The following is a 115,343-nucleotide window of genomic DNA, read 5'->3' as shown; positions in this document are numbered from 1 at the left end:
ATACTCGTTGATCCGCCCAACCTCAGTTTTGCCAATGCGCCAGGTTCCGCCTGCTTCACCCTCCGCCGCCGCCAAAGCCCAATTGCTGGAAGAGCTGCGTAAGCTCGAACAGGAAGAAGCCCAGCTGAAATATGCCCAGACGCTGGAAGCCTTCGACCAGGTTGTCGAAGTGCTGACCCGGTTTGGTGGCCGCTTCAACGCAAAACAGAAGAGCCAGATCGCGTCCCTCGCAATGACCGGCAAGTCCAAGGGCCCGCTATCGTCCACCGGCGAAGTCGTGGCCAAGTACTGGATTCCGCATTCCGGCGAGACCTGGTCCGGGCGTGGTCGCACCCCGCGCGCCTTCAAGGCCTGGGAGGGCACTAGCTCGTACAAGGAATGGAAAGCCAATCATCCGGACAAGCGGTTTCCGCTCTATCCAGGTTGAAGCTCTGTTCCAGCTTGAGCGCTGCTTGGTTTGTCTGTTTGTTCGATAAAAGCTTTTGTCAGTCGTTGCAATGATTGATTAAAGTTGCTGCGCCAATCTTTAGCTGCTTTGTTTAAAAGTGTCCAAAGAGAGCGGATCACCGATTTCTCGCGTGCCTTGATCAGATTGCCGTCACCGTATCAGTGGGACTGAGAATGGCTAACAAAACGTAGCAATAGTTTAGTTGGCCGCTCTGAACGTCCGTCAGCCATTTTGATCCAGACATCTTTGATATAGCCGGTTTTTAAAGCGCACAAAAAAGCTCGCTGTCTGCCAGATATCAGCAGACAGCGAGCATGTGTCACCTCTCGAACAACGTTACTGGTCGCTCTTGCACTCGAAGACCGACACGCTGCGTGGCGGAGCCAGGAACTCGCTGGCGCCGGCCGGCATCATGTCCACTTCCAATGCTTCGTCGGTGGAGAGCACCAGCTTCCAGTGCACCGGTTCATCGGACGAGGGTAGGGTGAAGGTCACCCCTTCGTGGTAGGCATTGATGACGATCAGCAAGGTGTCGTCGTTAGCCAGTTCCTTGACGCCTGAGGTCTGCGCCTTGCCTTCCAGCAGCAAACCCACCGAGCGTGCACCGGCATCGGTCCAATGCGCGTCGTCCATCTCGGTGCCGCCGGGATTGAGCCAGGTCAGATCGCGCAGGCCGGCCTCTTCGTTGTACTGGCCGTTGAGAAAGCGTCCGCGCGACAGGATCGGGTAGCGCTTGCGCAAACCGGTGAGCGCCTTGACGAATTCGGTCAAACGGCCATCGGTCGGGTCGTTTTCCCAATCCAGCCAGGTGATCTCGTTGTCCTGGCAATAGGTATTGTTATTGCCGCCTTGCGACTGTGCGCGCTCGTCGCCGCTCAGCAGCATCGGCGTGCCTTGCGAGAGCAGCAAGGTGGCGAGCAGGTTTTTCATCTGCCGCTCGCGAATCTGCAGGATCTCCGCGTTGTCGGTATCGCCTTCTTCGCCGTAGTTGCACGAGCCATCGTTGGACGAACCGTCGCGATTGTCCTCGCCGTTGGCGATGTTGTGCTTTTCGTTGTAGCTCACCAGATCGCGCAGGGTGAAACCATCATGCGCGGTGATGAAGTTGACCGACGCCCATGGACGGCGACCGCGCCGATCGAACAGATCTGCCGAGCCGGTAAAGCGGGTGGCAAACTCGGCGAGCTTGCCGTCTTCGCCCTTCCAGAACTCGCGCGCATTGTCGCGGAACTTGTCGTTCCACTCCGACCAACCCGGCGGGAAATGACCCACCTGATAGCCACCGGGGCCGCAATCCCACGGCTCGGCAATCAACTTCACTTCCGTGAGCAGCGGGTCCTGGTTGCAGGCATCCAGGAAGCCGCCACGCTGATCGAAACCGCTCGGCTCGCGCCCCAGGATGGTGGCCAGGTCGAAGCGGAATCCGTCCACATGCATCTCGCCGGCCCAATAGCGCAGCGAGTCGTTGACCATCTGGATCACTCGCGAATTGCTTAGATTCAGCGTGTTACCGGTGCCGGTGTCGTTGATGTAATAACGCTTGTCTTCGGCAAGGCGATAATAACTGGCGTTGTCGATGCCCTTGAACGACAGCGTCGGGCCCAGCTCGCTACCTTCGGCGGTGTGGTTGTAGACCACGTCCAGAATCACTTCCAGACCCTGCTTGTGCATGGCCTTGACCATGTCGCGGAATTCATCGCGATGCCCGCTGGCCAGATAGCGCGATTTCAATGCGAAGAAGCCGATGGTGTTGTAGCCCCAGTAATTGCGCAGGTCCTTGTCCAGCAGATGCTGGTCGTCCAGATACGCATGCACCGGCAACAACTCGACGGCAGTGACGCCAAGGTCCTTGATGTATTGCAGCACCTGCGGCTGCGCTAGTCCGGCAAACGTACCGCGCACCGCCTCCGGCACCTGCGGGTTGCGCATGGTGTAACCGCGCACGTGGGTTTCGTAGATCACCGTTTCGTTCCACGGCCTGAGCAGGCGTGCGTCGTCTTCCCAGTCGTAGGTGTCTTCGACCACCACGCACTTGGGCATGAAGGGCGCACTGTCGCGCTCGTCGAAGCTCAGGTCGCCATCCGGGTGACCCACGGTGTAGCCGTAGAGTTCGTCCGCCCAGACCAGATCGCCATCCAGCTCGCGCGCATAGGGATCCATCAGCAACTTGTTGTGGTTGAAGCGATGCCCCTCGGTCGGCGCGTACGGGCCATGCACGCGGTAGCCGTAGCGCTGGCCCGGTTTGACGTCGGGCAGATAGCCGTGCCAGATCTCGTTGGTGTATTCGGGCAGATCGACCCGCGTCTCGGTGCCTTGTTCGTCGAACAGACACAGCTCCACGCGCGTGGCATGCGCAGAAAACAGCGCAAAATTGGTGCCTGTTCCATCGAAGAGCGTGCCACGCGGGAACGGGCGCCCCTGGCGGATGCGGGAGGGGTTGGCATAGGCCGCGCTTGCTGGACGTCGCATTGAGAGTCTCGGGTGCGCCGGCATGCCGGCATTAGGGGACTCAAGCATTGCGGTTTTGCCTGTGCAAAACGCGTCACGGCCACAGCGGGGCGGCGTGAGGGCAGCATGCGGCAGCCGCTGCGCTCGCCTTATTCACTGCGCAGCGCGGCTGGACGTGGGCGTGCCCACGCAACGCTGTGCCGACTGGGTCGAGCAGCACTGGCGTCGGTGCTGGTTGGCGCATTCGGCACAGACATAGGCACAGATAAGGTGCATGCGCGCAGCATCTAGGGAACCTCTGAACAACGCACCACAGATACGCGACACTACCCGCCTGATGTTGAGGAGTGATCCATGCAACTGACGTTCGGTGACGCTGAGGGCCTGGGCAAGCGCAAGCAGACCCGGCGCGAGATCTTTCTGGCCGAGATGGAGCAGGTGGTTCCGTGGCAGCAACTGCTCGGTCTGATCGCGCCGCACTATCCGGTATCGGGCCGGCCAGGTCGGCAGCCGTACGCACTGGCGACGATGTTGCGGATTCATCTGCTGCAGCAGTGGTATGCGCTGAGCGATCCGGCGATGGAAGAAGCACTGCACGAGATCCCGACCTTGCGGCGGTTTGCCCAGCTCGGTGGCTTGGACAACGTTCCGGACGAGACCACGATTCTCAACTTTCGGCGCCTGCTGGAGACCCATGGCCTTGCCGCGCGGATGCTGGAAGCGGTCAACGCGCATCTGGCGCGCAAGGGCCAGAGCCTGCGGTCGGGCACGATCGTCGATGCGACGCTGATCGCGGCGCCCAGTTCGACCAAGAATGCCGACAACGCGCGCGACCCTGAGATGCATCAGACCAAGAAGGGCAATCAGTGGTATTTCGGGATGAAGGCGCACATCGGCGTGGATGAATTTTCCGGGTTGGTGCACCACGTCCATTGCACAGCCGCCAACGTCGCCGATGTCACGGTGATGCACACGTTGCTGCATGGCAAAGAAGACAGCGTGTTCGGCGATAGCGGCTACACCGGTGCGGACAAACGCGAAGAACTGCAGGCCTGCAAGGCTGCATTCTTCATCGCCGCCAGGCCCTCGACGATGCAAGCCCTCGGCAACAAACGCGAGCGTGCTCGGGAAAGACGTTGGGAACACTTCAAGGCCAGTGTGCGCGCGAAGGTGGAGCATCCATTCCGGGTGATCAAGCGCCAGTTCGGCTACACCAAGGTCCGCTATCGCGGCCTGGCCAAGAACACCGCGCAGGTGCTGACCTTGTTTGCGCTATCGAACCTGTGGATGAAGCGAAAGCAGTTACTGCCGACGATGGGGAACGTGCGCCTGTAACCCGGGCAACACCCTGCAAACGCGCCGGAAACGGCAAAAAAATCGAGGATCTGAGCGCCGTCAGCCTGGTCGATGTGGTTAGGCTCATCCTCCGATGCCGTTGATCAGACCATCCCTAGCGCAACGCATGTGCGCATTGCTTGAGCGCCGCGCGGCCGCCCTGCTAGCATCCAGGCCACTGAGGTTGCGCAACACCCGCGTCGCTTCAATAGCGTTGCCGAGCAGCTTTCGCCTTTCCCTCCTCGGGGCCGTCGCACACCAGTTGGATCGAAGCGTGCAGGGCAGGGTTACAGCCCGCACGCGCGATCGACCGGCAGACGTACGGACTTGGGTCACTTCGTCACTAGACTCCGACCATGTCCAGGCCGCGCCGCGCACCCTCCGCGATGAAAATCGCCATCCTTTCCCGCAACAGCAAACTGTATTCGACCCGCCGTCTCATCGAGGCCGGGCGCAAGCGTGGGCACACGGTGCGCATCCTCGACCCGCTGCGCTGCTACATGCGTATCGCCGCCGATGGTTTCAGCCTGCACTACAAGGGCAAGCCGATCACCGGATTCGACGCAGTGATCCCGCGCATCGGCGCCTCGGTCACGCGCTATGCCACTGCGGTGTTGCGCCAGCTCGAATTCATGGGCAGCTACACGCCCAATCCCTCCGACGCCATCCTGCGCTCGCGCGACAAGTTGCGCGCGCATCAGCTGCTGGCCGCCCAGGGCATCGATATGCCGGTGACGGTGTTCGGCGACAACCCGGACGACACCCAGGACCTGCTCTCCATGCTCGGCCCGCCGCCGCATGTGGTGAAGTTGAACGAGGGCACCCAGGGCGCCGGGGTGATCCTTACCGAGAAGGCCAGCGCCTCGCGCGGCGTAGTCGAAGCCTTGCGTGGGCTGTATGCCAACTTCATCGTGCAGGAATTCATCGGCGAGGCCGAGGGCGCCGACCTGCGCTGCTTCGTGGTCGGCGACCGGGTGGTCGCCTCCATGCGTCGCCAGGCCGCCGAAGGCGACTTCCGCTCCAACCTGCACCTGGGCGGCACCGCCGCCGTGGCCGAAGCCACCCCGCAGGAGCAGGAGGTGGCGGTGTGCTCGGCGCGCGCGCTGGGCTTGGCGGTGGCCGGGGTGGATCTGATCCGCTCCAACCGCGGCCCGCTGGTGCTGGAGGTCAATTCCACCCCTGGCCTGGAAGGCGTGGAAGGCGTCTGTGGCGTGGATGTGGCCGCCGCAATCATCGAGCACCTGGAGCAGACGGCCCGTTGATCGGTGATTTAACATTTTTATCAAAAAAATAACGAAACCCTAATCCTTGCCCCGCTAGCCTCTCCCGACCGTAGCTCCGCTCTCGGCAGTGACGGTGATCGGGATGCATTTTTGGCCCGGGTGCTTAGCGGCACCTGGGCCTTTTTGTGATGGCTTGCCGGGATTGGGGTTCACGTCTACATTTCCTTACTCAATCAGCGACGGAACGACCAGCAACGCTGAGCATCACGCAGTACGTTCGGCGGCCGAATGGCGCCAACTGCTGAAACAACCAAGACGACAGCGCGGCTGCAACGGCACCTTGCCACACGCAGCCGGGTACACGACCCAACAATGAGGTTCCAGTGCGCATTCTAGTAATTGAAGACAACAGCGACATCGCCGCCAATCTTGGCGACTATCTGGAAGACCGCGGCCACACGGTGGATTTCGCCGCTGACGGCGTCACCGGCCTGCATCTGGCCGTGGTGCACGAGTTCGACGCCATCGTGCTCGACCTCAACCTGCCCGGCATGGATGGCATCGAGGTGTGTCGCAAGCTGCGCAACGAAGCGCGCAAGCAGACGCCGGTGCTGATGCTCACCGCGCGCGATTCGCTGGACAACAAATTGGCCGGCTTCGATTCCGGCGCCGACGACTATCTGATCAAGCCGTTCGCGCTGCAGGAAGTGGAAGTGCGGCTCAACGCGTTGTCGCGCCGTGGCAAGGGCGTGCACACCCGCGTGCTGGAAACCGGTGATCTGGAATACAACCTGGACACGCTGGAAGTGCGTCGCCGCGGCAAGCTGCTGCAGCTCAACCCCACTGCGCTGAAGATCCTGCAGTCGCTTATGGAGGCTTCGCCGGCTGTGGTCACGCGGCAGGAGCTGGAAACCCGCGTTTGGGGCGAAGAACTGCCCGATTCGGATTCGCTGCGTGTGCATATCCATGGCCTGCGCGCGGTGGTTGACAAGCCGTTCGACGTGCCGATGATCCAGACCCGTCACGGCATCGGTTACCGCATCGCCTCGCCCGATGCCTGAAAGCAATAACGGCGCGCGGCCCGCCCGCAGGCGTGGCCGCTACCGGCGGCGCCTGCGCAGCCGCATCATCCTGTCGTTCGTGCTGTTGGGCTTTTGCCTGACCACACTGTTCGCCTTCGCCACCAACTGGGCGCGTTCGCGCGTGGAAAACCAGTTGGTCGAAGACGTGATGAACCGCAATATCGATGCCTTCGCGCAGCGGTTCTATTCCGACCCGTTGCGTAACCCCGATCTGCCGGTACAGCAGATGCGTGGGCGGGTGGTCAAAAGCGACAAATTCGAAGCGCTGCGCCTGGAGCAGCCCGAGTGGTACCAGCTGCCCGACGGCATCCACACCATCTCCGGGGTGGACGAGGGCGGCAACGCGTATTCGTACAAACTGGCCGTACGCAAGACGCCGAGCGAGTGGTTCTTCCTCGCCTACGACATGACCCAGACCCTCAAGGGCGAGATCCAGCTCAAGCGCACGCTGATGCTCTCGGTGCTTGTTTTCAGCGGGTTTTCGTTGGTGATCGGCTGGTGGTCTGCGTCCAAGGTGATGCGCCCGGTGTCCGATCTGGCCGCGCGGCTGCGTGCCTACCGAGGCGGCACCAGCGAGCCCAAGCCGCTGGCCGCGCATTTCCCCGATGACGAAGTGGGTCAGCTTGCAGAAGCCCTGGACGATTACTCGGCCCGCCTCACCGAAGTAGTGCAGCGCGACCGCGAATTCAACGCCGACGTCAGCCACGAACTGCGTACTCCGCTGGCGGTGATTCGCGGCGCCACCGAACTGCTGCTCAGCAAACCCAATCTCGACGAAAAGATGTTGCAACGCCTGCAGCGCATCCAGCGCGCCGAACTGCAGTGCAGCGACCTGATCGGCTCGCTGCTGCTGCTCTCGCGCAACGAACGCGGGCAGGGCAGCAGCAATGTCGCCAAGGTGGCCGAACAACTGATCGACGCGCACCGCGCCCAACTCGGCGGCAAACCGCTGGAACTGCTGCTGGAAGGCGAACGCGACCTGGTCATCGATGCGCCCGAATCCGCCTTGTCGGTGGCGCTAGGCAACCTGATCGGCAACGCGGTCAAGTACACCCAGGACGGCCAGGTGCGTGTGCGCGTGCTAAGCGATGCAGTAGAGGTGATCGACTCCGGCCCCGGCCTGAGCGAAGAGGATGCCGCCAAACTGTTCCAACGCGGCTACCGCGGCACCCACGCCGGCCACTCGCAAGGCGGCGGCATCGGCCTGTCGATCGTCAGCCGGCTGTGCGACTTGTACGGCTGGCGCGTCAGCGTGCGCCCTGGCCAGGAGCGCGGCGTCATCGCAACACTGGCCTTCCATCGCTAACCAACCACCCGCGCTTTTGTAGGAGCGCACTCGTGCGCGAGGGCTTGACACATAAGGCCCTCCCCACGGCAGAGCATCCAGGCACTGCCGCACCCAAAACACAGCTCAGCGCTCTACCACCGTCACCACCAACTCGCCCTCGCGCGCAGTGATGTGCAGCTTACAGCCAACCGCAAACCCCAACTGCTCCAGCCACAGCCCACGCAAGCGCACGCTGGGAATCCGCTGGCTGTGCGGCCGGCCGGGTTCGGCCTCGTAGAACGCATAACCCACCGTACAGCGCGTGGGCGTGCGCGCCTTACGCGGCGGGCGCGGCGGCAGATCGTCCACGCGGCGCTTGGGGCGATGGTCGAAGTCGAGGTTGTCCACATCGAACGTGGGCGAGGGCACCAACCGCACGGGCTGTGCATCGATCGCGCGCTCAGGCGGCTTGGCGGTAGCGGTGCGTTTGGCATCCGGCTTGGACCGCTTTGAGGTTGGAGACCGCGCCCGGCTCATCGCCTCACCTCCGCCAGCCCCATGGGGCGACGCCGCCCACCCATCTGCACTATCGATACACTTGCCATGACAACGCCTCCTTCGAAGAACAGGCACCGTCGCCGGCTGGCGACGGGATGTCGGGAGGTTAGAAACCGCTCATAGCCGGCGGGCGTATTCCTCCCGGAGGAGTGTTGTATTAGCCGCCCTCCCGACGCAGGCATCGCGTCGGCTTGCGCCTGCGAACAGGCACAAAAAACCCACCAGTTTGACGGAGGTGGGTACCGCTATGAGAGGAGTTTCTACGCTCCTTGAGGCAGAGGTTGCTACTGGTTGCTTGCGATGTCAATTGCAGAGAAGTAAATCAGGCGAAAGGTGACTTTCCTGATTCGGCATTCGAATGCATCACGCTGTTAGGGATGGTCTGATCAACGGCATCGGAGGATGAGCCTAACCACATCGACCAGGCTGACGGCGCTCAGATCCTCGATTTTTTTGCCGTTTCCGGCGCGTTTGCAGGGTGTTGCCCGGGTTACAGGCGCACGCTCCCCATCGTCGGCAGTAACTGCTTTCGCTTCATCCACAGGTTCGATAGCGCAAACAAGGTCAGCACCTGCGCGGTGTTCTTGGCCAGGCCGCGATAGCGGACCTTGGTGTAGCCGAACTGGCGCTTGATCACCCGGAATGGATGCTCCACCTTCGCGCGCACGCTGGCCTTGAAGTGTTCCCAACGTCTTTCCCGAGCACGCTCGCGTTTGTTGCCGAGGGCTTGCATCGTCGAGGGCCTGGCGGCGATGAAGAATGCAGCCTTGCAGGCCTGCAGTTCTTCGCGTTTGTCCGCACCGGTGTAGCCGCTATCGCCGAACACGCTGTCTTCTTTGCCATGCAGCAACGTGTGCATCACCGTGACATCGGCGACGTTGGCGGCTGTGCAATGGACGTGGTGCACCAACCCGGAAAATTCATCCACGCCGATGTGCGCCTTCATCCCGAAATACCACTGATTGCCCTTCTTGGTCTGATGCATCTCAGGGTCGCGCGCGTTGTCGGCATTCTTGGTCGAACTGGGCGCCGCGATCAGCGTCGCATCGACGATCGTGCCCGACCGCAGGCTCTGGCCCTTGCGCGCCAGATGCGCGTTGACCGCTTCCAGCATCCGCGCGGCAAGGCCATGGGTCTCCAGCAGGCGCCGAAAGTTGAGAATCGTGGTCTCGTCCGGAACGTTGTCCAAGCCACCGAGCTGGGCAAACCGCCGCAAGGTCGGGATCTCGTGCAGTGCTTCTTCCATCGCCGGATCGCTCAGCGCATACCACTGCTGCAGCAGATGAATCCGCAACATCGTCGCCAGTGCGTACGGCTGCCGACCTGGCCGGCCCGATACCGGATAGTGCGGCGCGATCAGACCGAGCAGTTGCTGCCACGGAACCACCTGCTCCATCTCGGCCAGAAAGATCTCGCGCCGGGTCTGCTTGCGCTTGCCCAGGCCCTCAGCGTCACCGAACGTCAGTTGCATGGATCACTCCTCAACATCAGGCGGGTAGTGTCGCGTATCTGTGGTGCGTTGTTCAGAGGTTCCTTAGTGGCGCATGCCACATGTACTGGCAGGCCTGCTGTGCAGGAATAGTGGATTCCATGCATTGCATCCAAACCATTTTTTACCGATGTGATGGTGGCCGTTCGGCCGTGGCGCATATCGCATACGGGAGTATCAAACGTTAGTTCTCGATTCGATGGGTTTGAAGCGCCGCTCTGTAAGTCGCATCCAGCCGTTGCGCGTGTTGCGCCAACTGGTCCGTATTGCCTTCATTGCGTGCTACATCATCGGCAATGGCCAGCCGTTGTGCGCGAGAGCTTTGTGCTGCAATCATCTGATCGGCAAGGGCTGACGTACTGCCGTCGCGTTGCATCAGGCGGGCGTGTTGAAGCGCAACCGGTACATCGACGACCAGGATGCGGTCGAGCCAGGGATAGGTCGCCCGGGCTCCTGCTTCGGCGAGCAAGGGGATCGCCACGATAGCGTAGGGGTGATTGGCCGCTTTCGCCGCGCGCTGCAACTCGGTGCGAATGGCAGGATGGGTGATCGCTTCGAGCGCTTTCCGCTCGGCTGGGTCCGCGAAGACGATTTTGCGTAAGGCTTGCCGATCCAGCGTGCCATCCGGCAACAAGATGCCTGGACCAAAGCGTTCCGCAATGGTGTCGAGGATGAGACCAGGCGCCACCACCTGCCGCGCAACCACATCGGCATCAATCACCGGCACGCCCAGCTTCTCAAACTCAGCGGCCAGGGCGCTCTTGCCGGACGCGATGCCGCCAGTGAGGCCGACGATGAAGTCGCTCATCGTCGTGCCACCGTCAACGCAGGCCTGCGAAGTGCAGGTAGCCGTCCACCAGATCGTTGCCCCAGAAGAACACCACCCAGCCGGCAATGGCCAAGTAGGGGCCGAACGGGATCGGGGTAGCGCGGTCGCGGCCTTTGGCCACCAGCCAGATCGAGCCGAGGATGGCGCCGACCAGCGAGGAGATCAGGATGATCGGCAGGATACCTTTCAGCCCGCACCAGGCACCGAGCGCGGCCAGCAGCTTGAAGTCCCCGTGGCCCATGCCTTCCTTGCCGGTGAGCTGCTTGAACAGCCACCACACTGTCCATAGCGAGACATAGCCCACCGCCGCGCCCAGCAGGGCGGGCTTGGCCGGCATGTAGAGGTTGTCCATCGAGCCGACCAGGCCCAACCACATCAGCGGCAAGGTCAGCTGGTCCGGCAGCAGCTTGTGGCGCAGGTCGATGCCCGACATCGCCACCAGAAAGCAGCTCAGCACGATCGCGCCAAAGCCCTGCCAGCCGAAGCCGAAGCGCCAAACGCTGGCCACGCACAGGATGGAAGTCAGCAACTCCACCAGCGGATACTGGAGCGAGATCGGCTTGCCGCTGTAGCGCGACTTGCCTCGCAACATCAGCCAGCTGAAGAGCGGAATGTTCTCCCACCACTTGAGCTTGTCGCCGGTGACCGGATCATGCGAGGGCTCCACCACGATCCCCGGCGGCGGCGGCTCGTAGATGTCCGGCAGCTCCAGGATCTCGCGCGCATCGCGCCGCCACTGCCACTCCATGCGCTTGGGCAAGCGCAGGATCACCACGTTCAGGAAGCTGCCGATCAGCAGTCCCAGTCCGGCCGCGGCGGGAAAGCCGAGACCGGGATGCTGGTCGAGAAATGCCATTACGTTTTAACCCACCACAGCGCCGAGTTTGAAGATCGGAAGATACATGCCGATGACCATGCCGCCGACGATGGTACCAATGAACACCATGATCAGTGGTTCAAGCAGGCTGCTGAGCGCGTCCACGGCGTTGTTGACTTCCTCCTCGAAGTAGTCAGCTACCTTGAACAACATCGTGTCCAAAGCGCCTGCTTCTTCGCCAATTGCGGTCATCTGCACCACCATGTGCGGAAACAGATTCACTTGTTTCATCGCCATGTTCACCGGATAGCCGACCGATACGTCGTCGCGCATCCGCAGTACGGCCTCTTCGTAGACCTTGTTGCCGGTGGCACCTGCAACGATCCCAAGTGCCTCGACGAGAGGTACGCCTGCCTTGAACGTTACGGCAGTAGTGCGTGCAAAACGTGCAATTGCGCTGTTGTGCATGATCTGCCCAATCACGGGGACCTTGAGGATCAACCGGTCAAGTGCATGCTGCATCCGTGGAGAACGTTTGTAGGCAAAGATGAAGCCAACGATAGATCCAACTGTCACCATCAGCATCAACCACCAATAGCTGACCATAAAGCGCGAGGCATTGACGAGCAGCTGAGTGAATGCCGGTAGTTCAGCGCCGAAATTCTTGAATACCTCTTCGAACTGAGGTACCACGAAGATAAGCAAAATCGCACTTACAACGATTGCCACGGCAACCACCATGGCAGGGTAGAACATTGCCTTTTTGATCTTGCCCTTGAGGGCTTCAATGTTCTCTTTGTACGTTGCGACCGTATCTAGGACAGTCTCCAGTACGCCGGCACCTTCGCCCGCGCGGACAAGATTGCGGTAGAGCTCGTCAAACTGGACGGGATGTTTGCTGATGGACTCGTAGAGCGAGGATCCCCCCTCAATGTCAGTCCTGACCTGGCCGACCATCTTCTTCATGCGTGGGTTCTTGTGTCCCTCGCCGATGATCTCCAGAGAACTGACGATGGGCACGCCTGACTTCATCATCGTCGCCATCTGACGGCTGAAGAACGCAATGTCTTTGGCGGTAATTTTCTTGCCCGCCGCTCCGAACAGGGGCTTCGGCTTTTGCTTCACCATGCTGGGCACGATGCCCTGACGGCGCAGCTCTGCTCGCAACATATTGGCGTTGCGGGCTGTCTGCTCTCCCTTCATCTTCACGCCACGCTTGTCAGCTCCTTCCCAAACGAAGGTCTGCAGCAGGCTGGTGTTCCGGTCGACCGGTTGCTTCTTGATGGCGCTACGCGCGACTGACATGTTGAGCTCCCCTCCAGCCATCCCCAGGCCGGACTTTGCGTTGATGTTAGCGTGTTTGGCTGATGAGGACATCCTGTGATTTGCTGGACGCTCATTGACCTATGGGCGCGCGCTTAGTGGTCGAAATGTGACCTGCCGCGTCACATGGTCTGCTCCGTCGCAGTTGCAAAAAAGTGTGCTTCCATCTGCGGAAATGCCTGGCATCATCTGTTCCGGGGAACGAAACGAGCTGGTCATCGATGGTTGGCATACAACCTGCATGTATCAATTCGCACAACACGCCCTGGCTGGACGCGCGGAGTGCCCAGGCCGGAGATTTCGGCAATTCCATAAACCTCTAGGGGATGTACTCATGAAGAAGCAACAAGGTTTTACCCTGATCGAATTGATGATTGTGGTTGCGATCATCGCAATTCTGGCTGCCATCGCACTGCCGGCTTATCAGGATTACCTGGTCAAGGCGCGCGTTTCGGAAGTGATGCTGGCCGCGTCTTCGGCACGCACGGCAGTTTCGGAAGCTGCTGCTGCCGATACCAGTGCTACTAATATGCCCGCCACCTTTACTGTCGAGACACAGGCATCCAAGTATGTGGCGAGTGTCGCCTATGTGGGTGGCGCCACGGGTGTCATCACTGCAACCGCCAAGGATTTGGGTGGCAGTACTCCTACTGGAACAATTACACTAACTGGTACTAAGGCAGCCAACGGTCAGGTCTCCTGGGTGTGTGCTGGTACCATCGATGTGAAGTATCGTCCTGCTACCTGTCGCGGTACCTAACAATTCGGCTCTGTGACATTGTTGCCTAGTTGAGATAAGGGGAGAGTCTTGCGGCTCTCCCCTTGCTTGTATGGGTTGTAATGATTTTTTATTGCTATTTGAGCTGAAATTCCATCTATTTTCTGCCGGTATTTGATTCGTTAGTGATTATTCGAAGCATCCGTATTTGAGGTTCTTCCGGGGATTTTCTGATTAGAAATGATTCGAAAAAGTATTAATACTGTTGTGAGTGAATTTAGAGAGGCGTGAGTGATGAATGCTTTTAGCTCAGTCAACCTTGTTGGCATAACCGGTATTGCTCGTCGCTTGGTGCAGGATGGGGCTTTAGAAGAGACGGTTGCTCGGTCCGCCATGGAGCAGGCAACTCTCGCCAAAATCCCGTTGCCTCAATGGTTTGCTGAGAAGAAGCTGGTTAGCAGTGCGCAGCTTGCCGCAGCAAATGCCGTTGAATTTGGCATGCCGTTGTTGGATATGTCGTCTTTCGATGCTAGCCAGAATGCGATCAAGCTGGTCAGTGAGGAGTTGCTTCAGAAATACCAGGTGCTGCCGTTGTTCAAGCGCGGCAATCGGTTGTTCGTGGGGGTGAGCAACCCGACCCAGACGCGTGCGCTGGACGACATCAAGTTCCACACCAATCTGGTTGTCGAGCCGATTTTGGTCGATGAAGATCAGATTCGTCGCACATTGGAGCAATGGCAGGCGAATAGCGCTTCGTTTGGCTCGTCAATGGGTGACGATGACGAAGAGATGGGGGACCTGGACGTCTCGGCCGGGGACGAGGACATGGGCGCCGGCGGGGATTCCGGGGTCGATGCCAAGGGCGATGACACGCCGGTGGTGAAGTTCGTCAACAAGGTGCTGGTGGATGCGATCCGGCGGGGAGCCTCCGACATCCATTTCGAGCCGTATGAAGACGACTACCGGGTGCGCTTGCGGATCGACGGCTTGCTGAAGAACGTAGCCAAGGCGCCGGTAAAGCTGAGCCAGCGCATTGCGGCGCGCCTGAAGGTGATGTCGCAGCTGGACATCGCCGAGAAGCGGGTGCCGCAGGATGGGCGTATCAAGCTCAACCTGTCCAAGACCAAGCAGATCGACTTCCGTGTCAGCACCTTGCCGACCTTGTTTGGCGAGAAGGTGGTGCTGCGTATTCTGGACGCCAGTGCGGCCAAGTTGGGAATCGAGAAGCTGGGCTACGAGGCGGATCAGCAGAAGTTGTTCCTGGATGCGATCCACAAGCCGTACGGCATGGTGCTGGTGACCGGGCCGACCGGTTCGGGCAAGACGGTGTCGTTGTATACGGCGCTGGGCATCTTGAACGACGAGACGCGCAACATCTCCACGGCCGAGGATCCGGTCGAAATCCGCTTGCCGGGCGTCAATCAGGTGCAGCAAAACGTCAAGCGCGGCATGACGTTTGCTGCGGCGCTGCGCTCGTTCCTGCGCCAGGATCCGGACATCATCATGGTCGGCGAAATCCGCGACCTGGAGACGGCCGAGATTGCGATCAAGGCGGCACAGACCGGTCACATGGTGTTGTCGACGCTGCATACCAACGATGCGCCGCAGACCATCGCGCGTCTGATGAACATGGGCATTGCGCCGTACAACATCACTTCGTCGGTGACCTTGGTTATTGCGCAGCGTCTGGCGCGGCGGTTGTGCAATAACTGCAAGCGCAAGGCACCGCTGCCGGAGCACGCGCTGTTGGCCGAAGGGTTCACCGCTGAGCAGATCGCTGCCGGAATCGAACTGTACGAGGCGGTCGGCTGCGACGAGTGCACCGAAGGTTATAAGGGCCGTACCGGTATCTACCAGGTGATGCCGATGACCGACGAGATCGGCGCGATCGTGCTGGAAGGCGGTAACGCGATGCAGATCGCCGAGGCGGCGCAGAGAATCGGCATCCGCGATTTACGGCAGTCGGCGCTGGTGAAGGCGGCACATGGGGTGACGAGCTTGGCTGAGATCAATCGGGTGACCAAGGACTGAGTGGAGCGTCAGTCGTAATCCTGATCGACTGACGGTTCTTCGATCTGCGTGATGCAACTATCGAACACTTTTTCCAGCGGTGCGTAATCGCATGACACTGCAGCGATGCAGGCTGCAACCCAGGTGCCTGCGCTCACATGCTTCCACGAGACCGCCAGTCCATTGAGCAGCAACCAATGCTCAAAGAATAGGCGCTGAGTCCGACCGTTTCCCTCACGGAAGGGGTGAATCATGTTCAGTTCGCCATAGAGCTCTGCGACCAACTGTATCTGCGCGGAGCGAGGCAGGGTGGTCGGATCGGTAGCGTCCAGCTGGCTCAGAACGCGATTCGCTTCGGCTTCTATGCGACTGCTGATGCAAAATCGCGTGGCGCCCTTGGCGATATCCACGGTTCTGAGCATGCCTGCCCAATCGTAGACTTCATCGAACAGTTGCCGATGTAGGCTGCAAAGATAAGCAAGATCGAATGGCGGTGCGCCTATTTCGATGGATTGCACTGCGGTTGCTGCGAAGGCGGCTTCGGCTGCCTCCAACATATCCGGGTCGACGATGTTCAGTTTATTGCGGAGAACGCCTGTGTCGGGATAACAGGCGGGGTCAGCGACGACCGCATACTTGCCTTTCATCCTGGGCGGGAAAGGGCCAAGTACTTCTTGCGCAATGCATCTTTGCTGGGTAAGGGGTTCTGATTGTTTGCGGCCGTGTCAGGGGTTTTGATGCCTTCCAGGCGTTGGCTGGCGGCAAAGTTGTCCCTGCGAGTGGCGCGATAATGCTCGACAACGGTCTCTAGTCTAGGCTTCTTCATGTCGACTTCCCGGACACGTGGCTATCGCAATTATACCCGGATGGGCGAGGGTGAGATTTGGTGTAAACCACCCTCACTCCATCCCCAACTTCTTGAGCTTGTAGCGCAGCGCCCGAAACGTGATGCCTAGCTGCGCGGCGGTTCTGGTCTTGTTCCAGCGGTTTTCTTCCAGCGCTTTCTGGATCGCGGCGCGCTCGAGTTGCTCGATGTAAGAGGGCAGGGCGGCCGAGGCGGGGTCGATGTCGACCACGGCTTCGCGCGGTTCGATGGCGGCGCTGCCGGGGCTGGCGGCGAGGCGGTGGCCGCCGTGGGCGGGCAGGCGCAGATCGCTGGCGCTGATCTGGTCGTCTTCGGCCAGGGCCAGGGCGCGTTCGAGGATGTTTTCCAGTTCGCGTACGTTGCCGGGAAAACCGTATGTGTCCAGCGCGTCGAGTGCGGATTGGGTCAGCAGCGGAATCGGGCGGCCGTGGCTGCGTGCCAGGCGCGCGATAATGGCGGCGGCCAGTTGCGGCAGGTCGCCGCTGCGTTCGCGCAGGGGCGGGACGCGCAGTTCGATCACGTTGATGCGGTAGTACAAGTCGTGGCGGAAACGGCCGTCGGAGACCAGGTCACCGAGGTCCTTGTGGGTGGCCGAGAGAATGCGCACGTCCACCAGCGATTCGGTAGAGGCGCCGACCGGGCGCACCGATTTCTCCTGGATGGCGCGCAGTAGTTTGACCTGCATCTGCAGCGGCAATTCGGCCACTTCGTCCAGAAACAGCGTGCCGCCATGCGCGGCCTGGAACAGGCCAGGCTTGTCGGCATGCGCGCCGGTGAAGCTGCCTTTCTTGTGGCCGAAGAATTCGCTCTCCATCAATTCGGCGGGAATGGCGCCGCAGTTCACCGGCACGAACGGGCCGGCTGCGCGTGCGCCTTGTTCGTGGATGGTGCGTGCGACCAGCTCCTTGCCCACGCCCGATTCGCCGACGATGTAAACCGGCGCCTGGCTGCGCGCGACCTTGCCGATGGTGGCGCGCAGGCTTTCCATCGCGCTGGAGTCGCCGAGTAGGCGGCTGGCCTGTTCCGGCGGTGGCGGGGCGGGGCGGTCGCGGTTGTTCAATTCCAGCGCGTGCTTGACCAGGCCGCGCAGCACGCTGATGTCCACCGGCTTGCTGACGAAGTCGAACGCGCCGGCCTTCAAGGCTTCCACCGCCAGGTCCATGCTGCCGAACGCGGTAATCATCGCCACCGGGGTCTGCGGATACTGCTTGGAGATTTCGGTGACCAGTTCGATGCCGTTGCCATCGGGCAGGCGCATGTCGGTCAGGCACAGGTCGTAGGGGTTGTTGGCCAGCAGCTCGCGCGCTTCGGCCAGGTTGGCGGCGGTGCTGATGCGCAGGCCCATCCGGCCCAGGGTGAGAACAAGCAACTCGCGGATATCACGCTCGTCATCGACAACCAGGGCACTTTTGGGTTCGCTCATGGTGCGCACGATAGCCCAGCGCGATGACGGACGACAATTGTCGTCGGGGTTTGGGCCCACGTAGAGCCACCACACACGTACGTCCATCAATGCGTCGCGCTGTCACCTTGGATCCGAGTTTCAGACATGCAGGGCAGCAATCACTCACTTCCCAAGCAGGCTATTGGGCCCCTGCAACAGGATCCGGAAACACGCGCCGCCGCCGGGCACAGAGACGTAATCCAGTTGCGCCTGGTTGGCGCGGCACAGCTCCTGGGCGATGTACAGGCCCAGCCCGGTGCCGTGCTCGGAGGTGGTGTAGAACGGGCGGAACAGTTGTGCGGCCACCGTCTCCGGAATGCCGGGCCCGCGGTCGATGACATCGATCACCGCCATGCGCTCCAGGCGCTCCACGCGCAGCTTGACCCGCGCCGGTTCGTCCATGACCCGGCCGTACTTGAGTGCGTTGTGGACCAGGGCGGTCAGGATCTGGTGGAGGTGCTTTGGGTCGACCAGCGCATGCACCGAGGCGCCCTGGATGCTGGCTTCCAGAATGTCGGTTTCCATCGACAGGGTCTGCCGGTACTCGACCACGAAGCGGCGCACGAATGCGGCTAGGTCCAGGTTGTCCGGGTTGGCGCGCTCGCGCCGGGCCAGCGCGAGCACGCTTTCGACGATGCCGTTGGTGCGTTGGCATTGCTGGTGGATGATCTGCAGCAGGCGGCGGTCGGCATCGCCGATATCCGGGGACTCTTCCAGCAACTGCGAGGCGTAGCTGATTGCAGCGAGCGGGTTGCGGATTTCGTGCGCCAGGCTGGCCGAGAAGCGTCCCATTGCCGACAGGGTGAGCGATTCGGCGCGCCGCGACACCACCGTGGCGTCGTCCAGAAAGATCAGTACCAGGTCGCTGTCGGCGAGCAGGCGCACGAAGCGCGGCTGCACTTCCGGGCGGTCGGCGCCCAGTTGCAGTGGGGCCTCTTCCTCGCGCCAGCCGCTGCGCCAGCGTTGCAGGCGGCGCGCCAGTTCCGGGGTGAGTGCGGCCAGCGACAGGTCGGCCGGGGCGTTGCGCTGGTCGCCATCGCCCAGCAGCGCCAGTGCCGCTTCGTTGGCCAGGGTGATGTGGTTGTGCGTATCGACCACCAGCACGCCGGTGCGCATGCGGCGGATGATCAGTTCGTTGATTTCGTAGAGATTGGCCACCTGCGCGCCGCGTTCTTCCGCCAGCACCTGGTTGCGGCGCGCGCGCGAGCCGATCTGTTCGCAGATGAAGGCCACCGCGACGTAGCTGGTGGCGAACATGGCCAGTTCGGCCACCGGGCGGGCGGCGCCGCCGCCTTCGAGCAGGGTCCACAGGTATTCCAGCACGATGGCGCCGCTGGCGAGCACCGCGATGCTCATGCCGTAGCGCAGGCGCAGCAGCAGCGAGGCAGCGGCGACATTGAACAGCAACATCATCGCGATGCCGGCACTGGCGCCGGGCAGCGCGTGCGTGGCCAGGGTAGCGGCAAGGATGTCGGCCAGCACCGAGCAGAACACGGTGGTGGTCAGCCTGCGCTCGCTGCGGCCCCAGAACAGCAGCGGCACGGCGATGCAGAGGTACCCGATCGCCACACCGGCGGCCAGACGCGGGTAGCGCGGCTCGGGGATGGCATCGGACAAGGGGCTGAACACCAGTGCGGCGATCAGGCCCGCCACCAGCACCCGGTACAGCGAAAAAAAGTACAGCTCGCGCTGCGGCGCTGACTGGAACCGGTCGATAAGCGATGCGCTGGATGGCAAACCGATTCCCCCGCTGGAACGAGCCGCGAGTATAGGCAGGTGCGCGGTTTGCGCAGCACGTGTGCACACTGCGGCGCCGCGTGCAAGCGCTGCAATCGGGCCGGCACGATCGCCGAATTTTGCGCCGCACGGCGCGGTCAGCCACAATAGGCGGCCCGTTCGCGTCTCTTGACGTGCCGCCCTGGCGGTCTGCGTTGCACGCAGCGGTCGTTTCCTTTTCCCACGGTGACGCATGAATTTCCACGAATACCAGTCAAAACAGCTGCTTGCCGAGTACGGCATTCCCGTCCCGGCCGGTAAGGTCGCGGCTACTCCGGACGAAGCGGTCGAAGCCGCCAATTCCCTGGGCAAGGGCCCCTGGATGGTGAAAGCGCAGATCCATGCGGGCGGCCGCGGCAAGGCTGGCGGCGTCAAGTTCTGCAAGACCACCGACGATGTGAAGGCCGCAGCCGCCAAGATGCTCGGCACCAAGATGTCCACCTATCAGACCGCCGGTGTTGAGCTGCCGATCAACCTGGTGCTGGTGACCACCGCCGGTGAGATCGTCAAGGAGCTGTACCTGTCGGTGCTGGTCGACCGCGGCACCAAGACCATCACCTACATCGCTTCTTCGGAAGGCGGCGTGGAAATCGAGCAGGTCGCTGCCGAAACCCCGGAACTGATCCACGCGCTCAACGTCGATTTCGTCGAAGGCGTGCAGGGTTACCACGGCCGCGATTTCGGCTTCAAGCTCGGCTTGACCGCCAAGCAGGCCGGCCAGTTCGCCAGCATCATGGTGAACCTGTACAAGTTGTTCAACGAAAAGGATCTGGCGCTGGTTGAAATCAACCCGCTGGCGATCCTGGACGACGGCAACCTGTATGCGCTGGACGGCAAGTTCGACAGCGACGACAACGCCGCGTTCCGTCAGAAGCAGCTGGTCGCCATGCGCGACAAGACGCAGGAAGACGAGACCGAAGTGACCGCGTCCGAGCTGGACATCAACTACGTCACCATGGACGGCAACATCGGTTGCATGGTCAACGGCGCAGGCCTGGCCATGGCCACCATGGACGTGATCAAGCTCAACGGCGGCGAGCCGGCGAACTTCCTGGACGTGGGCGGCGGTGCCAACAAGCAGCGCGTCATCGAAGCGTTCAAGCTGATCCTGTCCTCGGACAAGGTCGAAGGCATCTTCGTCAACATCTTCGGCGGCATCGTTCGCTGCGACATGATTGCCGAGGGCATCATCGCTGCGGTCAAGGAAGTGGGCGTCAAGGTTCCGGTCGTGGTGCGCCTGGAAGGCACCAATGTGGAAGAAGGCAAGCAGCTGCTGCGCGACAGCGGCATGGCCATCATCCCGGCCGACAACATCAACGACGGTGCCAAGAAAGTCGTTGAAGCTGTCAAGAACGCCGCCTGATTCACGACACCGAAGGAACTATTCATGTCCGTTTTGATTAACAAGAACACCAAGGTGATCGTGCAGGGCTTCACCGGCCAGCAGGGCACCTTCCACGCCACTCAGATGATCGAGTACGGCACCCAGGTCGTCGGCGGCGTGACGCCGGGCAAGGGTGGCACCACGCATATCGACCTGCCGGTGTTCAACACCGTGGCCGACGCTGTGTCTGCCACCGGCGCTGACGCTTCGGTCATCTACGTGCCGCCGCCGTATGCGGCCGATGCGATCCTGGAAGCGGCTGCGGCCGGCATCAAGGTCATCGTGTGCATCACCGAAGGCATCCCGGTGCTGGACATGCTGCGCGTCAAGAACGTGCTGACCCGTGCCCATCCGGACACCGTGCTGATCGGGCCGAACTGCCCCGGCGTGATCACCCCGGGTGAGTGCAAGATCGGCATCATGCCGGGCCACATCCACAAGCCGGGCAAGATCGGCATCGTGTCGCGTTCGGGCACCCTGACCTATGAAGCGGTCAAGCAGACCACCGAAGTGGGCCTGGGCCAGAGCACTTGCATCGGGATCGGCGGCGACCCGATCAACGGCCTGAACTTCGTCGACTGCCTCAAGCTGTTCAACGAAGACCCGCAGACCGAAGGCATCATCATGGTCGGCGAGATCGGCGGCGACGCCGAGGAAGCCGGTGCCGAGTACATCAAGCAGTTCGTGAAGAAGCCGGTCGTCGGCTTCATCGCCGGTGCCTCGGCTCCGGCCGGCAAGCGCATGGGCCATGCCGGTGCGATCGCATCGGGCGGCAAGGGCACGGCCGAAGGCAAGTTTGCCGCGATGGAAGCTGCTGGCGTCAAGACCGTCCGTTCGCCGGGTGATCTGGGTGCGGCGATCGCTGCGCTGGTGAAGTAAGAAACACGCATCGCGCGCAAGCGTGTGAGTGTGAGAGAGGCCACCTTCGGGTGGCCTTTTTTATGGGCGATATCCGTTGTGGCGATATCCGTCGGCCAGTTGCCTCGTTGTGCCAGCGTCTTGGTCGTGCGTCGTCGCCTGTAGCGGTTTACCGGCTAGTTTGGTTTGCAGTGTTCGATTTAGGGCTCGTACTGTTGCCCGGTCTGTTCAAGCAACACATCCACGAACGCACGCACTTTTGCCGGTCGAAAGCGCGTTGCCGGGAACACCGCGTGGATACCACCGGACGGCAACTGCCACTGCGGCAGCACATGCAGTAAACGACCTGCGGCCAGATCGTCGGCGACCACATAATCCGGCAGTACCGAGATTCCCGCGCCCTGGCAGACCGCTTCGCGTACGGCGAGGGTGGCGTCGAGAAAGATGCCGGGCTGCACGTCCACACTCTGCGGCGCGTGCGTGGCATGCGCGAAGTGCCAGCGCTGATGATCGCGCAAGGCGGTGTTCGCCACGAAGGGCAGGGTGGCGATGTCCTGCGGCGATGCGATTCGGGCCAGCTGCGCGGCCATCGTGGAAGGCGCGACCAGCAACTGCCGAAACGCGCCGATCTTGCGTGCCTGCAGGCTGCTTTCGGCCAGCCAGCCAACGCGGATCGCAAGCTCGATGTTGGCCGTCATCAGGTCCAGGGTCTGGTCGCTGAGGATTGCATCGACCTTGCAGGCCGGATAGCGCCGGGTGAAGGCCGCGATGGCCGGCACCACCACGCGTACGCCGTAGTCCAGCGGTGCGGTGAGCCTGAGCAGGCCTGATGGTTCGGCGGCGGTGTCGGTCAGTGCATCGAAGGCATCGTCGGTATCGCGCAGGATCGCCGCGCAGCGCTGATAGAACGCCTGCCCGAGTTCGGTGGTGCGCACCTTGCGGGTCGTGCGCACCAACAGCGAGGTGCGGCATTCGCGTTCCAGGCGGGCGACCTGCTGGCTGACCACCGCCTTGGTGATGCCCAGGCGCTCGGCCGCTGCCGTAAACGAGCCGGTTTCTACCACAGCGACGAAATACGCCAGTCGGCGCAGATGACCCAGGCCACCGGGGCCGGACTCGGTTCGATTGTGTGTTGTTGGCATACGGTATGTTTATTGTGGATGGATTTAAGAGTCAACGGAAGCGGCCTAGGATGCGTCCATCGCCACTGGATTTCGCCGCCATGTCCACCACTGTTCACTACCTCTATGACCCGCTGTGCGGCTGGTGCTACGGCGCGACGACCGTGGTCTCGGCGTTGCAGGCGCGGGCCGATGTCACTCTGGAATTGCTGCCCGCCGGCCTGTTTCTGGGCGCTGGCGCCAGGGCAATGGACGACACCTTCGCCGGCTACGCCTGGTCCAACGATCAGCGCATTGCGCAGCTGACCGGCCAGGTTTTCAGCGAGCAGTATCGTCAGCGCGTGCTCGGCGATCGTCAGCAGCGCTTCGACAGCGGCCTGGCGACGCTGGCGCTGACGGCGGTGGCGCGCATCGACCCCTCGCGGGAGTTGCAGGTGCTGGGGGCGATTCAAAAAGCGCGTTATGTGGAGGGCGGTGATGTGACTGCATTGGGCACGCTGGCTGGCCTGCTGGAATCGCTGGGTCTGGAGCAGGCCGCGGAGCAGATCGCCGCGCCGGATGCGCAGCTGCTTGCGCTGACGCAGGCGCGCATCGACCAGGCGCAGTCACTGCTGCAGGAGTTCGGTGCGCGTGGCGTCCCGACCTTGGTTGCGCAGTCGTCTAGCAAGCGGTGGTTGCTAGATGTCGGCGCTGGTTATGGAAATCCCGAGGCCTTGCTGCAGCAGTTGGATGCTGGGCGTTTTTAGGTGTTCTGGCGCGTGGTTTCTTGCTGTCGGATTGGCTGTCTTCCGTCGCACCCTCACCCCAACCCCTCTCCCGGCGGGAGAGGGGCTTTTGATCCCTTCTCCCGTCGGGAGAAGGTGGCGCGTAGCGCCGGATGAGGGTACGGGCGCACGTGTTGCGCCGGCCCAGGCGTTGCTTTGTACGCGCGCTGATCAACGCAATCCCAGCCGATTCCAACTCAACTTCCGATCCATCACTTTTCAAGAGGCCCCAACCAATGCCAACCCGACGAGACGTCATCAAAACCCTGGCTGTTGCGAGTGTCGCGACGGCCGTCCTTGGAGCGAATACCGCCATGGCTGCACAGACCACACTGACCTATCACCATTTCCCCGCCGGCGAACATGGGTTCTTCCGCGCGCCAGTGCTGATTTCCGGCGCACGCGATGCGGTGCTGATCGATGGCGGCTTTACGCTGCCCGACGGCAAGGCGCTTGCCGAGGCGATCCGTGCCAGCGGCAAGACGCTGACCACCATCTACATCAGCCAGAGCGACCCGGACTATTACTTCAGCCTGGCGCCGATCAAGGCCGCCTTCCCCAAGACGCGCGTCATCGCCGCCTCGGCCACCATCGCGGCGATCAAGGGCAATGTCGAAAAGAAGCTGGCCACCTGGGGCCCGCAGCTGAAGGAAAATGGCCCGCAGACCCTGGCCGACATCGTGATGCCGGAGGCGTTCGACGGCCCTACGCTCACCCTGGAAGACCACGCACTGGAGATCGTCGATGCCGACGGTCTGGCCAATCGGCGCTACGTGTGGGTGCCGGCGCTCAAGGCGATCGTCGGTGGCGTGCTGGTGTTCTCCGGCACGCATGTGTGGACGGCCGACACGCGCGGTGCCGAAGGGCGTGCCGCCTGGCGCAAGACGCTGGACAGCATGGCGGCGCGGCAGCCATCGGTCGTCGTGCCCGGGCACATGGTGCCGGGCGCGCCAATCGATGTATCGGCCATCACCTATACGCGCGACTATCTGCTTGCCTTCGAAGAAGAGCTGGCCAGGCACAGCAACAGTGCCGACCTGATCAAGGCCATGACCGCGCGCTATCCCGCTGCCGGTATGGCTGTGGCATTGCAGATCGGCGCCAAGGTCGCCACCGGCGAGATGCAGTGGGGCTGATGCAATGACGACGCCGCTGGAGATCATCCGCAACACCTACGAAAACGCGCCTGAAGAAAACGCCAGGCACCTACGCGCCGCGTTGGCCGCCGATGCGCACTGGACCGAAGCGGCCGGTTTCCCGTACGCGGGCACCTACGTCGGCGCGGACGCCATTTTCGCCAATGTGTTCGAGCGCCTGGCGAGCGAGTGGGAGGGCTATCAAGCGAAGGTGCATACCTACCTGGCCGATGGCGAGTGGGTGGCTGCGTTCGGTGTGTACTCCGGGCGTTATCGCAAGACCGGCAACACCATGCAGGCCGCGTTTGCGCATCTGTACCACTTTCAGGACCGCAAGATCGTGCGGATGGAGCAGGTAGTGGATAGCGCGATGGTGGTACGGGCACTGCAGGCAGACTGAGCCCGTTGCCGCTGTGTGCCGAACGCGCAGCATCGGTGCGCGTTCGGCTTTTGGGATTAGCCATTGCAAGGGCCGGCACACCGTGCTGAGCCGTTATCGGTTCGGTGTGCGCGGCGCGCAGCATCCGCCATGCCTGCGTCGCGCTGCGCATTCCGTAACGCGACCCCACATCCACCCGACAGTGCGCACCGTCTGATTGAGTGATCGCTGCTGGATGCAACGCAGGTCGCACTATGCGGCGTGCTACGCGCACACGCATGGAATGCGGCCGGGGTCATTACCGGCTCGCCGGTCGCCGGGTCGTTCTGGTCGTCGAAGCGCGTCACTATTTGGGGTGCGGCTTACTGAGACGCACTGGCGCAGCGGCGGACCGCGGCAGGGTCGCGCGCTTCTGGAATAATGCAGGCTTGGCGGCAACGCCGATCTGCATCTCGGTCTTTTGCGGGATGCGGCACAGCCACGCCTCTCCAGTTGCATCCGCATAGGCCTTCCCATGTCCCAGACGCTTCGCATCGCCATGGCGCAGTTCGACTTCCCGGTCGGCGCCGTGGCGCGCAATACCGATCGCATCATCGAGTTCATCGCGGCAGCGCGCGACGAGTTCGGGGCAGACATCGTGCTGTTTCCCGAGCTGGCGATCAGCGGCTATCCACCGGAAGATCTGCTGCTGCGGCCCGGTTTTCTCGCGCATTGCGAAGAAGCGCTGGCACGCATCGCCGCCAGCACGCGCGGGATCGTGGCAGTGGTCGGCTGGCCGCAGAGTGCCGGCAGCGTGGTCTACAACGCAGCCAGCGTGTTGCGCGACGGACGCATCGCGGCGACCTATCGCAAGCGCGAGTTGCCCAACTACGCGGTGTTCGACGAGCGCCGCTATTTCGACGTGGATCCGGATGGCGACAACTGCGTGGTCACGGTCAAGGGCGTGCAGGTGGGCGTGGTGATCTGCGAGGACCTGTGGTTCGCCGAGCCCTTGGCCAAGACCGTGCAGGCCGGCGCCGAGCTGGTGCTGGTGCCCAATGCCTCGCCGTACGAGCGCGGCAAGCATGCGCAGCGCGATGCCTTGCTGGCCGAGCGCACCCGCGAAAGCGGGGCGGCGATCGCCTATCTCAACGTGGTCGGCGGGCAGGACGCGCTGGTGTTCGACGGCGCATCGGTGGTGGCCGATGCAGACGGCACCGTGCATCCGGCCGCTGCGGCCTTCGTCGACCAGTGGCTGGTGGTGGATTACGCCGCCAGCGAGCGCAGCTTCACCCCGGTGGTGTGGGTGGACGATGGCGACGAGAGCATGGACGCGCTGGCCTGGCGCGCGGTGGTGCGTGGGTTGCAGGACTATTGCCGCAAGAACGGCTTCAGCAAGGTGTGGCTGGGTTTGTCTGGCGGCATCGATTCGGCGCTGGTGCTGGCGATGGCGGTTGATGCGCTGGGGGGCGACAACGTCACCGCGGTGCGGCTGCCGTCGCGCTACACCGCCAATCTCTCCAACGATCTGGCTGAGGAGCAATGCCGCGCGCTGGGAGTCAAGCTGGAAACCATCGCGATCGAGCCGGCATTCGAAGGCCTACTCGCCGCGCTGGGGCCGATGTTCGAAGGCACCCAGCCGGATATCACCGAAGAAAACCTGCAGTCGCGCAGCCGCGGGGTGATCCTGATGGCGCTGTCCAACAAGTTCGGCGGGCTGCTGCTGACCACCGGCAACAAGAGCGAGTACGCGGTGGGTTACGCCACCATCTACGGCGACATGTGCGGCGGCTACGCCCCGCTCAAGGATCTGTACAAGACCGAAGTGTTCGGCCTGGCCAAGTGGCGCAATACCGTGGGCGGTGCGCCGGTGATTCCGCCGGCAGTGATCTCGCGCCCGCCTTCGGCCGAATTGCGCGACAACCAGACCGACCAGGATTCGCTGCCGCCGTACGACGTGCTCGACGGGATCCTGTATCGCTACGTCGATCAGGAGCAGTCGCGCGACGACATCGTTGCGGCCGGCTACGCCGCCGATACGGTCGAACACGTGCTGCGGTTGGTGCGGCTTAACGAGTGGAAGCGCCATCAGTCCGCGCCCGGCCCGAAGGTGTCGCGGCGCGCCTTCGGTCGCGAGCGGCGTTACCCGATCACCAATGGCTATTCCGGTCAGTAGCCCGATTGGCTATTCCGGTCAGTAGCCGGGCGCGCCGGCTGCCGCTGCGGTGGCCGGTGGTTGCGCGAAGCGGGTGAGCAGGTCCAGGGTCGGCTTGGGCCGCGCCAGGTCGTACATCAGGCCGAAGTGGCCTTCGGCGCCCTGGATCGTGGTCTGGTCCAGCAATTCGTACACGTTCACTTCGGACACCACGTCGGCATAGTTGGCGCGCACGTTGCTTAGCAACTGCGCCAGGCTGTCGTAGCAGCCGCGATCACCTTCTGCACCGCCGGTGGTATTGCCGGTATAGATCTCCGCACAGTTCAGCTCGTTAAAGAATACTGGCGTGTTGTAGGTCTGCGCGGCAGTGCGTAGCTGGCCAAGATACAACTCGGTCCAGTAACCGGCATCGCGGTGGAAGGCGTAGTAGTGGAAGCTGATATGGTCGAAGTTGAAGCCGGCCGCCTTGGCCTTGGCCAGAAACCAGAGCGAGCCATTGCGATCGCCCGGGCAGCGCGCGTTGGCGCTGCGGTCGTCGCTGTTGCAGGCGGTGATGTTGATGGTGAAGCGCAGGCCCGCGCCCAGTTCGTTGGAAGCCTGGCGCATGCCCAGATACATCGTGGTCATTGCGGCGATGCGGGCATCGGCCTCGGCGCGGACCAGATCCTGTTCGTTGCCGATCTCCCAGACCTTGATGTCGGCCGCATAGCGACGCGCCAGTTGATAGCCGATCTCGCGCGACATCGGGTAGACCATCGGGCGCAACGTGATGCCGTACTGGCGCGCCAGCGGGACCAGGGCATCCAGCGTTGCGTAATCGCGCGGGTCCACATCGAACCGGTAGCTGCGCAGGTTGCGCGCGGCCAGCAGTTTGAAGCGTGCCTCGGCCTGGGCCATGTGGTAGCCGGGGCGATTGTCGTGGGCGTTGACGCCGTAGACGATGGGCGCCGCAGTAGCGGTCGCGGTCAGTGTCGCCAGCAACAGCGCGAGCATCGACAAGACGATGGAGCGAGACATGCGGCCTCCTTGGCTGGCGCCGGTGGGGAGTCGGATCTTCTTCGGGGTCGAGTATAGGCAGCCAATCGCGGCTGTTAGGTGATCTGGCGCCGGTTCCTGGATTTGCGCAGAGTCCACCGCTGTGTCGGCAGACAGGTGAATTGAGCGGGCCACTACTCTGCGGCCTGGCTGCAGAGCCGTCGATCTGCGACCTGGCTGCAGGGCCCTTGCCCGCCCACCATCGCGGGACACGCTGCAAGTACGTCCTTGTAAGCTCTTACGCGGCATCCATGCCGCGTAAGGTCCCGCGACGGTGGGCGGGCAAGGACCAGTCGAGATGGTCGGTGTGCATGTTTTCAACAAAGCACCGACTCACTCTCTGGTGAAGGCATCGCGCCCTCGATCGGCTCAGCGTTTGAGCTGAGCTTCTGACTGCATTTAGAAGCAGCTATGACGCAAACTTAGTCGCGACTCATCTGCGAGTTGCGCTCGCCACTGGCGGCAGATTTCTCGCCAGCGAACGGGTTGAGCTTGCGGATGGCCCACGGGTACTTCGGCCAGTTGCCGGTCAGCCACGGATGCTGCGGGCTGTTGAGCTCCAGCACGCGGCGCGCGTCGGCGGCCAGGGTCTTGTTGCCCAGGTGTGTATAGGCCTCGGCCAGCACCGCGACTGCGTCGTACTGGTAGGCGCTCTGCGGATAGGTTTCCAGCAGGTAATTGGCACGACCGGCCGCCGAGACCCAGGCATTGCGACGCAGGTAGTACAGCGCGTTGTCCAGCTCATGCTGGGCGAACACGTCGCGCAGTTCGATCATCCGCTTGCGCGCATCCGGCGCGTAACGGCTGTTCGGATAGCGGTCGGTGACGGTGTTGAAGTCGTTGTAGGCCTGCTGCGGCGAGGACAGATCGCGACGGCTCGGGTCCAGCGACCACACGCGGCGCAGGAACACCGTGTCGCGGTTGCTATTGGCCAGCCCGCGCAGGTAATACAGATACGAGATGTTGCGATGGGTCGGGTAGGTGCGGATGAAGCGGTCGACGCTGGAGACGGTGTCGTCGTGCTTGCCGGCCTTGTACTGCGCATACGCAGTCTCGATCATCGCCTGCTCGGTGTACGGGCCGTACGGGTACTGGGCGATCAGGCGCTTGTAGCTGGCTTCGGCGCCGGCCCAGTTGCCTTTCTCCATCAGGCCGTGACTCTTGCCGTACAGCTGCTCGACCGGCATGCCCTCGTCGGGATTCTTGTTCTTGGCGCCGCGGTGGCAACCGGTGACGACGAACGCCATCACCAGCATGAGGGCAATCAGGCGCGCAGGCGCGGAAAACGTGGACCGTCGGATCATGGGTCTGGGCAGGACGCATCAGGAAAACGAGAGCGCGATGATAGCCTAGTGGCCTGTCCGGCGACTGACTCCCGCCGCCCGGACCCCAAATTCCCGCTTTTGCCTGAGTGCCTGTGTCCATGTCCGACCCATCTGCCGAACCCCTTGACCCGTCCATCCGCCAGGCCATCGTGCCCGACAACGCCGCAGGGCGCCGTTTCGACGCGGTGCTGGCCGAGCTGTTCCCCGAATTCTCGCGCTCGCGGCTGTCGGAGTGGATCAAATCCGGCGATGCGCTGCTGAACGGCGAAATGGCGCGTCCGCGCGACACCTTGCGCGGCGGCGAGAGCGTGCAGGTGCAGGTGGTGCTGGAAATCCAGACCCGTTCCGAGCCGCAGGACATCCCGCTGAGCGTGTTGTACGAAGACGACCAGGTGCTGGTGATCGACAAGCCGGCCGGGCTGGTGGTCCACCCGGGCGCGGGCAATCCGGACGGCACCCTGGTCAATGCGCTGCTGTTCCGCGACCCGGCGCTTGCGGCCGTGCCGCGCGCCGGCGTGGTGCATCGCCTGGACAAGGACACCAGCGGCGTGATGGTGGTGGCGCGCACCGTGCAGGCGCAGACCGCGCTGGTGGAGCAGCTGTCCGCGCGCGATGTGCATCGCCAGTACCTGGCGGTGGTGGTGGGCGCGCTGGTCTCCGGCGGCACCGCCAATGCGCCGATCGACCGCCATCCGCGCGATCGGCTGAAGATGGCGGTGCGCGACGACGGCCGCGATGCGGTCACCCATTACCGCCTGCGCGAGCGCTTCCGTGCGCACACCGCGCTGGAATGCCGGCTGGAAACCGGGCGCACCCATCAGATTCGCGTGCATATGGCGCATCTGAAATCGCCGATCGTCGGCGACCCGCTGTACGGCGGCGCGCTCAAGTTGCCCAAGGGCGCCAGCGACGAATTGGTGCATGAATTGCGCACCTTCAAGCGCCAGGCGTTGCATGCCGAAACCCTGGAATTCCTGCATCCGGTCAGCGGCGAGCCGGTGCGCGCCAGCGCGCCGGTGCCGGTGGATCTGCAGCGGTTGATGACCGCGTTGCGCGAAGACAGCGTGCGCAACGCCGAGCAGGCACGCCGCTAAGGTGGCAGCCGTCGCGCCGTTCGTGTTGCCGGCCAACTGGCCGGCACCGCCGCGCATCCACGCACTGACCACGCTGCGTTACGGCCTGGGCGAATCGCAGGCGCCGTTCGACACGCTCAACCTCGGCAATCGCAACGCTGCCGACGGCGACGTGCCGGAACGGGTGGAGCGCAACCGGGCGCTGCTGGTCGAGGCGCTGGCACTGCCCAGCACGCCGCACTGGTTGCGCCAGGTGCATGGGGTGGAGGTGGTGCGCTTCGCTGCGCCGCCGGTTGCGACCGGCGAGCCGATCAGTGCTGCGGAGGATGTCGCGCCGGGTGCGCGGGAAGCGGTTGCCGATGCTTCGGTGACCGACGTGCCCGGCGTGGTGCTGGCGATCCTCACCGCCGATTGCTTGCCGGTCGTGCTCGCCGCTGGCGATGGCAGCGAAGTCGCCGCCGCACATGCGGGTTGGCGCGGGTTGGCCGACGGCATGCTGGAGCGCAGCGTGGCGGCCATGCGCACGCCGCCGCAGCACATGGTGGCGTGGTTGGGGCCGGCGGCGGGGCCGCAGGTGTACGAAATCGGGCAGGACGTGTTCGACGCCTTCGTCGCGCACGATGCGCAGGCGCAAAGCGCATTTGTCGCCACGCGCCCGGGGCACTGGCTGGTGGATCTGTATGCCTTGGCGCGTCAGCGCCTGCAGCAGGCCGGTGTGCCGGCTGGCGCCATCCATGGTGGTGGGTTGTGCACCATTTCCGACCCGCAACGGTTCTTCTCGCATCGTCGCGATCGCCGTAGCGGGCGCATGGCCACGCTGGCCTGGATCGCGCCCTGAGCATGCCGTTGTTCGCGCAGGTGCTGGGGCAGGGCGCCTTCGCGCAGCTGCCTGTGCCGGTGCGTGCGCTGCATTCGGTGCAGCTGCGGCAGACCTTTGCCGGTCGGGCGCAGATCCAGCGCGGTCGCCATCTGTTGGTGCCAGTGCTGGCGATGCTGAGCCGGTTGCCGCGCAGCGGCGAAGTGGAGGTCGAAGTGGAGTTTCTTGCCGACGCGAATGGCGAGCGCTGGCATCGCTGTTTTGACGGCCTGCCGATGCACTCGCGCTTGTGGCGGCACGGCAACGGCTTGCGCGAACACCTGGGCGCAGTGCGCTTCGAATTCGCGCTGCACGCCGATACGCAGTCGCTGTACTGGCAGGCCATCCGGGTGTGGGCGTTCGGCTGGATTCCGCTGCCTGCGCGCTGGTTCGAGCAGGTGCGTTGCCGCGAGCATGCCGACGCTGGCCGCTATGGATTTCTGGTCGACGACGTGCACCTGCCGCTGGTCGGCCCGTTCATTCGCTACGAGGGTTGGCTTGAACCGCGTTGATCCACCGTTCGTTGAGGTGCCTCACGTGGAGCTGCCTCAATCGGAGCCTTCTCACCCAGAGCCGCCTCGCGTGGAGCCGCCTCGCGTGGAGCCGCGCTGCGGTAAGCCAGGCGAAGCGCGCGCGACCATCGTGTTCGATGGCGTGTGTCTGCTGTGCAATGGCTGGGTCAAATTTCTGCTGCGTCACGATCGGCATGGGCGTTATCGCTTTGCCGCAATGCAGGGCCAGGCCGGGCGCGCGCTGTTGTTGCAGCACGGTCTGGATCCGGACGACCCGCTGTCGTTTCTACTGGTGGATGCCAGCGGTGCGTGGACCGACAGCGATGCGATCGTGCGGGTCCTGGCTGGCTTAGGCGGCGTCTGGCGGCTGGCCACGGTGTTGCGCGTAGTGCCCAGCAGTGTGCGCGACATCGGCTATCGCCTGATCGCACGCAATCGCTATCGCTGGTTCGGTCGCACCGAGCATTGCATGCTGCCAAGCCCCGAGCAGCGTGCACGGTTTCTTGATTAGCGCTTATCTTAGCGAGCGAGCTCCGCGTAGGAGCGCACTTGTGCGCGACGGGCGTTACCGATAACGCTTCATCGCGCGCAAGCACGCTCCTACGATAGCGCGCCGATTTTCACGATGGCTGGTTATTCGGTCGCATGTGTTTGATCTGGAACTGCGGACCGGCACGTTTGCTTGTCGTAGGAGCGCACCTGGGCGCGATGGGCGTTACCGGTAACGCCCATCGCGCCCAGGTGCGCTCCTACGGTGATTCCGTGACGGCCGCTTACGCCGCCGCGTTTCCAAAACTTGCACGCACTACGTTTGCGTTGCCGCTATGGGCAGGCTGCAGGCGGAAGATCGACACCGCATCGGCCAGCTCCACGGCCTGTTCTTCCAGGCTGCGTGCAGCGGCGGTGGCTTCTTCCACCAGCGCGGCGTTGCGTTGGGTGACTTCGTCCAGTTGCGCGACCGTGCGGTTGACCTGTTCGATGCCGCTGGATTGCTCGGCGCTGGCGGCGGTGATCTCGCTCATGATGTCGGTGACGTGTTTGACCGAGCCGACGATCTCGCGCATGGTCGCGCCGGCGCGGTGCACCAGGCCCGAGCCCAGTTCGACCTTGTCGGTGGAGTCGGCGATCAGCGTCTTGATCTCCTTGGCCGCATCGGCCGAGCGCCTCGCCAATGCGCGCACTTCCGAGGCGACCACGGCGAAACCACGGCCTTGTTCGCCCGCGCGTGCGGCTTCCACTGCGGCGTTGAGCGCCAGGATATTGGTCTGGAAGGCGATGCCGTCGATGACGCCGATGATCTCGCCGATCTTGCGCGAGGCGGTGCTGATCTGGCTCATGGTGGACACCACATCGTCCATCACCTTGCCGCCGCTCTGCGCCACTTCGCCGGTGCCCACCACCAGGCGATTGGCCTGCAGTGCGCTTTCCGCATTCTGCTTCACGGTGGAGGTGAGTTCTTCCATGGAGCTTGCGGTTTCTTCGAGGTTGGCGGCCTGTTGCTCGGTGCGTTCGGACAGGTCGGTGTTGCCGGCGGCGATTTCCACCGCGGCCTGGCGAATGGTGTCGGAGGCAACCTGGATGCCGCCGATGATTTCGGTCAGACGGAGCACGGTCTGGTTGGTGTCGTCGCGCAGGCGCGCAAAGATGCCGTGCGCATCGCCCTCCACACGCTGGGTGAGGTCGCCTTCGGCCATGGCGCCGATCACGCGTGCCAACGCGGCCAGGTGGGTTTCCACCGAGTCGTAGATGCGGTTGATGCCCTGGGCCAGCGACAGCAGTACACCGTCCATGCCGTCCATCTGCATGCGCCGGCTGAAATCGCCGACCGCGGCGGCATCGATGATCTGGATCAGCGCCTGCTCGGCGTTGACCTGCGCGGTGACGTCCATCCACTGCGCGATGGTGCCCAGCTTGGTGCCGTCGGCGGCGATGACGGGGCTGTAGACGAAGTCGATCTGGCGGCCGAAGAACGGCGCGCGCACCGCTTTGGAAGCGGTCAATGCGCGCATGCGGTCGATCGCCGCCTGGCTGTCCGGATAGATGTCGCCGATGCTGCCGCCGACGAAGCCTTCGGCATGGAAGCTGGGGCGGAAGCTCTGCACATCCGGCTCGATCAGCTTGAGCATTGCGAGCAATTTGCGATTGGCGAACAGCACCTGGCCGTCGTCGTCGGCGATGCGGATCATGGTGTCCAGATCGTCCAGCGCCTTGATCACGAACTGGCCATGGCGCAGGCCTTGTTCCATCACGTCGATGCGGATGGCCAGCTTGTCCTGGGTCGCCTGCAGCGCCTGCAGCAACGGCGCAAGCTCGCCGGAGGCATTGCGCAGCTCCACGCGCTGGAAGCGCTCATCGCCCATCGCAGCGACCACGCCGATCGCCTGCTGCAACTGTGCGCTGGTGCGACGGCGCGACCACCACCACAGCCCTGCACTGGCGATGCCCACCACCAGCAGTGCCGGCAACATCCGTCCCAGCTCGCTCCAAAAACCACCGGGCACCAACGTGGCGGCGTAGAGCGTCAGCAATACCAGTAGCCCGATGTGCGCAGCGGCGGGAAGCCAGGCCATTCCGGTGGCACGCGCAAGGCTCCTGCCGGCAGATGGGCGGGGGACAGCGGTGGCATCGTGTGAAGGCAACATAGGCTGGGGTCCGACTAGGTGATCTGGGATGGGTCTGCGTCCGGCAGGAAATACGCTGCAATGGGGGTATCGGCGGCTGAGCCCGAATCATGACGGCGTGAAATTGCCGTTCGTCGGAATGTGGGCGCTAAGCGGACGAAATGGCCGATGTGATTGATTTGGAAGCGGTTTCAGTTCGGTTTGGTACGCGGTGGAATGGTTGTGCGGTGTCGGTATCTGATTTTTCAAATGTAAATTTCGAGTGAAATATCACTAGCTGGTTTCACGCTGGAATCTCCTCTGCGGTAGGCGTTTTAGAAGCGCGCACGCCTCCCATCAGCCGCGACACTCGCAACCGCTCTTACGATTCCCACTTCCAATCCCCACAAAAAAACCGACCGTCTCGCGACGGTCGGTTCGATTTGCACAAACTAACGCAGTGTTGGCCGATTACTTGGCCGGCGTGGCCTGCGCATCGTCCGGCAGCGCCCAGGCGATGACGCTGTCGCCGGACTTGGTTTCCATGCGGTCGTGTCCACCCACGGCGGCCACGATGTACTGCTTGCCGTCGATGGTGTAGCTCAGCGGGGCTGCCTGCGGGCCGGCCGGCACGCGGGTCTCCCAGACCTGCTTGCCGGTGCGGGTGTCGAAGCCACGCATGAAGTCGTCCAGGGTCGCGCCGATGAAGGTCACGCCGCCGGCGGTGGCCAGCGAGCCGCTGTTATTGGGCGTACCGATTTCGAACTTGGTCTTGGACGGGATGCCCATCGGGCCCTGGTCGTAGCCGGTGCCCAGCGGACGGCGCCAGATCACCTGCTGCGTGCGCAAATCCACACCGGAGATGTAGCCCCACGGCGGTGCCACGCACGGGGTGTTGAGCGGCGACATCCACGGCTCCTTGCGCGCGCCGTAGGCCAGGCCCTTCTGCGCCATGTAGCCGGGGGTCTTGCTCTTGCCGTCGAACACCGAGACCACGCCCAGCTCGTTCATTTTCTCGCGGGTATAGACCTGCAAGGTGTAGGGCAGGCGATTACTGTTCATCACCATGATGCCGCGCTGCAGATCGACCGAGACGCCGCCCCAGTTGATGCCGCCGTGGTTGCCGGTGAACGCCAGCGAGCCTTGCAGGGTCGGCGGGGTGAACATGCCTTCGTAGCGCAGCTGCTTGAACTGAATACGGCAGGCCAGCTGGTCGAACGGAGTCATGCCCCAGGCATCGGATTCGATGATGGTTTCGTACTCGCGGCTCGGCGCGCCCACGGTATTGGGCATGCCCGGCGAGATCGGCTGCGTGGCAGCGGTAAAATCGCCGTGATCGGTGCCTTGCGGCACGGCGATCTGCTTGACCGGCATGATCGGCTCGCCGGTGGCACGGTCCAGCACGAACACTTGGCCGGACTTGGTGGCCTGGATCACCGCAGGACGGGTACCGCCGCCAGCGACCGGCCAATCGACCAGGTTCGGCTGCGGGCCGATGTCGTAATCCCACAGGTCGTGGTTGACGGTGCGGAAGTGCCAACGCTCCTTGCCGGTGGCCGCGTCCACGGCGACCAGGGAGGCGGTGTATTCCTCATCCTGCGGCGTGCGGCCCTTGCCGAAGAAGTCGCCCGAGGCATTGCCGGTGGGCAGATAGACCAGGCCCAGCTCGTCGTCGGCGGACATCAGCGACCACACGTTCGGGGTCGAACGGGTATAGGTCTGGCCGGCCGGCGGCTCGGCGGTGATCGCCGGGTTGCCCAGGTCCCAGGCCCAACGCAGCTGGCCGGTGAGCGCATCGAAGCCACGCACCACGCCCGAGGGCGCATCGCCTTCCTGGCCGTCGCGCACCTGGCCGGTGGGCTGGATCACCACACCGCGCATCACCACCGGCGGCGAAGTCGGGCCGACGAAGCCCGGCTTGGTGTTGCCGGTGCCGGCATTGAGGTCCACATAACCGTTGTTGCCGAAGCTGGTGCACAGCTTGCCGGTCTGCGCATCCAGCGCGCCGAGGCGGCCGTCGACCATCGGCCAGAAGATCCGGGTCGGGCACTCGGCGGTGCCTTCCGGTGCCTGGTAGTACGACACGCCACGGCAGGTGGTGGCGGCAACGCCGGCCATCGCCTTCGGGTTGGTCTGCGGGTCGAAGCGCCAGCGCTCCTTGCCGTTGGCCGCTTCCACCGCGATCACCTTCTGGGTCGGGGTGCAGATGTAGAGCAGCTCGCCGACCTTGAGTGGGGTGTTCTGGAAGGCGTAGCCCAGCTTGGAGCCGGCCGGCTTGAGATCGCCGGTATGAAATTCCCAGGCCACCTTGAGCTGTTTGGCGTTTTCCGGGGTGATCTGCGCGCCCGGAGTGTAGTGGTTGGACAGGTTGGAGCCGGCGTACGACGTCCAGTTGCTGGCATCGTGGTTGGCCGCGACGTTGCCGTCCGGGCTGGGCACGTTGGCGCGGCTGAACGGGGTTGCGTTCTCGGCCGGCAGCTTGGAGGCATCGGCCAGTTCGACATTGCGCGGTACCAGCAACGGCCACAGGATCAGCGCTGCGCCCAGGATCGGCAGCACGCCGGTCACCAGCACATAGCCCAGACCCGACAACGGCTGCATGCGCCGACGCGCCACACCCCAGAACGGCAGCAGCACCAGGCCGAGCACCGACATCATGGCCAGCCGCGGGACCAGGCCCCAGCCATCCAGGCCCACTTCCCACAGCGCCCACGCGATGGTGGCCGCCAGCGTGGCGCCAAACAGCCACAGGCCGGCACGCTTGCCCAGCGCCAGCAAGACGCCAGCCAGGAACAGGCCGATGCCCGCCAACAGGTAGTACCAGGAACCGCCAACGGCAACCAGGCGGCCGCCTTCGTAGGCAAGCACCGCACCGAGCACGGCGATCACCACCGCATAGGCGACCAGCAACCAGGTGCCTAGCCCACGTTTTGAGGATTGATCAGTCATTTTTGAGATGTCAGGAAGGACCCAGGCACCAGCAAACGGTGGCGAGTCGTGGAGGGAGAAAGATCACAGGCTGGCAAAGGGCGGCCCCGATCTAAAGAACAACGTCCTAAACAAGAACGTCAGGATATGAACGCGCAGCCCCTCCCAGGGTCCTCAGCGCTAATCATGTGAATATTTTAGACCGCAAATACCCGCGTGTCCGTGACGGAATGAGAACCAGCGTTCCAACCTGTGTCGATGGAGTGCTGAAATTGCTCAAATCGGTAAGGAATGGGGGGGCTGCTGGTGCCAGACGGTCTTGGTGGCATTCGTGTGCGGCGACGAATGCATGATGCTGCCATAGCTCTATTTCGCTATTGACTCGGTCGGCTGAGCGGGGATTCGGGATTCGGGAATGGAGATTCGTGTCAGCCGGGATTTTTCACTTGGCGCATTTTCCACGTGTACGGGCAAACGTACCCTCATCCGCCCTTCGGGCACCTTCTCCCGATGGGAGAAGGGATGCGCCAGTGCGCGGCGCATCTGTGTGCTGGTAGCGCGTGTGCGCGGGTAGCTCGGGAAACCAGATTCAAATATCGGCCAGTGCCTGCAAGTACCGCTGGCGCCAGTGATTGATGTTGTTCTTGCGCAGGTGATCCATCATCGCCCGCCAGCGTTCGATGCGCGTGGCCAGCGGCATGCTCGCCGCGGTCGCAATCGCATCGGCTACGCCATCCAGATCGTGCGGATTGACCAGCAGCGCTTCTTTCATTTCATCGGCTGCGCCGGCCAACAGCGACAGCACCAGCACGCCCGGATTTTCCGGATCCTGCGCCGCCACGAATTCCTTGGCGACCAGATTCATGCCATCGCGCAACGGCGTGACCAGACCGACCGAAGCGGCGCGATAGAAACCGGTCAACGTCGCATGGCTGAAGTTCTGATTGACGTAGCGCAGCGGCGTCCAATCCGGCTCTGCATGTCCACCGTTGATGTGGCCGGCGATCTGCTCCAGCTGCCCGCGCAGCTGGCGATACTCGTTGACGTCGCCGCGCGACACCGGCGCGATCTGCAGATAGGTCAGGCTGCCGGATTGCTCCGGATAGCGTTCCAGATAGCGCTCGAATCCCTGGAAGCGTTCCGGCAGGCCTTTGGAATAATCCAGACGATCGACACCGATCGCCAGCTGCCGGCCGCGCAGGCTTTCGCGCAGATCGCGCACCGCCTGCTTGCCGACCGAGGCCTTCGCCTGGTTGGCGATCAACTCGGTATCGATGCCGATCGGGAAAGAGGCGGCGCTGAAACGACGCCCGCCAGGGCCCTCGACGATGTCGCCTTCGAGAATGCGCCCACCGCCGAACAGACGCACGTACGCCTTGAAGCGCTCCGCATCGCGCTGGGTCTGAAAGCCGACCAGGTCGTACGCATAGAAGGTGCTGAACAGGCGCGCGTGATCGGGCATGGCCTGCATCAGGTCGGCCGAGGGCATTGGCACATGCAGGAAGAAGCCCATCTTGCAGCCCACCCCCAGCTCGCGCAGCATCGCGCCCAGCGGAATCATGTGGTAATCGTGGATCCACAGCGTGTCGCTGTCTTTCAGCAACGGCGCCAGTTTTTCCGCAAACAGCCGATTGACGCGCATATAGCCTTCGCGCGTGGCGCGGTCGTAATCGACCAGGTCCAGGCGAAAGTGCAGCAGCGGCCACAGGGTGCGATTGGCGAAGCCGTTGTAGTACGAATCGATGTCGCGTTTGTTGAGGTCCATGGTGACGAACTTGATGTCGCCATCGGTCTGCTCATGCATGCCGCCGCTGTCGCCGCGCACGGTCTTGCCGCTCCAGCCGAACCACACCCCACCACGCTCCTTGAGCGCGGCCAACAAGCCAACCGCCAGGCCGCCCGCACGGTTTTCGCCGGGCACTGCAACGCGGTTGGATACCACCACCAAACGACTCATGACGCCTCCTGCCAGCTCCGCGACAAGCGCATTGCTGCAATGATCAAACCCACATGCGAATAGGTCTGGGGGAAATTCCCCCAGGCTTCGCCGTCTTCAAACGATAGATCCTCGGACAGCAAGCCGAGGTGATTGCGGCGCGAGAGAATGCGCTCGAACAGCTCGCGCGCCTCGTCCTTGCGACCGATCGCGGCCAGCGCGTCGATGTACCAGAACGTGCAGATGGTGAAGCTGGTTTCCGGCGCACCGAAGTCATCCGGTGCGATGTAGCGATACAGCGCATCGCCATGCTTGAGCACGCGACCGACGGCTTCCACGGTGCGCACGAAGCGGCTGTCGTCGTTGCCCACGATGCCGATATCGGCCAGCAACAACAGCGAGGCATCCAGGCGGTGACCACCGAGCGTGTCGGTGAAATGGCCGTGTTCGTCGCTCCAGGCTTCCGTCAGCACGCGCTCGCGAATGCTGTCGGCACGTTCGCTCCAATACACGCTGCGCTCGGGCAGCACCAGGCGGTCGGCGATCTTGGACAGGCGATCGCAGGCGGCCCAGCACATCGCGGCCGTATACGTATGCACTTCGGCGCGGCCGCGGAATTCCCACAGGCCGGCATCGGGGACGTTGTGCAGCGCGAATGCGCGCTCGCCCAGCGGCTCCAGGCGACGGAAAGTATCCGCATCGCCCTGATCCTTCAGACGCAGATCGAAGAACAGCTGCGTCGAAGCCAGCACCACGCTGCCATATACATCGTGCTGCTTTTGAATCCAGGCCAGGTTGCCGCGTCGCACCGGGCCCATGCCGCGGTAGCCGTCCATGGTGTCGACTTCGTGCTCTTCCAGCTGCGATTCGAAACCGATGCCGTATAGCGGCTGCAAGGTGCCATCGCTGGTGGCGATGTTGAAGATATAGCCGATGAATTGCTCCATCGTGCGCGTGGCGCCCAGGCGATTGAGCGCGCGCACCACGAAGGCGGCATCGCGCAGCCAGCAATAGCGGTAGTCCCAGTTGCGTGGGGTATTGGGCGCTTCCGGAATCGAGGTGGTCATCGCCGCGATGATGGCGCCGCTGTCTTCGTACTGGCACAACTTGAGTGTGATCGCGCTGCGGATCACAGCCTCTTGCCAATCGAGTGGAATCGACAGATAGCGCACCCATTCGCGCCAGTATTCTTCGGTGCGTTCCTGCGCTTCCTGCACGTAACCGGTGAGCGAGCGGGTGAGCGATTCGTCCACGCCCAACACCAGATTGACCGGGTGGCTGAGCACGAACGGCAAGCCATCGCGCACGAAGCGCACCGGTACATCGGTGGTCAGGCGCAGGGTGAATTCCGGCAGTACCCAACGGATGTGATTGCTGCCCCAGGTGGTTTCCGGGGTGCGGCCGCCCCAGTCGGCCAACGGGCGTGCGCGCACCACGATGCGTGGATTGCCAGCCAGCGGGCGGATTTGCCGGATGATGCTCACCGGCCGATAGAAACGCCCGTTGTTGCGCCAGCGCGGCGCGAAGTCGATCACTTCCACTTCGCCGCCGTGGATGTCGCGCAACACGGTGCGCAGCACGGCGGTGTTGGGCAGGTAATGCTGCTCGCTACTTTCGAAGTCCTCCAGCTCAACGGCAAAGTCGCCGCCTTCGCCCTTGGGCGAGAGCAGCGAACAGAACGCCGGGTCGCCATCGAAAGCCGGCAGGCAACTCCACACCACACGTGCCTGCCGATCGACCAATGCACCGAAACTGCAGTTGCCGATGACGCCCAGATCCAGGTTTGGCTCGGTCATGGAGTGCGAACGATCCTTTTTGAAGAGAAGAGGGGAAGGCGCGCGGCTCTCAGGCTGGGCGCGCGTTGCGTTGCAACCACGCATGCACATCGGCAGTGCCAGCGACGCGGAAGCGCGCGCTGGTCTGCGCGCGATCGCCGACCAGCACGCTCCAGCCGCCGAGGCGATTGGCAGCTTCGAAGCCGAATTCATCGGTGAGGTCGTCGCCGACGAACACCGGTGTGCGGCCGGCGAATGCGCCGTGCTGCATCAGTTGTTCGACCGCCAGGCCCTTGTTGCTGCCTTCGGGAACGAATTCCACGACGTGGTCGCCAGGCTGCAGGCGATAGCCGGAAAGTTGTGCGATTTCCTGTTGCGCGAAGGCCAGCACATCTGGGCCGGCGAGCGGCTGTGCGCGCCAATGCAGCGCAACGCTGACGCCTTTGTCTTCGACCAGCACGCCGGGGTGTTGATGCGTGAGTGCGGCGGCGCGCTGATGCAAGCCGTGCAGCCATTCGGAGGTGTCTTGCGGCATCGCGGCGCGTGCGGCGATATCGCTGCGTAGCTCATGGCCGTGCAGGCCGGCAGCCGGGAGCAGCAGCGGCGCGAACAATGCGTCCAGTTGCGAGAGCGGTCGCCCGCTGACCAGTGCGACTGCGCCATGCAGGCGGTCGCTTAGGCGGCCGATGGCCTCGCGGACCTCGGGCAAGAGCCGCACAGCCTCTGGGCTGTCGGCAAAGTCGATGAGGGTACCGTCCACGTCCAGAAACAATGCGCAGGCATCGTCCAGCAATGGCGGCGACGGAAGGGGGGAATGCACGTCTGCCATCGCGCTAGTGTGCGCAAAGCGGTGTGATATTCAGGTTATGCACTAGCGGGTGCGGTCCCTTCTCCCCTCGGGAGAAGGTGCCCCGCAGGGGCGGATGAGGGTACGAGCGAAGCCTCGTGCGGTTGTACCTACACGAGAGCTTCGCCCCGTACCCTCACCCCAACCCCTCTCCCGAGGGGAGAGGGGCTTAAAGCTTGCACTCAGAAGCTATACCGCACCCGCCCATACCAGTACGCGCCATTGCTGCCGATCGGCGAGAGCACGTCGTAGGGCAGGTTGCCGAAGTAGGCGATGTCGTCGATGGAGCGGTCCGAGTAGTTGTCCAGGATGTTCTGGCCACCGATCGCCAGGGTCCACTGTGTGCCCAGGTGGTACTCGGCCTCCAGATCCAGCTGCCATTCGGCACCATAGGTCTGGCGTGGCACGAAGCCGCCGCCGAAATCGAACACGCGCGTTGCGCTGCCATAGCGGTTGACGCGCGTCTGCAGGTTCCAGTGCTCGTTGTTCCAGTTGGCCGCCAGTGCGGCGCGTGTGCGTGGCGCGGCATCGGTGAGCGTGTTGCTCTCTTCCACGCCGAACAGCACGTAGTCCGGGTTCAGTGCCAGCAGCTGCGCCGGGGTGCCGATGACGTTTTTCAACTCGGTCTTGGCGTAGCTGTAAGTGCCGGTCAGCAGCAGGTCGCCGCCGAAGGCATATTGGCGCCAGTTGCCGACCAGCTCGGCGCCACGGGTGCGGGTGTCGGCGGCGTTGAGGAAGTAGCTGGCGCTCTGCACGCCGGTGACGCCGAAGTTCTGCTGCACAAAATCCGTCAACGTGTCGCCGGTGATGTCTTCGGACAGCGCGATGCGGTCGTCGATGTCGATCTGGAAGAAGTCCAGCGACAGGTCGAAGTGATCGCCCAGCTTGCTGGTGAAACCCAGGCTGTAATTGAGCGACTTTTCCGGCTTCAGGTCGGTGGCGCCGAGCGCGCCTGCGATCGGGTTGTTGACCGACAGCAGGCGGCCCTGGGTCAGGCGACCGGCGGCGTCGTAGCCGGTGGAGGTGGCTTCGTAGCCGATCTGGCTGAGCGAGGGCGCACGCACGTTGTTGGAAATTGCGCCACGCAGCGCGAACGCCGGGGCGAACGCATAACGCGCCGCCAGCTTGCCGGTCCACTGGCTGCCGAAATCCTGGTAATGCTCGTAACGGCCGGCCAGGTCGGTGGAGAATTTGTCGCCGAACTGGCTGGACACGTTGGCGTAGGCGCTGGCCACATTGCGCGACAGATCGGCCTCGTCCTGCGGTGTGAGGCCGCCGCCGGCTTGCGAGCCGGTGGGACGATCGGTGAACGGGCCGGCCGCATAGCTGGCCGGATCGCCGGCGTGGGTGCGGTATTGCTCGCGGCGGAATTCGGCACCGGTGCCGAAGGTATGGGTGGCCCCGGCGGCATCGAACACGCGGGTCAGATCCAGATTGCCCACGGTTTGCGCGAAGGCGAAATCGCCGGTCTTGAAGCGGGTGGTGCTGCCCGGGCCGAGCGAGGCGTTGAGCGAGTTGCGCAACCGGTAGGTGAAGTCGTTGCGGCCGTAGTTGACGCTGGCGTCGTAGTCCCAGTTGCCGAGCTGCCCACGGGCGCCGGCGACGATCTGCAGGTCGCGATTCTCGCCTTCGGAAATCGGGCGGTAGCCGTTGGGGTAGATCTCACGCCAGTTGGCGCTGCCATCCGGGTAGCGGAAGTAGTTGGCGCCTTCGGTGTCGCGCTGGTTGTAGGTGCCGAAGGCGTAGAACTCGCCGTTGGCGCTGAAGGGAATCTTGGTGTTGAGCCAGGCGTTCAGGCCTTTGGTGGCGCCGTCGCCGAGCACGTAATTGCGTTGGCCAGCCAGCGCCAGATTGGCCGGGGTCTGTTCTTCGAACGAGGGAATCTGATCGAAGCCGGCGCGGTTGGTGGCCTCGCGATTCTTCAGCTCCAGGCCCACCTTGAAAAAGCCGCCGTCATCGCCGAGCAGGCTGCCGACCTTGGCGCTGGCGTAGCTGGTCTGGCCGTCGGTGACGCGGCGATTGATCGGCTCCACATCGGTGTTGTAGGCGCCGAAGCTGGCTTCCAGCTCGCCGCGCTCGGGGTTGTCGTCCAGGATCACGTTGATGACGCCGGCAATGGCATCGGAGCCGTATTGCGCGCCGGCACCGTCGCGCAGCACTTCGATGCGCTTGATCGCGTTGATCGGGATGGAATTGAAATCCACCGGCGTGGTGCCCTTGCCGATCTTGCTGTCGGTATTGACCAGCGCCGAGGTGTGGCGGCGCTTGCCGTTGACCAGCACCAGCACCTGGTCGGGCGAGAGTCCGCGCAACTGCGCGGCGCGGATGTGGTCGGCGCCACCGGAGTTGGACTGGCGCGGGAAATTGAACGAGGGCAGCAGCGCCTGCAGCGCGCTGCCGAGCTCGCCGTTGACCACGCCGGCCTTGCGGATGTCTTCGGCGGTGAGCACGTCCACCGGCACGGTCGATTCCAGCACGGTGCGGTCGCTGGCACGGGTGCCAGTGACGATCACCGTGTCCAGCGTGGGGGCGCCGGGGGCGGCCTGCTGGGCCTGCGCGTTGGCGCTCAACACGGCGGCGACGGCCAGGCCGATAGCCGAAAGGGTGGGGCGGGTCATTTCTCTCTCCTGCGACAGCAACTGCGAACGCGCCGCGCGGTCGGCATCCGGCCGGGCTGGGGCGCAAAGGGGTCGGATCGTCCACATTCATCCGGATGGAGAGATGTTATCGCGTTGTTCAGACGCGTGCGAGATGGCACAGTGCGCGCACGCCGGCATCAGCTAATGCCCGGCCTGCATGAGCCTGCCCAATACGCGTTGTAAAAATATCCGTTGTGGAGAAGTCGATGAAGTTGCTGCCGTCCTGCCTGCTTGCCGCCATGTTGGCGTTGTCCGCCTGCGCCACCACTCCCGGCGGCGCGCCGGGCTCGACCACTGCCAGCCTGCAAGGAGATGCGGCGCGGCCCGCGACGGCCCGCGGCTGGGTGCGCAGCGAGCTGTACTTTGGCGTGGGCGAGGAAACCGGCCCGGCCGATCGCCCGCAGACCCGCACTATCGACGAGACCCAGTGGCGCGCGTTCCTGGACAAGGAAGTGACGCCGCGCTTCCCGGATGGGCTGACCGTGTTCGACGCCTACGGCCAGTGGCTGTTTCGCGGTGCCAAGGAGCCGAACCGGCTGGGCACCAAGGTGCTGGTGATCCTGCACGAGGACAGCCCGCAGCGGCGCAACGACATCGAGGCGATCCGCCTGGCCTGGAAGCAGGCCACCGGCCACCAGTCGGTGCTGTGGTCGCGGCAGGCGGTTGAGGTGTCGTTCTGAGTCTGCTGACCATGCGCCTTGAACCTCTGCGCCGAATGCATGTGAGGGCTGCGCGCGCGCTGTTATTCGCCGCGCTTGGCGGGCTGTCGTTCGCGTCCTTGGCACGCGACACCAGCGTGCAGGTGCAGATCGACGCGCACACGCGTGCCACCGCCACACTGGTCGGCACACGCCTGCAGGTGGTGTTTAGCCCAGGCGGCAAGGAGCAATGGTTCGACGCGAACGTGGACGACGGCGAAGGCGGCACCGGCGTGGACAGCGACGACTACAACTTCGACGGGCATCCGGATCTTGCGGTGTCGGCGATGCTCGGCCAGGTCAACGAGGCGGTGCTGGTGTTTGTGTTCGATCCGGCGCAACGCCGCTTTCGTGCGCTGACCGCGCCCACGCGCCCGGCGGTGCAATGCGAAGGTTTCTTCAACCTCACGCCCGACAAGCAGCAGCGCAGCTTGACCAGCTCCTGCCGCAGCGGGCCGATGTGGTACGCCGACGTCTATCGCTACGCTGCCGATGGGCGCCTGTATGTGGCCAGGACGCAGCAGCCGATCGCCTCGCCCGACATTCAGACCTTGCTGGATCCAGGCACCGACGATGGCATGCCGCTCTCGGTGTGGCCGCGTTACGACGTGCGCGGGGCGAAGGTTTCAAGCGAGATCGGCACGACGCTGGAGGCACCCATGCCGGTGCAGCTGCGTGTGCAGGTGGCGCGCCTGCCGCTGTACGCCACGCCTACTTCGACCAGCACCAAGCGCTATCTGGTGCAGGGCGATCGGGCCGACGCGCTGGATGTCAGCGCCGATGCCACGCGCGTGCAGGTGCGCTATCGCAGTGCCGGCCGCAGCGACAGCGTCGGCTGGATCGAGGTCGCTGCGGCGATGCAGGAGCGGACGCAGTAGCGCCTGTAGGCGTCAGCGTACCGGCAAGCGCCGGACGGGCGCGCCCTTGCATCGGCCAGCGCAACGACACGCTCTGATCCATCGCGCCGCTGTCGCGCATGCGGGGCAGCGGCTACCATCGGCCGATCCCCACGCTTCCTGGCTCCCATGTCGGCCTCTTCCTCGCGTACTGCGGCATCGCCGCGCTGGTTCGTCGCCGGCGACCTCAATGGCTTCTTCGGCCTGGTCGTCGACAATCTCTCCATCCTCGGCTTCATCGCGATGGCGCTCATCGGGATATTCCAGTTTCCCGCTGACGTGATATTCGAACGCATGTTTCCTGGCACCGCGTTCGGCGTGCTGGTTGGCAATTTGCTCTACACCTTGATGGCGCGGCGGCTGGCCGCACGCAGCGGGCGCGACGACGTCACCGCGATGCCGCTGGGCCTGGATGCGCCCACCAGCATCGGCATGGCATTGCTGGTGCTCGGCCCGGCGTTTGTCGGCTTCAAGGCGCAGGGGCTGGATCCGCAAGCGGCCGCCATCGCCACCTGGAAACTCGGCATGGCCTCGCTGGTGGTGATGGGCCTGCTCAAGCTGGTGCTGTCGTTTGCTGGCGAGGCGGTCACGCGTGCGCTGCCGCGTGCGGCGCTGCTCGGTTCGATCGCGGGCATCGCGCTGGTGCTGATGGGCTTGCTGCCGCTGCTGGAAACGCTGCGTTCGCCGGTGGCCGGCTTTGTCACCTTGGGCCTGCTGTTGTACGTGCTGCTGGCCAAGGGCCGGTTGCCGACCAAGTTGCCGGGTGTGCTGGTCGCCTTCGTCATCGGCACCGCGTTGTATTACGGGCTGGGACTGGCCGGACTCGGTGCGCCGGGTTTTGCAGTGCCGGACTGGGCGACGCCGAAGATCGTGTTGCCGCTGCCGAACCTGGGTTTTATCGAAGGCCTGTCGGCCACGGTGGCGTACCTGCCGTTGCTGCTGCCGTTCGGTCTGTTGATGGTGGTGGGTGGCATCAATGTCAGCGAGAGCGCACGCGCTGCGGGCGATGACTACCGCACCCGCGACATTCTGCTGGTGGAAGCCTTCGCCACACTGGTCGCAGGCGTCTGCGGCGGCGTGGCGCAGACCACGCCGTACATCGGCCAGCCGGCGTACAAGCATATGGGCGCGCGTTCGGGCTATACGTTGCTGACTGGCTTATTCGTCGGTATTGGCGGCATGCTGGGTGTGATCAGCGGGCTGGTGCAATGGGTGCCGCTGGCGGTGCTGGCACCGATCATCGTGTACGTGTCGATCGACATCACCACGCAGGCGTTTCAGGCCACGCCCAAGCATCACGCGGGCGCGATGGTGTTGGGCTTTCTGCCTTCGGTGGCGTACCTGCTGACCATCAAGGCGCCGGGCTGGATTCCGCCGGAGCAATTGGTTGCGCTGACCACCAAGCTCGATGGTCACGGCCTGCCGGAGCTGGCGGTGATCTTCGCGCTGGGCAATGGTTTCATCATCACCGCGATGCTGTGGATCGCCGCGGTGGCGGCGATGATCGATGGCCGGCTGCGACGCGGTGCGGTGTTTCTGCTGGTGGCCGCTGGCCTGACGTTGTTCGGCCTGATCCATTCGGTGGACCCGCGCGGCGGCATCTATCTGCCGTGGTCGCTGCAAGGGTTGGCGCGGGTGATCAGCTGGCAGTTCGTCGGTGCCTATGTCGCGCTGGCGTTGACCTTGCTGCTGCTGTCGTTGCTGCCTGCACGCAAGGAGGCGTTGCAATGAACTATCGCTCGGCTGCGATGCGGACAGTGGTTGGTGGCGCCCTGTTGCTGGGTGCAAGCGGTGCCTGGGCGGCCTCGTTCGATTGCAAGCAGGCGAGCACTGCGGTCGAAAAACGGCTGTGTGCGGTGCCGGCGCTCGGTAATCTGGACGATCAGTTGGACGAGTCCTATCGGGCGTTGGTGGAGACCACGCCGCGCAGTTCGGTGGCGAGCGTGCGCGATCAGCAACGGGCGTGGCTGCGGCAGCGCAATGCCTGCGCGCAGGACGCCAAGCTGGACGATTGCCTGCAGCGCTCATTGAAGGGCAGAGCCGATGTGCTGGCCAAGGCGCTGACTGCACAGCAACAGGCACTGGATCGCATCATTGCCAGCATTCCCACGGCGCCTGCCGACGCGGCGCGCCAGTTACAGGGCTACGACACGCCGCTGGCCTCGGCGTGGCTGGCTTACTTGCATCAGTTCGTGCCTGCGGCGGGGCTGGATGCGGCGCTGGCTAATGCGCGGTTCGAGAGTGCGCGTAAGGCATTGCGCAAGGTCGACACGTTTGCGGCCTCGTTGCTCGACGATGTGGATGGCATGCCTGCCATGCAGGCACCAGAACGCGTCTTGACGTTGCTACGCTTGTGGATCGAGCGCGACGACAGCGATCAGCGTCCTTATGTGCATTGCTTCATCTTCGCTGCGGTGGGTGAGCCGGCATACGATGCGTTCGGCTCGCTGTATGGGTCGACACGCGACGGGTTCGCGCCGATCTGCAAGCCGCCGGGCGGTTTGTTTGCATTGGCCAGCTGGAAGCAGCTGGATGCGGGCTTTGCCGGGTTGATCGAGGCCTTGAGCAAGGATGCCGGCACCATTCGCTACGCGAGTTACGCCGAGTGGAAAATCATCGCGCTACGCGCGTCGGTGTCGCCGTTGTTGTATCTGACGCCTGCACTGCGCAAGAGCTACGGCGACGATCCGGACAAGGCGATTGCGGCCTGGAACGGGGAAGACAGCGATTGGCCGGCGGCGCAACGCAAGGCCGTGCGTGCGCTGTTGCCGAAGGTGCGTGCCGATACGGCAGCATGGCTGGTGCGCGAGAAGCGCCTGCCTGCGAAACAGGCCGATGAGGTCGCCGCCGCCATCGTGGCGGCTTGGGTGAATGCGCGGTTGGATTTCGCAAGCTGAGCGCGGCGGGCACACCTACTTCGCGGGTATGAGACGGCTGGCGTTGTTGCTTGATGCGGCAACGCCGGGTGTCCTGGTCTGAGACTAGATAATGTGGATAAGCCGAAGCCGAAGCCTGCGGTCTGCGGCTTGGCTGGAGGGCCCTTGCCCGCCCACCATCGCGGGACACGCCGCAAGTACGTCCGTGTAGGCTCTTACGCGGCATCCATGCCGCGTAAGGTCCCGCGACGGTGGGCGGGCAAGGACCAGTCGAGATGGTCGGTGTGCATGGTTGCGAGCGGTGCATTCGTGCGTTGTTTGGCTAATCTCCGCGTCCGATCAGCTTCCCAAGGCAAGCCAAGTGATAGGCAAGCTTTCAGCAAAGCAGCCAGCAAACTGTCTGGTGCGGTGTCCTCACCGATTGCGGGACCGTGTGGCGGCATGGATGCCGCCACCGAGCCTACATGGACGTACTTGCGGCGTGTCCCGCGAGCGGTGAGGGCATCGCGCCCTCGACCCACCGAGCTTTTGACTGCCTCAAACTTCGCTGCGGGCGTTATCTGTTCGCAATGAGGATGATGGTTACGGGCATGTCGTTGTCGCTTGCAGCGTAAGAGCCAGCGTTTGCTTCCACAGACAGCGAACCTCGCGTGCAAACGCTCCAGCTTGATGCACGCAGCCTGCTGGATAGCGTCATCGCCACATATCGATGGAACCACCGCGCCATCTCATGGTCACACCATGGATGTTGTCGATGTAAGGAGTTTCACGATGCAATCGAAGTCTTCGCGTTGGCCGTGGCTGCTGGCGGTGCCAATCGTGGCCGGTGCCGCCTGGTGGCTGTTTGGCGGGTCATCCACTCCGCCGGGCGCGTTGCCTGCGCCGATCAGCCAGACCGCAAGCGCTGTGGCAGCCGCTGTGACTCCCGCGCCGCCCGTGCCGGCCGGGCCGCGGCATCCGGTGCAGGCGCCCTCGGCCGATGCCGCCGACGCTGCGATTCCTGCGCTGGCGCAGAGCGATGCGGCTGCTTGGCAGGCATTGCTGGACCTGGTGCAGGACGATGGCGCGTTGTCGATCGTGGTGCGCAAGCATCTGATCGAGCGTGTTGTGGTGATGATCGACAATCTGACCCAGCCCAGCATCAGCCGCCGTGTCTCGGTGCTGCAGCCGGTGCCTGGTGAGTTGCAGGTCGCCGATGCCGCTGGCGCTGTTGTGATCGATCAGGCCAATGCGGTGCGTTATGCGCCTTACGTTGCGGCATTCACACAGGTGGATGCGCAGGCGTTGGTGCGCAGTTATGTGCGTTTCTACCCGCTGTTTCAGCAGGCATATGCCGATCTCGGCGCGCCGGATCGTTACTTCAACGACCGCGTGATCGATGTGATCGATCATCTGTTACGCACGCCGGATCCGGCGCAACCGATCAAGGTGCAGCGCGACGAGCGTGGCCGCTATCGCTTTGTCGATCCTGCGCTGGAAGCGCTGTCGGTCGGGCAAAAAGCCGTGTTGCGGCTGGGGCCGACGCAGGCCGCTGCGGTGAAAGTGCAGTTGCAGCGAATTCGGACGGCATTGCTGCAGGGACGTTGAGGCGGCTTGCGATCGACGCAAGCATGAGGCCGCACTGAGTGCGGCCTTGCACGCTGCAGTGGCATGCATCCGGTGTCGGCATCGGAGCAGGTAATTTCGGTGCTGCTTGCGATGCGATGCAGGAGACGCAGTCGTATCGATTACGCCGCATCCAGCTCCGGATAGTGGCGAAAAATGCCGTTGGTGTTGAACGCCACACGTCGCTCGGATGCGAGATAGGCGGCAATCCGCGGACGCTCGGCCACGCGCTGCTGCAAGGCCTTGAGGCCGGGCAGATCGGTCGACAGCGTTGCCATGCGCTTGGGAAACATGTATTCCAGCCCGCTGATCAGCTGAAACAGCGACAGGTCCACATACGAGTGCGTGCCCAGTACATGGATGCCGCCGGCCTGCTGCAGCACCTGTTCGAAGTAGCCCAGGAACTTGGGCAGGCGGTTGTCGCGCAGGTCCTTGGCACGCTTGGCCGCTTCGGCTTTCTGGTCTTCGTAATACAGCCCGGTGGCGATCGGATGATGGGTATCGTGCACTTCGGCCACCAGGTCGGTGATGGTCAGCTGCAATTGCAATGCCTGGATGCGTAGTGCATCCGATTCCGGTGCCAGCTTCAGTTGCGGCCCAATGAAATGCAGGATCGCTGCGACCTGCGCAACCACCGTGTCGCCGGCCTTGAGGAAGGGCGGTGCGAACGGCTGGGCGCCGGCTTGGTGACCTTCCAGAAAGGCATTCATCACGTCATCGCCTTCCACGCGCGCCACGTCGGTGTAGTCGGCGCCGGCATCTTCCAGTGCGAGGCGGACGAATTCGCCGCGGCCTTGCAGGCCGGTCCAGTAGTAGAGCTGATAGTGCATGCGCTGCTCCGCGATTGATGGCGGTGCAGCGTAGAAAACACACGGCTAGGCGGGCGTGATCGATGCGTCAGTGAGCTGTGACTCGGCGCCGCCGTGCGCTTGCGCCAGCAACCAGGCCAGCTTGCGCGCGCGCGGTTGCTGCTTGAGCTGCCACTCTGCGCGCGAGGCGGCGGAGCGGTCCGCATACGGGTGGCTGGCAAGCACTTCCAGCGGCGGATTCGCGCGCGTGTAGCGCGCGCCGGTGCCACGCAGATGCGCCTGGAAGCGCCGCTCCAGATCGTTGGTGATGCCGGCGTAATAGCTGCCGTTGCGACACAGCAGCAGGTAGAGGTGCCAGGGCTTGGGTGCATCCATGGAGCCATTATCGCCACTGGCTCGATGTTGTGCACCGGGGGTCTTCGAGCGCGCTTGGCGCTGGCTATCCGCACGCACTGCGGTGCGTGAGTGAATAACCACCTAAACATTGGTTATTTGACGCTCGCGGCAGCTGCAAACAGCATGCGCTATTGCATTGCACTGCCTTCTCGGCCTGCGCTGCGCCCTGTTCGCCGTGCGTGCACGGCGCTCTCGAACAACCGAAATCCACAAGCGCTGCGACAAGACAGCCGACGCCACGAAAGGACATACATGCCCGCGCGACACCGGACCCCTGCAAGGATCTCTGCTGCTTCGAAATGGTTGGCTAAGCCGCAGGTGTTGGCATGGAGTCTGGCGTGGGCATGTACGCCGGTGCTTGCCGATGAAGTGAGTGAGGCGGCTGCAACGCCGGACCGCGCCGCGCAGACCTTGGGCGCGGTGACGGTGACCGCCACACGCCGCGAAACCACCTTGCAGCAAGTGCCGGTGGCCGTGTCGGTGGTGCAGGGCGAAACGTTGGAGCGCGAAAACCGCAACAGCGTGGCCGACCTGCCGGCGCTGGTGCCCAGCCTGACCTTTCGCACCGGCGCCTCCAACAAGGACACCTCGTTGTTCCTGCGTGGCGTGGGTACCATCTCCACCTCGCCGGGCGTCGAGCCCAGCGTAGCCACGGTGATCGACGGCGTGGTGCTGGGGCGTCCGGGCCAGGCCACGCTGGATCTGCTGGATGTCGAACGTATCGAAGTCCTACGCGGGCCACAGGGCACCTTGTTCGGCAAGAACGCCTCGGCCGGCGTGCTCAATATCGTCAGCAAGCCGGCGCCGGATGTCTTCGGCGGCTATGTGGATTACGCGCACTTCGGTGGCGGCGACGAAGACCGCGTGCGTGCCAGCGTGGGCGGCGCGCTGGTGCCGGAGGTACTCAAGGCCAGCGTGTCGGCGTTGTGGGCCGAATACGGCGGCAATGTGCGCAATGTGGCCGACGGCCAAACCGTCAATGGTTACCAGCGCTCCGGTGCGCGGCTGCGGCTGGATCTGACCCCGAACCCGAGCTTGAACGCAACGCTGCTCGCCGACTACCTGCAGTCGCGCAGCGACGCGCCCAGCGGTGTAGTGGTCGCCAGCACGCGTGCGGACTTCGCCGCAGCCCTTGCGCCAGTGATCGCCAGCGCCGACAACCGGCAGATCAACAGCGATTACCGCACGCATCTGGACGACACCAACAAGGGCGCCTCGCTACAGTTGGATCAGCACATCGGCGAGGCGCTGCTGACCTCGATCAGCGCGTGGCGGCAATGGGATAACACCCAGTTCCAGGATGGCGATCGCACTGCGCAACGCAGCGTGGCGTTTCCGTCCTCGCACGATCGTGGCGATCTTGGGTACACACAGTATTCGCAGGAAGTGCGCATCCAGACCCCGCGCGACCGTACAGTGGAAGCGGTCGCCGGACTGTATTACCTGCATGCGCGCAACGACGAAACCTATCGCCGCACGGTGACGACGCCCACCGCCAGCGACGTGGGTGTGGCCGATTACGGCACGCGTGCAGAAACGTATGCGGCGTTCGGCGAAGCGACCTGGCATTGGCGCCCGGATCTGCGTGCGTTGCTGGGCGCGCGCTTCACCCGCGACACGCTCGACTATCAACATCGGCGCGTGTCCAGTTCCGCAGCCGCAGTCACCGGCATCCAGCCCTCCACGGCCAGCAGTGGCAGCACCGCAGAAAACGGCGTGTCGGGCCGTGCAGGCCTGCAATACGATTTCGATGCGCAGACCACCGGCTACCTCACCTATTCGCGCGGCTACAAGGGCCCGGCCTACAACGTGTTCTTCAACATGCAGCCGCGCGATACGCCGGCGCTGAAGCCGGAGACCTCCAATGCCTGGGAACTCGGCTTGAAGGCGCGCGCCCTGGACGATCGCCTCAGTGCAAACGTCGCGTTGTTCCATACCGAGTACGCCAACTATCAGGCCAACTTTTTCGACACCGTGGCCGGGCAGGTGGTGACACGCTTGATCAACGCCGGGCAGGTGCGCACGCAAGGCCTGGAACTGGATCTGGAGTATCGGCCCACCGAGCGGCTCAGCCTGGCCGCATCGCTGGCCTACACGCAGGCGCGCATCCAGCGCTTTGCCTGCCCCGCCGCAGCAGCGGCCAACTGCAATGTCGATGGCAGGCCGCTGCCGTTTTCACCGGACTGGAAAGGCAATCTGCGCGCCGGTTATCGGGTGCCGTTACGCGGCAGTCTGGCGCTGGAATTCAATGGCGATGTGAGTTGGCAGGACAGCGTGCAGTACGACCTCAGCCAGACCCCGCAGACCATCCAGGGCCCGTATGCGATCTGGAATGCCAGCATCGCGCTGGCCGACGATGTGCATGGCTGGCGGGTGGCAGTGCTTGGCCGCAATCTCGGCGACCGCTCGTATGCACCGCTGCTGGCCAATGCCACCGGCAATGTATACCGGCTGGTGCCGCGCGACGATCAGCGCTATGTCGGGTTGCAGTTGCACAAGGATTTTTGAGCATGCGTGTGATGGTTTTGGATATCGATTTGTACAGTGCGGGCGCTACGCACGGTGGGCTGCAATGAGCGCCGTACGGCAGCTCTCGCTCGGTGCGTTTCTGATGGCCACCGGCCATCATGTGGCCGCATGGCGGCATCCGCACGCCAGTGCCGATCCGCTGGTGTTCGATCATTACCGGCAGATGGTGCGCATTGCCGAGGCCGCCAAGTTCGATGCGGTGTTCGTCGCCGACAGCCTGGCTGCGGCCGGCGGGCCGGTGGCATCGCGGATGGCGCGCTCCAGCCTGTTCGAGCCGCTCACGTTGCTCAGCGCGTTGGCGGTGGTGAGCGAGCGCATCGGGTTGATCGCCACCATGACCACCAGCTACAACGAGCCGTATCACGTGGCACGCAAGTTTGCCTCGCTGGATCATCTGTCCGGTGGGCGTGCCGGCTGGAATCTGGTCACCTCCGATGCCGCCGACGAGGCGCTGAATTTCAACCGCGATGCGCATTACGTGCATGCCGAGCGCTATGCGCGAGCGCGCGAATTTCAGCAAGTGGTCGCAGGGCTATGGGACAGCTGGGACGACGATGCCTTTATCGCCGACACTGCCGCTGGCGTGCACTACGATCCCGCACGGCTGCACGTGCTGGACCATCGCGGCCCGCATTTTCAGGTGCGCGGTCCGCTCAATATCGCGCGGGCGCCGCAGGGGCATCCGGTGCTGGTGCAGGCCGGCTCGTCCGAGCCAGGGCGTGCGCTGGCCGCCGAGACTGCCGAGGTGGTGTTCACCGCGCAGTCGTCGCTGGCCAAGGCGCAGGCGTTCTACGCCGACATCAAGGGGCGGCTGGAACAATTCGGGCGCTCGCGCGATGCATTGAAGGTGATGCCAGGCGTGTTCATCGTGGTTGGGCAAAGCCAGGCCGAAGCGCAGGAAAAGTTCGAGCAGTTTCAGGAGCTGGTGGAGCCTGACGTCGGCATCGCACTGCTGTCGCGCATGTTGGGCAACTTCGACCTGTCCGGCTACCCGCCAGATGGTCCGTTGCCGGAGTTGCCGCTAACCGAAACCGGGCAGCGCAGCCGCCAGCAGTTGTTCACCGAGTTGGCCGGGCAGGAGCAGTTGAGCATTGCCCAGCTCGGTCGGCGCATCGCGGGCGGGCGCGGGCATTACAGCCTGATCGGCACGCCCACGCAGATTGCCGATGAGTTGCAGGCCTGGTTCGAGCAAGACGCAGCCGATGGTTTCAACGTGCTGGTGCCGCATCTGCCCGGCGGCCTGGCCGATGTCGCCAATCACGTGGTGCCGGAGCTGCAGCGACGCGGGCTGTTCCGGCGTGACTATGCGGGGCGCACGTTGCGCGATCATCTGGGGCTGGCACGCCCCGCCAATCGCTTCAGCGCACGCTGATCTACCGGACATTCTGATGACCTATCTCGCACATCCCGATCGTTACGACCGTATCGCCTACCGCCGTGTCGGCCGCAGTGGCCTGGTGTTGCCGGCACTGTCGCTGGGCCTGTGGCACAACTTCGGCGACAGCACACCGATCGACACGCAGCGCGCCTTGCTGCGCACCGCGTTCGATCTGGGCATTACTCACTTCGATCTGGCCAACAACTACGGCCCGCCGTATGGCAGCGCGGAAATCAACTTCGGCCGCCTGCTGCGCGAGGATTTCAAGCCCTATCGCGACGAACTGATCATTTCCACCAAGGCCGGTTGGGACATGTGGCCGGGCCCGTACGGGCAGGGCGGCAGCTCGCGCAAATACCTGCTGTCCAGCCTGGATCAGAGCCTGCAGCGGCTGGGCGTGGACTACGTGGACATCTTCTACTCGCACCGCTTCGACGCGGACACACCGTTGGAAGAAACCGCCGGCGCATTGGCCAGCGCGGTGCAGCAGGGCAAGGCCTTGTATGTGGGCGTGTCGTCGTACTCGGCGGCGCGCACGCGCGAGATCGCGGCATTGCTGCGCGAGTGGAAGGTGCCGCTGCTGATCCATCAGCCGGCCTACAACCTGTTCAATCGCTGGGCCGAGCAGGAGTTGTTCGATGCCACGGACGAGGTGGGTGCCGGCGTGATCGCGTTCACCCCGTTGGCGCAGGGCTTGTTGACCGGCAAGTACCTCAATGGCGTGCCCAGCGATGCGCGGGTGAATCGTCCGGGTGGGCAGTCGCTGCGGCCGGAACATCTATCCGAGGACAATCTGCAGCGCGCACGCGGGCTGGATGCGATCGCACAGCGACGTGGGCAGAGTCTTGCGCAGTTGGCGTTGGCCTGGGTACTGCGCGATCCGCGCGTGAGCTCGGCCTTGCTGGGTGCCAGCCGCCCGGAGCAGTTGATCGAAAACGTCGCGGCCTTGCAGTCGCCTGCGTTCAGTGTCGACGAGTTGGCCGAGATCGATCGCTTTGCGGTCGAGGGTGGCGTCAACCTCTGGGAAAAACCGTCCACCGATTGGCAATGAGGAGGATTCCGATGCGCTACCGCTTTGTGTTTGTTGCGTTGCTGTTGTCCAGCATTGCGTGGCTGCAACCCACATGGGCGGCCGAGCCGGCACAGTTGCGTATCGGCTATCAAAAAGCGGTGTCGAGCCTGGTGCTGGCCAAGCAGCATCGTTTGCTGGAACAACGCTTCCCGCGCACCAAAATTACCTGGATCGAGTTTCCGGCCGGGCCGCAAATGCTGGAAGCCTTGAACGTGGGCAGCATCGACCTGGGCGGTGCCGGCGATATTCCGCCATTGTTCGCGCAGGCCGCCGGTGCCGATCTGGTGTATGTGGGCTGGGTGCCGCCCACGCCCAAGGCCGAGACCATTCTGGTGCCGGCCAAGAGCACACTGCGGCGCGTGGCCGATCTCAAGGGCAAGCGGGTTGCGTTTCAGAAAGGGTCGAGTGCGCACAACCTGTTGCTGCGGCTGTTGGCCAAGTCGGGCCTGAGCATGCGCGACATCACGCCGCTGTATCTGTCGCCGGCCAATGCACGCGCAGCCTTCGCTGCAGGGCAGGTGGATGCCTGGGCGATCTGGGACCCGTGGTATTCGGCATTGACGCTGGATGGCAGTGCGCGCCTGCTCGCCAACGGCGAAGGGCTTGGATTGACCGGCGGCTTCTTTCTGTCTTCGCGCCGCTATGCCACCGCGTGGGGCCCGTTCGTGCAGCAGGTGATGGGGCAGCTCAATCAGGCCGACGGGCTATTGGAACGCGATCGCGCCGGCAGCATTCGCGTGCTGGCGCAGGTGAGCGGGCTCTCGCCTGCGGTGGTCGAGCGCACGCTGGCCCATCGCCCGCCGGCCAGCGTGCAGCCGCTCAGCGCCGAGGTCATCAAGGCGCAGCAGGCGACTGCCGATCTGTTCTACGCACAGCGCCTGTTGCCCAAGCGGGTGCTGGTGGCACCTGCGGTGTGGCGTGCGCCGGCAGTTGCCGTTGCATCGCCGGCGGGCAAACAGGCGGCGGGCAAGTGATGCGCGGGACCAGAGATGCAAACGTAAGCTGGATTGGGAACGGGTGCCGGACCTCCGGAAACGTGCACATACGCGCTGTTGTTGCGATGCTTCGCCACATCATCAAGGTTCCGCAATGAGTACCCCCTCGCGTCGTTTGGGCAATCTACTAGTGCCTTGGCTATTGCCATTGGCCTTGTTGGTGGCCTGGCAGATCGCCGCCTCCGGTGGCTGGTTGCCGCAGCGGATTCTTCCTGCGCCGGACGCGGTGCTGCGTGCGGCTGTCACGCTGGTGCAAAGCGGCGAGTTGTGGCAACACCTGGCGATCAGCAGCTGGCGTGCGGCAGTCGGCCTGGCGATCGGCGGTAGCATTGGTTTTGCACTGGGTCTGCTCACCGGCGTGTCGCGCGTGGCCGAGCGTCTGCTCGACAGTGCCTTGCAGATGCTGCGCAATGTGCCGCATCTGGCGCTGATTCCGCTGGTGATCCTGTGGTTCGGCATCGACGAGGGCGCCAAGTTGTTTCTGGTGGCGCTGGGCACCTTCTTCCCGATCTATCTCAATACCTATCACGGCATCCGCAGCGTGGACCCGGCACTGATCGAGATGGCGCGCAATTACGGCTTGCGTGGCCCGCAGCTGTTTGTCGATGTGTTGTTGCCGGGTGCGTTGCCGTCGATTCTGGTCGGGTTGCGCTTTGCGTTGGGTTTGATGTGGCTGACCTTGATCGTGGCCGAGACGATTTCCGCAAGTTCCGGCATCGGCTATCTGGCGACGAACGCGCGCGAATTTTTGCAGACCGACATCGTGGTGGTGGCCATCTTGCTGTACGCATTGCTCGGCAAGCTGGCCGATCTGGCTGCACGCGGATTGGAAGCCTGGTGGTTGGGCTGGCACCCGGCGCAGCAACAGCGTGCGGAGCTGCACCGATGAGCGCGGTCGAGACCGGCCTGCCGCTGACCTTGCGCGGGATTGGCAAGCGTTATGGCGATGCCGAGGTGTTGCGCGGCATCGATCTGGACATCGCGCCCGGTGCCAGCGTGGCGATTGTGGGGCGCAGCGGCTGCGGCAAGAGCACCTTGTTGCGCGTGATCGCCGGGCTGGAAGCGGCCGATACCGGCACGGTCGCCAGCGGGCACGCGCCGTTGGCTGCGCAGCGTGATGCGGTGCGGCTGATGTTTCAGGACGCGCGGCTGCTGCCGTGGAAGCGGGTGATCGACAACGTGGCGCTCGGCCTGGGGCGTGCCGGGCGTGCCAAGGCGCAGGCGGCATTGGACGCGGTGGGGCTGGGCACGCGCGGCGGCGATTGGCCGGCGACGCTCTCCGGCGGTCAACGCCAGCGCGTGGCCCTGGCGCGTGCGCTAGTGCATCGGCCGCGGCTGTTGCTGCTGGACGAACCGCTGGGCGCGTTGGATGCGTTGACGCGTATCGAAATGCAGCAGCTGATCGTGCAGCTGTGGCGGCAGCATGGTTTCACCCTGGTGCTGGTCACCCATGACGTGGCTGAGGCGAGTGCGCTGGCCGACCGCATTGTGCTGATCGAGCACGGCCATGTCGGCTTGGATGTGCCAGTGCCGGTGCCGCATCCGCGTGTACCAGGCGCACCGGCGCTGGCGGCGATCCAGGCGCAGGTGTTGTCGCGTTTGCTGGGGACGGCGCAGCTGCCGGTGCCAGCGGCCACGGAGAACGCCGAGGACGCCAAGGATGCCGATGCGCGGCAGGGCGCTGCGACGCACGCCACTGTGCCACTGCGGCGGATCGTCTAGCAGGCCGGTCGTCGGCCCGAGTTTGTCTAAGCCAACGCCGATGCCAATGCGCAAGGCAAACCCGTTTCTCCAACATCGCGCGGCCCACACCAAGCAGCGTGAGCCGGCCCTGATGCCCCTCATCTGCACTTGCCGCACCCGTCAAACCTTGAAACCCCGCACAGCAGCCGCATCTGCACGGTATCGTCGGCGTCGCCGGCCACCAGTTCAGAGGATTATCCCCATGCGGATGGACAAGCTCACCTCGCGGTTCCAGCAGGCGCTGGCCGACGCGCAGTCGCTGGCCGTGGGCCGCGACCACAACATCATCGAGCCCGTGCACGTGCTCGCCGCATTGCTCGACCAGAGTGGCGGCAGCACGCGCCCGCTGCTGTCGCAGGCCGGCGTCAACGTGCCATTGCTGCGCGAGCGGCTGGGCGAGGCGCTGGACACGCTGCCCAAGGTGTCGGGTCAGGAAGGCAACCTGTCGATCGGCAACGATCTCAACCGCCTGCTCAACCAGACCGACAAACTGGCGCAACAACATGGCGATGCCTTTATCGCCAGCGAGTGGTTCGTGCTGGCCGCGGCCGACGATGCCAGCCCGCTGGGCGTGGCGCTGCGCGCGGCCGGCGGCGACAAGAAAAAGATCGAGGTCGCCATCGACAAGCTGCGCGGCGGCGAAACCGTGCAATCGGAAAACGCCGAGGAACAACGCCAAGCGCTGGAAAAATACACCATCGACCTGACCGCGCGTGCGGAGAGCGGCAAGCTCGATCCGGTGATCGGCCGCGACGAAGAGATCCGCCGCACCATTCAAGTGTTGCAGCGGCGCACCAAGAACAACCCGGTGCTGATCGGCGAACCCGGCGTGGGCAAGACCGCGATTGTCGAGGGCCTGGCGCAACGCATCATCAATGGCGAAGTGCCCGAAGGCCTGCGCGGTAAGCGCGTGCTGTCGCTGGACATGGGCGCGCTGATCGCCGGTGCCAAGTTCCGCGGCGAGTTCGAAGAACGGCTAAAGGCGGTGCTCAGCGACCTGTCCAAGAACGAAGGCCAGATCATCCTGTTCATCGACGAGCTGCACACCATGGTGGGCGCAGGCAAGGCCGATGGCGCGATGGACGCGGGCAACATGCTCAAGCCGGCGCTGGCACGCGGCGAGCTGCATTGCATCGGCGCCACCACGCTGGACGAATACCGCAAGTACATCGAAAAAGACGCGGCACTGGAGCGGCGTTTCCAGAAGGTGTTCGTGGGCGAGCCGACGGTGGAAGACACCATCGCGATCCTGCGTGGCTTGAAGGAGCGCTACGCGGTGCATCACGGCGTGGAGATCACCGACCCGGCGATCGTGGCCGCCGCCACCTTGTCCAACCGTTACATCACCGACCGCCAGCTGCCGGACAAGGCGATCGACCTGATGGACGAAGCGGCATCGCGCATCCGCATGGAGATCGACTCCAAGCCGGAGGAACTCGACCGCCTGGAGCGCCGCCTGATCCAGCTCAAGATCCAGCGCGAGATGCTGAAGAAGGAAAAAGACGACGCCTCGCGTCAGCGCCTGGCCGATCTGGAAACCGACATCGACAAGCTCGAGCGCGAGTTCTACGACCTCAACGAGTTGTGGAAATCCGAGAAGGCTGCGCTGCAGGGCACTACCAAGGTCAAGGAGCAGATCGAGCACGCCAAGCTGGAACTGGAGGCCGCGCAACGACGCCAGGACTACGCCAAGATGAGCGAGATCCAGTACGGCGTATTGCCGCAACTGGAAAAGCAGATGGCGCTGGCCAACGAAGTCGAGCATCACGACTTCAAGCTGGTGCAGGACCGCGTGACCGCTGAGGAAATCGCCGAGGTGGTGTCGCGCTGGACCGGCATTCCGGTCAACAAGATGCTCGAAGGTGAACGCGACAAATTGCTGCGCATGGAAGACGAACTGCACCATCGTGTGGTCGGTCAGAACGAGGCGATCAAGGTGGTCTCCGATGCGGTGCGGCGTTCGCGCGCGGGCCTGTCCGACCCCAATCGCCCGAGCGGCTCGTTCCTGTTCCTGGGGCCGACCGGCGTAGGCAAGACCGAGTTGTGCAAGGCGCTGGCCGATTTCCTGTTCGACAGCACCGAAGCGATGATCCGCATCGACATGAGCGAGTTCATGGAGAAGCATTCGGTCTCGCGGCTGATCGGTGCGCCTCCGGGCTATGTCGGTTACGAAGAAGGCGGCTATCTCACCGAGGCGGTGCGTCGGCGCCCGTATTCGCTGATCCTGCTGGACGAGGTGGAAAAGGCGCATGCCGATGTCTTCAACATCCTGCTGCAGGTGCTCGACGATGGACGCCTCACCGATGGCCAGGGCCGCACCGTGGACTTCCGAAACACCGTGATCGTGATGACCTCCAACCTGGGCTCGCACCAGATCCAGGAGCTGTCCGGCGACGGCAGCGCCGAGGCCTATACCCAGATGAAGGCGGCGGTGATGGGCGTGGTGCAGGCGCATTTCCGCCCGGAGTTCATCAACCGGCTGGACGACATTGTGGTGTTCCATCCGCTGGATAAGGCACAGATCAAGTCGATCGCGCGCATCCAGTTGCATGGGCTGGAGAAGCGTTTGTCCGAGCGCGGCCTCAAGCTGGATCTGGACGATGCCGCGCTGGAATTGCTGGGTAATGTCGGCTTCGACCCGGTGTATGGCGCACGCCCGCTCAAGCGCGCGATCCAGTCGCAGGTGGAGAACCCGCTGGCGCAGCAGATTCTTTCCGGGTATTACATCAGCGGCGATACAGTGCGTGTGCGTGCGCAGGGCGGGCATCTGGAATTCGGAAAGGCTTGATCGGAGGGCGGGTCGTCCCGCAGGATGTGTGGGTGGCTCGTCTGCGTCATTCGGGTCGTTTTGGAGCGTTGCAAACCGTCGCGCGCTTCTCCAGTCGAACGTCTCATCTGACAAGGAACTTCAGATGCGTATTGCGTATGTTCCGATCTACCTCGGCGTCGCCTTCGGATTGGCATGTTCCCTGCACGCAGAGGAAGTGCCGGATATTTTCGCCGCGCTTAAGGCCTACGAGGCAAATGACTATGCGCGTTGTGCAGAGGTGATGGGCGCATTGCAGCGCTCATCCGGCGAACTGCCACAGAATGGCGAACTCCTGCGCGCAGAATGCCTGGCGGCAGCGGAACGGACCGACGTGGCGATGCGCTATCTCGAGGAGGAAATTCCACGGGGGCGCATTTCCATCGATGATTTGCGCAGCAAGGATCGGCCCGGCCTGAATCGGCTAAGAAAGATGCGCGGGTGGCCTGTGCTGTTGGCGAAGGCCGAACGCATCAGTGCGCAGCAGGCGGCACTAAATCCGCAATTGCGGCAGGAACTGCTTGTGCGCGTGGAGAAGGATCAGCAGGTGCAAGAGGCAGCAATTGGAGCTGGGGGCAAGCCAGCCGACTGGGCATCTACTATGCCGGTGATGCGCGAAAATACCGAATGGCTCAAGCAGGTCGTCGCGACGCAGGGATGGCCGGGACGGCGCCTGGTGGGCGAAGACGGCGCCAATGCAGCATGGACATTGGTACAGCACTCCGACGCCGATCCAGCGTTTCAGGTGCAGGTGCTGGCACTGATGGAAGCGGCGCTTGCCAAGCAGGATGTGGCGCCTGACGATGTTGCGCTGCTCACCGATCGTGTCTTGCGCGCGCAAGGGAAGCCGCAGCGCTACGGCACCCAGTTTCAGACCGGTGCGGATGGCCACATGTCGTTGCAGCCTACTGAGGACGAAGCAGGCCTGGATGCGCGTCGCCTCCGCATGGGACTACCTCCCATGGAGCACTACAAAAAGATGTTGCACGACGTCTACCACAAGCCGGTGCGCTGATCGACGGGTGGAGGGGCTCAGTATTGCCGGCAGCCATTGCCGGCGCGCGGGTGCGCCGTTGCAGGACCTGACAGTTGGCGATGTCGTCATAGCGTGCTGTTATGAGAGGCATGGCAGCAGCCGCGTATCGTCCTCGTCTTCTAACGAGCGAGCCGCGCTATGACCGATCCGCAGTGGAAGCCTGAAACCATCGCCGTGCACGGCGGCTACACGCCCGACCCGACCACGCGTGCGGTGGCGGTGCCGATCTACCAGACCGTGGCCTTCGCGTTCGACGATACCCAGCACGGCGCGGACCTGTTCGACCTCAAGGTGCAGGGCAATATCTATAGCCGCATCATGAATCCGACCAACGATGTGCTGGAGCAACGCGTGGCTGCGCTGGAAGGCGGCATCGGCGCGTTGGCGCTGGCATCCGGGCAGGCGGCGGTGACGTATGCGATCCAGACCATTGCCGAGGCTGGCGACAACATCGTCTCCTCCAGTGCGTTGTATGGCGGCACCTACAATCTGTTCGCGCATACATTTCCGCAGTTCGGCATCAGCACGCGCTTTGCCGACTATCGCGATCCACAGGCGTTCGCGGGATTGATCGATGAGCGCACCAAGGCCGTCTTCGTCGAATCGATCGGCAATCCGCGCGGCAATATCACCGACATCGAAGCGGTGGCGGCAGTGGCGCATGCGCATGGGGTGCCGTTGATCGTGGACAACACCGTGGCCACGCCGTCGTTGTTGCGGCCGATCGACTTCGGCGCCGACATCGTGGTGCATTCGCTAACCAAGTATCTGGGCGGCCATGGCAACAGCATCGGCGGGGCGATCGTGGATAGCGGGCGCTTCCCCTGGGCAGCGCACAAGCAACGGTTTCCGCGTCTCAACGAGCCGGATGTGAGCTATCACGGCTTGGTGTACACCGAAGCGTTGGGTGATGCTGCTTACATCGGTCGTGCGCGTGTGGTGCCATTGCGCAACACCGGTGCGGCGCTGTCGCCGTTCAATGCATTCTTGATCCTGCAAGGCATCGAAACGCTGCCGTTGCGGATGGAGCGCATCAACGCGAATACGCTGGCGATTGCGACGTATCTGCAGGGGCATGCGCGGGTTGCGTGGGTCAACTATGCCGCGCTGCCGGATCATCCCGAGCATGCGTTGGCGCAGAAGTATCTGGGCGGGCATGGCTCGGGTGTATTGACCTTCGGCCTGCCCGGTGGACGCGCGGCAGGTGCGCGGTTTCTGGATGCGCTGCAGTTGTTTACGCGGCTGGTGAATATCGGCGATGCGAAGTCGCTGGCGACGCATCCGGCGTCCACCACGCATCGGCAGTTGGGCCCGGCCGAGTTGGAACATGCCGGGGTGAGTGAAGACACGGTGCGGCTGTCGATCGGCATCGAACACATCGACGATCTGCTGGCGGATCTGGAGCAGGCGCTGCAGGGCGCGTGAGGTGTCGATAGCCGTTTGAGGGTGCGCGTTCTCCGGGCACCGCCAAGCACGCGGTCTGTTCTGGCTTCGGTCAGGGCGCCAGCGCGGCCGGGGATTGGCTCCTCGGCTCGGTCAGACATCCTGTCTGACTCGCCGCCGCGGCACATCCCTGTGCCGCTCTCCGCCAATCCCCGGCCACGCTGCCGCCTCGGCACGTCGCTTCCATGACCCAGAAATCTTGAACAAGCCAATGAAGCGTGGGTAGAAGCCCCTTTTCCCGCCGGTGACAGCTAGCCCCTCTCCCGTCGGGAGAGGGGTTGGGGTGAGGGTACGGGGCGAAGCCCACTCACATTTACTACGTCAAGCTCAGCGCCGCACTTGGCTAAAAGTTGCATGCACTTTCTTCAGACATGGCATGAGGCTTCGCCCCGCACCCTCATCCGCCCCTTCGGGGCACCTTCTCCCAATGGGAGAAGGACAGCTTTAGCCCCTCTCCGTCGGGAGAGGGGTTGGGGTGAGGGTACGGTTGACCAAATATTTCTCAGTAGCCGCACTCTCATCCGGCGTTGCGCGCCACCTTCGCCGGGCGGGAGAAGGAATTGGGGATTCACCATCCAGGCGCGTGGCGAGGCGCTGCGCTTGGCCGGTTGCCGGAGACCGCTGAGGCGCCAGCCAATCCTGCTACCATGCGCGCCCCTGAGGTGACTGCTGCTTTACCGGTGGTTTAAACGGGAATCCGGTGCGCGCATCGCCTTGGCGAGCTGCAATTCCGGAGCTGCCCCCGCAACGGTGGGCGAGGTCAGATGCCGCATTACGCCACTGTGCAGTCGCATGGGAAGGCGCGGCATCGGAGGCGCAAGCCTCCACTCGCGAGCCCGGAGACCGGCCTGAGGGATTGAACCGGCACGCGGTGGGCGTGGCCTTGATCGTCTGGCGCTGCGGCGTCGGGCGTCTGGCCCGTTGCTGTTTGCCGCCCCATTGCCCCCGCGCGGGTAGGCGCGGTTCCAGGAGCAGCAGTCGATGTCCCTTTCTTCCGTTTCGCCGCGCCGCGCGGTGCTCGCCGTGTGCCTATCGTTGTGCGTGGTCAATCTGGCCCAGGCCGAGGCCGCCATCGATCTCGACCAGGTCGTGGTCACTGCTTCGCGCACCGCGCAGACCCAGGACCAGACGCTGGCGCCGGTCACCGTGATCGACCGTGCGCAGATCGAGCGCCGCCAGGTGAACTCGCTGCAGGATCTGCTGCGTGGCGAAGCCGGGGTGTCGCTGGCCAATAACGGTGGCCCGGGCAAGCCGACCTCGCTGTTCCTGCGCGGTACCGAGTCCGACCAGGTGGTGGTGCTGATCGACGGCGTGCGCATCGGTTCGGCTACCTCGGGCGGCGCGGCGCTGCAGGACCTGCCGATCGAACAAATCGAGCGCATCGAAATCGTGCGTGGCCCGTTCTCCAGTTTGTATGGTTCCGAAGCGCTGGGTGGTGTCGTCCAGATCTTTACCCGCCGCCCGCAGGGAAGCTTCGTGCCCACCTTCAGCGCGGCGTCGGGCAGCGACAACGCGCGTCGTTACAGCGCGGGCGTGGCCGGGCGCAGTCAGGGCGATCTGAGCGAGCGCGGCGGCTGGTATTCGGCCAACGCGGTGCATGACCAAACCGATGGCATCAACGCCTATCTGGACACCAGCTCCAGCGACTACGATCCGGATCGCGATGGCTATCGCAACGATTCGCTGAGCGTGCAGGGCGGCTGGCGCTTCAATCGCCAGTGGGATGCGGACGTGCACGCCTTGCGCGCGCAGAGCCGCAACGAATACGACGGCTCGGCCTTCGGCGGTAACGTGTCCAAGGGCGTGCAGCAGGCGGTCGGCGGCCGCGTGCGTTACGCACCCACCGATGCGCTCAAGTTCACTGCCAGCGTCGGCAGCAGTTCCGATTTGAGCGATGCGTATTACGAAGGCGCGTATCTGTCCACCTACGACACCCGCCGCAAGCAAGGTTCGTTGCAGGCCGATATCGATGCCGGCGCTGGCCTGCTGACGGTCGGCTTCGACTGGCAGCGCGATGCCATCGCCAGCAGCGACAATTACAATTCCGATAGCCGCATCGACCGCGCCGCATTCGCGCAGTGGCAGCAGAGCTTCGGCACGCAATCGTTGCAGGCCAGCCTGCGTCGCAACGACAACAGCCAGTTCGGCGGCAAGACCACCGGCAGCCTGCTGTGGGGCTGGGATTTCGCCGAGCATCTGCGCCTGACCGCCAGCTACGGCACCGCGTTCAAGGCACCGACCTTCAACGAGTTGTATTACCCCGATTTCGGCAATCCGTTGCTTGGGCCGGAGACCTCCAGGAGCGCCGAGCTCGGTCTGCGCGGCAACTACGACTGGGGCACCTGGACGCTGAGCGCGTTCCAGACCCGCATCGACGATTTGATCGCCTACGACGCGTCGTTGGTGGATGCGGCGCATCCGTTCGGGCAGCCGAACAATATCGATCAGGCGCGCATCCGCGGCGTGGAGGCCGGTTACGACACCGAGCTGGCCGGCTGGACCGTGCGCAGCGCGTTGACCTGGTTGCAGCCGGAAGCCGATGGCAGCGTCAATCAAGGCAACTGGTTGCCGCGGCGCGCGCGGCAGAGCGGGCGTATCGATGCGGACCGCAGCTTCGGTGTGTTCGGCGTGGGTGCCAGCCTGTTCGGGTCCGGCAAGCGTTTCGACGATCTGGCCAATACCGAGCGCCTGGCCGGTTACGGTCTGCTGGATCTGCGCGTGAGTTATGCAGTGAATGCGGAGTGGAAGGTGGCGCTCACTGCCAACAATGTGTTCGATCGCCAGTACGAAACCGCACGCTGGTACGCGCAGCCGGGGCGCAATTATCTGCTGACGCTGCGTTATCAAGCAGCGCAGTAAGCGCGGCGATCACACCGGCCGTGCTCACCGTCGGGTGAGCCACACTGCAGCCGCACAAGCCATTGCATCGCATGGACGGGCGGCTTGCATTGAACGACGCGGCGGTGAGCGGCTACGCGATCCACTGCGGCATCAGCACGGGTGCTGCGTTGACGCGGCCATTGCTGCAACAGGACGACGGCCGCGCCTTTGGACGAAGAGATGCGCGCCCGCATCGCGCATCACCGCAGCCAATGCCCGCCACATTGGCAGTGCGTGGAAGAACCCATCGCGTTGGCTGCCAGCTTGCAGGCACTGGCCGCGCCCGACCGCTGCGTGCTGGGGGATTGCCTAACGCTATGGCTGAGTAGCCTGCTGGGCGACCCGGATGCCGGCGTATTCGTGCACGAGCGTGATGCCTTGCTCGGCACCCTGCCGCAGTTGCCGGGGCAGATCGAGCTGGTCGGCAATGCGGTCGGGCAGGGCATCATGCCGTTGGGTGAACCGACGCGCCGGTTTGTCGACCAGGCCGGTCTGCTGCATCAGGCATTGGCGGTACAGTGCGAGCGCGTGGTGTTCGTCGTGGCCGGCTTGCCGATGGTGCTGAAAGGAGACGCGGTGTGAGTATCGATTGGATCCAGGGTGCCTGTGCGGTGCCGGATGCACGTGTGCGGGCAGCGGCGCTGGCCCGGCAGGGACAACTGACCAAGCCGCCTGGTGCGCTGGGTCGGCTGGAGCACCTGGCCGTGCAACTGGCGGCCTGGCAGCGCAATGAATCCCCCACGGTGCAGCGGATCTGGATTGCCGTGTATGCCGCCGACCACGGCGTCGCGGCCGAGGGCGTGTCTGCGTTTCCGCAGGCGGTCACCGGCGAAATGGTGCGCAATTTCGCCCGCGGTGGTGCCGCCATTGCAGTGCTGGCGCGCGAGCTCGGCGCACGCCTGGAAGTGGTGAATCTGGGCGTGGTTAACGACCCGGGCGAGTTGCCGCGTGTGCGCCGTGCCTGGATCGCGCCGTCCAGCGCCAACATCTGCGAGCAGCCGGCGATGACATCCACCCAGTTGCGCGATGCGCTTGCCGCAGGCGCCGAAAGCATTGCGCAGGCAAGGAGTTGCGATACGCAGCTGTTTGTCGGCGGCGAAATGGGCATCGGCAACACCACTGCTGCTGCAGCGCTGGGCTGCGCGCTGCTGTCGCAGTTTCCGCAGGCCATGGCCGGCGCCGGTACCGGGCTGGATGCCGAAGGCATCGCCCACAAGGCGACCGTGATCACCCGCGCGCTGGCCCTGCATGCCGATGCCTCTACGCCGCTGGAGCGGTTGCGCCGGCTAGGTGGTTTCGAGATTGCCGCCCTGGTCGGTGCCTATATCGCCGCCGCGCAGGCGGGGATTCCGGTGCTGGTGGATGGCTTCATCAGTACCGCCGCGGCGTTGGTCGCCACCCATCTCAATGGTGGCGTGCGCGAATGGCTGCTGTTCGGGCACCGCTCGCAGGAGCGCGGCCATGCCGCGTTGCTGCGCGCGCTGGATGCCGAACCGTTGCTGCAACTGGACCTGCGCCTGGGCGAAGCCAGCGGCGCAGCCGTCGCCATTCCGCTGTTGCGTCACGCTTGCGCACTGCACAACGGCATGGCCACCTTCGCCGAGGCCGGCGTTTCCGACGGCTGAGTGCGCAGATCTGCGTGTTGCGACACGGCGATACCGGCCAGCGCAGCTATCGCGGGTAGCTCGACGACCCGCTTACCGCGTTGGGCTGGCAGCAGCTGCGCACGGCCACCGCCGAGGCGTCTGCGATGTGGTGGTCGCCTCCACGCTGCAGCGCTGCGCATTGTTCGCCACCGAATTGGCAAACGCGCTGTGCAAAGCCTTGCTGCAGTACAGCCGCTTGCGCCGCCCTCACTGCGCAAGATCGGGACCGCGCGTCACGCCGAGCTACGCGATGCTGGGTCCGCCAACAAGGAATCGTCCATGCCAGCAGCCTCCGTCAGTTTCAATCGGCAACGCAGCGTCGAGCGCGTTGTGGCACACCTGCAGGCCAGCATTCGCGCCGGCGAACCGCTGCCGGATCTGGCCGCGCTGGCGGCCGTGGCGCAGCAATCGCCGCATCATTTCCACCGGGTCTATCGCGCGCTGGCGGGCGAAACCCTGGGGCAGACCATCGCGCGGCTGCGTCTGAGTTATGCGTTGCATCTGTTGGGCGAGCAGGCGAGTTCGGTGACCGAGGTGGCGCTGGCGGTGGGCTATCAGACCCCGCAGGCGCTGGCACGCGCGTTCCGTGCCGTGTTGCAGGCCAGCCCGAGCAGCTTGCGTAATGCGCCCGCCGTACGCGCACAGAAACTGCAGCAACTGGCCACGCCCTCGGTGCCGCCGCAGCTGTCCGGCGCGCCGTTGCAGGTGATGGTGCAAGTGCTCGATCCGCTGCAAGTGGTGGTGCTACGCCAGCGCGGCGCGTTCGACGATCTGGACCGTGGTTTCGGCCGCATCGCTGCCTGGGCCGAGCGGGTCGGTGCGATCGAGCAACTGCAGTCGCTGATCGGCCTGCCGCTCAGCGACCACCGCGATGTGCCGGCGCACCTGCATCTGTTCGAATGCGGCATGGCCTTCGACGCCGCACTGTCGCCGCCGGCGCCGTTGCACCTGCGCCAGCTCGACGGTGGCGCGCACGCGGTGCTGCGTCATGTAGGGTCGTATGCCGGTATCGAAGACGCGCTCGACCGCGTGCTCGCGCAGTGGCTACCGGACAGCGGCTACGCGCTACGCGATGCGCCGCTGCATTACCTCTACCTTGACGACCCGGAAACAGTGGCAGAGGGCGAGCTGCGTGCAGACATCCGGGTGCCGGTGCGGCTTTCTACGGAAGCGGATGCGGATGCAGTCGCCTGAGCCGCCACCGGCAAAAACACCATCTGCGGCGCTGGATGCATCAGGAACTGCTGATGCGAAATATTCCACGCATACGCACCGGCCAGCGGGAAGGCCAGGCAGTCGCCCGGCGCCAGTGCCGCGATAGGCTGGTTGCGTGCCAGCACGTCCTTGGGCGTGCACAGCTGCCCGACCAGCGTCACCGGCATGTCGCGCAGCACGGGCGCGCGCGCGCCACGCAGCACACGGAACGGATGATCGTGGCTTTGTGCGGCGGGGGTGCGGAAGTGATGGGTGCCGCCGCGGGCGATCGCAAACCAGGCGCCGTGGCTGCGCTTGAGGTCCAGCACTTCCATCAGATACCAGCCGCAGCTGGCACTGACATAGCGGCCCGGCTCCAACCGCAGGCGCAGTGCGTCGCCATGTTCGCGCAGCAACGCAGGCAAGCCGGCGCAGAAGCCGGCCCAATCGAACGACGATTCCGGCGCCAGATAATCCACACCGAAGCCACCGCCTGCATTTACCCGCAACGGGCCAAGCCCGTAGCGTTGCCGCCACTGCTGCACGGTGCGCAGATAGGCAGCGATCAGGTGCAGCTGCGCGCCGGCATCGCGCTGGTGCGACATCAGATGGAAATGGAAGCCTTCCAGCCGCAGCGAAGGGCTCGCACGCAGCCGATGGATTGCCGTATCCAGATCGTCCGGGTCCAGGCCGAACGGCGAGGGCTGCCCGCCCATCATCAGACGCGTGCTCTGCGCCCCGGGCACGGCGATGTTCATGCGCAGGAACACCGGCACGCAGCGGCCGGCCTGCGCTGCAATGGCGGCCAGACGTTCCAGCTCGCCCAGGCTTTCCACGTGCACGGTGCAATCGGGCAGCGCAGCGGCCTGGGCAAGTTCGCTATCGAGCTTGCCGGGTCCGCCGAACAACAACGCGGCCTGCGGTTGTTGCTGATGCAGCCAGGCGAGTTCGCCGCCGGAGGCCGCTTCGAAGCCGTCCATGTGCGGGGCGAGCGTGCGCAGGATCGGCGGCTCGGCATTGGCTTTTGCCGCGTAGAACAGCTCGCACTCGGCCGGCAATTGCGCGCGCATCCATGCCGCGTGTGCGTCCAGTGCGGCCAGGTCGTAGACGTAGGCGCAGATCGGGCCATCGCTGTGTTCGCGCAGGTGTGGCAACGCCTCCATCACTGCGGCGGTGTCGATGCGCAGGCTCATGCGGCCACCTGGCGTGCGGTTGTGATGCGTGGAATGGGATTGGGCAGCGCTGTGTAATCGGACTGACGATCCGCGCGTTGCCACAGCCGCGTGCCCAGATTGTTCTTGCCGGGTAGCGGCGCGCCGTCGATCAGGCCCTGCAGCGCGGCTTGCGCGCCATGCCGTTGCTGCCAGCGTGCGGCGATCTCGCCAACGCAGTGCCACAGGCGCGCTTCGAGTACGTCATCGCCTTCGGTGAGATGGAAGATCGCCTCGGCCAGATTGTTGACCAGCGCGCAATACGCCACACGATTCCAGCCCTGTTCCGGCGTGTAGTACAGCGATTGCCGCGCGCGCTCGCCCACGCCCTGCAAACGCGTGGCGGGCCAGTGGTGGGCGAGCAGCTTGGTGCCTTCCAGATCGCGGATCCATACCCGTGTCGGCCAGCCATCGGCAAAGCCGATCACGGTATTTTGCAAGTGCGGTTCCAACGCGATGCCGTGCTGGAACAAGGCACTCCACACACCATCCAGCAACAAGCCGGCATAGGCACGGAACCACAGCAACTTGGCGGTGTGGCGATCCATCTGCGCGCTGCCCAGTGCCTGCAACTTCGCTGCACACACGCTGTTGCCCTGCGCATCGCAGGTGAACAACGCGGCGGCCACCTGCGGCTGCCAACGCGCACGTTGTGCGGCAGGAAGGGTCTGCCGATACAGGATGCCGAAGCTCTCCGATAGCGCGCGTGCCGCAAGCGGATCGGTATCGTGCAGTGCCGGGTCCACCTGCCCGATCTCCAGCGAGGTGGCTGCAGGCTCCAGCATCACATCGAAGCCCGGTACCTGCACCGCCAGCGCACGCCAGCTCGGCGCCAGCAGCTCGGTGAGCGCGACCGCGCTTTCCAGCTCGTACCAGGCGTTCTTGCGCACGCAGTTGGTCAGCCGCACATGCACCGAACACTTGAGGAAATAATCCAGCTCCGGGTGATAGAGCGTGCGCACCGAGGAGGTTGGCCGCAGTGCATCGCCCAGCATGCCGACCGGCTCGATCACACCGCGTGCCTGCAAGCTGCGCAGCAGCGGGTCGTCGAGCAGCCGCTGCGCTTCCCACGGATGGCAGGGATACAGATCCTCGCTGCCGGACAGCTGCCGCAAGGTGGCACGTACATCGCGGCCTTGCATGCGCAACAGTCGTGGGTCGATGCGGAACCAGAACAGCTGGAACGCCGCACGCGCTTCCGGCGCGCAGGCCATTACCTGCGCAAGATCGATGCCCTCGCGACTCTTGGGCGTGGGATGCAAGGCATGCCCCCACAGCATCGATTGCTCGGCATCAATCATCGCCTCGCCGGTCGCTGCGGCGCCTTGTGCCTGTCGCAACAACGCAGCAGTGATCGCCACGCTGTTGGCGCTTTGCGCGAGCAGTTCCGGATTGACCGCCTGCGTGCTGCCTAGCGCCTGCAGCAGGCAGCGCGCCAAGGCATGCGCATCCAGGCTCTGCCACGGTTGGCCGGCGCTCTTGAGAAACGGCGTGGAGGCGAAGCGGCAGCGGCCCAGGCGATCGGAATAGGCAATGCGCACGCACAGCACGCCGGTGTCGCCCAGATCGATGCGTAGCCAGCGCTGCTCGGCCACGCGCGGGCCGGGGCGATCCAGCCCGCGATAATCGAAGTCCACTGCGCGCTGCGGAATCGCGAATTCGCGCAGGTAGCAGTTCAACCAGCAGGTGCAGGCCTGCGCGTCGGCCATGCTGTCGTACCAGGGGTCATGCATCGTGTGCGGCGACATCGGCGGATCTCCTCGAAGGGAAGCGCACCAGAACGGTGAGCGCAGCGGCTGCCGCAGCCAGCGCGGCAGCCAGGAAAGGGGTGGCAGGACCGGCCGCCTGGGCCAGCGCGCCGGCGGCAGCACCGGCGAACACGCCAGCCCATTTGCCGCAGGCATCGAAGCGGCCGAACAAGCGTCCGGCGCCGTGCCCGCTGGCGATCATGGCCAGGCTGCGGTTGAGCCCACACAGGCCGAACAACATGCCGAACCCGAACAGCACACGCGCCACCGCCAGCGTGATGGGGTCATGCAACAGCGCCTGCCACACGCAGGCCACGGCGAACAGCACCAGGCCAGGTACCAACCACGCCTCACCATCGCCGCGCCGCCACCAAGGCAGCACCACCAGATAGACCAGGTGCGGCAGGCTATAGAGCAGGCCGGCCAAGGCGTCGTGGCCGGCGCCGCGCGCCAGCGCATACGGGATGAAGTAGGGGAAGGTCACCACCATCGCGAAGCAGAACAGGAATTGCGCGATCAACAGTGCAGGCCACAGTGCGTTGGCCGTTGTGGTTGTCTGGGGTGAAGCCGACCGCGCCGACCCAGCAGCGTCTTGTGAGGGTGTTGACGTCGCAGTGGAAGCTGTCGGCCGGACCGCAGGCCGATCGGCCGGCAAACGCCAGGTCAGCGCGAACGCCAGCAGCGGCAACAGCGCGAGCGCGCGATACAGCGACTGCGCCGGGCCAAGCGCCAGTGCAAGACCCAGCAACGCAGGCGCGCTGACCATCGCCAGGCGCGCCGAATACTGCGTCCAGTCCAGCGCGCGCGCCAACGGGCCGGCCTGCGGCTGGCTGGCCAGATAGGCGTTGGCCGCCGCCAGCGAGCCGCCGCAGGTGCCTTGCACGATCAGCCCAATCACCAGCCAGGTCAGCGACGGTGCGAAGCCGGCGATCGCAAAGCCCACTGCCAGCCCCAGTTGCGCACGCAACAGCGAACGCTTGCGTCCATAGCGGTCGGCCAGGCGTCCCCAGGTACTGGCCGTCAACGCCGTGCACAGCGTCGGCAACACGTACAGCACGCCGCTCCAGCCAACCGCGGCCGACGGCGCCAGTTCGGCCAGCACCTGCGGCAGAAACAACGGCATGCCCAACGCGGTGAAGGCGGCCAGGTAATGCGCCGCCAGCACCGGGCCCAGAACACGCTTCATCGCTGAGCGCCCGCCTGCAGACGCAGCGTGTGCTGCGCGCCAGCGAATGCCTCGCCGAAGGGATTGGGCGCGCTATCCCCGTAGAACTTGTTGATGTCGCTCGCACCGGTGAGCTGTTTGCTGAGCAGGCTGCCGGCGCTGAGCAGGTACTTCACCGGCAGCCGCGGCGCGGCCAGCAGGCGACGCGCGGGGCTGGTGTCGATGCCATCGACGTCCAGTTGCGCCAGCGTCGAGGCGAACTGCGTCTGCAACTGCGTGTACAGCGGCGCACGCAGCGCGGGCTGCCATTCGGCCAGACCTTCCAGTACGGCCTGCAGATCCAGTTGCAGCATGATGGTGCAGAACATCTGCGCCAGGGCGTGCGGATCGTCCACCGCGATACGCGCGTCGTGCAGCGTGCCCAGAGTGTCGAGATCCGGCAGCTGCGCGCGCAACTGCGGCATCGCAATGCGCGCGGCGTCGTTGTCCTTCATCAACAGCCGCGTCGCCTGGCCATCGGCGTAGACCAGTACGCTGTTCTGTTGGTTGGCTTCCAGTGCGATGCCGTAGCGCAGCCACAAGCGCAGATGCACCGCGAGCAGCAGCTCCGTGTAATCGCGCCACCAGTTCAGTACATCACCCTGCATGAAGCGCTCGGCCAGATGGATCGCCATCGGCCGGCCATCCGGCAACAGCGCGCATAGCGCAGCAACCGGCACCAGCGTAGCGTCGTCCAGCGGCGGATAACGCCGCACCAGATAGGCCAGATGACGCGTCTCACCCACGTGCCCGCCATGCGATTCGTCCACGAACACGCAGCGGCCGCGCAGTGCCGGGTCCAGCGCATCGATGCGGCGCAACGCCCGCTCCAGCCAGTGGCCGTCGTACAGCGTGGAGGGCTTGATCAAACGCAGATTGAGCGCGCCCAGCGTGCGCATCGGGATCGGCAACTTGAAATGCAGCTGCGGATGCAGCAGCGGCACCAGCGTGCGCACCGACAGGGTAGGGCGCATCTCCAGCCAGGCCTGCGGTGCACGCAAGCTGCCTGCAGGCAGCGCGAAGCCGTCCTGCTCCAGCCGCGCCCACACCAGCGGATGCACCGGCCAGGCGATGTGCGTGTCGGCCAGTTCGGGCGGCAAACCCAGCGTGGCGAAGTCCGGCCACAGCTCGGCCGGTAACGCGCTGGTACAGGTGACCTGCGCACGCGGAATCGCCAGCCAGCGCAGCGTAAAGGTGGGCGCGAATTCGGGCGCGTAATCGCGCAGTTCCGATGCATCCAGCCCGGCCTTGGCGCGTGCGGTCGGATAGAACGGATGGTCGCGATAGCTCGCCAGTTGATCGCAGCGATACGCGCGCTCGTCCGCATCTTCATGCTGCAGCGCGTTGAGTAGCGCAGGTGCCTGTGCATCGTAGGCCTGGCGCGCCAGGCCGAGATGTGCAGCGGCGCACTCGGCTTCTTCGGCATAGGCGCGATGCAACTGCTGCGTGTCCATGTCGAGCTGCGCGCTCATGCGTTGCAGCCATGTCTGCGCACCGCGTTCGATATGCACACCGTCAGCACGTTGCACAATCCAGCTGTCGCCACAGGCGCTGATGTCCTGCAAGTAGCCCTGCCGGTGGATCGGCAACCACACCGTGCCATCGGGCAGGTGCGCGATGCGCCACCAGTCGTCCACCGGGCTGGGGTCGGTCCATGCCGCCAGCAGTGTTGCATCGGGTGTTGCGGCACTGCCACGCGTGGCGATCCCACGCAGGTCTTCGCGCAGGCAGGCATCGATGATGCGGGTGGCGATGTAGCGTTGGTCCGCTGTACTGCTCATGCGCGCAGCTCCGCGCTGTCGATCCGCCATTGCAAGCCCGCTTCGGCATGCACCACCGCCTGCTCCAGCGCCTGCGCATCGCTGGCCAGCGCGCTCAGCACACCCAGGTAATCCTTATTGGAATGGCTCAGCCGGATGCGTTCGCCCGGCGCGCGCATGCGCCGGTACTGCACATCGCTGTGCGCAGTGTGATGGCGGCGATCTTCGCTGGCGGCCACCAACTCGCCGTCCTGTTCGGCGACGTAGTAACGCAGCAAGGCATGTGCGCGATCGCTGCGCAGTTGCGGCAGCGGCAGGCCCAGATGCGGCGCCAGCGCGGCGTTGAACCACTGCTTGCCGAACATGCTGTCGAGCAGGAATTCGCGGCGGTCGCCGATGCTGCGGTAGTTGATCTCCACCAGCACCGGGCCGTCGGCGGTGAGGATGAATTCGCTATGGCATAGCCCGAAACCGACACCAAAACTGCGCAGCTGCTCCAGCGCCTGCGCAATCACCGGCGTGTCCACGCGTGCATCCCACTGCGCTTCGCATTCCACAAAATGCGGCGGCGGCGACAGCCGCACCTTGAATCCGCCCAGCGCCTGCAGCGTGTGGCCGTCGCCCAGCGTTTCCAGCGTAAATAGCGCCCCTTCCAGCATGCCTTCCAGCAACACGGTGCGCTGCGGATGGCGCTGCCACACATCGTCCAGATAGGCCTGCAATTGCACGGCATCGGCGCAGTGGCGCACGTCCAGACTGGCCACGCCTTCGCGCGGCTTTGCGACCACCGGCCACGGGATGCCGGCCGGCAACGCAGCGCCTGGCGCCAGCGTGCAGAACCACGGGGATGGCAAGCCACGCGCGCGCAACCGTTGACGCATTGCCGCCTTGTTCTTGGCCGCGTAACACACCTGCCAATCCTTGCCCGGGAGGCCGAGGCCGGCGGCAACCAGCGCGGTACTGGTCTGCAGATGATCGCTGTTGCTGAACACTGCGCGCGGCGACACATCGGCGTCGTGCAGCACGTCCAGCACGCCGAGCGGATTGAACACATCGCATTCGATCACCCGCTGCGGTGCGTGCGCCGGGTGCTCGCGGAAATAGCTGAGGTGATCGAGTCGGTGATCGGTCAGCAGCCACACCGGCAGGCCCAGCGCGTGCGCGGCAGGCAGAAAGCCTTCGGTGATGGCCGGATGGCAGACATGGGTGAGGATCACCAACGGTGCAGCGGATGTCGCAGTCATGGCAGCTCTCGATTCAACAGGACGGTGGAAAAACCGGTACTGAAACGGGCTGCCTGACGCCGCGGGGCGTTGGGTGGCCTGCGATGCGTTGATCGCATGCCGCATGCTGCGGCGGTGAGGCGTGCGTCATGCACGCCGTGTTGTCTGCGGCGCTCGCCGTTGCCGTCAGGCGCGACCAACGCCCCTGTGCGTCGGTCGTTTGCAGCAGTTAATTACTGGCGCAGGTTTAAAACGTGGGCTTAAAAGGTGTATTCCAGCCCGGCGGTCACGGTGCGCGATGGCGCGGCCTGGCGGCCCCACGGGCTGGTATCCACACCGCGGAACCAGTACTGCCGATCGAACAGGTTGTTGATCGCCAGCGATGCGCTGAATTTTTGTCCATCGCGTTCGAACAAGGTATGGCTTACCTGCGTGTTCCACACCATGTAGGCCGGCAACTGACCCACCGAGGCGATTGCGTTCTCTTGCACGGTATTCGCCGCATCGCTGTAGGCCTTGCTGAAGTAGTAGCTCGACAGTGCGACAGTGGTGTGACCGAGCGTGTAGTTGCCGCCCAAGGTGATCTGATTGCGTGAGGTGTAAGGCACGCGAAAGCCGCGAAACGCGCCCGATTCCTGGCTGGCATCCAGATATGCATAACCGGCGTTGAGGGTGAGCGCGCGCAGATTTTCCGGGCTCCATTGCAGTTCCAACTCGCCGCCTTGATGGCGGGTCTTGCCGAGGTTGCGGAACACGCGCGTGGTGTTGTCCAGCTGGATCTGCTGATCGAAATCGATCAGATAGCCGCCCAACTGGATGCGAGTGCGCTCGTTGGGTTGATAGCGCGTGCCGGCTTCGTAGTTCCAGGCCAGTTCGGCATCCAGATTGTTGCCGAAGATGATCTGGGTGACCTGCGGCGCACGCATCGAACGTTGCCCATCGGCATAGAAGAACCACTGTTCGTTGGCCTGAAACCCGACCGTCAGACCCGGCAACACATCGCGGGTCTGGTTGAGCGTGCTGACGCCGGTGGCGCGATTGAAGTAGCGCGAATCCAGCCGCTCGTAACGCAGGCCCGGGGTGATGGTGAAACGTTCGTCGGGCAGCGTGATCGCGTTGCTGACGTAGGCCGCCAAGGCGCGATCTTCGAACTGCCAATCGCGCACGCTGGTGAACAGGCCATCGCGCAGGCGCAGATTGCCGACCAGAAAATCGATGTCTTCGTGCACCGCGCGCACACCGGCGGTCCACTGCTGACGCACGCCACCGGCATCGCCCATGTTCCAGGTCAGGCGCGGCTCGCTGCCGACCACGCGGAAGTCGCGCGGTGCGGTCTGGCGCAGTTGCGGCGGCAGATCCGAACGCCAGGTTTCGGTGGCGGCCTGACGCATGCCGACGATGAAGTTGCGGCTGCTGCGCGCGCTGAAGTTGGTCCAATCCAGGCGCACATCCTTCATCGGGCCCCAATCGCCCAGCAACTGCTCATAGCTCAAGGATGCACGCGTGGTGCGGCCGTTGAAGCTGTCCAGCGGGCGCGTGGATTGACGCGGGTCGCGCCGATAATCGTCCGGGCTGAGCGCACCGGCCAGATCCATGTCGACCAGATAACGCTGCACGCTGGCCTTGAGCAACTTGGTGTCGTCCAGCCACCACTCCGCACGCACGCGCAGATTGCTGATATCGGTATCGCTGTGCGCGCGCCAATACTCGCCATAGGTGCGATTGGCATCGACCTGCATGCCGAAGTTGTCGGTGAGGTAGCCGCCGCTGCTGAGCGCGCTGTCCTGCAGAAACTGGCCCTGGCCGCCGGCGGTGACCTTGTGCCCCAGGGTGGTGCTCCATGCGCTGGGGATGTCCTTGCTGACCAGATTGATCACCCCGCCCACGTTGTTCGGCCCGTACTGCACGGCCGCACCGCCGCGCACGATATCGATGCGGTCGATCTGATTCAGCCCCACCGGAAACAGCGACAGACTGGTCTGCCCATACGGCGCCAATGCCAGCGGAATGCCGTCTTCCAGCACCTGCACACGGCCGCTTCGGCTTTCGTACAGGCCGCGCAGCATCAGTTGCGGCAACGCGCCGGTGCCGGTTTCATCGAAGATCTTGATGCCCGGCACGCGTTGCAGCGCGTCGTCCAGCGAGCGGTTGCCGCCGTTGCGCAGCTGTTCGCGATCGATTACCTGGCGGCTACCGGCATACCGCTGCACATCGTCGGGTTTGGAACGCCCGAGCAGGCTGCCCTGCACCTGGATCGCATCCAATGCGCGGATCGGCGTTTGCGCATCGGCGGCATCGGCATCCGGCGACTCGATGGCGAACGTCAACTGCGGCAGGGTCACAGTGATCGCAGCGATGGCGATGGCCAGGGCGTGGAAACGGAACGTCGACATCTACGGCGTGCTCCTGCAGGCGGGTGGTGAAGTGGGTATGGCGAATGTGGCCAGGTGGCCGCGCAGTGCACGTTGCATCAGTGCGCGGTCTTCGCCGGCAAGCAGCCAGCGCAGATCGGGCTGTTGCAGCCAGTGCGCGCGTTGCGCATCGGTGCGCGGATTGGGGCAGAACGGCACCTCGGCAGCAACGCATTGCGCATGCAGCTGCAGCAGCAGCTCCCACACCTGTGGATGGGTCGGTTGCGGGCCCAGGCCCAGATCCAGCGCAAGATCCAGTGCGCCTTCCATCACCAGCGCCACGCCGGGCACGGCAAGCATCTCGGGCAGCGCAGCAACACCGGCCGCGCTTTCGATCATCGGCACGATGCGGATATCGCGATTGGCTTGTGCGATGTAGCTGGGCAGATCGAGGTTGCCAAAGCCGGTGACACGCCCGCCGGTGATGCCGCGCCGGCCCAGCGGCGGAAACTGCGCCGCAGCGATGGCGGAGACCAGTTGTGCCGCTGACTCGGCGCGCGGAATCACGATCCCGCGCGCGCCGGCATCCAGCACCCGGCCGATCAGCTTTTCGTCCACCTCCGGCACGCGCACCCAGGCCTCGCAGCCGGACAGCTCGCACGCGCGGATGGCGTGTTCCAGCTCATCCGGCGCGCGCAGCACATGCTCCAGATCCAGCACCACAAAGCCATAGCCGATCCGGCCCAGCAGCTCGCACAACTGCACGCTTGGCAACGCATTGAGAACGCCAACCGCAAACACCATGGATGAGGCCGCCAAGGAAACGGGCGCTCATCCTGCTCTTGATGGGAATGATTATCAAGTGTGTCTGGAGGGCAGTTTGTGGTGCCTGGTCGCAGTTTGATCAAGGCACTGCGGCAGGCCTTTCCGTACTGAACAAATGGCGGGCAATAAAAAACCCGCAGACAGCGCCGGCGGGTTTTTGGTTCGTGCGGTGTTGCCTGATGCTGCGCTGCAGCTTACGAGGCCGGCACGCGCAACGCCCGATACGGCGGGGTCGACATCACCATTTCGGCCAGCGAATAAGCCAGTTCGCGCTCGGCCAGCACCGCGCCGTCGGCGCCGTGAGCGAGCAGGTGCTTGACCTCGGCATCGCTGTGCGCACGCGCCAGCAGGGTCAGCGAGGGATTGATCGCACGCAGCTTGGCCAGCGCTTCGCCGGCTTCGAGCGGCTGCGGGATCGCAAGAATCGCGATCTTGGCGTGCTCCGGGCGCGCCTCGGCCAACACGCGGTCGGCCGCCGCGCTGCCACGGATGCCGGGGATGCCGGCCGCATGCGCCTTGGCCACATGGTCGCCGTTGTCGTCGATCACCAGCACCGGCACGCCACGGCTACGCAGCAACTGCGCCAGCGCGCTGCCCACGCGGCCGTAGCCGATCACGATGGCATGGCCGTCCAGCTGCAGTGGCGGGCCGGGCGGCAGCTCCGGTTCCACCGTGGCCGGGGCGTCCTGCGCCTGCCTGGCCTGCCAACGGTCCAGCCATGAGAACAGGAACGGGTTGGCGATGATCGATAGCAGCGCGCCGGCCAGGATCAGGTCGCGCCCGGTTTCGGGCAGGATCGCCAGCTGCACGCCCAGCCCGGCCAGGATGAAAGAGAACTCGCCGATCTGCGCCAGGCTGGTGGAAATGGTCAGCGCGGTACCGGTGGGGTGGCCGAACGCACGCACGATCACAAACGCGGCCAGCGACTTGCCCAAGGTCACGGTCAGGAACGTGGCCAACACCTGCCACGGATGCTCGACCAGGATCATCGGGTCGAACAACATGCCCACCGAAACGAAGAACAGCACTGCGAACGCATCGCGCAACGGCAGCGAATCGCTCGCCGCCTTGTGGCTGAGCTCGGATTCCTTGAGCAACATGCCGGCGAAGAATGCGCCCAGTGCGAACGACACGCCGAACAGGGTTGCCGACACGAACGCCACACCCAGCGCGATGCCGAGCACCGCCAGGGTGAACAGCTCGCGCGAACCGGTGGCAGCGACTTTTTCCAGCGACCACGGAATCACCCGGCGCCCGATCACCAGCATCACCGCCACAAACGCCACCATCTTGAATAGCGTCAAACCGAGCGCGGCCAGTAGCGAGGTGGATTCGCCGTCATGCGCGGCAGCTGGCGCGCCGGTGCCCAGCACCTCGGCCAATGCCGGCAACATCACCAGCGCGATCACCATCACCAGGTCTTCGACGATCAACCAGCCCACCGCGATGCGGCCGCGCTGGGTTTCCAGCAGGCGGCGTTCTTCCAATGCGCGCAGCAGCACCACGGTACTGGCCACCGACAGCGCCAGACCGAACACCAGGCCATGCATCAACGGCCAGCCCATGCTCCAGGCCAATGCCCAGCCCAGCAGCGTGGCGACCACGATCTGCGCCAGCGCGCCAGGAATGGCGATCCACTTCACTTCCATCAGATCGTCGAGCGAGAAGTGCAGGCCCACGCCGAACATCAGCAGCATCACACCCAGCTCGGACAGCTGGTTGGCCATGGTCTGGTCGGCCACGAAGCCGGGCGTGAATGGCCCGACGCACACGCCTGCCAGCAGATAGCCGACCAGCGGCGAGAGCTTCACTTTCTGTGCGAGCGTGCCCAGCACGAAAGCGACCGCGAGGCCGACGGCGATGATGTCGATGAGGCTGGTGTCGTGATGCATTCCAATCCGTTGTGAGGTTGTCCAAGAATAGCGAGGGCGACCCAGCCAACGGCACTGCGCCGGGCATCGCCTGCGGGCATTGTGTGGTCATGGCTGGAGTCCGGCGAGGGGAACAGGACCGCGTTGCAGGTCCGGTTGGCCGGACGCCCATAGTACACAGCGCTTGATTAACGCGATGCGACACGTGGCGCATGCATGCAAACGGATGCACGCGTTGGGCGCGGCATGTGGACTGCATGAGCGTGCGTGCGCCAGTGCGACAGCGAGATGCACTGCACAGACAGGCAACGCGGAATCAACTTTGACGACAAGGCTTCGCGCCTGGGCAAGGCACGTGCGCGATGTGGGTCGTCAATTGCCGCTGACAAATTGCCTCTGACAATCAGCGATTCCCTGTTGAAGAGCCTGCGTTCTTTATCAGGTCCAAGTCCTTATCGCCCCATCGCCCATCGCCCATCTGCGGATGGTGACGCCACACGAGCCAGGCCATGCATCTCAGCGATTTCGCAACACCCGTCTTTCGGCACGATCCGTATCCTACCTACGCACGCTTGCGTGCCGAAGGGCCGCTGGTGCAGGTGGCCGAAAGACGACTGATGTCCGGCCACTACAAGGTCGTGGACAGCCTGCTCAGCGATCGCCGGGTGGGCCGCGATTATCTGGAAAGCATCCGCCTGCGCTACGGCGAGGCAGCGGTGCAAATGCCGCTATTCCAGGGCATGAGCCGCATGTTTCTGCTGCTCAACCCGCCAGTGCACACCCAGTTGCGCGGATTGATGACACAGGCCTTCGGTGCGCGGCAGATGGACTCCATGCGCGAAGTCGCCCGCGACACCGCCGCCAGCTTGATCGAGACGTTTCAAGCCAAGGGCCACTGCGATCTGCTGACCGAGTTCGCGTTTCCGCTGCCGATCGCCATCATTTGCCGGATGCTGGACATCGATGCAGCCGATGTCACCGCGCTGAGTCACGCCACCAGCGCGCTGGCAAAAGTCTTCGATCCCATGATGACGCCTGTGGAATTGGAGGCCACCAGCGCTGCCTTCATCCAGCTGGAAACCTATTTCAACGCCGTGATCGAGCAACGTCGCAACAATGGCGGCGAGGATCTGATTTCGCGTTTCATCCAGGCCGAAGACGAAGGCCGCCGCTTGAGCGATGAGGAGATCGTCTCCAATGTGATCCTGCTGTTTTTCGCCGGCCACGAAACCACCTCCAACATGATCTGCAATGCGCTGGTCGCCTTGCACCGGCATCCGCAGCAACTGCGCCTGCTGCAGGAAAACCCGAGCCTGATGCCGAATGCAGTGCTCGAATGCCTGCGCTACGACAGCTCGGTGCAGATCGCCACGCGCACCGCGTTGCAGGATTTCGAGATCGATGGGGTGGCCGTCTCCAAGGGCACGATGTTGTATCTGATGCTGGGCGCGGCCAACCACGACACGCTGCAATTCACCGACCCGCAGGTGCTGGATATCCGGCGCCAGCAGGGCCGCGCGCTGTCGTTCGGTGGTGGCATCCACCACTGTCTGGGCAATCGGCTGGCGCTGATCGAAATGGAAGCCGCGCTTGCCGCATTGCTCGAGCATCTGCCGGCACTTCGCCTGCCGCAACTCGACGCGTTGAGCTAGAACGATCGCGCCAACTTGCGCGGCGTCGACGCGCTGTTCGCCTCCTGGTGAGGTGAGTGGCCAAGAGTAGCCAACGAAACCTCTTTGACGCTGTATCGATAACGGTAACGTGTTGGCCCACGCGCCTTCGTTGACGCGTGGAGTGATGTCGGGAATTGCAATGACTCGCCCGGATCGAAAGGAACTGATCAAACCGCCCCTCATCGTATTGCCGCGCACCGCTCTTAACCGTATACACCGACCATCGCGACTGGTCCTTGCCCGCCCACCGTCGCGGGACCTTACGCGGCATGGATGCCGCGTAAGAGCTTACATGGACGTACTTGCAGCGTGTCCCGCGACGGTGGGCGGGCAAGGGCCCTGCAGCAAACCTGCAGATCATCCGCTCTAAAACCGAAGTACTAGCACCGTTCCATCACCTCTCAAGCTGAACCAGATCCGAGCTTCAGTGTCGCTTGAATGCTCCCAAGCCGAGCTGGTCGGGGGCGCGATGCCCTCACCGCTCGCGGGACACGCCGCAAGTACGTCCATGTAGGCTCTTACGCGGCATCCATGCCGCGTAAGGTCCCGCAATCGGTGAGGGCATCGCACCTGCCAACTTGGTCGGGTGCTGGTGGTAACTGCACTGCCGGCCGTGCCTATCAGGCGGTGAGTGCAGTTTTTTTTTGGCCGCTCCTGGCGACGCACTGTGCGCCGTCGATACGGAGTTCAACGGGACAAACGCCATTGCCGCAGATGGCTAACAGCCGCTGCATGTTGCGATGCCCACAACGACAAACACCGCCGATCGCTCGGCGGTGTTTGCGTGATAGATGTGCTGATCGGAACTTTCGATCAGCACTTTACGATCAAGCGTCGCTACTCAGAACCGGTAGGTAACCCGGCCATACCAGTAGCGCCCGTTGAAACCGAATGGCGACAACGACGAGTACTGCAGGCCGCCGGCGCGGTCGTCGTAGGCGGTATTCAACTGTGCCTTGGTCGGATACTGGTTGGTGAGGTTGTCGGCGCCCACGGTGAAGGTAAACGCGTTCCAGGTCTGGCTGGCGGCCAGATTCAACAACCAGCGCGCGTCGTAGGTCTGATCTTGGCTGCCATCGACCGGGTCGCTGATGCGCTTGATCGATCCGTAGCGGGTGGCGTTGAAATTGAGCCCGAATCCGCCGTAGGTCCAGTCCGCCGCCGCCATGTACTTGGTGCGTGGCGTGGCGTCGGTGAGCAGGCCCTGGCTGGCGCGGCCGAAATTGGGGTTGGTCAACTCCAGAATGGTGGTCTTGTTGTAGTTGGCGCTGGCACTGAGATTGAGCTTGCCGTAGTTGCCCAGATCGGCCAGGTAGCTGTTGATCCAGTCCACGCCACGGGTGCGGCTGGTGGCGCCGTTGACGAAGAACTGCACCGCCGCCACCTGGCCGATCGGCTGCGCCAGCTGCAACTGGTCCGAATACAGGATCTGGTCCCAGATGCGGATCTGGTAGACGTCCAGGCTGGAGGTGAAGTTGGCGGTCGGCTGCCACACACCGCCCAGACCGTAGTTGGTGGATTTTTCCGGGCTCAGCGGTTGTGCGCCCAGCGCCACGGCAACCGGATCGGAGGTGCGATAGGTGCCCACCTGCACCAGCTCGCCGTCCTGGATCAGCGTCACCACCGAGGCATAGTTCTGCTGCGCCAGCGAGGGCGCACGGAAGCCGTTTGAGATGGTGCCGCGCAGCGAGAACGTATCGCTGAAGGCATAGCGTGCCGACAACTTGCCCGAGCGCGTGGAGCCGGCGTCGCTGTAGTTTTCATAGCGCCCCGCGATGCCGCCGGAGAGCTTGTCGGTGATGTCCGCTTCCAGGTTGGCGTAGACCGCGTTGCTGTGGCGGCCGAACTTGCCGGCCACCGACGGCTCCAACCCCGAGAACACCTGTGCACCGCCCGGATAGGGCGCGCCGGTGTCGGGGTTGATGGTATTGGGGTCGAAGAAGTACGACTCCGGCGAACCGGCGCTGATCTGGTAACGGTCCTGGCGGTGCTCGGCGCCGAAGGCCACATTGACCGGATACGCCAGGCCCCAGTCGAACGCCTTGCTGACGTCCAGATTGACCGTGCCCTGCTCGGTTTCGAAACCGCCGGAATTGAAGTTGGTTGGCGAGCTGCCGGTGCTCCAGAACAGATTGGTGTTGATGCTGTTGAGGATGTTGAAGGTCATGTCGTTCTTGCCGTAAACGGCCGACAGGTCCCAGTTCCACTCGCTTTCGGTGCTGCCCTTGATGCCCAGCACCGCTGAGCGATCGTTGGTGGGGTTATAGATCTGCGGCAGGAAGCCGTTCGGATAGATCGCCTGCACATTGCGCGCGGTGTTGTCGGCCGCGCGGTAATAGCCGTTGGAGGTGACTTCGCGGCGGCTCATGCTGAGGTGGCCGTATAGCTCCAGGTTCGGCGAGAACTCGTAACCGAAGGCGGCCAGCCCCTGATAGAAGTTGGAGGCCGGGTCGCCATGGCGCTGATACGGCACGCCGCCCGGATTGGGCGTGCCCGGCACGGTGGTGGCGCGGTTGGTGTTCTCGCCGCGATTGGTGCTCATGGTGTTCTGGTAGTTCCAGGACAGCCGCACCCAGCCCGGTGCCGTATCGCCGCCGGTGCCGCCGAAGGGCATGCCGACCGAGCCGTCGATGCCGTTCTGCTCGCCATCGCCCTTGTCCATGAAACCGCCGTTGATCGACACGGTATTGCTGCCGGTATCGGCGCCATGTTTGAGCACGATGTTGACCACGCCGGCGATCGCATCGGAGCCATATTGCGCCGAGGCGCCATCACGCAGCACTTCGATGCGCGCGATCGCCGACATCGGCAGCGAGTTCAAATCCGCCGGTGCCGAACCACGGCCCACGTACGGGTTGTAATTGATCAACGACGAGGTGTGATAGCGCTTGCCATCCACCAGCACCAGCACCGCATCCGGCGACAGGCCGCGCAGGGTGGCCGGGCGCGCGGCATCGTTGCCGTCAGAGATCGCCGGGCGCGGGAAGTTCAGCGACGGCAGCAATTTGCCCAGCGCGCTGGCGATATCGGTGGCGCCGGTGGCCTGCAGCGATTGCTCGGTGATGATGTCGATCGGCGATTCGGATTCGGCCACCGTACGATCGCTCACGCGTGTGCCGGTGACGATCAGGGTATCCAGGGTTTTCTGCGGCTGGGTCGATTGCGACTGCGCACTGGCGGCGAACGTGCAGACGGTGAGTGCGACCGAAATCGCAAGCGAAAGTGCGTTGGAGGTGTGCATGGGAATGAAGGCTCAAAGGGGATGAAGGACGCAGGAAGGAAATGCGCGTGTTGCTCGGGGGAGTGCGACTGGAATGCGACTGCGTACTGCGTGGCCCGTCGTGCTTGCGCGCCAGATGTGTTCCGCGTGGCGGAGACGGCGTGTGCAGCAATGACGTCGGCCAGTGACGCAGCCATGCTGCTGCGTTGCGCATCCTTGCTGAAGAAGAGCGTTGATCTCCCCCTCGCGCATCGATGCGAGAGGGGGAGCGATGCTGCGGCGTTACCTGCAGCGCCCCAGCGCTGCGTGGTGTGTGGTGCGTTTTGCGAGGCAGGACAAGCGCTGGCCGTTTCCGACCAGCGCGCAGCGCTTTACCACTTGTAGCTCACGTTGGCGTACACCAGCGCACCGTTGAAGCCGAACGGCGAGGAACCGCTGTAGGGCAGGTAGGTGCGCGTGCCGAGGCCGGCCTGCTGACGGTCCGGATATTCGTTGAGCACGTTGTCGCCGCCGATGGTGAAGTTCCAGCTGTCCAGCTTGTAGGACGCGGCCAGGTCCAGCGTCCACTTGGCCGCATAGGTCTGGTCGCTGCCGGCGTTGGTGCCGAAGGTGGTGAACTCGCCCCAGCGCGTGGCGGTGCCGGTGAACGACCAGTTGCCCGGTGCCCAGGTGCCGCCCAGGAAGAACTTGTCGCGCGGCGTGCCTTCGGTAATGCGACCGATTTCGGCACGGCCGATGCGCACCGCGTTCGGATCGATCGCCACCAGCGCTGCCGGGTTGTCGGCGATCTTCTCCACTTCGGTCTTGTTGTAGTTGTAGCCGGAGGTCAGCTCCACGCTGCTGCCGTCCAGGTTCCAGCGATAGGTACCGACCACATCCACGCCCTGGGTCTTGGTGTCGACCGCATTGGTGAAGTAACGCCCGCCACCGATGCCCGGGAAGCCATTGGCCTGCAGATAATTGCGCGCCGCGGTCGAGGTGAGGTTCTCCGACAGCACAATGCGGTCATCGATATCGATGCGATACGCATCGACGGTGACGTACAGATTTTCGATCGGCTGCAACACCACGCCCAGGCCGTAGTTCTTGGATTCCTCGGCCTTCAACGGCTCGGCGCCGAGCGCGATCGCTGCGGCATTGTCGGTACGGAAGGTGCCGATCTCGAACGGAATCGCCGTCACCGTGCCGTTGGGCTGAGCCACGTTGAGGAACTGCGTGGCGATCGACTGGAAGTTCTGCTGCTGCAACGACGGCGCGCGGAAGCCGGTGGAGGCGGTGGCGCGCAGCGCGACCTTCTCGGTGAAGGCATAACGCAACGACAGCTTGCCGGTGGCGGTGTCGCCGAAGTCGCTGTACTTCTCGTAGCGCCCGGCCAGACCGGCGGACAGCTTTTCGGTCAGATCCGCTTCCAGGTCCACGTAGGCGGAGTGGCTGTTGCGGTTGTAGTAGCCCGAGTCGGAGATCTTGAAGCCAGGAAACACCTGCGCGCCGGGGATCAGCGAGCCGTTGGCCGAGGGAATGCCGCCATTGGCCGAGGACGCCGCATCGCCGGGCGACTGGTTGAACTTCTCGCCGCGCCATTCCGCACCGAAGGCCAGCGTGACCGGGTAGGCCAGGCCCCAATCGAGCGTCTTGGTGAAGTCTGCATTGAGCACGTTCTGGGTGACTTCCAGGGTGCCTGCGTGGAAGTCGGTGGGGCTGGCCAGCCCCAGGCTGTTGTTCAAGCTGTTGCGCACATCGAAGGTGAGATTGTTCTGGCCGTAGTTGTAGCTCAGATCGATGTTCAAACCGCCTTCGGTGGAGGTCTTCAACCCGCCCACCCACGACACGTCCTTGCTGACGTTGTAGATCTGCGGCAGGAAGCCGTCCGGATAGATTTCCGGGCGGTTGCGGTTGTCGCCGGCAAAGCGGAAGTAGCCGTTGGACAGCACTTCGCGACGGCTGACCATGCCGAACGAGTAGAAGGTGAGGTAATCGGTGGGGCTGTATTCGCCATTGAACGATACCGCGCCCTGGTCGATGTCCGGGTCGCCGTAGCGCTGCTCCACGCGGCCCTGGAACGGCAGCGCGCGGTTGGTCTGATCCGAATGCCCGGCCTGCGCGGCCAGATGCACCTTGCCGGTGCCGGCGAAGCTGAAGCCTGCATCGCCGGACAGCTGGTACTGCTCGCCGTCGCCGGCGCTGTACTTGCCGTAGCGGCCGCTGATGCTGCCACCTTCGCCGCTGCCCTTGAGCACGATGTTGATCACACCGGCGATGGCGTCCGAACCGTATTGCGCCGACGCACCGTCGCGCAGCACTTCGATACGCTCCACGGCAGCGATCGGAATGGTATTGAGATCGGCCGGCGACGAACCGCGGCCCTGGGTGTCGTTGAGATTGATCAGCGCGGTGGTGTGGTAACGCTTGCCGTTGACCAGCACCAGTACCTGATCGGGCGACAGGCCGCGCAGCTGCGCGGGGCGCACCGCGTCCGAGCCGTCGGAGATGGCCGGGCGCGGGAAATTCAACGAGGGGATCGCGCGTGACAGCGCGGTAGCCAGCTCGGTGGTGCCGGTCGATTCCAATGCCTGCGGCGAGATGATGTCGATCGGCGATGCCGATTCGGCCACGGTGCGATCGGCCACGCGCGTGCCGGTCACGATCAAGGTATCGAGGGTTTTCTGGGTGGGAGCCTGTGACTGCGCGGATGCGCTTGAAGCGGAAAACGACAGTGCAAGAACAACGGCAACTGCGAGTGGACTGGTCTTGCAATTCATGCGGTGACAACTCCGAGTGGGGAACGGATGCATCGCAGGGGGCCCCCTCCCGGGCCGCGTCCGTTGCGGCAGCTGCGGTGCGTTCCCAACCATTAACCACGTGTAACCACATGTCAAATTTTGGTTATGTTGCGCGTGCAACCGTCATCGAGGATGTGCTAATGGCATCGTTGTCATCGTGCACCAAAGTGATGCGTTGCTTGCACCAGAGCTGCTGTGGCACGGCCTTGCTTGCACCATCTTGGACATCGATACCAGTTATGAAAGTTGTGCATCAGAACGTGAGTTACCCCGCATGAGTGCGGTATTGCGCAGGAGAACGGAGACGGCCGCGCCGGTGTCGCGCTCGGACTCACGCACGTGTGTGGTGGTATGTCTCACGTGGCTGCTGATTGAAAGCAGCGTCGTTGCACTCGCGGCCAACGCAACAACCGCTGCTGCCATGTCTTGAAACGCGCACGCCCCGGACTGGCCGGGGCGTGTGGTCAAACCTCAAACTGTGCAGCCGCAGAACTTACCAGCGGTAGTTGATGCGCCCGTACACATACGCGCCGTTGAAACCGAACGGCGACAGATTGCTGTACGGAAACTGCCCGCTGGTGGAATTGGCGAAGTTGTTCTCGTCCGGATATTCGTCGAGCAGATTGTCCGCACCCAGCGTCAGCGTCCAGCGGTCGACCTTGTAGCTGGCCGAGGCATCCACCACCCACTTGGCGCCAAAGGTCTGGTCGTTGATCGCCGCGGCCGGACGGGTGCTGTATTTGCCGTAGCGCGTCGCACCCAATGCCAACGTCCAGTGCTCCAGATTCCAGCTGCCGTTGATCAGGAACTTGTCGCGCGGGAAGCCTTCTTCGATGCGACCACGTTCGGTACGGTCGATGCGCTCCAGGCTCAGTCCGTTGGCCGACAGCGCCGCCGGGTTGGCCGCCACGTTGCGGACTTCGGTTTCCGAATAGTTGTAGCCGGCGGTCAGGTCCACGCTGCTGGCGGCCAGCTGCCAGCGGTAGCTGCCGACCACGTCCACACCGCGCGTGCGTGTGTCCACCGCATTGGTGAAGTAGCGCCCGCCGTTGATGCCGAAGATGCCCTGCGATTCGAGCAGATTACGCACGGCAGTGCCGGTGAGGTTGGACGAGAGCACGATGCGGTCGTCCACATCGATCTGGTACGCATCCACGGTGAGGTAGAGCGCATCGGTCGGCTGCAACACCAGGCCCAGGCTGTAGGACAGCGAGGTTTCCGCATCCAGCGGCTCAGACCCCAGCGCACGCGCCACGGTGCTGTCGGCGGGGAAGGTACGGATCTCGAACGGGGTCGGATTGCCGGCCAGGAAGGTGGTGCTGGTGGACTGGAAATACTGCTGCGCCAGCGACGGCGCGCGGAAGCCGGACGACACCGTGCCGCGCAGCGCGATCTTGTCGGTGAACGCATAGCGCCCGGACAACTTGCCCGAGGCCTGGCTACCGAAATCGTTGAAGTCCTCGTAGCGCCCGGCCAGACCGGCGGAGAACTTGTCGGTGAAATCGGCTTCCAGATCCGCGTACAGCGCGTAGCTGTCACGCGAATACTGCCCGGACACGCTCGGCGCGAATCCGCCGAAACCCTGTGCACCGCCGGCCAGCGTGCCGGCCTGGAAATACGAGCCCACTTCGCCCGGCGACTGGTTCCACTTTTCGTTGCGGTATTCGGCACCGAAGGCCACCGTCACCGGATACGCCAGGCCCCAGTCGAAACCGCGCTTGACGTCCAGGTTGACGATGTTCTGCGTGGTCTCCAACGCGCCATCGTAGAAGGAGGTCGGCGAGGTCGGGCCCAGGCTCACGTTGAGCGTGTTGCGGGTGTGGAAATCGATCTTGTTGTAGCCGTAGTTGTAGCTGGCATCCCAGTCCCAGCCACTGGCGGTGGAGCCGCGCACGCCGGCCACCAGCGAGCGGTCCTTGGCGTAGGTCTGGATTTCCGGCAGGAAGCCCTGCGGATAGACCGACAGGATGTTCTGGGTGGTGCTGCCCGGCGCGCGGAAGAACGCAAACGAGGTGATGTCGCGGTTACTGGCGGTGGCGAACGCATAGCCGGTGATTCTGTCGCTGAAGGCGAATTCGGTATTGGCCGACACCGCCTGCGCGTTGACGTCGGGGTCGCCGATCTTGAACGCCTTCTGGCCGACGGCCGGCTGCGAGGCGCTGGGTGCGCCGGCATACCCACGCGCACGGTCGGTGGGGTCCTGCTGATTGAGCTGGGCCGCCACATGCAGCCAGCCGCGATCGCCGCCATAGGCCACGCCGGTGTCGCCGGACAGCTCGTAGTTGCTGCCGTCGCCAGCCGAGTACTGGCCGAAGCCGGCCTGCAGGCTGCCGCCCTTTTCAGCGCCCTTGAGCACGATGTTGATCACGCCGGCGATGGCATCGGAGCCGTATTGCGCCGAGGCGCCATCGCGCAGCACTTCCACCCGCGCGATGGCGGCGACCGGAATGGTGTTCAGATCCACCGCCGCCGCGCCACGCCCGATCGTGCCGTTGAGATTGAGCAGCGAAGAGGTGTGACGGCGCTTGCCGTTGACCAGCACCAGCACCTGATCCGGCGACAGGCCGCGCAACTGCGCAGGACGGATCGCGCTAGTGCCGTCGCTCAACGCCGGCCGCGGGAAGTTCAGCGAGGGCAGCGCACGCGCCAGCGCGGTGGCCAGCTCCGAGGTGCCGGTTGCCTGCAGCGATTCGGCGCTGATGATGTCGATCGGCGACTGCGATTCGGCCACGGTGCGGTCGGACACGCGGGTGCCGGTGACGATGACCGTATCCAGCGTATTCGCGGGCGCATTAGCTGGGGCTGTGGCCGGCGCGGTGGTCTGGGCGAGGGCGGGGGAGGCGAGCAGCGCCGCAACGACGGCGGCTGCGAGCGTGGACAACGGGTAATTCATGACAACTCCGAAACATGGGTCCAAGCAGGACCAGCAAGACTGGGCAGGGTCTGGGCGCAAAAAGCCAATCGCGAATGAAGCCAGCGTCCAGCCTGAAGGCGCTAATTATTCGTTAACGCTAGAATGGCGTCGCAGGAATGCTGCTCATCTGCTCATTCCTTTTCGTTCTATCGGACTGTCCATCAATGATTTCCCTGCGCAACTTCTCCATGCGACGCGGCGAGCGTCTGCTGTTGTCCAACGTCGACCTGACCATGCATGCCGGCTACCGCGTCGGTGTGGTGGGCCGTAATGGCACCGGCAAGTCGAGCCTGTTCGCCGCGGTGAAGGGCGAACTGGAAGCGGACAAGGGCGATGTCGACCTGCCCGGCAAGGTGCGCACCGCCAGCGTTTCGCAGGAAACCCCCTCGCTGCCAGATCCGGCGCTGTCGTTCGTGCTCGGCGGCGACATCGAGGTGTCGGCCATCCTGCAGGAAGAGGCGGCGGCCACCGCGCGCGAAGACTGGGAAGCGGTCGCCAACGCGCATCAGAAGATGGCCGAACTGGGCGCCTACGACGCCGAAGCGCGCGCCGGCAAGCTGCTGCACGGCCTGGGCTTCCCGGCCGAGACCCATCACCGCGCGGTCTCCTCGTTCTCCGGTGGCTGGCGCGTGCGGTTGAATCTGGCGCGCGCGCTGATGATGCCCAGCGACCTGTTGCTGCTCGACGAACCCACCAACCACTTGGACATGGACGCAGTGCTGTGGCTGGAGCAGTGGTTGCTCAAGTACCCGGGCACCTTGCTGCTGATTTCGCATGACCGCGAGTTCCTCGACAACGTGGCCACGCATACGCTGCATCTGCACGGCGGCACCGCCAAGCTGTACGTCGGCGGCTATACCGATTTCGAACGCCAGCGCATCGAGCACCTGCGCCAGCAGCAGATCGCGCACGAAAAGGGCCAGGCCGAGCGCGCGCATCTGCAGAGCTTCATCGACCGCTTCAAGGCGCAGGCCAGCAAGGCCAGCCAGGCGCAAAGCCGCATGAAGCGGCTGGCCAAGATGGCTGGTACCGAAGCGGTGCGCGCCGAGCGCGAATTCCGCATCGAATTCGCACAGCCGAATCGGCTGCCGTTTTCGCTGATCCGGCTGAATCATCTGGACGCCGGCTACGGTGCGGATTCGGTGATCCTGCACGACGTCGGGTTCGGGTTGGAGGCCGGCGACCGGATTGGCTTGCTCGGCCCCAACGGTGCGGGTAAGACCACGCTGGTCAAGACCTTGGTGGGCGAGTTGGAGCCGTTGTCTGGCGAGCGCAGCGCGCATCCGGATCTGCGCATCGGCTACTTTGCCCAGCACACGGTGGAGTCGCTGCACGAAGGCCAGTCGCCGATGGATCACTTCCGCGAGCTATCGCCGGATGGCTCCAATCAGGCGTTCCGCGACTTCCTGGGCAAGTGGAACTTCGCCGGCGACCGCGCCTTCGAAGTGGTGGACGGTTTCTCCGGTGGCGAGCGCGCGCGTCTGGCGTTGGCCCTGATCGCCTGGCAGCAGCCGAACGTGCTGCTGCTCGACGAACCGACCAACCACTTGGACCTGGAAATGCGCGAGGCGCTGGCCGAGGCGCTGAGCGACTTCGAAGGCGCCATCGTGATGGTCTCGCATGACCGCCATCTGATCGGCCTGGTCTGCGACAGCTTCTGGCGCGTGGCCGACGGTGTGGTCGAACCGTTCGCCGGCGACCTGGACGAATACGCCGCCTGGCTGCGCAGCCGCCCGGCCGCGCAAGGCACCAAGCAGAAGCTGGCCGAGGTCGCCCCGACCCCGCCACCACCGACCAAGCCGCTACCGCCGAAGAAGGTCGTCAATCCGCACAAGCTGGCCAGCGCCGAGAAGCGTGTGGGCGAGCTGGAAGCAGCATTGGCGGAACTGGACCGGCAACTGGCAAATCCGGCCAACTACCCCGACAGCGAGAAAATGGCCGTGCTGGGCCGCGATCGCGAGGCCACCGCGCAGTTGTTGGCGGCCGCGGAAGCGGCGTGGATGGAACTGATCGACGGCGCTGCCTGATCGCTGCGGCTGCAGCCATGCCCGCAGGCTGGGCCTGCCAGCCAGTTCGTCGCGCGGTCATGCAGTCCGCGCGAGCGTGCAGCGCTTGGCAACGCCAAGCGCTTCTCCTCGCTGCATGAGCAGTCGCAGCATGGGCCGGACCGGTGGTCAGTATGGCCTGGCGGTGCGATGACGCGATCAGCGTGCCCGCAGCCGCGCCAGCAAAGCGCTGCTGGCATAACCGTCCTGCGGCAACTGCTGGCTGCGCTGGAATGCACGGATTCCCTGGCGAGTTCGCGCCCCCAGCGCACCGTCGACGCCGCCCACGTCGAATCCCTTGTCGGTCAGCCGCTGCTGCAGCTCGGTGATCTCTGCCACGCTATTAAGCGGCGGATCGTCTTTTGGCCAGGGCTGCTCGACCCCGGCTCCACCCGCATAGCCATCGGCCAACAGACCGACCGCCAGCGCATAGGCGGTGGAATTGTTGTAACGCAGAATGCTGCGGAAATTGTCGAACACCAGGAAAGCCGGGCCGCGATACCCTGCGGGCAAAAGCACCGATGCCTGTTCCTGGGCCAGTGCGGGCGCAATCGGCTTGCTGCCACACACCACACCCTGGCGCCGCCATTCGGCAACGGTTTTCTTGATCGTCAGGTCGGCCTGCGCGTAGTCGAAGCCGCCTGACAGATGCACTTCCTGGCCCCAGGGAACAGCGCTGCTCCAGTTGCTCTGCTTGAGATAATTCGCGGCAGAGCCCAAGGCATCCGCACTGGAATTCCACACATCGCGTTTGTGGTCCCCATCGTCGTCGACGGCGTAGTCGCGGTAGGTGCTGGGAATGAATTGCGTCTGTCCCATGGCGCCGGCCCATGAGCCCACAAACTGCGATTGATCGACGCCTTTTTCCGTCTGCAGGATCTGCAACGCCGCAAGCAATTGCGTATTTCCATACTTGATGCGCCGACCCTCATGCGCCAGCGTCGCCAGCGAACGGATCACGTAGCGGTCGCCGATCTGTTTGCCGTACTCGCTTTCCATGCTCCAGATGGCTGTCAGGATGCCCGGATCCACACCGTATTGCTGCTGCAACTTTTGAAAGAGGGTGCGCTGGCTGATCAGCAGTTGCTGTCCTTCCTGGATGGCGGACGGTGTGACACGGTCGTCGAGATAATCCCAGAGATAGCGGGTGAATTCGGGCTGCTGCTGATCCAGTGCCTGCACCGATGGATCGGGTGTGACGCCAGCGAATGCGGTGTCTAGCGTGGTTGTTTCAATACCGGCAGCAAGCGCACGCTGGCGGAAGTCGACCAACCATTGTTCGAAGCTGGGCGTGGGCGCGGGATCTTGCTGGGCAGCAGCGTTCGTTGCGGGAGACGAGGTTGTTCCGGGGGCAGTGGCTTGCGCTGTTGCGTTGGCGGCAGCAACACATGCGCCGATACATAGCGAGAAACGAAGAAGGTGCGAAGGCGTGATCATGGGTCTGCCCGATGCGGGATGGGAGCCCAACGTAGCCCTCAGTTTCCGGGAATAAAACTATTGCAGCTATTCGTTTTCATCACTTCTTTCATCTCTAAAACAAGCGGCCAACAGCGAATGTGTCGGCGTGCCGCCTTCGGCGCCGGCCCAGAGGGAACAGGCGCCACTGGACTGCTCATGCGGAAATGGTCTGCGCTAGCCAGCGGTGAAAGCTGAGCGCGGCGGCTCCGGCCGGCCGCGAACGTAGATGGGTGAGCCAATAGCGTCCAGCGTCGATCCTGATCGGGAACGGGCACACCAGGCGCCCTGCATCCAGATCCTGGCGAAACATCGGCAACGGCAACAACGCCACCCCGGCACCTGCCGCCGCGGCGCTGGCCAATGTCAGCGACGAATCGAACATCGCACCGCGCGCTGCGACCTCGGTGGCACCCGCCGCGCGAAACCACTGCGGCCACTCGTCCAGTCGATACGAGCGCAGCAACTGCACCTGCGCCAGATCGGCCGGCGTGCGCAACGCGCGCGCCATTGCTGGCGCGCAGACCGGTGCAAACGGCGCCTCCAGCAGCGCATGGGCGATCTGCCCGTGCCAGTCGCCGTCGCCGAAACGGATCGCCAGATCCAGCCCTTCGCCGGCCAGATCGACGCGGTTGTTGTGGGTCGACAGGCGCAGCTCGATCTCCGGATGCGCCGCATGAAAGGCATCCACGCGCGGCAGCAACCAGCCGGTAGCGAAGGTGCCGACCACGCCGACGCTGAGCACCTCGCGATAGCGGCCATCGGCAAAGCGCTCCAGGGTGGCAGCGATGCGGTCGAAGGCCTCGCCCAGCACCGGCGCCAACGCCGCGCCCTCGTCGGTGAGCGCCACGCCGCGTGGCAGGCGGTGGAACAGGTTGGTGCCCAGCTGCTGCTCCAGCGCCTTGATCTGGTGACTGAGTGCGGCCTGGCTCACGCACAGCTCGCCGGCCGCGCGGGTCAGGTTTTGATGACGCGCAGCGGCCTCGAAAGCGCGCAGGGCATTGAGCGGGAGGCGGGGCCGGGGCATGCGCAGAGATTAGTTCAATTCATGCCTGGGATCGAAACATCGCGATGGTCGGCTGCTTCGCCTGCATCGATACTGCGGGCTCTCCCAATGAGGTGGCCCCATGTTGAACCGACGGCAGTTCCTGTCCGTGACCGGTGCGAGTGTGTTGCTTGCGGCGTCCAAATCCGCATGGCCGCTCTCCCGGGTGGCGACATTGCAAGAGCCAACGGGCGATCTGCTGCGGGCACGCTGGGCCGAGATCGAACGTGGCACCGGTGACCGCCTGGGTATCGGCCTGCTCGACAGCGCCACCGGCAAGCACTTCGGGCAGCGCGAAGACGAGCGCTTTCCGATGTGCAGTACCTTCAAATTTGTATTGGCTGCGGCAGTATTACAGCGGGTGGACCAGGGCAAGCTGACGCTGGCGCAACGGGTCAAAATCCGTGCCTCGGACATGCTGTCGCATGCGCCAGTGACCGAGCGCCATGTCGGCGGTTCGCTCAGCGTGGCCGAGCTGTGCCGGGCCACGATGATCTACAGCGACAACCCGGCCGCAAACCTGTTGTTCCCGCTGGTCGGCGATCCGCAAGGCCTGACTGCTTTCCTGCGCGGTATTGGCGATGCCCAGACCCGCAGCGACCGTCACGAGCCGGAGATGAATCGGTTCGCCCAGGACGACCCGCGCGACACCACCACCCCGGCCGCGATGGCTTTAACGCTGCGCACGCTGCTGCTCGGCGATGCGCTGCAACCTACCTCACGCAAGCAGCTGACCGACTGGATGATCGACAACCGTACCGGCGATACCTGTCTGCGCGCGGGCCTGCCGCGCAGCTGGAAGATCGGCGACAAGACCGGCAGCAACGGCACCGACACCCGCAACGACATCGCCATCCTCTGGCCACCGAAGGGCAGGGCACCACTGCTGCTCACCACGTACTTGAATGGCGCCAGCGTCGACAGCGATGCGCGCGATGCGGCGTTAAAGGCAGTGGCGCAGGCAGTGGCGAGCTACGTATCTGCTTGATGCGTGCGCGGCGGGTTCTGGAGCGGCCCGCTTCACAACGCGATCGAATCGCCGCTCTGCAAGCCGCGAACCAGCGTGGTCGGCTGTTGGAGGTCGACGCAGTGCCTGCAGCGGACTGCAGTTGCAGCACTCCGCCTCGAGGCCATGTCTACAACCAGCGCGGCGGGCGTTTTTTCGACGCCAGTGACTAAGAACGGCTAACAAAACCTAGCGAGCGAGCGCCTGAAAGTGAGTGCAGTGGTTTTGTCGGCCGCATCTCGGTGGATGCAGTCAAAAGTCCAGATCAAACGCTGAGTGGGTCGAATGCGCGGGGCCCTCACCGCTCGCGGGACACGCCGCAAGTATGTCCATGTAGGCTCGGTGGCGGCATCCATGCCGCCACACGGTCCCGCAAGCGGCGACGACACCGCACCAGAAAGTTGATCGGTTGCTTTGTTTAAACCCATGCATAACGATCATCTCGACTGGTCCTTGCCCGCCCACCGTCGCGGGACCTTACGCGGCATGGATGCCGCGTAAGAGCCTACATGGATGTACTTGCGGCGTGTCCTGCGATGGTGGGCGGGCAAGGGCCCTGCAGCCAGGCAGCAGATCAGCCGGCCTGCAGTGGACTGGCGTAAAGTAGTTTTGTTAGCTGCTCTAAATCCTGATCAAGCGCGATGCCGATACCCAAAGTGCGCGAAAGCCTGTGGGCCGACATAAGCCGACGAGACCATGGCCGCAGTGGAGGATCTCGACATCGACGGTCTGGCCAATCCGGCCTATCCAGTCAAGCCGCAGCATCGATCACTCAAGATCCTGGCGCATGGGTCAATTCGGTCTGATACAACTGCGCCGGCCCACCCATCGCCGGATCGCTCACGCTATCGGCGCCGGTTTCGACGCGACCTGCCAGGCGTTGACGCGCACCATCCTGCTCCAGCCACAGGTCGTACCAGCCGCCGCTTGCTGCGGCCTTCCAGCTGCGTCGCTGCGTGCTGCCCGGCGCCACGGTCAGTTGCTCGCGTGGCTGCGCATTGGCATAGGCCGCTGGTTGCAACGCCACCTGCACTGCGGTGGTGCCGGGATTGTGCAGCAAGAGCGACAACGCGGTTGGATCGTCGGCATCCTGCGTGATATCGGCCAGCAGCAGCGCAGCGCTCAGATCGCCGCGATAGTGACGATGGAAGCCATTGGGGCCGAGCAACCATAGATCGTAGCGACCATCGTGGGTGGTCCAGCTGCCTTCCAACGTGGCGCCGTCGCCGAGCGTGTAGCGACGCGGAATCGCCGCCAGGTCGTAGCGGTCGTAGACGTGCAGCACGACCGCAGCACCGTTGTTGGACATGCGCAGCACCACTTCGCCGCGCTCCTGCACATAAGTCAGTTGCACAGTCGGGCGATACGGCACTGCGCGCGAACGCCGTATACCGAATGGCTGCTGCGGCGCTTGCAACGAAACAGGCAGCGGCGGCAACGTGTGCTCGCGCATCGCCGCCGCGCGCGCTGCAGTGGCGCTGACATCTGGCAATGCAGCGACGAACAGGCGCGCATCCGCGGTACTAAAATCGAATGCGGTGGTGAGATCGCCGCAGACTGCGCGCCGCCATGGCGTGATCTCCGGTGCGGGCACACCGAAGCGGCGTTCCAGCAGGCGCAATACCGAGGTGTGGTCGTACACCTGCGAATCCACCCAGCCGCCACGGCTCCAGGGCGAGATCACATACAGCGGCACGCGCGGGCCCAGTCCATAGGGGCGGCCACGCAGTTCCGGTAGATCCACTTTTTGCTCGCCGGGTGCTGGCTGACGGTGGTATTCGTCGTCGGTGGCAATGCTGGATGCACCGGCAAAGCCGGCGGCCGCACGCGGATCCGGCGACGGTGGCGCCGGCGGCGGCATGTGATCGAAAAAGCCGTCGTTCTCGTCGAACATCAACAGCAGCGCGGTGCGGCTCCAAACCTTTGGATCGGCGGTCAGTGCATCCAGCACGCGTGCGGTGTAGGCCGCACCTTGCGCAGGACTGGACGGATCCGGATGTTCGCTGCCGGCGGCATCGGCAATGATGAAACTCACCGATGGCAGTTGCCCGCCAAGCACATCGGCACGTAATTGCTCGACACCGCGCGTGCTCACGCCACGCGCGCGCAGTTGCGCATCGTGCCCCGGCGCAGCACTGAACGCCTGCCGAAACGGCGCGAAGCCTGCCAGCGGGTTGTCGGTGAAGTTGTCGTGCATGTCCTGATAGATCTGCCAGGACACACCCGCTTTCTGAAGATGTTCGACGTACGTCGTCCAGCGATACGGCTCGGCGAAACCACCCAGCTCCGGGAAGTTGTCGTGCGAGTTACCGATCACCGGCCCACCGGCGCGCGCTTGCGGGTCGTTGCCGCCGCTCCACAAAAATACGCGATTGGAGTTGGTGCCGGTCTGGATCGAGGCGTGGTACGCGTCGCAGATGGTGAAGGCATCGGCGAGCGCGTACTGAAACGGAATATCCGCGCGCCCGTAATGACCCAGCGCGTGATTGTGCTTGGCGGCGGCCCAATGCCCGAGCCGGCCGTGGTCCCAGGCGCGTTGCGCATCCACCCAGCTATGCGGGGTGCCTTGCACGCGCATGAAGCCGAACTGCGCCGCAGTATCCAGTGCAAACGGCGTCAGCCACTGGCCACCGTCTTCGCTAGGCTGCAGCCACACCGTGCGTGCAGGCGCACCTGGCAGTGGTGGAGCAGGAATCGGAAAACGATCGCCGAACCCGCGCACGCCGGGCAGCGCGCCGAAGTAATGATCGAAGGCGCGGTTTTCCTGCATCAGGATCACCACATGCTGCAGGTCTTCCAACGTGCCGCTGCGACGGTCCGGCGCGATGGCCGCAGCTCGCGCGATGCTGGGTGGCAACAGCGCGGCGGCGGCACCGGCGAGTCCGGTCTGCAACACGCGGCGGCGGGGAAGATCGATCATCGTGTCACCTGGTTGGCGCGCCAATACTTTCTGCGCTGGAGCGAGTTGAGCGTACCCAACTCGTCAGCGTGTGTGTTCTCTTGCCTGCCTGCAAAACTGCCGGTCATGTCCCTTTGCACTTGTGCAGGAGGCGATGCAGGGAGCGTATCGGGTGGCGTGCCTTTAGCCGACCCGCTCCCTGCACGTCGCAAAAACCATCACGCGCAGGTCGGCAATGCGCCGTCTACGCTAGAGATCCAGCGTCAACGTCAAACCAACCGTGCGCGGTGCGCCGATAAACGCGCTGTCGCTGCCGTCCACGCCTTCCAGATAGCGCTTGTCGGTGAGATTGCTGACGTTGAGTGCCAGTTGCAGGCCCTGCAGCTGCGACGTCAGCTGCGACAGTTCCACGCCCAGGTTCGCATCGAAGGTGGTCACCCCGTCGAGTGCGGCGCGGTTGGATGCATCCAGATAGCGCTTGCCCAGATAACGCCCGGACACACCGAAGCGCCATGCCTGTCCGCGCCAGTCGGCCGAGACCACCAGCGTGTTGCGCGGCTGGCCGATCACCTGCGCGCCTGGGGTGATTTCCAATGCGGTGTCGCGCGCGGAATCGCCGCTGCCCAGGTAATCGGCCTTGTTATAGGTGTAGGCACCGTTGATGCGCCAGCCGTTGTCCCAGCCATACCCCAGCGCTGCCTCCACACCGCGCGCATGCACGCCGCCGAAGTTTTCGTACACGCCATCGGTTTCGCCGAGATAGTCGATGCCGGTGACGAAGTTGGCCGGCACATACACGATGCGGTTATCGAAACGGATGTCGTACAGCGTCACGCTGCCGGTCAACGGCCAGCGGCTGATGCGCAGGCCGAGCTCGACGTTGTCGGCAGTTTCCGGCTGCACGCGGCTCAGCGTGACTGGGTCGGTTTCGCCGAGCACGCCGGACGGAATCGCGGCGAAATTTTGCGAGTAACCGGCAAACGCTTCCAACCCTTGCACCGGGGTGGTCCAGGTCAGGCCGGCCGAGAGTAGCGGGTCGGAGTGCGAATCCGATTCAACATGCTGCGCATCGCCGATGCGGCGGTCGCGGGTCTGGTCGACGAAGAACTGCTTGACGCCCACCCGCCATGCAAATGCGCCATAGCGCATCACGTCTTCCACGTAATACATCTGCTCGTCGGTCTGGTATTCGTCCTTGAACTGCACCCAGTACGGCTGATGATCGAAGCTGATATTGGTGCCCACATTGAGCAGGCGATGCCAGTCGCGGGTGACGCTACGGTCGTAACGTTCCAACCACGCACCGGCACGCACGGTGTTGTCGATGGCGCCGAGATCGTGGCGCCATTCCACATCCGCCATCGCGCCGGCACGGTGGTTGTCGTAGTGGCTGTGGCGATACGACTGCACCGGCACCGAGCCTGCGGGATAGCAGGCCGGGTTGGATTCGGCCGGTACCGCATCGCTACCGGCGCAACCGGCCAGCATCGTCGCGGCTGCGCCGCCCGGAGTGAGGTAATACAGCTTGCCCAGGTCGCTGCCGGCATACACGGTGTTGCCGCCACGTGCTTCGGATTCCGGCGCGCCCGCACCGTCGTTGGTTACGTCCACCAGATACGGCGGAATCCAGTCGCCACGGCCTTGCATGCGATGCGCGTAGCCGGTGAGCGTGGTCTTGAAGCCGTTGCCGCCATCGAAGGCGCCGCGCAGATAGCCAAACGTATTCTTGCGCAAGGCGCGCGAGCCGGAGCGGTAGTTCTGGTCCAGATACGGAATGCCGGTGAGCGTGCCGGTCAACAGATCGTGCTCGGGATCGCGTGCGAACTGCTCCGGCATCACGCTGGTGTATTCGGATTCGTCGGCATCGTCGTACGACAGATAGCCGCTGAGCGTCCACTTGTTCAAGGTGCTGACGAATTTTCCGGCCAGGTGATCGCGGCTGGTGTGGCCGCTGCCGTCGATCCAGTCGTCGTTGCGCGCGGACGAGCCGCTGACCCAGGCGCGCGTGTTGCCGCCGAGCACGCCGGTGTCGTAGCGCGCGTAATACTTGCGCCCCTGGTTGTCGCCGATGCCGCCGATCACGCGCACGCGCTGTGTTTCCAGCGGCTCGCCGGTGAGGTAATTCAAGGTGCCGCCCAGCGCTTCGTTGGAGCGCGAGGCGATGTCGGCGGTGCCCTGGCTGACTTCCACCGTTTCCAGATCCGGCATGTCGATGAAACGGTTGGCCTTGGAGCCGCCGCCATACGCCGAGCCGCCGTTGGGCACACCATCGATCGTGGTGCCGATCTGCTGCGTATCGCGATTACTGACGAAGCCGCGCATGCTGATCTGCGTGCCCCAGTCCGACGAACCGAACGCATCGGCTTCGGTCACCACCACGCCGGGCAGTTCGTTGAGCGCATCGTTGACGCTACCGAGCACGAACTGGCGGTCCAGCATTTCCTTGCTGACGGTGGTCTTGGAATAGGTCATCGCCTGGCCCACCACCTGCACCTGATCCAGCGTGGACACCTGTTCGCCAGCGTTGGTCGGTTCGGCCGCGGCGGGGCCGGACGTTGCGCCATCCGGGACCTGCTGTGCGTAGGCGGGCAGGGTGAGCGGAACCAGCAGCAGCGCGAGCGTGGCCGGATGGCGCATGCGCGATGAAGACGTCGAATCCATTGCAATCCAACAAGCAGGGAGGGAGTCTGCAAAGACTCCCGCACTTGCGTTGCGTGATGATGACCGCGCTACAGGTGAGGCCGCGATCACGGGTAGATGGGTAAAACCTCACCGCCAGGACGACGACGATCTGGCGGTGTTTGGATATTCCAGGTCAGGTTGGTTTCAAAACACCCCGAATGTCGTGCGGCAGCGTGGTCTATTCACTCCAAGACGATAAATTTGGAATCGTTGCGCCGTTGTAGATGCAGTCAAGGGCTTAGATCAAAGGCATGGCTAGTCGAGTGCGCGGTGCCCTCACCGCTTGCGGGACACGCCGTGAATCCGTCCCTGGAGGCTCGGTGGCGGCATCCATGCCGCCACACGGTCCCGCAATCGGCGAGGACACCGCTCCAGAGAGTTAGTCGGTAGCTGGTTAAAAAGGCTGGCCTTCTCGCGAGTTGCCTTGGCTTGCCAATGCTGATCGCATAACTGCATGTGAGCTGGCGAGCTAGAAGCACGCGATGCACTGCTTGCACCGTGCACACCGACACTCTCGACTGGCCCTTGCGCGCCCACCGTCGCGGGACCTTACGCGGCATGGATGCCGCGTAAGAGCCTACATGGATGTACTTGCGGCGTGTCCTGCGATGGTGGGCGCGCAAGGGCCCTGCAGCCAAGCCGCAGATCAGCCCCCGCAGCAAATTCCCTGATCATCCGCTCTGCAATAGACCAAGGCGTATTAGTTCTGTCAGCCATTTTGGGTGCGTGGCGCCGCTTCGGTCTGCTGCGTTTCCGGCATCAATTCCAGCGCCGATGGCGTCGTACGCAGCATGGGGCGGAAGGAGATCGGATGGGTGCGGCGGCGCGTGAAGCGCAGCAAGCGCGCCAGCGTGAAGCCGGCCAGTGCCAGCAGCATCACAGCAAAGTACACCGGCAGTGCCGCAGGGCCGAATTTCTGCATTGCGCCGCCGGCCAATGCCGGGCCGATCGCCGCGCCCACGCCATGCACCAGCAACAAACTGCTGCAGCCGGAGAGCAGATCTTCGCGCGGCAGATAATCGAGCATGTGCGCCACCGCGAACGGATACAGCGAGAACGCCAAGCCGCCATACACGAAGAACAGCACGAACAACATGCTGGTCTGCGCCTGCACCATCGGCACGGCGGCGGCTATCGCAATGCCGGCCGCCATTACGCTCACCGTGACCAGCCCGATGCGCCGGTCATGGCCATCGCTGATGCGCCCGATCGGCCACTGCAACACCGCGCCGCCGATGATGGCGGTGAGCATGAACATCGCCACGCCATTGGCATCCAGCCCGATGCGGTTGGCGTACACCGGCAACAAGCCCCAGAACGCGCCCATTGCCAAACCTGACAACCCCGCGCCGATGGTCGCCACCGGCGCCAACGCGTACAAGGTTTTGAGGCGCAAACGCGACACGTGCGGCACCTCAGGCGGAATCAGTCGCGTGGTCATCACCGGCATGACCGCCGCGCAAATCAGGATCGCTGTCAGCGTGAACATCGCCGGCGCACTTGCATCGCCGGCCGTAAGCAGGATCTGGCCCAACGCCAACGCGGACAGATTGATCGCCATGTACACCGAAAACACCCGGCTGCGTCGGCGCGCATCCGGCTCGGCGTTGAGCCAACTTTCGATCACCGTGTACAGGCCGACCAAGGCCGCGCCGGTGACCAATCGCAGCAATCCCCAGCCCCAGGCGTTCAACCAGATCGGATGCAGCAGCACCGCAATGGCGGCCAATGCCGCATAAAAAGCAAACGCACGGATATGCCCGATGCGACGAATCAGTGGCGGCGCGAAGAAGGTGCCGAGAAAGAAGCCGGCAAAATACCCGGACATGATCAGGCCCAGCGCACGCGCATCGAAGCCGGCCTGACCACCGCGCACGGCAAGCAAGGTGCCGAGCAGCCCGCTGCCGGTCAGCAACAGGGCCACGCCCAGCAATAAGGCGGTCAGTCGCAACATGGATGCGGCTCTTGTGGGGGAAAAGGCGCGTCGATCACGTGTTCGAGTGTAGCAGGCCGCTGTGTGGCGGCTTGATCGAAACGTGTGTGGCAGGCTGATTCAAGTGGCTCCTCTGCGACTCCCGACAGTCGCTGGTAGTCGTCAAGTCGGCGCAACGTACCGGTTGTCTGCGCGCTGCAGGACGAACGCTGTCTTCCGCGCAATCTCGCTGGCCTGACAACGACTCGTCTTGTTTGCTCGAGACGTCGGCATGCGCAGTTGGCGTTTGCATCTGCAGGCGGCAACCGCGGCGTTGAACGTGCGCCATCAGCGGGCAGGCGCGACGAAGCGACGATTGATCGATGCCTGTCGCCCGCAACAAGCTCCTGCGCGCCAGCGCCCAGACAGCCCCCTGCACCTGCTTGCCCGCATACGACTAGAATCTGCGCCCCTGCATCATCATCAGCTGATCCTGCCATGCCCATCTACGGTTTCCAGTGCACCACCTGCGGTCACGCCTTCGACCGCCTGCAGAAGATGGCCGACCCCGATCCGCAGACCTGCCCGGCCTGCGCGGCGGCCACGATCAAGCGCCAGATCACCGCGCCCTCGTTCCGCCTGTCCGGTAGCGGCTGGTACGAAACCGACTTCAAGTCGGCGGGCGAGAAGAAGAAAAACCTCACCGAGAGCAGCAGCGGTGGCGAAGCCAAGCCGGCCGCAGCCGCCGAGAGCAAACCCGCCGCCAAGCCTGCGTCCAAGCCAGCATCCGATCGGGCATGATCCACGGCCGCACGCGCAGGCCGGAGAGCGGCATGAAGCTTGGCGCAGTGATCAAGCAGCCTGCTCGCCTTGTTTCGTTGACCGCTCCTGGGCTGACGTTGCTGATGCTGGTTGCCGCCGTGAGCGGATGCGCCATTTCTTCCACGTCCAAGTCCACGTCTGCGACTTCACCTGCACCGATAAGAGCCGAGCCGACCGCCCGCTTCCTGGCTGCGCTCGCCGTGCACTGCGGCCAGGCCTTCGCCGGCCGCGTGCTGATCGACACACCCGCATCCACCGCCCCGAGCGCCTTTGCCGGCAAGCCACTGGTGATGCATGTGCGCGGCTGCGACGACCCTGCGCATGAGTTGCGCGTGCCGTTCCATGTGGGCGACGACCACTCGCGCACCTGGGTACTGACGCGCACTGCCACCGGCCTGCGCCTCAAGCACGATCATCGCCATGCCGACGGCAGCGCGGACGCACTGACCCAATACGGCGGCGCTACCATCGATGCAGGCAGCGCGAACCGGCAGGAATTCCCGGTCGATGCCGAATCCATCGCGCTATTCAAACGCCTTGGCTCGACCGCTTCGCTGAGTAACGCCTGGGCGATGGAAATCCAGCCCGGCCGCAGCGTTGTCTACGAACTGAGTCGCCCAGGCGGGCGGCTGTTCCGGGTCGAATTCGATCTCACCCAGCCGGTTGCTTTGCCGCCCGCGCCGTGGGGAAGTTGAGCCGGTCGATTGGCCGGGCAGTCGGCATCGTCTGCGGTCCCAGGACGCGCGTCTCTCCAGCCGGAGAACTGACTAGACAGACTCGCGTTAGCGCAAGCTCCCGCGGGAACGCGTGGCATCCGCCAATGCGATTGATGACAGGTGGAGCGCGCAGGCGGATCCGGATCCAGGACCGGCCCGCGCACGCATTGCTTCAACGCGCGATCCCTCAACGCGCCTCAAACCGCGCCCGGCAACCGTCATTCACCCATACCGTCGCGCGGCGCTCGTCGTAGCCCCAGCTGCGGCCCTCTTCGCAGCGGGTGTCGGACAACTGGCGGGTCAGCACCGGACGGCCGTAGCGGCCATCCCAGGCGCAGGTGCGCAGGCGGCGGTCGTCGCTGGCGCAGCTGATGGCGTAATCGTTACGCGGGCGGTCGTCGCGGCCGCCGTAACCGCCATCGCCACGGTCCCAACCGCCACCGCGCGCTTGCGCAAATTCGCCCCGGCAGCCGTCGTCCACCCAGATCCGGCCACCGTCCTGGCGCCAGTTGCGGCCTTCCACGCAGGGCGTGTTGGAAAGCTGGCGCACCAGCATGGCGCGGCGCCAGCCGGTGTCGCAGATCTTCTGGCGCTGGTCGTTGCTCTCGCAGCGCACCGTGCCGGCGACCCCGCCAGCGCCGCCGTTGTTGCCGCCCCAGCCGCCGCCACTGCCGTTGCGGCCATCCACAAAGCGTGCGCGGCAGCCGTTGTCCACCCACACGCGTCCGCGGTCGCTGCCCCAGTTGCGGCCTTCGATGCAGCGCGTGCCGGAGATGTTTTCGACCAGCACCGCGCGGCCGCGGAACGGCGTATCGCACTCGCGGCGGCGGTTGTCGTTGCTTGAGCAGGTGATGCTGGGGCCGTTCCAGCCGCGGTCCTGCGCCGCAGCAGGGGCACTGGTGAGCAGGCCGGTCAGGGAGATCAGGCCGAAGCCGGAGAGCAGCAGGGCAGTGCGCAGCATCGTGTCGTCCTTGGTGCGGGAGGGGCGTTGCGCCTATTCAGCCGGGCGGCGACTTAAGCGACCATGAGCGCCCGCGCATTTGCTCCTGTCGCCCGCCGGCCCCAGAATATCCGGCTCTCCGGCGCTGTCCTGTGTCGGGTTTTCAGCGGAGCTTTCGATGCGTACCCACTTCTGCGGCCTGGTCGACGAGACCATGATCGGCCAAACCGTCACTCTCGCCGGCTGGACCGACGTGGCCCGCAACCTGGGCGGCGTGTGCTTCATCGACCTGCGCGACCACGAAGGCATCGTGCAGGTGACGGTGGAACCGGAGAACGCCGAGGTGTTCCCGGTCGCCGCCAGCCTCGGCTACGAGGACGTGCTGCAGGTCGAAGGCGTGGTGCGCGCGCGGCATGCGGTCAACGACAAGCTGCGCAGCGGCAAGGTCGAAGTGATCGCCACCCGCATCACCATCCTCAACAAGGCCGCGCCGCTGCCGTTCCATGCGCATGAGAACCCGGGCGAAGAAACCCGCCTGAAGTACCGCTATTTGGACCTGCGCCGTCCGGAAATGCAGCGCATGCAGCGCACCCGCATCAAGCTGGTGCAGGCGCTGCGCCGGCATCTGGACGCGCGCGATTTCCAGGACATCGAGACCCCGATTCTGACCAAGGCCACCCCGGAAGGCGCACGCGACTTTCTGGTGCCGGCGCGGATGCATCCGGGCGAGTTCTATGCGTTGCCGCAGAGCCCGCAGCTGTTCAAGCAGATCCTGATGGTGGCCGGCTTCGACCGTTACTACCAGATCGCGCGCTGCTTCCGCGACGAAGCGCTGCGCGCCGATCGCCAGCTGGAATTCACCCAGCTCGACATGGAATTCGCCTTCGTGCGCGAGCGCGACGTGCAGGATTTTGTCGAAGACATGATCCGCGCCATCTTCAAGGAAGTGGTGGATGTCGAGCTGGCCGCGCAGTTCCCGCGCATGACCTGGGCCGAGGCGATGCGTCGCTACGGCTCGGACAAGCCGGACCTGCGCATCGCGCTGGAATTGGTCGACGTGGCCGAGCTGGTCAAGTCCAGTGAATTCCCGGTGTTCACCGCCGCCGCCAACGATGCCGACGGCCGCGTGGCCGCGCTGCGTATCCCCGGCGGTGCCGCGCTGTCGCGCAAGCAGATCGACGAGTACGCCGCGCACGCCGCCAAATACGGCGCCAAGGGCCTGGCCTACATCAAGCTGTCGGAGACCGGCGAAGTCAGCTCGCCGATCGCCAAGTTCTTCAGCGAAGAGGCCTTCGCCGCGCTGCTCGCGCACGTCGGTGCCGGCAACGGCGACATCGTGTTCTTCGGTGCTGGCGGCTACAACACCGTGTCCGATTTCATGGGTGCATTGCGCCTGAAGGCCGGCAAGGATTTCAAGCTGGTCGCCGACACCTGGGCACCGCTGTGGGTCACCGACTTCCCGATGTTCGAATGGGACGAGGAGGCGCAGCGCTACGTCGCCCTGCATCACCCCTTCACCGCGCCGGCGGTGGACGATATCGCCGACCTGCGCGCCAACGCCCGCACGGCGGTGTCGCGCGGTTACGACATGGTGCTCAACGGTAACGAAATCGGCGGCGGCTCGATCCGTATCCATCGCCCCGACATGCAGAGCGCGGTGTTCGAGCTGCTCGGCATCGGCGCCGAGGAAGCGCGTGCCAAGTTCGGCTTCCTGCTGGATGCGCTGAACTACGGCGCACCGCCGCACGGCGGCATCGCCTTCGGCATCGACCGCATCGCTGCATTGATGGCCGGCACCGAATCGATCCGTGACGTCATCCCGTTCCCCAAGACCACTGGCGCGCAGGATCTGATGACCGACGCCCCGTCGCCGATTCCGGCCGAGCAGCTGGCCGAAGTGCACGTGCAGGTGCGGCCGAAGCAGGTCTGACCTGCGCTAGCAGATGGCCATGCCGTGTGCGTGGTCATCTGTACGAGGAGCCCAGCGCAGCCAGCGCTGCGCACTTTGGTGGAACCTTTAGCGCCAGTGCTGGGTGTTGCGCACGGGGCACCGCCGCCGATCACCGGCGGTAGTGCGTCCTGCAGGTCCGTCCCAAGCGCGCCTGAGCTCCGCAAGTAGATAGCCATCCCTCGCAGTGTTTATCTTTCCTGCGCGGTGCCATGCGGAGCCGGTCGTGCGCGCTTGGTGAACCCGTCAGCGCCCATGCCGAATCCTGCACACGCGGAATCCACGCATCGCAGATGCATTCCCGATTCCCGATTCCCCCAATCCCCAATCCCCAATCCCCGCTTGCGGTAGCGCATCTGCATGCGAGAAGCTGCCACGTCCACCTGGCACGAGAGGCCCCGCATGACCCGCATCCGCCGCGCCACACCGGACGATGCCGAAGCGTTATCGCTGCTGGCCGCACAGACCTTTACCGAAACCTTCGGGCATCTGTATCCGGAAGAAGACCTGCGCGGTTTTCTCGAAGAGACCTATGCGGTCGAGCGCGCGCGCATCGTGCTGGCGCATCCGGACTATGCGATCTGGCTGCTGGAGATGGACAACCTGCTGGTCGGCCACGCCGCCGCCGGCCCGTGCGGGCTGCCGCATGAAGACGTGCGCCCCGGCGATGGGGAGCTCAAGCGGCTGTATCTGCTGAAGGACTACCAGAACAGCGGCTGGGGCAGCCGGCTGTTCGAAACCACACTGGAATGGCTGGAACGCAACGGCCCACGCACGCTGTGGATCGGCGTGTGGTCGGAAAATTTCGGCGCGCAACGCTTCTACGCCCGCTACGGATTCGAAAAAGTCGGCGAGTACGATTTCCCGGTCGGCAAGATTGTCGATCGCGAGCACATCCTGCGCCGCAAGCCGATCGTCGCGGCCGACTGAGCGCATGCAGGCGCCGTCCGCAGCAGCCCGGCGATCGCGCGCCACGTCCTGGAAACCGCACTGATGCCCAGCAGCTCCTCGGCATTTCCAGCTGCATCCAGACGCACCGCGCGCACGGCACCGACCACCGCCACCGCCGACGTACTGCTGGTGCATGGCATCTGGAATACCGCGCACTGGCTGCTGCCGCTCGCGCGTCGATTGCGTGCAGAGGGCCTGGCGCCTGCGCTGTTCGGTTACGCCAGCGTGCTTGGCGGCCCCGCGCATGCGGTACCGCAGCTGATCGAACGCCTGCAGACGACCGGCGCGCAACTGCTGGTCTGTCACAGCCTGGGCGGGCTGATGGCGTTGCAGGCTCTGCGCGCAGCGCCCGAGCTGCCGGTGCGCCGTGTGGTCTGCCTGGGCTCGCCGTTGTGCGGCAGCGCCGCCGCGCGCGGCCTGGCCCAACGTGGCGGGCGATGGGCGTTGGGGCGTAGCGCGGGCTTGCTGCAGCAGGGTTTCGTGCAATGGGAGGGCGAGGCCGAGATCGGTCAGGTCGCCGGCAATGTGGCGCGCGGGGTCGGACGCTGGCTGGCGCCGCTGGACGGCGGCTCGGACGGCACCGTGGCGCTGGCCGAAACCCGCCTGCCCGGGCTGCGCGACCATTGCGTGGTGCCGGCCAGCCATAGCGGCCTGTTGCGCTCACCCGAGGCCGCGCAGCAGGCGCTGAGCTTCCTGCGGACCGGCCGATTTCGCCACTGAGTCCGCCACTGAACGCTGCCGCCCCGGTGCGGGCGAGCAATCAGGTAAAATCCGCGCCCTGTCATCCAAGCCAGTCTGGAACCACCCATGGGTAGAGGCCCCTCGATCGAAGGCCGCAAGAACGCCTCCGACGCCAAACGCGGCAAGATGTTCACCAAGATCATTCGCGAGATCAGCGTGGCTGCACGCGGCGGCGGCGGTGATCCGGCCAACAACCCGCGCCTGCGCGTGGCGGTGGACAAGGGCTTGTCGTCGAACATGTCCAAGGACGTGATCGAACGCGCCATCAAAAAAGCCACCGGCGAGCTGGAAGGCGTGGAATACGAAGAAGTGCGCTACGAGGGCTATGCCCCCGGCGGCGTGGCGGTGATCGTGGACTGCCTCACCGACAACCGCGTGCGCGCGGTGGCCGACGTGCGGCATGCCTTCAGTAAGTGCGGCGGCAACATGGGCACCGACGGCTCGGTGGCCTTCATGTTCAAGCGCCTGGGCGTGCTCAGCTTTGCCGCCGGCATCGACGAAGACACGCTCACCGACGCGGCCATCGAAGCCGGCGCCGACGACGTGGTGGTGTACCCGGAAGACGGCGCCATCGATGTACTGACCGCGCCGGACGCCTTCGCCCAGGTCAAGCAGGCGCTCGCCGCCGCCGGCCTGGAACCGGTGCATGCGGAAATCACCTTCCGCGCCGAAAACGACATCGCCGTCGACGGCGACACCGCTCTACAGGTCCGCAAGCTGCTCGACATGCTCGAAGACCTGGACGACGTGCAGGACGTGTATTCGAACGTCGATCAAGCGGCGCTAGGCGCGTAAGCGCCAGGAATCGGGAATGGAGAATCGGGAATTGAAAAAGCTGCATCTGGCACCGCCCAGTATCTCCGGGCATGCCAGCAGGCCGCTCTACCCATTCCCGATTCCCAACTCCCGATTCCCGGCCCCTCGATGACCCGCATCCTGGGCATCGATCCCGGCTCCCAGCGCACCGGGGTTGGCGTCATCGACATCGACGAGAGCGGTCGCAGCCGGCATGTCTATCACGCGCCGCTGGTACTGCTGGGCGAGGGCGACTTTGCGCAGCGGCTCAAGCGCCTGCTGCACGGGCTGGGCGAGGTGATCGACACCTACCAGCCGCAGGAAGTGGCGATCGAGAAGGTGTTCATGGGCAAGAGTGCCGACTCGGCGCTCAAGCTCGGCCACGCGCGCGGCGCGGCGATCTGCGCGGTGGTGCTACGCGACCTGCCGGTACACGAGTACGCTGCCACCGAGATCAAGCTGGCGCTGGTCGGCAAGGGCGGCGCGGACAAGGTGCAGGTCCAGCACATGGTCGGCATCATGCTCAACCTGAAAGGCAAGCTGCAGCCCGACGCCGCCGACGCACTGGCAGTCGCCATCACCCACGCCCACGTGCGCGCCACCGCGCAGCGCCTGGGCGTCAATACCCAACAGGCCTGGAGCCGCAAGAAATGAGAATCGGGAATCGGGAATCGGGAATCGGGAATTGCAAACGCAGGGTCCAGAGCAGCACGCGCTGTTGCGATTCCCCATTCCCGACTCCCGATTCCCGGCACCGCCAAGGCGGTGCCCAATGATCGGTCGCCTGCGCGGGATCCTGGCCTACAAGCAGCCGCCGTGGCTGGTGATCGATGTGGGTGGGGTGGGGTACGAATTGGAGGCGCCGATGAGCACCTTCTACGACCTGCCCGATGTCGGCCGCGACGTGATTCTGTTCACCCACTACGCGCAGAAGGAAGACAGCGTGTCGCTGTACGGCTTCTTGCGCGAAGGCGAGCGGCGGCTGTTCCGCGACGTGCAGAAGGTCACCGGCATCGGCGCCAAGATCGCGCTGGCGGTGTTGTCCGGGGTCACCGTGGACGAGTTCGCCCGCCTGATCACCAGCGGCGACATCACCGCGCTGACCCGCATCCCCGGCATCGGCAAGAAGACCGCCGAGCGCATGGTGGTGGAGCTGCGCGACCGCGCCGCCGACTTCAGCAGTGGCGCGCCGATCACCGGCCAGCTTGGCCCGGATGCGGTGTCCGAAGCCACCGTGGCGTTACAGCAACTGGGTTACAAACCGGCCGAGGCCGCACGCATGGCACGCGAGGCCGGGGCAGAAGGCGACGAAGTCGCCACGGTCATCCGCAAGGCCCTCCAGGCCGCACTGCGTTAAGGGCGACTAGCAAAACGACTGCGCGGTCGCCAGACGGGCGCGGCCGGTACTCGGAATCGGCATGTACCACTCGTACACTGCGGCTCCTGCGCGCCGCCCGCCCCCAGCTGACCCCCTCGCTACGTTTTTAGTTACTCAACGCCGCGCCGTCTTCCTCTCCTTCACGCCACTTGGCGATACCCTGCCCACTTCATGTCACAGACTCCCACTTCCGCAGCTGGCCACGGCCATGCGCCTGCCAATAGCCATATGGCCTTGGTCATCGGCGCCATCGGCGTCGTCTTCGGCGACATCGGCACCAGTCCGCTGTACA

Annotated in this window: 85 protein-coding genes, 1 other RNA gene, 3 pseudogenes and 1 riboswitch (1 of these 90 only partly in view); of the genes and pseudogenes, 50 read left to right on the top strand and 39 right to left on the bottom strand. The window is 64.3% G+C overall.

Annotation, left to right across the window (positions count from 1 at the left end; translation table 11 throughout):
- The first annotated feature begins 34 nt into the window (after positions 1-34).
- A complete protein-coding gene (locus NMB96_RS23290) occupies positions 35-427 on the top strand; it encodes an H-NS histone family protein (RefSeq protein ID WP_205393972.1) in 393 nt (130 codons plus the stop codon).
- On the opposite strand, the gene NMB96_RS23285 is transcribed toward NMB96_RS23290, so the two are convergent.
- Both NMB96_RS23285 and glgX read right to left on the bottom strand, forming a co-directional pair.
- On the bottom strand, positions 415-567 hold the full coding sequence (locus NMB96_RS23285) for a hypothetical protein (RefSeq protein WP_255085848.1): 153 nt from the start codon (positions 565-567) through the stop codon (positions 415-417). The genes NMB96_RS23290 and NMB96_RS23285 overlap by 13 nt on opposite strands.
- A 217-nt stretch (positions 568-784) precedes the next feature.
- Positions 785-2,917, bottom strand: a complete 2,133-nt coding sequence (gene glgX / locus NMB96_RS23280) for a glycogen debranching protein GlgX (RefSeq protein WP_255085846.1) — start codon at positions 2,915-2,917, stop codon at positions 785-787.
- 333 nt (positions 2,918-3,250) lie between these two features.
- Here glgX and NMB96_RS23275 point away from each other — a divergent pair, with 333 nt between their 5' ends.
- From NMB96_RS23275 to NMB96_RS23260, 4 genes are all read left to right on the top strand, one after another.
- Complete coding sequence (locus NMB96_RS23275; protein WP_183086593.1) at positions 3,251-4,231, top strand: IS5 family transposase; 981 nt, start codon at positions 3,251-3,253, stop codon at positions 4,229-4,231.
- Positions 4,232-4,617: 386 nt separating this feature from the next.
- Positions 4,618-5,493, top strand: coding sequence for a 30S ribosomal protein S6--L-glutamate ligase (gene rimK, locus NMB96_RS23270; protein WP_485130460.1), 876 nt, complete (start codon positions 4,618-4,620; stop codon positions 5,491-5,493).
- A 344-nt stretch (positions 5,494-5,837) separates the two neighbouring features.
- Entirely contained in the window at positions 5,838-6,515 is a 678-nt protein-coding gene (locus NMB96_RS23265) for a response regulator transcription factor (protein ID WP_006448355.1), read from the top strand.
- Complete coding sequence (locus NMB96_RS23260) at positions 6,508-7,842, top strand: sensor histidine kinase (protein WP_023904912.1); 1,335 nt, start codon at positions 6,508-6,510, stop codon at positions 7,840-7,842. The genes NMB96_RS23265 and NMB96_RS23260 overlap by 8 nt, the downstream gene beginning before the upstream one ends.
- A 105-nt stretch (positions 7,843-7,947) precedes the next feature.
- Here NMB96_RS23260 and NMB96_RS23255 read toward each other — a convergent pair whose 3' ends face one another.
- The 5 genes from NMB96_RS23255 to NMB96_RS23235 form a co-directional block, all read right to left on the bottom strand.
- On the bottom strand, positions 7,948-8,340 hold the full coding sequence (locus NMB96_RS23255) for a SymE family type I addiction module toxin (protein ID WP_023904911.1): 393 nt from the start codon (positions 8,338-8,340) through the stop codon (positions 7,948-7,950).
- Positions 8,341-8,851: 511 nt separating this feature from the next.
- Positions 8,852-9,832 (bottom strand): IS5 family transposase, encoded by a 981-nt coding sequence (locus tag NMB96_RS23250; protein WP_183086603.1) that lies wholly within the window; start codon positions 9,830-9,832, stop codon positions 8,852-8,854.
- Positions 9,833-10,034: 202 nt separating this feature from the next.
- The gene (gene coaE, locus NMB96_RS23245; protein WP_023904910.1) at positions 10,035-10,658 is read right to left on the bottom strand and encodes a dephospho-CoA kinase; all 624 of its coding nucleotides are present in this window, start codon (positions 10,656-10,658) and stop codon (positions 10,035-10,037) included.
- Positions 10,659-10,671: 13 nt separating this feature from the next.
- On the bottom strand, positions 10,672-11,535 hold the full coding sequence (locus NMB96_RS23240; RefSeq protein ID WP_002812278.1) for a prepilin peptidase: 864 nt from the start codon (positions 11,533-11,535) through the stop codon (positions 10,672-10,674).
- Between the two features lie 6 nt (positions 11,536-11,541).
- Entirely contained in the window at positions 11,542-12,801 is a 1,260-nt protein-coding gene (locus tag NMB96_RS23235; protein WP_023904909.1) for a type II secretion system F family protein, read from the bottom strand.
- A gap of 352 nt (positions 12,802-13,153) precedes the next feature.
- On the opposite strand from NMB96_RS23235, the gene NMB96_RS23230 reads away from it, so the two are divergent.
- The gene (locus tag NMB96_RS23230) at positions 13,154-13,579 is read left to right on the top strand and encodes a pilin (RefSeq protein ID WP_023904908.1); all 426 of its coding nucleotides are present in this window, start codon (positions 13,154-13,156) and stop codon (positions 13,577-13,579) included.
- A 252-nt stretch (positions 13,580-13,831) separates the two neighbouring features.
- A complete protein-coding gene (gene pilB / locus NMB96_RS23225; RefSeq protein WP_023904907.1) occupies positions 13,832-15,568 on the top strand; it encodes a type IV-A pilus assembly ATPase PilB in 1,737 nt (578 codons plus the stop codon).
- Between the two features lie 8 nt (positions 15,569-15,576).
- Here pilB and NMB96_RS23220 read toward each other — a convergent pair whose 3' ends face one another.
- The 4 genes from NMB96_RS23220 to NMB96_RS23205 form a co-directional block, all read right to left on the bottom strand.
- Entirely contained in the window at positions 15,577-16,194 is a 618-nt protein-coding gene (locus NMB96_RS23220) for a Fic/DOC family protein (protein WP_255085842.1), read from the bottom strand.
- Entirely contained in the window at positions 16,191-16,373 is a 183-nt protein-coding gene (locus NMB96_RS23215; protein WP_074066024.1) for a YhfG family protein, read from the bottom strand. Before NMB96_RS23215 ends, NMB96_RS23220 begins: the two co-directional genes overlap by 4 nt.
- Positions 16,374-16,446: 73 nt before the next feature.
- Positions 16,447-17,835 (bottom strand): sigma-54-dependent transcriptional regulator, encoded by a 1,389-nt coding sequence (locus NMB96_RS23210; RefSeq protein ID WP_043889390.1) that lies wholly within the window; start codon positions 17,833-17,835, stop codon positions 16,447-16,449.
- A gap of 144 nt (positions 17,836-17,979) precedes the next feature.
- Positions 17,980-19,593, bottom strand: coding sequence for a sensor histidine kinase (locus NMB96_RS23205; protein ID WP_043889861.1), 1,614 nt, complete (start codon positions 19,591-19,593; stop codon positions 17,980-17,982).
- Positions 19,594-19,825: 232 nt separating this feature from the next.
- Between NMB96_RS23205 and sucC the strand changes: the two genes are divergently transcribed.
- Together sucC and sucD are read left to right on the top strand one after the other, a co-directional pair.
- Positions 19,826-20,995, top strand: coding sequence for an ADP-forming succinate--CoA ligase subunit beta (gene sucC / locus NMB96_RS23200; protein ID WP_006450728.1), 1,170 nt, complete (start codon positions 19,826-19,828; stop codon positions 20,993-20,995).
- A 24-nt stretch (positions 20,996-21,019) separates the two neighbouring features.
- Positions 21,020-21,895: a succinate--CoA ligase subunit alpha gene (gene sucD / locus NMB96_RS23195; protein WP_006450729.1), complete on the top strand. Its 876-nt coding sequence runs from the start codon at positions 21,020-21,022 to the stop codon at positions 21,893-21,895.
- A 179-nt stretch (positions 21,896-22,074) separates the two neighbouring features.
- Here the strand turns inward: sucD and NMB96_RS23190 are convergent, their stop codons facing one another.
- Complete coding sequence (locus NMB96_RS23190; protein WP_023904903.1) at positions 22,075-23,016, bottom strand: LysR family transcriptional regulator; 942 nt, start codon at positions 23,014-23,016, stop codon at positions 22,075-22,077.
- An 80-nt stretch (positions 23,017-23,096) separates the two neighbouring features.
- Here NMB96_RS23190 and NMB96_RS23185 point away from each other — a divergent pair, with 80 nt between their 5' ends.
- The 4 genes from NMB96_RS23185 (at position 23,097) to NMB96_RS23170 (ending at position 27,429) form a co-directional block, all read left to right on the top strand.
- The gene (locus tag NMB96_RS23185; RefSeq protein WP_043889860.1) at positions 23,097-23,741 is read left to right on the top strand and encodes a DsbA family protein; all 645 of its coding nucleotides are present in this window, start codon (positions 23,097-23,099) and stop codon (positions 23,739-23,741) included.
- A gap of 332 nt (positions 23,742-24,073) precedes the next feature.
- A complete protein-coding gene (locus NMB96_RS23180) occupies positions 24,074-24,895 on the top strand; it encodes an MBL fold metallo-hydrolase (RefSeq protein ID WP_225970123.1) in 822 nt (273 codons plus the stop codon).
- Positions 24,896-24,899: 4 nt separating this feature from the next.
- Positions 24,900-25,295: a nuclear transport factor 2 family protein gene (locus NMB96_RS23175; protein WP_255085841.1), complete on the top strand. Its 396-nt coding sequence runs from the start codon at positions 24,900-24,902 to the stop codon at positions 25,293-25,295.
- 493 nt (positions 25,296-25,788) lie between these two features.
- Positions 25,789-27,429, top strand: coding sequence for an NAD+ synthase (locus NMB96_RS23170; RefSeq protein ID WP_255085840.1), 1,641 nt, complete (start codon positions 25,789-25,791; stop codon positions 27,427-27,429).
- Between the two features lie 18 nt (positions 27,430-27,447).
- Here NMB96_RS23170 and NMB96_RS23165 read toward each other — a convergent pair whose 3' ends face one another.
- Together NMB96_RS23165 and NMB96_RS23160 are read right to left on the bottom strand one after the other, a co-directional pair.
- Positions 27,448-28,425 carry a glycoside hydrolase family protein gene (locus NMB96_RS23165; RefSeq protein ID WP_255085839.1) on the bottom strand — a complete coding sequence of 326 codons (978 nt, stop codon included), beginning with the start codon at positions 28,423-28,425 and terminating at the stop codon, positions 27,448-27,450.
- Positions 28,426-28,865: 440 nt separating this feature from the next.
- On the bottom strand, positions 28,866-29,747 hold the full coding sequence (locus tag NMB96_RS23160; RefSeq protein ID WP_006450711.1) for an outer membrane protein assembly factor BamD: 882 nt from the start codon (positions 29,745-29,747) through the stop codon (positions 28,866-28,868).
- A 119-nt stretch (positions 29,748-29,866) separates the two neighbouring features.
- On the opposite strand from NMB96_RS23160, the gene rluD reads away from it, so the two are divergent.
- The 4 genes from rluD (at position 29,867) to NMB96_RS23140 (ending at position 32,720) form a co-directional block, all read left to right on the top strand.
- The gene (gene rluD / locus NMB96_RS23155; protein WP_255085838.1) at positions 29,867-30,862 is read left to right on the top strand and encodes a 23S rRNA pseudouridine(1911/1915/1917) synthase RluD; all 996 of its coding nucleotides are present in this window, start codon (positions 29,867-29,869) and stop codon (positions 30,860-30,862) included.
- A gap of 1 nt (position 30,863) precedes the next feature.
- Positions 30,864-31,679, top strand: a complete 816-nt coding sequence (pgeF, locus tag NMB96_RS23150) for a peptidoglycan editing factor PgeF (RefSeq protein ID WP_183086676.1) — start codon at positions 30,864-30,866, stop codon at positions 31,677-31,679.
- A gap of 2 nt (positions 31,680-31,681) precedes the next feature.
- On the top strand, positions 31,682-32,209 hold the full coding sequence (locus NMB96_RS23145; RefSeq protein WP_023904894.1) for a DUF4166 domain-containing protein: 528 nt from the start codon (positions 31,682-31,684) through the stop codon (positions 32,207-32,209).
- 85 nt (positions 32,210-32,294) lie between these two features.
- Entirely contained in the window at positions 32,295-32,720 is a 426-nt protein-coding gene (locus tag NMB96_RS23140; protein ID WP_043889388.1) for a thiol-disulfide oxidoreductase DCC family protein, read from the top strand.
- Positions 32,721-32,982: 262 nt separating this feature from the next.
- Here the strand turns inward: NMB96_RS23140 and NMB96_RS23135 are convergent, their stop codons facing one another.
- From NMB96_RS23135 to NMB96_RS23110, 6 genes are all read right to left on the bottom strand, one after another.
- Positions 32,983-34,851, bottom strand: a complete 1,869-nt coding sequence (locus NMB96_RS23135) for a methyl-accepting chemotaxis protein (RefSeq protein ID WP_255085837.1) — start codon at positions 34,849-34,851, stop codon at positions 32,983-32,985.
- Between the two features lie 429 nt (positions 34,852-35,280).
- On the bottom strand, positions 35,281-37,719 hold the full coding sequence (locus NMB96_RS23130) for a glucose/quinate/shikimate family membrane-bound PQQ-dependent dehydrogenase (RefSeq protein ID WP_193726414.1): 2,439 nt from the start codon (positions 37,717-37,719) through the stop codon (positions 35,281-35,283).
- 607 nt (positions 37,720-38,326) lie between these two features.
- Entirely contained in the window at positions 38,327-39,694 is a 1,368-nt protein-coding gene (gene otsA / locus NMB96_RS23125) for an alpha,alpha-trehalose-phosphate synthase (UDP-forming) (RefSeq protein WP_023904889.1), read from the bottom strand.
- Positions 39,691-41,469: a glycoside hydrolase family 15 protein gene (locus NMB96_RS23120; RefSeq protein WP_255085836.1), complete on the bottom strand. Its 1,779-nt coding sequence runs from the start codon at positions 41,467-41,469 to the stop codon at positions 39,691-39,693. The genes otsA and NMB96_RS23120 overlap by 4 nt, the downstream gene beginning before the upstream one ends.
- Positions 41,470-41,518: 49 nt before the next feature.
- Complete coding sequence (gene otsB / locus NMB96_RS23115) at positions 41,519-42,277, bottom strand: trehalose-phosphatase (RefSeq protein WP_023904887.1); 759 nt, start codon at positions 42,275-42,277, stop codon at positions 41,519-41,521.
- 200 nt (positions 42,278-42,477) lie between these two features.
- Positions 42,478-44,913 (bottom strand): TonB-dependent receptor plug domain-containing protein, encoded by a 2,436-nt coding sequence (locus NMB96_RS23110; RefSeq protein ID WP_183086677.1) that lies wholly within the window; start codon positions 44,911-44,913, stop codon positions 42,478-42,480.
- Positions 44,914-45,140: 227 nt separating this feature from the next.
- Here NMB96_RS23110 and NMB96_RS23105 point away from each other — a divergent pair, with 227 nt between their 5' ends.
- From NMB96_RS23105 to NMB96_RS23085, 5 genes are all read left to right on the top strand, one after another.
- Positions 45,141-45,614 (top strand): DUF3574 domain-containing protein, encoded by a 474-nt coding sequence (locus NMB96_RS23105; protein WP_006448806.1) that lies wholly within the window; start codon positions 45,141-45,143, stop codon positions 45,612-45,614.
- An 11-nt stretch (positions 45,615-45,625) separates the two neighbouring features.
- A complete protein-coding gene (locus tag NMB96_RS23100; protein WP_023904884.1) occupies positions 45,626-46,510 on the top strand; it encodes an FG-GAP repeat protein in 885 nt (294 codons plus the stop codon).
- Positions 46,511-46,657: 147 nt separating this feature from the next.
- Entirely contained in the window at positions 46,658-48,259 is a 1,602-nt protein-coding gene (locus NMB96_RS23095) for a SulP family inorganic anion transporter (protein WP_023904883.1), read from the top strand.
- Positions 48,256-49,425, top strand: a complete 1,170-nt coding sequence (locus tag NMB96_RS23090) for a lysozyme inhibitor LprI family protein (protein WP_023904882.1) — start codon at positions 48,256-48,258, stop codon at positions 49,423-49,425. Before NMB96_RS23095 ends, NMB96_RS23090 begins: the two co-directional genes overlap by 4 nt.
- Before the next feature lie 750 nt (positions 49,426-50,175).
- Positions 50,176-50,991, top strand: a complete 816-nt coding sequence (locus NMB96_RS23085) for a DUF3014 domain-containing protein (protein ID WP_023904881.1) — start codon at positions 50,176-50,178, stop codon at positions 50,989-50,991.
- 140 nt (positions 50,992-51,131) lie between these two features.
- On the opposite strand, the gene NMB96_RS23080 is transcribed toward NMB96_RS23085, so the two are convergent.
- Positions 51,132-51,839 (bottom strand): glutathione S-transferase, encoded by a 708-nt coding sequence (locus tag NMB96_RS23080; RefSeq protein ID WP_023904880.1) that lies wholly within the window; start codon positions 51,837-51,839, stop codon positions 51,132-51,134.
- Positions 51,840-51,884: 45 nt separating this feature from the next.
- Positions 51,885-52,193, bottom strand: a complete 309-nt coding sequence (locus NMB96_RS23075; protein ID WP_043889387.1) for a GIY-YIG nuclease family protein — start codon at positions 52,191-52,193, stop codon at positions 51,885-51,887.
- A gap of 273 nt (positions 52,194-52,466) precedes the next feature.
- Between NMB96_RS23075 and NMB96_RS23070 the strand changes: the two genes are divergently transcribed.
- The 15 genes and pseudogenes from NMB96_RS23070 (at position 52,467) to NMB96_RS23005 (ending at position 70,936) form a co-directional block, all read left to right on the top strand.
- The gene (locus NMB96_RS23070; RefSeq protein ID WP_255085835.1) at positions 52,467-54,722 is read left to right on the top strand and encodes a TonB-dependent receptor; all 2,256 of its coding nucleotides are present in this window, start codon (positions 52,467-52,469) and stop codon (positions 54,720-54,722) included.
- 64 nt (positions 54,723-54,786) lie between these two features.
- Positions 54,787-56,115 carry an LLM class flavin-dependent oxidoreductase gene (locus tag NMB96_RS23065; RefSeq protein WP_176338887.1) on the top strand — a complete coding sequence of 443 codons (1,329 nt, stop codon included), beginning with the start codon at positions 54,787-54,789 and terminating at the stop codon, positions 56,113-56,115.
- A gap of 16 nt (positions 56,116-56,131) precedes the next feature.
- Positions 56,132-57,172 (top strand): L-glyceraldehyde 3-phosphate reductase, encoded by a 1,041-nt coding sequence (gene mgrA, locus NMB96_RS23060; RefSeq protein WP_023904876.1) that lies wholly within the window; start codon positions 56,132-56,134, stop codon positions 57,170-57,172.
- A gap of 11 nt (positions 57,173-57,183) precedes the next feature.
- Positions 57,184-58,167: a sulfonate ABC transporter substrate-binding protein gene (locus NMB96_RS23055; protein WP_023904875.1), complete on the top strand. Its 984-nt coding sequence runs from the start codon at positions 57,184-57,186 to the stop codon at positions 58,165-58,167.
- Between the two features lie 115 nt (positions 58,168-58,282).
- The gene (gene ssuC, locus NMB96_RS23050; RefSeq protein WP_023904873.1) at positions 58,283-59,077 is read left to right on the top strand and encodes an aliphatic sulfonate ABC transporter permease SsuC; all 795 of its coding nucleotides are present in this window, start codon (positions 58,283-58,285) and stop codon (positions 59,075-59,077) included.
- On the top strand, positions 59,074-59,910 hold the full coding sequence (locus tag NMB96_RS23045; protein ID WP_255085833.1) for an ATP-binding cassette domain-containing protein: 837 nt from the start codon (positions 59,074-59,076) through the stop codon (positions 59,908-59,910). The genes ssuC and NMB96_RS23045 overlap by 4 nt, the downstream gene beginning before the upstream one ends.
- Positions 59,911-60,133: 223 nt before the next feature.
- Entirely contained in the window at positions 60,134-62,719 is a 2,586-nt protein-coding gene (gene clpB, locus NMB96_RS23040; protein WP_023904871.1) for an ATP-dependent chaperone ClpB, read from the top strand.
- A gap of 124 nt (positions 62,720-62,843) precedes the next feature.
- The gene (locus NMB96_RS23035) at positions 62,844-63,752 is read left to right on the top strand and encodes a DUF6624 domain-containing protein (protein ID WP_023904870.1); all 909 of its coding nucleotides are present in this window, start codon (positions 62,844-62,846) and stop codon (positions 63,750-63,752) included.
- Positions 63,753-63,911: 159 nt separating this feature from the next.
- Positions 63,912-65,198: an O-acetylhomoserine aminocarboxypropyltransferase/cysteine synthase family protein gene (locus tag NMB96_RS23030; protein ID WP_255085829.1), complete on the top strand. Its 1,287-nt coding sequence runs from the start codon at positions 63,912-63,914 to the stop codon at positions 65,196-65,198.
- 661 nt (positions 65,199-65,859) lie between these two features.
- Positions 65,860-66,082, top strand: a riboswitch (cobalamin riboswitch).
- Between the two features lie 115 nt (positions 66,083-66,197).
- Complete coding sequence (gene btuB / locus NMB96_RS23025) at positions 66,198-68,075, top strand: TonB-dependent vitamin B12 receptor (protein ID WP_023904868.1); 1,878 nt, start codon at positions 66,198-66,200, stop codon at positions 68,073-68,075.
- Positions 68,076-68,116: 41 nt separating this feature from the next.
- Positions 68,117-68,269: pseudogene (locus NMB96_RS23650) on the top strand (cobyric acid synthase); the annotation flags it as partial.
- Positions 68,253-68,678, top strand: a pseudogene (locus NMB96_RS23020) (bifunctional adenosylcobinamide kinase/adenosylcobinamide-phosphate guanylyltransferase); the annotation flags it as partial. The pseudogenes NMB96_RS23650 and NMB96_RS23020, both read left to right, overlap by 17 nt.
- Positions 68,675-69,721: a nicotinate-nucleotide--dimethylbenzimidazole phosphoribosyltransferase gene (gene cobT / locus NMB96_RS23015; RefSeq protein WP_023904866.1), complete on the top strand. Its 1,047-nt coding sequence runs from the start codon at positions 68,675-68,677 to the stop codon at positions 69,719-69,721. The pseudogene NMB96_RS23020 and the gene cobT, both read left to right, overlap by 4 nt.
- A pseudogene (locus NMB96_RS23010) lies at positions 69,718-69,962 on the top strand (histidine phosphatase family protein); the annotation flags it as partial. The gene cobT and the pseudogene NMB96_RS23010, both read left to right, overlap by 4 nt.
- A gap of 59 nt (positions 69,963-70,021) precedes the next feature.
- On the top strand, positions 70,022-70,936 hold the full coding sequence (locus NMB96_RS23005; protein WP_225970121.1) for an AraC family transcriptional regulator: 915 nt from the start codon (positions 70,022-70,024) through the stop codon (positions 70,934-70,936).
- On the opposite strand, the gene NMB96_RS23000 is transcribed toward NMB96_RS23005, so the two are convergent.
- From NMB96_RS23000 to ybaL, 8 genes are all read right to left on the bottom strand, one after another.
- Positions 70,834-72,129 (bottom strand): type III PLP-dependent enzyme, encoded by a 1,296-nt coding sequence (locus NMB96_RS23000; RefSeq protein ID WP_255085827.1) that lies wholly within the window; start codon positions 72,127-72,129, stop codon positions 70,834-70,836. The two genes, NMB96_RS23005 and NMB96_RS23000, sit on opposite strands and share 103 nt — an antisense overlap.
- Positions 72,126-73,895, bottom strand: coding sequence for an IucA/IucC family protein (locus NMB96_RS22995; RefSeq protein WP_043889384.1), 1,770 nt, complete (start codon positions 73,893-73,895; stop codon positions 72,126-72,128). The genes NMB96_RS23000 and NMB96_RS22995 overlap by 4 nt, the downstream gene beginning before the upstream one ends.
- Entirely contained in the window at positions 73,873-75,081 is a 1,209-nt protein-coding gene (locus tag NMB96_RS22990; RefSeq protein ID WP_023904863.1) for an MFS transporter, read from the bottom strand. The genes NMB96_RS22995 and NMB96_RS22990 overlap by 23 nt, the downstream gene beginning before the upstream one ends.
- Positions 75,078-76,880 carry an IucA/IucC family protein gene (locus tag NMB96_RS22985; RefSeq protein ID WP_043889383.1) on the bottom strand — a complete coding sequence of 601 codons (1,803 nt, stop codon included), beginning with the start codon at positions 76,878-76,880 and terminating at the stop codon, positions 75,078-75,080. The genes NMB96_RS22990 and NMB96_RS22985 overlap by 4 nt, the downstream gene beginning before the upstream one ends.
- Positions 76,877-78,103 (bottom strand): ATP-grasp domain-containing protein, encoded by a 1,227-nt coding sequence (locus tag NMB96_RS22980; protein ID WP_023904861.1) that lies wholly within the window; start codon positions 78,101-78,103, stop codon positions 76,877-76,879. Before NMB96_RS22980 ends, NMB96_RS22985 begins: the two co-directional genes overlap by 4 nt.
- Positions 78,104-78,342: 239 nt before the next feature.
- Positions 78,343-80,475: a TonB-dependent receptor family protein gene (locus NMB96_RS22975; RefSeq protein WP_023904859.1), complete on the bottom strand. Its 2,133-nt coding sequence runs from the start codon at positions 80,473-80,475 to the stop codon at positions 78,343-78,345.
- Entirely contained in the window at positions 80,476-81,237 is a 762-nt protein-coding gene (locus NMB96_RS22970) for an HpcH/HpaI aldolase family protein (protein ID WP_023904858.1), read from the bottom strand.
- Positions 81,238-81,452: 215 nt separating this feature from the next.
- Entirely contained in the window at positions 81,453-83,150 is a 1,698-nt protein-coding gene (gene ybaL, locus NMB96_RS22965) for a YbaL family putative K(+) efflux transporter (RefSeq protein WP_255085824.1), read from the bottom strand.
- Between the two features lie 488 nt (positions 83,151-83,638).
- Here ybaL and NMB96_RS22960 point away from each other — a divergent pair, with 488 nt between their 5' ends.
- The gene (locus NMB96_RS22960) at positions 83,639-84,781 is read left to right on the top strand and encodes a cytochrome P450 (protein WP_255085823.1); all 1,143 of its coding nucleotides are present in this window, start codon (positions 83,639-83,641) and stop codon (positions 84,779-84,781) included.
- 862 nt (positions 84,782-85,643) lie between these two features.
- Here the strand turns inward: NMB96_RS22960 and NMB96_RS22955 are convergent.
- The 3 genes from NMB96_RS22955 to NMB96_RS22945 form a co-directional block, all read right to left on the bottom strand.
- A complete protein-coding gene (locus NMB96_RS22955) occupies positions 85,644-88,043 on the bottom strand; it encodes a TonB-dependent receptor plug domain-containing protein (protein WP_255085822.1) in 2,400 nt (799 codons plus the stop codon).
- A gap of 350 nt (positions 88,044-88,393) precedes the next feature.
- Entirely contained in the window at positions 88,394-90,781 is a 2,388-nt protein-coding gene (locus NMB96_RS22950; RefSeq protein WP_255085821.1) for a TonB-dependent receptor plug domain-containing protein, read from the bottom strand.
- 514 nt (positions 90,782-91,295) lie between these two features.
- Positions 91,296-93,695, bottom strand: a complete 2,400-nt coding sequence (locus tag NMB96_RS22945) for a TonB-dependent receptor plug domain-containing protein (RefSeq protein WP_183086680.1) — start codon at positions 93,693-93,695, stop codon at positions 91,296-91,298.
- 185 nt (positions 93,696-93,880) lie between these two features.
- Here NMB96_RS22945 and NMB96_RS22940 point away from each other — a divergent pair, with 185 nt between their 5' ends.
- Complete coding sequence (locus tag NMB96_RS22940; RefSeq protein ID WP_043889381.1) at positions 93,881-95,743, top strand: ABC-F family ATP-binding cassette domain-containing protein; 1,863 nt, start codon at positions 93,881-93,883, stop codon at positions 95,741-95,743.
- Positions 95,744-95,920: 177 nt separating this feature from the next.
- On the opposite strand, the gene NMB96_RS22935 is transcribed toward NMB96_RS22940, so the two are convergent.
- Together NMB96_RS22935 and ampR are read right to left on the bottom strand one after the other, a co-directional pair.
- A complete protein-coding gene (locus NMB96_RS22935; RefSeq protein ID WP_023904849.1) occupies positions 95,921-97,198 on the bottom strand; it encodes a lytic murein transglycosylase in 1,278 nt (425 codons plus the stop codon).
- 175 nt (positions 97,199-97,373) lie between these two features.
- Positions 97,374-98,243, bottom strand: coding sequence for a LysR family transcriptional regulator AmpR (ampR, locus tag NMB96_RS22930; protein ID WP_023904848.1), 870 nt, complete (start codon positions 98,241-98,243; stop codon positions 97,374-97,376).
- A gap of 100 nt (positions 98,244-98,343) precedes the next feature.
- Between ampR and bla the strand changes: the two genes are divergently transcribed.
- Complete coding sequence (gene bla / locus NMB96_RS22925; protein ID WP_023904847.1) at positions 98,344-99,249, top strand: class A beta-lactamase; 906 nt, start codon at positions 98,344-98,346, stop codon at positions 99,247-99,249.
- Positions 99,250-100,039: 790 nt separating this feature from the next.
- On the opposite strand, the gene NMB96_RS22920 is transcribed toward bla, so the two are convergent.
- The 3 genes from NMB96_RS22920 to NMB96_RS22910 form a co-directional block, all read right to left on the bottom strand.
- Positions 100,040-102,187: a phosphocholine-specific phospholipase C gene (locus tag NMB96_RS22920; protein WP_255085819.1), complete on the bottom strand. Its 2,148-nt coding sequence runs from the start codon at positions 102,185-102,187 to the stop codon at positions 100,040-100,042.
- A gap of 228 nt (positions 102,188-102,415) precedes the next feature.
- Complete coding sequence (locus NMB96_RS22915; RefSeq protein WP_255085818.1) at positions 102,416-104,827, bottom strand: TonB-dependent receptor domain-containing protein; 2,412 nt, start codon at positions 104,825-104,827, stop codon at positions 102,416-102,418.
- Positions 104,828-105,557: 730 nt separating this feature from the next.
- The gene (locus tag NMB96_RS22910; protein WP_023904826.1) at positions 105,558-106,802 is read right to left on the bottom strand and encodes an MFS transporter; all 1,245 of its coding nucleotides are present in this window, start codon (positions 106,800-106,802) and stop codon (positions 105,558-105,560) included.
- Between the two features lie 456 nt (positions 106,803-107,258).
- Between NMB96_RS22910 and NMB96_RS22905 the strand changes: the two genes are divergently transcribed.
- Positions 107,259-107,561 carry an FmdB family zinc ribbon protein gene (locus NMB96_RS22905; RefSeq protein ID WP_023904825.1) on the top strand — a complete coding sequence of 101 codons (303 nt, stop codon included), beginning with the start codon at positions 107,259-107,261 and terminating at the stop codon, positions 107,559-107,561.
- A 104-nt stretch (positions 107,562-107,665) separates the two neighbouring features.
- Positions 107,666-108,277 carry a hypothetical protein gene (locus NMB96_RS22900; RefSeq protein ID WP_374728743.1) on the top strand — a complete coding sequence of 204 codons (612 nt, stop codon included), beginning with the start codon at positions 107,666-107,668 and terminating at the stop codon, positions 108,275-108,277.
- Between the two features lie 208 nt (positions 108,278-108,485).
- Here the strand turns inward: NMB96_RS22900 and NMB96_RS22895 are convergent, their stop codons facing one another.
- Positions 108,486-109,259 (bottom strand): DUF3011 domain-containing protein, encoded by a 774-nt coding sequence (locus NMB96_RS22895; RefSeq protein ID WP_255085817.1) that lies wholly within the window; start codon positions 109,257-109,259, stop codon positions 108,486-108,488.
- 157 nt (positions 109,260-109,416) lie between these two features.
- Here NMB96_RS22895 and aspS point away from each other — a divergent pair, with 157 nt between their 5' ends.
- The 8 genes from aspS to NMB96_RS22855 form a co-directional block, all read left to right on the top strand.
- A complete protein-coding gene (gene aspS / locus NMB96_RS22890; protein ID WP_255085815.1) occupies positions 109,417-111,168 on the top strand; it encodes an aspartate--tRNA ligase in 1,752 nt (583 codons plus the stop codon).
- 420 nt (positions 111,169-111,588) lie between these two features.
- Positions 111,589-112,116 (top strand): GNAT family N-acetyltransferase, encoded by a 528-nt coding sequence (locus tag NMB96_RS22885; protein ID WP_016904140.1) that lies wholly within the window; start codon positions 111,589-111,591, stop codon positions 112,114-112,116.
- A gap of 63 nt (positions 112,117-112,179) precedes the next feature.
- Positions 112,180-112,857, top strand: coding sequence for an esterase/lipase family protein (locus tag NMB96_RS22880; RefSeq protein WP_255085813.1), 678 nt, complete (start codon positions 112,180-112,182; stop codon positions 112,855-112,857).
- An 87-nt stretch (positions 112,858-112,944) separates the two neighbouring features.
- A complete protein-coding gene (locus NMB96_RS22875) occupies positions 112,945-113,673 on the top strand; it encodes a YebC/PmpR family DNA-binding transcriptional regulator (protein ID WP_255085811.1) in 729 nt (242 codons plus the stop codon).
- Between the two features lie 129 nt (positions 113,674-113,802).
- Positions 113,803-114,327 (top strand): crossover junction endodeoxyribonuclease RuvC, encoded by a 525-nt coding sequence (gene ruvC, locus NMB96_RS22870; protein WP_176338920.1) that lies wholly within the window; start codon positions 113,803-113,805, stop codon positions 114,325-114,327.
- Between the two features lie 118 nt (positions 114,328-114,445).
- A complete protein-coding gene (gene ruvA / locus NMB96_RS22865; RefSeq protein ID WP_006450983.1) occupies positions 114,446-115,030 on the top strand; it encodes a Holliday junction branch migration protein RuvA in 585 nt (194 codons plus the stop codon).
- A 61-nt stretch (positions 115,031-115,091) separates the two neighbouring features.
- Positions 115,092-115,163, top strand: a non-coding RNA gene (locus tag NMB96_RS22860) — sX9 sRNA.
- Between the two features lie 59 nt (positions 115,164-115,222).
- On the top strand, positions 115,223-115,343 hold the start of the coding sequence (locus NMB96_RS22855; RefSeq protein WP_255085810.1) for a potassium transporter Kup. Its footprint extends 1,787 nt past the window's final position; the window shows 121 of its 1,908 coding nt (coding positions 1-121); it begins with the start codon at positions 115,223-115,225; its stop codon lies off the right edge, out of view.

The sequence above is a fragment of the Xanthomonas hortorum genome, from assembly GCF_024339125.1.
Taxonomy (GTDB): Bacteria; Pseudomonadota; Gammaproteobacteria; order Xanthomonadales; family Xanthomonadaceae; genus Xanthomonas; species Xanthomonas hortorum.
Note: the sequence above shows the minus strand (reverse complement) of the source record. Positions and strands in the feature narration are given on the sequence as shown.

Excerpts from the sequence above, each read along its gene's own strand:
- NMB96_RS22880 (WP_255085813.1), top strand. The coding sequence starts at position 112,180 with ATGCCCAGCAGCTCCTCGGCATTTCCAGCTGCATCCAGACGCACCGCG.
- NMB96_RS23190 (WP_023904903.1), bottom strand. The coding sequence starts at position 23,016 with ATGCCAACAACACACAATCGAACCGAGTCCGGCCCCGGTGGCCTGGGT.
- NMB96_RS23230 (WP_023904908.1), top strand. The coding sequence starts at position 13,154 with ATGAAGAAGCAACAAGGTTTTACCCTGATCGAATTGATGATTGTGGTT.
- NMB96_RS23160 (WP_006450711.1), bottom strand. The coding sequence starts at position 29,747 with ATGATCCGACGGTCCACGTTTTCCGCGCCTGCGCGCCTGATTGCCCTC.
- NMB96_RS23105 (WP_006448806.1), top strand. The coding sequence starts at position 45,141 with ATGAAGTTGCTGCCGTCCTGCCTGCTTGCCGCCATGTTGGCGTTGTCC.
- NMB96_RS23030 (WP_255085829.1), top strand. The coding sequence starts at position 63,912 with ATGACCGATCCGCAGTGGAAGCCTGAAACCATCGCCGTGCACGGCGGC.
- rimK (WP_485130460.1), top strand. The coding sequence starts at position 4,618 with ATGAAAATCGCCATCCTTTCCCGCAACAGCAAACTGTATTCGACCCGC.
- NMB96_RS23110 (WP_183086677.1), bottom strand. The coding sequence starts at position 44,913 with ATGACCCGCCCCACCCTTTCGGCTATCGGCCTGGCCGTCGCCGCCGTG.
- NMB96_RS23175 (WP_255085841.1), top strand. The coding sequence starts at position 24,900 with ATGACGACGCCGCTGGAGATCATCCGCAACACCTACGAAAACGCGCCT.
- NMB96_RS23235 (WP_023904909.1), bottom strand. The coding sequence starts at position 12,801 with ATGTCAGTCGCGCGTAGCGCCATCAAGAAGCAACCGGTCGACCGGAAC.
- NMB96_RS23045 (WP_255085833.1), top strand. The coding sequence starts at position 59,074 with ATGAGCGCGGTCGAGACCGGCCTGCCGCTGACCTTGCGCGGGATTGGC.
- NMB96_RS23250 (WP_183086603.1), bottom strand. The coding sequence starts at position 9,832 with ATGCAACTGACGTTCGGTGACGCTGAGGGCCTGGGCAAGCGCAAGCAG.
- sucD (WP_006450729.1), top strand. The coding sequence starts at position 21,020 with ATGTCCGTTTTGATTAACAAGAACACCAAGGTGATCGTGCAGGGCTTC.
- glgX (WP_255085846.1), bottom strand. The coding sequence starts at position 2,917 with ATGCGACGTCCAGCAAGCGCGGCCTATGCCAACCCCTCCCGCATCCGC.
- otsB (WP_023904887.1), bottom strand. The coding sequence starts at position 42,277 with ATGGCAGACGTGCATTCCCCCCTTCCGTCGCCGCCATTGCTGGACGAT.
- ssuC (WP_023904873.1), top strand. The coding sequence starts at position 58,283 with ATGAGTACCCCCTCGCGTCGTTTGGGCAATCTACTAGTGCCTTGGCTA.
- NMB96_RS23100 (WP_023904884.1), top strand. The coding sequence starts at position 45,626 with ATGCGCCTTGAACCTCTGCGCCGAATGCATGTGAGGGCTGCGCGCGCG.
- ruvC (WP_176338920.1), top strand. The coding sequence starts at position 113,803 with ATGACCCGCATCCTGGGCATCGATCCCGGCTCCCAGCGCACCGGGGTT.
- NMB96_RS22910 (WP_023904826.1), bottom strand. The coding sequence starts at position 106,802 with ATGTTGCGACTGACCGCCTTATTGCTGGGCGTGGCCCTGTTGCTGACC.
- NMB96_RS23165 (WP_255085839.1), bottom strand. The coding sequence starts at position 28,425 with ATGTCTCGCTCCATCGTCTTGTCGATGCTCGCGCTGTTGCTGGCGACA.
- NMB96_RS23135 (WP_255085837.1), bottom strand. The coding sequence starts at position 34,851 with ATGTTGCCTTCACACGATGCCACCGCTGTCCCCCGCCCATCTGCCGGC.
- NMB96_RS23085 (WP_023904881.1), top strand. The coding sequence starts at position 50,176 with ATGCAATCGAAGTCTTCGCGTTGGCCGTGGCTGCTGGCGGTGCCAATC.
- NMB96_RS23185 (WP_043889860.1), top strand. The coding sequence starts at position 23,097 with ATGTCCACCACTGTTCACTACCTCTATGACCCGCTGTGCGGCTGGTGC.
- NMB96_RS23080 (WP_023904880.1), bottom strand. The coding sequence starts at position 51,839 with ATGCACTATCAGCTCTACTACTGGACCGGCCTGCAAGGCCGCGGCGAA.
- NMB96_RS22960 (WP_255085823.1), top strand. The coding sequence starts at position 83,639 with ATGCATCTCAGCGATTTCGCAACACCCGTCTTTCGGCACGATCCGTAT.
- NMB96_RS23260 (WP_023904912.1), top strand. The coding sequence starts at position 6,508 with ATGCCTGAAAGCAATAACGGCGCGCGGCCCGCCCGCAGGCGTGGCCGC.
- mgrA (WP_023904876.1), top strand. The coding sequence starts at position 56,132 with ATGACCTATCTCGCACATCCCGATCGTTACGACCGTATCGCCTACCGC.
- pilB (WP_023904907.1), top strand. The coding sequence starts at position 13,832 with ATGAATGCTTTTAGCTCAGTCAACCTTGTTGGCATAACCGGTATTGCT.
- NMB96_RS23210 (WP_043889390.1), bottom strand. The coding sequence starts at position 17,835 with ATGAGCGAACCCAAAAGTGCCCTGGTTGTCGATGACGAGCGTGATATC.
- ruvA (WP_006450983.1), top strand. The coding sequence starts at position 114,446 with ATGATCGGTCGCCTGCGCGGGATCCTGGCCTACAAGCAGCCGCCGTGG.
- NMB96_RS23000 (WP_255085827.1), bottom strand. The coding sequence starts at position 72,129 with ATGAGCCTGCGCATCGACACCGCCGCAGTGATGGAGGCGTTGCCACAC.
- NMB96_RS23120 (WP_255085836.1), bottom strand. The coding sequence starts at position 41,469 with ATGACCGAGCCAAACCTGGATCTGGGCGTCATCGGCAACTGCAGTTTC.
- rluD (WP_255085838.1), top strand. The coding sequence starts at position 29,867 with ATGTCCGACCCATCTGCCGAACCCCTTGACCCGTCCATCCGCCAGGCC.
- NMB96_RS23065 (WP_176338887.1), top strand. The coding sequence starts at position 54,787 with ATGAGCGCCGTACGGCAGCTCTCGCTCGGTGCGTTTCTGATGGCCACC.
- ybaL (WP_255085824.1), bottom strand. The coding sequence starts at position 83,150 with ATGCATCACGACACCAGCCTCATCGACATCATCGCCGTCGGCCTCGCG.
- btuB (WP_023904868.1), top strand. The coding sequence starts at position 66,198 with ATGTCCCTTTCTTCCGTTTCGCCGCGCCGCGCGGTGCTCGCCGTGTGC.
- NMB96_RS23055 (WP_023904875.1), top strand. The coding sequence starts at position 57,184 with ATGCGCTACCGCTTTGTGTTTGTTGCGTTGCTGTTGTCCAGCATTGCG.
- NMB96_RS23145 (WP_023904894.1), top strand. The coding sequence starts at position 31,682 with ATGCCGTTGTTCGCGCAGGTGCTGGGGCAGGGCGCCTTCGCGCAGCTG.
- NMB96_RS22975 (WP_023904859.1), bottom strand. The coding sequence starts at position 80,475 with ATGTCGACGTTCCGTTTCCACGCCCTGGCCATCGCCATCGCTGCGATC.
- clpB (WP_023904871.1), top strand. The coding sequence starts at position 60,134 with ATGCGGATGGACAAGCTCACCTCGCGGTTCCAGCAGGCGCTGGCCGAC.
- bla (WP_023904847.1), top strand. The coding sequence starts at position 98,344 with ATGTTGAACCGACGGCAGTTCCTGTCCGTGACCGGTGCGAGTGTGTTG.
- NMB96_RS22895 (WP_255085817.1), bottom strand. The coding sequence starts at position 109,259 with ATGCTGCGCACTGCCCTGCTGCTCTCCGGCTTCGGCCTGATCTCCCTG.
- NMB96_RS22915 (WP_255085818.1), bottom strand. The coding sequence starts at position 104,827 with ATGGATTCGACGTCTTCATCGCGCATGCGCCATCCGGCCACGCTCGCG.
- NMB96_RS23095 (WP_023904883.1), top strand. The coding sequence starts at position 46,658 with ATGTCGGCCTCTTCCTCGCGTACTGCGGCATCGCCGCGCTGGTTCGTC.
- NMB96_RS23180 (WP_225970123.1), top strand. The coding sequence starts at position 24,074 with ATGGCTGCACAGACCACACTGACCTATCACCATTTCCCCGCCGGCGAA.
- NMB96_RS23090 (WP_023904882.1), top strand. The coding sequence starts at position 48,256 with ATGAACTATCGCTCGGCTGCGATGCGGACAGTGGTTGGTGGCGCCCTG.
- NMB96_RS22935 (WP_023904849.1), bottom strand. The coding sequence starts at position 97,198 with ATGATCACGCCTTCGCACCTTCTTCGTTTCTCGCTATGTATCGGCGCA.
- sucC (WP_006450728.1), top strand. The coding sequence starts at position 19,826 with ATGAATTTCCACGAATACCAGTCAAAACAGCTGCTTGCCGAGTACGGC.
- NMB96_RS22970 (WP_023904858.1), bottom strand. The coding sequence starts at position 81,237 with ATGGTGTTTGCGGTTGGCGTTCTCAATGCGTTGCCAAGCGTGCAGTTG.
- NMB96_RS23005 (WP_225970121.1), top strand. The coding sequence starts at position 70,022 with ATGCCAGCAGCCTCCGTCAGTTTCAATCGGCAACGCAGCGTCGAGCGC.
- NMB96_RS22950 (WP_255085821.1), bottom strand. The coding sequence starts at position 90,781 with ATGAATTGCAAGACCAGTCCACTCGCAGTTGCCGTTGTTCTTGCACTG.
- coaE (WP_023904910.1), bottom strand. The coding sequence starts at position 10,658 with ATGAGCGACTTCATCGTCGGCCTCACTGGCGGCATCGCGTCCGGCAAG.
- otsA (WP_023904889.1), bottom strand. The coding sequence starts at position 39,694 with ATGAGTCGTTTGGTGGTGGTATCCAACCGCGTTGCAGTGCCCGGCGAA.
- NMB96_RS22905 (WP_023904825.1), top strand. The coding sequence starts at position 107,259 with ATGCCCATCTACGGTTTCCAGTGCACCACCTGCGGTCACGCCTTCGAC.
- NMB96_RS22985 (WP_043889383.1), bottom strand. The coding sequence starts at position 76,880 with ATGAGCAGTACAGCGGACCAACGCTACATCGCCACCCGCATCATCGAT.
- NMB96_RS22945 (WP_183086680.1), bottom strand. The coding sequence starts at position 93,695 with ATGAATTACCCGTTGTCCACGCTCGCAGCCGCCGTCGTTGCGGCGCTG.
- NMB96_RS23070 (WP_255085835.1), top strand. The coding sequence starts at position 52,467 with ATGCCCGCGCGACACCGGACCCCTGCAAGGATCTCTGCTGCTTCGAAA.
- NMB96_RS22920 (WP_255085819.1), bottom strand. The coding sequence starts at position 102,187 with ATGATCGATCTTCCCCGCCGCCGCGTGTTGCAGACCGGACTCGCCGGT.
- ampR (WP_023904848.1), bottom strand. The coding sequence starts at position 98,243 with ATGCCCCGGCCCCGCCTCCCGCTCAATGCCCTGCGCGCTTTCGAGGCC.
- NMB96_RS23170 (WP_255085840.1), top strand. The coding sequence starts at position 25,789 with ATGTCCCAGACGCTTCGCATCGCCATGGCGCAGTTCGACTTCCCGGTC.
- NMB96_RS23075 (WP_043889387.1), bottom strand. The coding sequence starts at position 52,193 with ATGGATGCACCCAAGCCCTGGCACCTCTACCTGCTGCTGTGTCGCAAC.
- NMB96_RS22885 (WP_016904140.1), top strand. The coding sequence starts at position 111,589 with ATGACCCGCATCCGCCGCGCCACACCGGACGATGCCGAAGCGTTATCG.
- NMB96_RS22980 (WP_023904861.1), bottom strand. The coding sequence starts at position 78,103 with ATGACTGCGACATCCGCTGCACCGTTGGTGATCCTCACCCATGTCTGC.
- NMB96_RS22955 (WP_255085822.1), bottom strand. The coding sequence starts at position 88,043 with ATGCACACCTCCAACGCACTTTCGCTTGCGATTTCGGTCGCACTCACC.
- NMB96_RS23215 (WP_074066024.1), bottom strand. The coding sequence starts at position 16,373 with ATGAAGAAGCCTAGACTAGAGACCGTTGTCGAGCATTATCGCGCCACT.
- NMB96_RS23220 (WP_255085842.1), bottom strand. The coding sequence starts at position 16,194 with ATGAAAGGCAAGTATGCGGTCGTCGCTGACCCCGCCTGTTATCCCGAC.
- NMB96_RS22940 (WP_043889381.1), top strand. The coding sequence starts at position 93,881 with ATGATTTCCCTGCGCAACTTCTCCATGCGACGCGGCGAGCGTCTGCTG.
- NMB96_RS22990 (WP_023904863.1), bottom strand. The coding sequence starts at position 75,081 with ATGAAGCGTGTTCTGGGCCCGGTGCTGGCGGCGCATTACCTGGCCGCC.
- NMB96_RS22995 (WP_043889384.1), bottom strand. The coding sequence starts at position 73,895 with ATGTCGCCGCACACGATGCATGACCCCTGGTACGACAGCATGGCCGAC.
- NMB96_RS23255 (WP_023904911.1), bottom strand. The coding sequence starts at position 8,340 with ATGAGCCGGGCGCGGTCTCCAACCTCAAAGCGGTCCAAGCCGGATGCC.
- NMB96_RS23240 (WP_002812278.1), bottom strand. The coding sequence starts at position 11,535 with ATGGCATTTCTCGACCAGCATCCCGGTCTCGGCTTTCCCGCCGCGGCC.
- NMB96_RS22900 (WP_374728743.1), top strand. The coding sequence starts at position 107,666 with ATGCTGGTTGCCGCCGTGAGCGGATGCGCCATTTCTTCCACGTCCAAG.
- aspS (WP_255085815.1), top strand. The coding sequence starts at position 109,417 with ATGCGTACCCACTTCTGCGGCCTGGTCGACGAGACCATGATCGGCCAA.
- NMB96_RS23275 (WP_183086593.1), top strand. The coding sequence starts at position 3,251 with ATGCAACTGACGTTCGGTGACGCTGAGGGCCTGGGCAAGCGCAAGCAG.
- NMB96_RS23290 (WP_205393972.1), top strand. The coding sequence starts at position 35 with ATGCGCCAGGTTCCGCCTGCTTCACCCTCCGCCGCCGCCAAAGCCCAA.
- NMB96_RS23035 (WP_023904870.1), top strand. The coding sequence starts at position 62,844 with ATGCGTATTGCGTATGTTCCGATCTACCTCGGCGTCGCCTTCGGATTG.
- NMB96_RS22875 (WP_255085811.1), top strand. The coding sequence starts at position 112,945 with ATGGGTAGAGGCCCCTCGATCGAAGGCCGCAAGAACGCCTCCGACGCC.